The sequence below is a fragment of the Aeromicrobium jepli genome (genome assembly GCF_047246605.1).
Lineage (GTDB): Bacteria > Actinomycetota > Actinomycetes > Propionibacteriales > Nocardioidaceae > Aeromicrobium.
The window spans coordinates 113166-224542 of sequence record NZ_JBFOKO010000005.1 but is presented as its reverse complement, the minus strand read 5'-3'; the positions used below and the strand labels follow the sequence as shown (position 1 = coordinate 224542).

Here is a 111377-nt window from a genome sequence, read left to right as displayed (position 1 = left end):
GTCTGCATGTCCGTCAGCACCTGCGCGCCGAGCACCTTGTTCAGGGCCGAGGTCACGATGCCGAACCCGGCCGACAGCAGCTTGGCCGGGCCGCGCGCCGGCGCCAGCAGCAGCTTGATGAACCGCCCGTCCAGCAGCGACGACAGTCGCTCGGGGGCGTCCAGGAAGTCCAGGGCCGACCGGGAGGGCGGCGTATCCACGACGATGAGGTCCCACCGGCCCTGCGCGTGGAGCTGACCCAGCTTCTCCATCGCCATGTACTCCTGCGTGCCCGCGAACGAGCTGGACAGCGCGACGTAGAACGGGTTCGCCAAGATCTCGGCGGCCTTCTCGGGCGAGGCGTGGGCCTCGACGACCTCGTCGAAGGTCGTCTTCATGTCCAGCATCATCGCGTCGAGCGAGCCGCCGGCCGAGTCGTCGATGCCCACGACGGGACGCGGGGTGTTGTCGAGCTCGAGCAGGCCGAGGGACTGCGCCAGCCGCCGCGCCGGGTCGATCGTCAGGACGCACACGGTGCGGCCGCGCTCGGCGGCGCGCAGCGCGAGGGCGGCCGCCGTGGTGGTCTTGCCCACGCCGCCGGAGCCGCAGCACACGACGATCTCGGTGGCCGGGTCCGCCAGCAGGCCGTCGATGTCGATGCGGTCGGGCTGCGGGTGCGAGCTCAGCCGACGCTCGGTGCGGGGACGGCGGTCGCGCGCCGCCGTGGAGGGCCCGGGGGTCACCGGGCGTCCTCCGCGAGGGGAACCAGGTGCGTCGCGAGCTCCTGCAGGCAGCCCAGGTCCATCGTCTCGGTGAGCATCGGCAGCGAGACGTGCGGGCGGCCGCAGTCCTCGATGATCTTGCGCTGCTCGTCCTGCAGGCGCTGGCGCTCGATGTGCCCGAGACCGTCGGCGACGAGCGTGCCCGCGGCGTCGCGCGGCAGCCCCACCTTCTCCAGCACGGGCGCGACCGTCTTCGCGGTCAGCCGCTCGGCCTCGAGGGCCGCGACGGTGTCCTCCGACAGCAGCGACGGCCGGACCAGGTTGACCACCACGTGGCCCACCGGCAGTCCCTCGCGGGTCAGCTCCTCGATCCCGTCGAGCGTCTCCTGCACGGGCATCTCCTCCAGGACCGTGACGAGGTGGACCGTCGTCTGCGGGGCCCGCATCATCGTCATGACGGACTCGGACTGGGACTTGATGGGACCCACCTTGGCCAGTCCGGCGACGTCGTCGTTCACGCCGAGGAAGCGCGCGATGCGCCCGGTCGGCGGGGCGTCCACCACCACGGCGTCGTAGACGAACGGCGAGGAGGGCCCGGCCCGGCGGCGGCGCGCGGCCTCGTAGATCTTGCCGGTCAGCAGCACGTCGCGGACGCCCGGCGCGATCGTGGTGGCGAAGTCGATGACCCCGAACTTGTCGAGGGCACGGCCGGCGCGGCCGAGGCGGTAGAACATCTGCAGGTACTCCAGCAGCGCCGCCTCGGGGTCGATCGCGAGCGCGTGCACCTGGCCGCCCTCGTCGCTCGTGGCGATGCGGCGCTCCTCGTACGGCAGCGGCGGCACGTCGAAGAGCTGGGCGATGCCCTGGCGTCCCTCGACCTCGCACAGCAGCACCTTGAGCCCTCGCCCGGCGAGGGCGAGCGCGAGCGCGGCGGCCACCGTCGTCTTCCCGGTGCCGCCCTTGCCCGTCACGACGTGCAGGGGGGTCGAGTTCGCCACGGGTCGAGCCTAGCGACGGATCGGGCACCGTGTTCGCTGTCGAGACGGGGCGGGCGGACGGCTACAGTCGGCCCATGACCAAGTGGGAATACCTGACGGCTCCGGTCCTCGTGCACGCGACCAAGCAGATCCTCGACAACTTCGGCCGTGACGGCTGGGAGCTCGTCCAGATCGTCCCGGGGATGAACCCCGAGAACCTCGTCGCCTACTTCAAGCGCCCGGTGGCCTGACATGGGCGCCGTCGTCGACCGCCTCGCCTCGCTCGGCCTCACCGTCCCCGAGGTCGCCGCGCCCGTCGCGGCGTACGTCCCCGCGGTGCTGAGCGGCCAGTACGTCCACACGTCCGGCCAGCTGCCGTTCGTCGACGGCGTCCTGCCCGCCACCGGCAAGGTCGGCGCCGAGGTCTCCCCCGAGGACGCCCAGGAGTACGCCCGGCTGTGCGCGCTCAACGTGATCGCCGCGATCGGCTCGGTCGTCGACCTGGACTCGGTGGTGCGCGTCGTGAAGCTCGGCGTGTTCGTCGCGAGCGCCCCCGACTTCACGGGCCAGCCCGCGGTCGCCAACGGCGCGAGCGAGCTCATGGCCGCCGCGTTCGGCGCCGCCGGCTCGCATGCCCGCAGCGCCGTCGGCGTCGCCGTGCTGCCCCTCGACACGCCCGTCGAGGTCGACGCGGTCGTCGAGGTCCGCTGACGTGCTGGTCCCGGTTCCCCCGCGCTGGCAGGAGAAGCTGCAGGGCTTCGACCCCGAGCGGGTCGCCACCCCCAAGGACGCCGCCACGATCGCCGTCGTGCGCGACGGCGAGCAGGGCCTCGAGGCGTTCCTCATGCGCCGGCACTCGGCGATGGCGTTCGCCGCCGGCATGTACGTCTTCCCCGGCGGCGGCGTCCAGGACGACGACGGCGCCCCGATCGGCTGGGTCGGTCCCGAGCCGGCCGTGTGGGCCGAGCGGTTCTCGTGCGACGTCGACCGCGCCCGCCGCCTCGTCGTCGCCGCCGTGCGCGAGACGTTCGAGGAGACCGGCGTGCTGCTGGCCGGCCCGGACGCGGACTCCGTCGTCGGCGACACCACCGACCTCGCCCACGCCCGCGAGGACCTCGAGGCCAAGCGCCTGTCCTTCGCCGACTTCCTCGCGGCGCACTCGCTCGTGCTGCGCGCCGACCTGCTCGGTGCGTGGTCGCACTGGATCACGCCCGCACTCGAGCCGCGCCGCTACGACACCCGCTTCTTCGTCGCCGCCCTGCCGAAGGGCCAGCGGATCGGCACGGTCAGCACCGAGGCCGACAAGTCCCTGTGGGCGCCGCTGTCGCAGGTGCTCGCCCGCGTCGACGCCGGCAACGCCGCGATGATGCCGCCCACCGTCGTCACGTGCCGCGAGCTCGCGCCGCTGTCCGCCGCCGAGGTGCTCGACGCCGCCGGCCGCCGCGAGATCCGCGCCATCGAGCCGCGCTTCGTTCGCAAGGACGACGAGTGGTGGCTCGACATCGAGCGGGAGGACTCGCTGTGAGCACCGCCGTCACCGATCGCGCCTCGTTCATCCTCGCGGACAACCCGGGGATCATGACGCTCGACGGCACCAACACGTGGATCCTGCGCGAGCCGGGCGCCGCCCGCGCCGTCGTCGTGGATCCCGGTCCCGACATCGCCGAGCACGTCGACGCGGTCGTCGCCGAGGCCGGCGAGGTCGCCCTCGTGCTGTTCACGCACCACCACTGGGACCACACCGACGCGATCGACCGCATCGTCGCGGCGACCGGAGCGCCCACGCGGGCCATCTCGGCCGACTGGACGCGCGACGCGGAGCCGCTGCGCGACGGCGAGACCATCGAGGTCGAGGGACTGCGCATCGACGTCGTGGCCGCCCCCGGTCACACGCGTGACTCGGTCGCGTTCGTGCTGCCGCAGGACCGCGCGCTGCTGAGCGGCGACATGGTGCTGGGCCGTGGGACCACCGTGGTGGCCCACCCCGACGGCGCGCTCGGTCCGTACCTGGACTCGATCCGTGCGTTCCGCGCGCTCGTGACCGACGGGACCGTCGCGACGATCCTGCCCGGCCACGGCCCCGTCGTGACCGATCCGGGCGCCGTCCTGGACTTCTACCTGACCCACCGCGAGGAGCGCCTGGACCAGGTGCGCGCCGCCAAGGCCGCCGGAGCGCGCACGGCGCGCGAGGTGGTCGAGAAGGTCTACGCCGACGTCGACCCGGTCCTGTGGGACGCCGCCGAGCTCTCGGTGCGCGCCCAGCTGGAGTACCTCGAGGCCTGAGGCCCGGACGACGAAGACGCCGTGTCGAGTGATCGACACGGCGTCTTCGTCTGCGTGGGCTCAGCGCGAGCGGCGCTTGAGTCGCTCGAGGTCGAGGATGATGACCGAGCGCGGCTCGAGGCGCAGCCAGCCGCGCGACGCGAAGTCGGCGAGGGCCTTGTTGACCGTCTCGCGCGAGGCGCCGACCAGCTGGGCCAGCTCCTCCTGCGTGAGGTCGTGGTTGACGTGGATGCCGTCGTCGGCCTGGCGGCCGAAGCGCGAGGCGAGGTCGAGCAGCGCCTTGGAGACGCGGCCGGGGACGTCGGAGAAGACCAGGTCGCCGACGACCTCGTTGGTGCGGCGCAGGCGGCCCGCGAGCTGGTTGAGCAGCGCGTAGGCGACGTCGGGGTGCGACTGCAGGACCGGGTTGAGCGCGCTGTGACCGAGGCTGCGCAGCTCGACGTCGGTGACGGCGGTGGCCGTGGCCGAGCGCGGGCCCGGGTCGAAGAAGGAGAGCTCGCCGAACATCTGTCCCGGGCCGAGGATCGCGATGAGGTTCTCGCGGCCGTCGACGGAGCGGCGGCCCAGCTTGATCTTGCCCTCGATGACGACGTAGAGCTGGTCGCCCTCGTCACCCTCGCCGAACAGGATCTCGCCGCGACGCAGCGTCACCGCCGACATGGAGGACTCGAGCGCACCGGAGGCGTCGTCGTCGAGGCCGTTGAACAGTGGAGCTTGGCGCAGAACATCATCGGTCACAGCGCTAGTTTCCCACATGGAAGCCAAATCACACTCGACATGGCACCGGTTCGCGTGTGCGGATCCCGGCTACGGTGTAGTCGTGCCCGCCGTCCCCGCCCCCGAGACCAGCCGTCCCGGGACCTCGCTCGTCCGGCGCGCGCGCAAGATCAACCGCGTCCTGGCGCAGACGTATCCCGACGCGCGGTGCGAGCTCGACTTCGCCGATCCGTTCCAGCTGCTCGTGGCGACCGTGCTGTCGGCGCAGACCACGGACCGCCGGGTCAACGCGATCACGCCGGCGCTGTTCGCGGCCTACCCGGACGCCGCGGCGCTCGCCGCCGCCGAGCGCTCGGCGGTCGAGGAGATCATCCGGCCCACCGGCTTCTTCCGCGCCAAGACCGACAGCATCATGGGCCTGTCCGCCGCCCTCGTCGAGCGCTTCGACGGCGAGGTGCCCGGCCGCCTGAAGGACCTCGTGACCCTCCCCGGCGTCGGTCGCAAGACCGCCAACGTCGTGCTGGGCAACGCGTTCGGCGTCCCGGGCATCACGGTGGACACGCACTTCCTGCGGCTCGTGCGCCGGTGGGAGTGGGTGGACGAGGAGACCGCCAAGGACCCCGTCAAGACCGAGCACGCCGTCGGCGCGCTCTTCCCGCGCCGCGACTGGACGATGCTGTGCCACCACGTCATCTGGCACGGCCGGCGGCGCTGTCACGCGCGCAAGCCCGCGTGCGGCGCCTGCCCCGTCGCGAAGTGGTGCCCGTCCTACGGCATCGGACCGACCGACCCCGAGGTCGCCGAGGCGCTCGTCACGACGCAGGGGCCCGCATGACCCAGACCCACCACGAGGCGCTGCCGCAGTGGCTGCGCCCCCTCGCCGACATGCTGGACTCCGTCGAGGCCGAGCAGCTCGCGCCGCGCTTCCCGCACCCACCGGAGGACGCCCGTCCGGCCGCCGTGCTGATGCTCTTCTCCGACGGCGAGCGCGGCCGCGAGCTCCTGCTGACCGAGCGGGCCGCCACACTGCGCAGCCACGCCCGGCAGATCTCGTTCCCCGGCGGCCGCCAGGACGACACCGACGACGACGCCGTGCACACGGCGCTGCGCGAGGCGCAGGAGGAGGTCGGCCTCGACCCGCGCGAGGTGATCGTCTTCGGCACGCTGCCCACGCTGTGGCTGCCGCCGAGCAACCACGCCGTAACGCCGGTCCTGGGCTACTGGACGTCGCCGCGGCGGCTCGAGGCGCACAGCCCCGACGAGGTCGCCCGCGTGCTCCCCACGCCGCTGGACCTGCTGCTCGACCCCGACCGGCGCTTCAGCGTCGTGCATCCCTCGGGCTGGACCGGCCCGGCGTTCGACATCGGCACCGAGGTCCCGCTGTGGGGCTTCACCGCCGGCATCATCTCCCGTCTCTTCGAGCGACTCGGGTGGGCACGCCCGTGGGACGCGTCGCGGACCCGACCCCTGCCGGAGTAGACCGATGAACTGGCTCGACGCGATCCTGCTCGTGACGATCGTCGTGTACGCGTACACGGGGTGGGTCCACGGCTTCGTCTCCAACGTCTTCTCCGCCGGCGGCCTGCTGCTCGGCTTCGCGGCGGGCATCGCGCTCTCGCCGCGCGTCTTCGACGGCGAGTACCCCGGCGCGACGTCGGCCGTGCTGTCGATCGTGTTCGTGTTCATGTGCGCGGGCGTCGGCAACTTCCTCGGCACGCTCATCGGCCGCGCGGCGCGGATCCGGCGCGGGCCCGCCCGCCAGGTCGACGCCGTCCTGGGCGCCGCGTTCGGCACGGCCGTCGTGATGGCCTCGTCGTGGGCGCTGGGCTACGCCGTGAGCGCCTCGACGCTGCCGCACATCAGCACGGCGGTCCGCGGCTCGGCCGTCCTGGCGCGCGTCGACGCGATCATGCCGGCGCGTGCCGGGGACGCGCTGCGCTCGTTCACCGACACGCTCACGATCGACGTCTTCCCGCAGTACCTCGACCCGTTCCAGGGCGAGGTCATCCGCGACACCGCCCCGCCGGACGCCGGCACGCTGCGCAAGCCCGGTGTCCGGGCCGCCCGCGACAGCGTCGTGCGGATGCTCGGCGCGGCCGAGTGCCGGCGCACCATCGAGGGGTCGGGCTTCGTGATCGCCCGCGATCGCGTCATGACCAACGCGCACGTCATCGCCGGTGTCGAGGAGCCGACCGTGACGATCGGCGACCGCCGGCTGCGTGCCCGGCCCGTGTGGTTCGACAAGAACCTCGACCTCGCCGTCGTGGACGTGCCGGGGCTGGACGCCACCCCGCTGCGCTGGGACTCCACGGCCGAGCAGGACGACCCGGCCGTCGTGCTGGGCTTCCCCGAGAACGGGCCCTTCGACGCGCGGGCGGCGCGCATCCGCAGCCGCCTGGACCTGCGCGGGCCGGACATCTACGGCAACGGCCGGGTGACGCGCGACGTGTACTCGATCCGGTCGCTCGTGCGCTCGGGCAACTCGGGCGGACCCCTCATCTCCCCGCGCGGCCGCGTGATCGGCGTGATCTTCGCGGCCTCGATCTCCGACCCGCAGACGGGCTACGCCGTGACCGCCGCCGAGGCGCGCGTGGTCGCCCGGAAGGGCATCGCCGCCGACCGCACCGTGTCCACTGGGAGGTGCGCCTGATGCGCCAGATCCTCGCCACGCTCGCGTGGCTCGTCGCGACCCTCGCCCTGACGGCGGCGATCGGGACCGGCTGGGCCGCGACGCACGTCCAGGACGAGGACGGCTTCGTCGAGATGTCGTCCCGGCTGGGTGACGACCGGGAGGTGCAGCAGACCGCGGCCTCGCTCGCCGGCGAGGCCTTCGCCGACCAGCCGCGGGTCCCCGCCGTCCTGCACGACCAGGCGGCCTCGGCGATGCGCAGGGCGGTCCTCGCGCTCACCTCGTCGCCGGACTGGGACGAGGCGTGGCGCGAGACCACGCGGCGCACGCACGAGCGGCTGTTCTCCGATCCCCCGCCCGCGGACGTCCGTGTCGACATCGCGCCGGTCGTGGGCGTGGCGATCAACGAGGTCACGGCCGTGCTGCCCGTCGACCTGCCGGCCCCGCGCTCGCTGCCCGTCGTGGTGAGCGAGGACGATCCCGCCCCGTTCGTCCGGTACCTGTCCCGCGCCGAGTCGGCTGCGGTCGGCTCGCTCGCCGTGGCCGGCGTCGCCGGACTGCTGGCCGTCCTGCTGGCGCGGCGGCGGTGGCGGATGGTCGCCGAGCTGGGTCTGTCCGCGGTCATCGCGGCCGCCACGTGGTGGCTCATCGGCCGGCTGGTCGTGCCGCGCGTCGTCGAGCGGGAGGCCGAGGCGACGGCCTACGGCCGCGAGCTCCACGACGTGCTGACCGACCGGATCGTCTCGTCGCTGGACCCCACGCTGCTGTGGGTGGCGCTCGCCGGGGCGGTCGTGGCGGTCGGCGCCGGAGCGCTCGCGCTGGTCAGCGCGCGACGGGCTTGACCCGCGACCCCGGGGCGGGAGCGCCGGGCTTGAGCGCCGACGGGATCTGCTTGGCGGCGCCGATCGTCTTCTCGGGGGCCCGGATCTTCTTGAACCGGCCCCACGCGACGAGCAGCAGCACGACCGCGAGGAGCAGGTAGAACGCCGTCACGATCAGGAACGCCCACGCGGGGTGCAGACCCGTCATCGTGAGGAAGTACGCGATCGTGACGGAGGCCAGGATGAGCACCAGCAGGAGCAGGAAGGCGGCCGCCGCGACCAGCGCGGCACCGATGCCTCCCGCCTTGACGCTGATGCGCAGCTCGGACTTGGCCAGGGCGATCTCGTGCTGGACGATCGAGGACAGGTCGCGCGTCACATCCGCGACGAGTCGTCCGATCGTGGGTTCGTCCGCAGGCGTGCTCATGAGGTGAGCGTACCCACATCCGGGCGCGGCGACCTCCCGTGATCGTCGCCCCGCCCGGATGTGGAGCCTCTCAGTCGTCGTTCGCGGACGGCTTCTTCAGGCCCGCCGTGATGAGGTCCATCACCGACGAGTCGGCCAGCGTGGTGGCGTCGCCGACCTCGCGGTTCTCGGCCACGTCGCGCAGCAGGCGGCGCATGATCTTGCCCGAGCGGGTCTTGGGCAGCTCGGGCACGACCATGATCTGCCGCGGCTTCGCGATGGGGCCGATCTCCTTGGCGACGTGGTTGCGCAGCGTCGTGATGTGCTCGTCGGTGGACTCGCCCGCCGACTCGCGCAGGATCACGAACGCCACGACCGCCTGGCCCGTCGTCTCGTCCGTCGCGCCCACGACGGCCGCCTCGGCGACGGTCGGGTGCGAGACCAGCGCGGACTCGATCTCGGTGGTCGAGAGGCGGTGGCCCGAGACGTTCATGACGTCGTCGACGCGGCCCAGCAGCCAGATGGCGCCGTCGGCGTCCTTCTTGGCGCCGTCGCCGGCGAAGTACACGTTCGGGAAGCGCGACCAGTACGTGTCCTTGAAGCGCTGGTCGTCACCCCAGATCGTGCGCAGCATCGACGGCCACGGCTCGGTCAGCACGAGGTAGCCGCCCTCGCCGTTGCCGACCGGGTTGCCCGCGTCGTCGACGACCTCGGCGCTGATGCCCGGCAGCGGGCCCATGGCCGAGCCCGGCTTCGCGTGCGTGACGCCCGGCAGGGGGCTGAGCATGTGCGCGCCGGTCTCGGTCTGCCACCACGTGTCGACGACCGGCGTGCGGTCGCCGCCGATCTCGGAGCGGTACCAGACGTAGGCCTCGGGGTTGATGGACTCGCCGACGGAGCCGAGGATGCGCAGCGTCGACAGGTCGTACTCGGCGGGGATCTCGCGACCCCACTTCATGAAGGTCCGGATCGCGGTCGGCGCCGTGTAGAACAGCGTGACCTTCTTGTCCTGGATGATCTCCCACCAGCGGCCCTTGTGCGGCGTGTCCGGCGTGCCCTCGTAGAGCACCTGCGTGGCGCCCTCGGCGGTCGGCCCGTAGACGATGTACGAGTGGCCGGTGACCCAGCCGATGTCCGCCGTGCACCAGTAGACGTCGGTGTCGCGCTTGTGGTCGAAGACCGCGTGGAACGTGTACGCGCTCTGCGTCAGGTAGCCGCCCGAGGTGTGCAGGATGCCCTTGGGCTTGCCCGTCGTGCCGGACGTGTACATGACGTAGAGCGGGTGCTCGGCGTCGAACGCCTCGGGCGTGTGCTCGGGCGATGCGGAGCCGACGACGTCGTGCCACCACACGTCGCGGCCCTCGGTGATCGCCGTCTCCTGCTCGGTGCGGCGCACGACCAGCACGTGGTTCACGGGGCTGGCGTCGCCGAGCTTGTCGAGCGCCTCGTCGACCGCCGGCTTGAGGGCCGAGGGCGCGCCACGCCGGTAGCCGCCGTCGGCCGTGATGACGAGCTTGGCCTCGCAGTCCTCGACGCGGCTGGCGAGCGCGTCGGAGCTGAAGCCACCGAACACCACGGTGTGCGGGGCGCCCAGGCGCGCGCAGGCGAGCATCGCGATGACGGCCTCCGGGATCATCGGCAGGTAGATCGCGACGCGGTCGCCGGCCTCGATGCCGAGCTCGGTGATCGCGTTGGCGGCCTTGCTGACCTCGTCCTTGAGCTGCGCGTACGTGATGTCGCGGGTGTCGCCGGGCTCGCCGACGAAGTGGAACGCGACCTTGTCGCCGAGCCCGTTCTCGACGTGGCGGTCGACGCAGTTGTACGCGACGTTGAGCCTGCCGCCGACGAACCACTTCGCGAAGGGCGGGTTGCTCCAGTCGAGGACCTCGGTGAACGGCGTGTCCCACGCGAGGCGGTTCGCCTGCTCGGCCCAGAAGCCCAGGCGATCGTTGGCGGCGCGGTCGTAGGCCTCGGCCGTGACGTTGGCGTGGGCGGCGAGCTCCGCCGGCGGCTCGAAGACGCGGTCCTCGTGGGCGAGGTTGTCGATGCCGGTCTGGGTCACGGGTGGCCTCCTGGGCGGGTGGGGTGTGGCGCGGATCACCATTGTGTCTCGCTCCACGGTGCCCCAACAGCAGGGGTGTGCGCCAGCGCACACCGACGAGCGGCCCGCGCGCTGCGACGAGCGGCGGCTGGTGACCGTTTCCCCGGTTAAGCGGGTTTCCTGTCACTTCGCGTGGGTTGCGATCCTCGCGAAGTGAGGGAGAACCGCGCTCAGTCCTCCCGGACCGGGTCCCGCAGCCTCCAGGCCGCCTCCCGGACTCGAGGCCGGTGTGCTTGGCGGTCGCGGGCCACTGAGCGTGGATTCCTGTCACTTCGCGAGGATCGCAACCCACGTTGAGTGAGGGAGAACCTACTTAACCGGGGAAACCGTCACAGCCAGCGGCGCAGCTCCTCGGCGAGGCCGTCCTCGTCCACCGAGCCGGTGACGTCGTCCGCCACCGCCTTGAGCTCGTCCGGCCCGTGCCCCATCGCGACGCCGCGGCCGGCCCACTCGAGCATCTCGAGGTCGTTGTGGCCGTCGCCGACCGCCAGCACGTCGCGCGCCGTCAGGCCCATGCGGCGGCAGACCTCGTCGAGGCCCGAGGCCTTCGAGACGCCGTCCGGCGCGAGGTCGAGCCAGGCCGTGTAGCCGATGTAGTAGTTCGTGCCGTCGAGGCCGAGGTCCTCGACCATCGCGGAGAACTCGTCGCGGTCGTGGTCGGGGGCGCGCACGACCACACGCGTGACGGGCTGCGACACCATGCGCTCGACCTCGTCGAGGACGATCTCGCCCGTGATCTCGCCGTGCGGGAACGCCCGGTTGACCCGGTAGCCGACGCCGACCTCCTCGACCGCGACGAGGGCCTCGGGCACGCGCTCCAGGACGCGGCGAACGGCCTCACGGGCGTCGAACGTCTCGGTGTGGACGATCTCGAAGGGGTCGACCTCGAACACCACCGAGCCGTTGCTGGCGACGCCCAGGCCCTCACGGAAGCCCAGCTTGTCCAGCACGTCGTACACGCCCGGCACGGCGCGGCCCGTCGCGATGACGACGGGGATGCCCCGGTCGCGGACGGCGAGCACCGCCTCCTTGACGGCCGGGCTCAGCTCGTTGCGGTGGTCGACGATCGTGCCGTCGACGTCGAGGGCGACCAGTCGCGGACGCCAGGTCACTCAGCGACCTCCGGTCTGCAGGGGCGCGAGGACCTCGCCCAGGTACGGGTGCAGCGCCGCCGGCAGCCGCACGGAGCCGTCGGCCTGCTGGCCGTTCTCGAGCAGCGCCACGATCGTGCGCGTCATGGCGCACAGGGTGCCGTTGAGGGTGGCGACGTGCTGCGTGCCGTCCTCGCCCGCCGCGCGCGTGCGCGTGTCGAGGCGGCGCGCCTGGAACTCGGTGCAGTTCGAGGCCGAGGACAGCTCGCGGTACTTGCCCTGCGTGGGGATCCACGCCTCGCAGTCGAACTTGCGGACGGCGGACAGGCCCAGGTCGCCGGCCGCGACGTCGATGACGCGGAACGGCAGCTCGAGCTTCTCCAGCCAGGCCTTCTCCCAGCCCAGCAGGCGCTCGTGCTCGGCTGCGGCCTGGTCGGGCGTCGTGTAGACGAACATCTCGACCTTGTCGAACCAGTGGACGCGGAAGATGCCGCGGGTGTCCTTGCCGTACGAGCCGGCCTCGCGCCGGAAGCACGGGCTGAACGCGGCGTAGCGGCGCGGCAGCGACTCGGCCGGGAGGATCTCGCCACCGTGGTAGGCCGCGAGCGGCACCTCGGAGGTGCCCACGAGGTAGAGGTCGTCCTTCTCGAGGCGGTAGACGTCGTCGGCGGCCTGGCCCAGGAAGCCGGTGCCCTCCATCGCCTGGGGCTTGACCAGCGCCGGCGGGATCATGGGCGTGAAGCCCCACTCGGCGGCGGTCGACATCGCCAGCTGCACGAGCGCCAGCTCGAGCTGGGCGCCCACGCCGGTCAGGTAGTAGAAGCGCGAGCCGCTCACCTTGGCGCCGCGCTCGACGTCGATCGCGCCGAGCAGCTCGCCGAGCTCGAGGTGGTCGCGCGGCTCGAAGCCCTCGGCCGCGAAGTCACGCGGCGTCCCGATCTCCTCGAGGACCACGAAGTCGTCCTCGCCGCCGGGCGGGGCGTCGACCGTCGGGTTGGGCAGCGACTTGAGCAGCTCCTCGAACGCCCGCGCGCTCTCGGCCTGCGCGGCCTCGGCGGCCTTGACCTCGGCGCTGAGCTCCTTGGTGCGGTTGAGCAGCGCCTGCTTCTCGTCGCCCTGCGCCTTCGGAATCTGCTTGCCGAGCTGCTTCTGCTCGGCGCGCACGGCCTCGAAGCGCACGATCGCGGCGCGACGGGCCTCGTCGGCGGCGACCAGGTCGTCGATCAGCTGCGGAGACTCTCCGCGACGCTCCTGGGCGGCACGCAGCAGGTCGGGCTCATCACGCAACAGTCGGGGATCGATCACGCCGCCAGCCTAGCGAGGACGGTCCGGGCCTTCCGTGACGGCGCAGTCGAGACGGCGCGGATACGCTAGGCGGGCACCCGACCGAGAGGACCACTGTGACGATCGACCTGCGCCGTGCCGACGGCGACCGGCCGCTCCTCACCCCCGTGACGCTGACCATCCAGACGATCGTGCTGATCGCCCTGGCCGTCATGGTCGCGACGTCCTGGCAGCCCCTCATGGACCTCGACGGGGCCGTGGCCGAGCGGGCCTACGAGTTCAGCGAGCCGCGCGCGTGGCTCGTCGACGTCCTCGACGTCATCGCCGTCGTCTTCAGCAACTGGGCCGTGGGCGGGCTGCTGGTCGTCCTGGCCGGACTGCTGTGGTGGCGCTCCGAGCGGCTGCTGGCCCTGTGGGTCGTGGCGAGCGGCGTGCTCGTGCTGGCCGGCAACGCGCTGCTGAAGTGGATCGTGCAGCGCGACCGGCCCGTGTGGGAGTTCCCGCTGCACGAGATCGGCGGCTGGTCCTTCCCCAGCGGTCACTCGGCCGGCGCGGGCCTGCTGTTCACGGTCCTGCTGCTGCTGACGATCGTCCTCACGGGCCGCGGACTACGCCGCCGCCTGCTGATCGCGGTGTGGTCCGTGCTGGCGCTCGTGATCGCCGCCGACCGCGTGTTCCTCGGCGTGCACTACCTCAGCGACGTCACCGCGGGCCTCGTCTTCGGCAGCCTGCTCCCCCTGCTGCTGTGGCACTTCCTCGTGCGCGGCCGCGGTCGCCTGCCGTCCGAGCTGGCCGTCCTGACCGGCTCGGGCCGGCGCCGTGCCGCCGTCGTGCTCAACCCGGTCAAGGTCGGCGACATCGAGGAGTTCAAGGCCAAGGTCCGCCAGGTCGCCGGCGCCCACGGCTGGGACGAGCCGCGCTGGTACGAGACCACGATCGAGGACCCCGGCCACGGCCAGACGCGCGCCGCGCTCGAGGCCGACGTCGACCTGGTGATCGCCGCCGGCGGCGACGGCACCGTCCGGGCGGTGTGCGAGACGGCGGCCCGCTCGGGCGTCGCCGTCGGCGTGCTGCCGCACGGCACGGGCAACCTGCTCGCCCGCAACCTCGACATCCCGGTGAACACCCGCGACGCCCTCGACGTCGTCTTCGGCGGCCAGGACCGCGCGATCGACCTCGCGACGTTCAGCACCGACTCGTGCGAGCCGACCTCGTTCCTCGTCATGGCCGGCCTGGGCATGGACGCGATGATCATGACCGGCGTCAACGAGGACCTCAAGAAGCGCGTCGGCTACCTCGCCTACTTCGTCTCGGGCGTCAAGGCGATCACGTTCCCGCGCACCAAGGTCAAGATCACGGTCGACGACCAGGAGCCCCAGTGGTTCAAGGCGCGCACCGTGGTCGTGGGCAACGTCGGCTTCCTGCAGGCCGGCATCCCGCTGCTGCCCGACGCGCAGCTCGACGACGGCATGCTCGACGTCGTCGTGGTGGCGCCCAAGCGGTTCATCGGCTGGCTGTCGATCGTGGCGCGCATCATCACGCGCCGGAAGGGCAACGACAAGCGCCTGACCCGCCTGACCGGCCAGCGCGTCCACGTGCGGGCCGAGAAGCCCGTGCCGATGCAGCTCGACGGCGACCCGGCCGGCGAGGGTCAGGAGATCCTCGCCGAGGTCCACCCCGGCGTCGTGCTGGTGCGGGTGCCCGCGCTGCTCGCGCCCGTGATCTGAGCGGCGTCAGCGCCCGGGCACGATGGCCGTGATGATCGTGCCGTCCGCCCGGCGGCGGCCCGCGACCGGCGGCGGCGTGCCGGTGATGACCGGCCCCTGGCCGTCGAGCGCGACGACGACCGGGTCGCCCGGCGCGAGCGTGATGACCTTGCCGCGCACCGCGATCTCGGGGTCGACGATCTCGCCGCGGCCGTTGGGGCGCTGCTCCTCCACGACCAGCTCGAGCTCGTCACGGCGCACCGTGACGCGCACGCGCGTGCCCTGGATCGTGACGCGGTAGATCAGCTCGTCCCACTGCTCGGGCAGCCGCGGGTCGATCGTGAACTCGCCCTGGTGGTCGCGGAACCCGCCGAAGCCACCCACGAGGGCGCTCCACACGCCGCCCGTGGAGGCGACGTGGACGCCGTCGGTGGCGTTGTTGTGGCGGTCGGCCAGGTCGACGAACAGCGCCCCGAGGAAGTACCGGAACGCGAGCTCGCGGTAGCCGACCTCGGCGGCGATGATCGACTGCACGACGGCGGACAGCGTCGAGTCGCCCGTGGTGATCGGGTCGTAGTACTCGAAGTTGGCGCGCTTCTGCTCGGCCGTGAAGTGCTTGCCCTGCAGGTAGAGCGCCAGCACGACGTCGGCCTGCTTGATGACCTGGAAGCGGTAGATCACCAGCGGGTGGTAGTTCAGCAGCAGCGGGCGCTTGTCCTGCGGCGTGTGGTCGAGGTCCCACACCTCGCGCTCGAGGAAGTGCTGGTCCTGCGGATGCACGCCGAGCGCCTCGTCGTACGGGATCGCCATGTCACGCGCGGCGCGCTCCCAGTCGGCGACCTCGCGGTCGTCGAGGGCCAGGCGGGTGACCATCTGGTCGTAGGACGGCCCGTCGCGCTCGGCGAGCTCCTTCACCGCCAGCGCCGCCGCGCGCAGGTTGAACCGCGCCATGACGTTCGTGAACAGGTTGTCGTTCACGACGGTCGTGTACTCGTCGGGTCCCGTCACGCCGTGGATGTGGAACGTGCCCACCTCCTCGTCGCGCCAGAAGCCCAGGTCGAGCCACATCCGCGCCGTCTCGACGAGGACGTCGATGCCCTGGCGGATCATGAAGTCCTCGTCGTTCGTGGCGAGGTAGTACTGCGTGATCGCGTACGAGATGTCGGCGTCGATGTGGTACTGCGCGGTGCCCGCGGCGAAGAAGGCCGAGGCCTCCTCGCCGTTGATCGTGCGCCACGGGAACAGCGCGCCCGACTGCGACATCTCGCGAGCGCGACGGCGGGCCGCCTCGAGCAGGCTGTGCCGGAACCGCAGGGCGTTCCGGGCGTGACTGGGGTTCGTGTACGTCAGGAACGGCAGGACGTAGACCTCGGTGTCCCAGAAGTAGTGGCCGCTGTAGCCCGAGCCGGTCAGGCCCTTCGCGGGGATGCCCGCGCCCTCGGCCCGTGCACTGGCCTGGGCGACCTGGAACAGGTTCCACCGGATCGCCTGCTGGACCGCCGGATGGCCCGGGACCTGCACGTCCGAGCGGGTCCAGAACGCCTCGAGCCAGTCGCGCTGGTCGGCGTGCAGCTGCTCGGTGCCGCACTCGACGGCGCGGTCGAGCGTGCGCAGGCAGCGGTCGAGCAGCTCGCGCACAGGGACGCCGCGCGACGTGTGGTACGAGACCAGCTTGGTCAGCCGAATCGTCTTGCCCGGCTGGGCCGCGATCCGGTACGTCATCTTGGCGAGGTCGTCCTCGACCCGGACGCGCTGCGTGTACTGGTTCTCGGTCTCGAGCTCGTGGTGCGCCGCGACCGCGAGCGTCATGCCGCTGTCGATGCAGCGGTAGCCCAGCGCGACGCGGCCCTGGTCGACGTCGCCCCAGTTGTACTTGGGCTCGAGCACGCGACGGTCGAAGCCGTCGGACTTGCGCGGGTCGTGTCCCTCGCCCATCGCCTTGGAGCGGACGTGGTACTCGTCCTCGCCGTCCTGGCGGTTGAGGATCTGCGAGGAGATCGCGATCGGCGCCGGGTCGTCGAGCATCGTGACCTCGAACTCCAGGACCGCGAGGTGGCGCTCGGTGAACGAGACCATGCGGCGGGCGACGACGTGCACGCGCTTGTTGGACGGGGTGCGCCAGATGATCTCGCGCTCGAGGACGCCCTCGCGGAAGTCGATGGAGCGCTCGTACTGGAGCAGGTCGGCGACGCTCAGCAGCAGCGGCTCGTCGTCGACGTAGAGCCGGATGACCTTCGCGTCGGGCGCGTTGACGATCGTCTGGCCGACGCGCGCGAAGCCGAACGCCTCCTCGGCGTGGTGGATGGGCCACGTCTCGTGGAAGCCGTTGATGAAGGTGCCGTGGGTGTGCGAGTCGCGGCCCTCGGTGACGTTGCCGCGCATGCCCAGGTAGCCGTTGGCGACCGAGAACAGGGTCTCGCTGACGCCCAGCTCGGCCTGGTCGGGATACGCCTCGACCAGGCGCCACTCGTCGACGGGCCAGCGCGTGCGGTCGAGGAAGTCCTCCTCGAGCGGCGCCTCGTGCCAGCTCACAGCAGCTCCGCCAGGTCAGCGACGACGAGGTCGGCCCCGTTGTCGAGCAGCGACTGCCGCCCGGCGCCGCGGTCGACGCCGACCACGAGGCCGAAGTCGCCGGCCGCGCCGGCCTGCACTCCCGAGACGGCGTCCTCCAGGACGACGGAGCGTGTGGTGGGCACGCCGAGCCGCTCGGCGGCGGCGGTGTACGTGTCGGGCTCGGGCTTGCCGGCGATGCCGTCGGCGGCGGCGACCTCGCCGTCGATGACGACCTCGAACCGCTCGGTCACGCCGGCGGCCTCGAGGACCAGCCTGGCGTTGCGCGAGCTGGAGACGAGGGCCGTGCGGACGCCGCGCTCCTCGAGCGCGTCGAGCAGCCGCACCGAGCCGGGGTACGCCTCGACGCCGTCGGTGCGCAGCACCTCGGAGAAGTAGTCGTTCTTGCGGTTGCCCAGGGCGCAGACCGTCTGGCCGGACGGGTCGTCGGACGGGTCGCCGTACGGCAGCTCGATGCCCCGGGACTCCAGGAACGACCGGACGCCCTCGTAGCGGGGCTTGCCGTCGACGTACGCGAAGTAGTCGTCGTCGGTGTACGGGTCCACGTCGGGGTGGTCCTGCAGGAAGTCGGTGAACATCCGGCCCCAGGCCCGCTGGTGCACCTCGGCGGTCGGGGTGATCACCCCGTCGAGATCGAACAGCGCCGCGTCGTAGTCGCTCCAGTCCACGCCTTCAAGCGTAGGGGCTCGGCCCTGCGCGGGCGCAGAGCCCGGACGGTGGATGTGACGGACGTGACGAAATCGCGGCCCGAAGGCCGGGTCAGCGGATCGTGACCTGACGGCTCACGAGATCACGGCGCGCGGTGCGCTCGGCGGCCGAGAGCTCCTGCGTCGAGGCCATCGCCTCGTCGAGCCGGGTCGTGAACGCCGGGACGGCCGCGTCGAGGTCGTCGGCGGTGACGCCGTCGAGCTCCCACACCGGCACGAGCAGGCCGTGCGCGCGGAAGATCCCGATGAGCGTGGTGCCCTCGACGATCGCGTCCTCGCCGGCGGCGCGCAGCCGCGCGAACGCGTCGAGCAGCGGGCCCTCGTCGTGCAGCATGATCCAACGCAGGTACGCGTGGTCGCCCATGTCGGTGACGTAGGCCGAGTCGGTGGCGGTCAGGCGCGTGGTGGGCGCGACCGTGGCGTTGGCCTCCTCGAGCGCGGCGGCGGCCGCGGCGGAGTTGCGGTCCTCCTCGACGAGCCACCAGTCGAAGCCGTCGTGCAGCTCGAGCTCGAAGCCGCCCTCGGGATCCACGAGGTCCTGCAGCCGGTCGCCGACACCGGGCGGCGTCATGCGGATCGGCGTGCCGGGCTCGGTCTCGCGGGCGATCTCGACGACGTGCGCGAGGTCGCGGCTGATGTCGCCGTGGTTGTGCAGCACCTGCAGGCCGACCCAGATCTCGCCGTCCGGGCGCACCAGCCCCGCACCGGCGCCGGGCAGCAGGCTGCAGATCCGCACGGGGCGGCCGTCACGGAGCCGCACCAGCGCGGTCGCGGACGGGACGAACTCACGCAGCGCGACCCAGTCCCCCTCGGACGGCAGTCCCTCGAAGGTGCGCGCCACGAACGGCATGCGCTGCTTGGCCGGCTTGGTGCGTCGAGACTTCTTGCCCATGGGCGACACGCTATCCGTCGCGGACGGGGCAGCGTCGGTCAGGCCAGCGCGAGCTCGGCACGCACGCACGTGCCCTGCGACAGGTCGACCGACCAGTTGTCGGCGACCCGGCTGATGATCGACAGCCCACGGCCGCCGAGGGAGTCCTCGTCGAAGGGGCGCGGGGTCATGTCGGACTCGGCGCCGTGGCCGGAGTCGCGGACGCTGAGGTCGAGGTGCCCGTCGACGATGCTCCAGCTGATCTCCATCGTGCCGTCGACGTCGGGCGTGCCGTGCGCGACGGCGTTGGCGATCATCTCGCTCAGGACGATGAGGGCGTTGTCGATGACGGGCAACGGGATCCGGTTGAGGGTGAGGAACGCGGCCAGCTTGGTGCGGGCGATCCCGGGAGTCGAGGACTCGAAGGGGAGCCGGACCACGTCGTGCCGGTGAACCATCTACCCTCCTGTGTGCCGATCGGGACCGGATGATCCGCGCCGACCTCGGCACAGCGATCCTGCGTCACGCGGGGCGTGACTAGTACCAATTAACCATTCAACCGTCACGGTTTCAAGGTCCGCGTGGCCACGGTCACATCGACCGTACCGGACGAAACGCTGCACCGTTCGGCCAATAGTGCAAGAATGCACTTCGTGAAGGCGAGTGCAAAGAGCGATCGCCGCGAGCGCACGCTCGCGGCGATCGTGCGCTGCGCCCGCGAGCTGACCGAGGCCCACGGGCTCGACGGCTTCACGATGGAGGACCTCGCGGCCGCGGCCGGCGTCTCGCGGCGGACGCTGTTCAACTACGTCCCGGGCAAGGTCGACGCGGTCCTCGGCCCGGACTCCGAGCCGGACGACGAGATCGTCGCGACCTTCCTCGCCGGCGGCCCGACGGGCGACCTGCTGGTCGACGTCAAGGAGGTCGTCCGCGCCTCGCTCGACGCCGGGCAGGCCGATCCCGCCGACCTCGACGCCGCCCGCCGCCTGCTGCGCCGGGACCCGCGCCTCATGGCGGCCGTGCACGCGCGGTTCGTCGAGCGCACCCGGGTGCTCTCCGAGGGGATCGCCCGGCGCGAGGGCCGGGCCGTCGATCCGCTCGACCTGCGGGTGATCGGCGGCCTCATCCTGCTGTGGTGCGACACGGCGCTCGACGAGACGCTCGCCGACCCCGGCCACTCGCTCGCCCACCACCTCGAGCGCGTCTTCGAGGCCACGCGCGACCTGTTCGTCGCGCGCTCCTGACCCTGCCTGATCCATCCCCCGACCAGAGAGAACCCATGGCAACCCTGCTCTACCGCCTCGGCAAGACCGCCTACCGGCGCTGGCCGCTCTTCATCGCCGGCTGGCTCGTCGCCCTCGTCGGCCTGGGCGCCGTCGCCGGCTACCTGTCCAAGCCGATGTCCAACACGTTCTCCATCCCCGGCATCGAGTCCGTCGAGGCGGCCGAGCTGCAGCAGGAGCTGTTCCCCGACGCCGAGGCCGTCGACGCGCCGACCGCCACCATCGTCGTGGCCGCGCCCGAGGGCTCGACGCTCGCCGAGCCGGCGCAGGCGAAGGCCGTGGCCGGCCTGGTCGAGCGGCTCGAGGCGAACGAGCACGTGCGGGACGGCGTCGTCGGTCCCGTCGAGGCGGCGGCCGGCCTCGAGGCGCAGGTGACCGCCGGCGTCGACGACGCCGAGGCCAAGGCGAGGGCCGCCGGCCAGCCGTTCGACCGTGAGGCCGCGCTGGCACAGGCGAGGACGCAGGTCGCCGCCGCGACGCCGCTGTCCGAGGACGGCCGCGTCGGCACGATCGCCTTCACGTTCGACGAGCCCACCGTGCTCGAGGTGACCCCCGCGATGCAGGACGAGGTCACCGAGGCGATGGAGTCCGCGCGCGACGCCGGCCTGACCGTCGAGGTCTCGGGCACCGCGATGCAGTCGATGGAGCCCGCCGGCGCCTCGTCCGAGCTCATCGGCGTGGGCCTCGCGCTGGTCATCCTGGCGCTGACGTTCGGCTCGCTCGTCGCGGCCGGCATGCCGATCGTGACCGCCGGCATCGGCGTGGGCATCGGCATCATCGGCATCACCGCGATGACGGCCGTCACCGAGGTCCCCTCGAGCACGACGGCCCTGGCCAGCATGCTGGGCCTCGCGGTCGGCATCGACTACGCGCTGTTCATCCTCGCCCGATTCCGCAGCGAGCTCGACCACACCGACGACCGCGAGGAGGCCATCGGCGTCGCCGTGGGCACGGCCGGCTCGGCCGTCGTGTTCGCCGGCCTGACCGTCATCATCGCGCTCGTCGCCCTCGGCGTCGTCGGCATCTCGTTCCTGACGGCCATGGGCCTGGGCGCCGCCGCCACCGTGACGGTCGCCGTCCTCGTGGCGCTGACGCTGCTGCCGGCCATCCTCGGCCTGCTGAAGTCCAAGGCGTTCGGCGGCACGTTCCGCCGCTACACGCCGGCGCGCGACGAGAACGGCCACGTGCTGAACAACGGCGTGCGCTGGGCGCGGTTCCTGGGCAGGGCGCCGCTCGTCTGGACGCTGCTCGTCGTGGTGGGCCTGGGCGCCCTGGCGATCCCGGTCAAGGACATGCACCTGGCGCTGCCGACCGACAGCACCGCCGCGCAGGACACGACGCAGCGCAAGGCGTCCGACCTGGTGACCGAGGCATTCGGGCCCGGCCGGCTCTCGCCCATGCTGCTCGTGGTCGACGCCCGCGAGGTCGAGGACCCGCAGGCGCAGCAGGCCGCGTACCAGTCCGTCGCGGCGTGGGCCGCGGAGCAGGACGACGTCGCCAACGCGATGGTGGCCGCGGGCAACGAGAAGGGCGCGATGGTCCTCGTCCAGCCCTCGTCGGGCGCCGAGGACACCGCCACCGAGGAGCTGCTGGAGTCGCTGCGTGACGGCGAGTCGGCGATCGAGTCCGAGACGGGCACCAAGGTCGGCGTCACGGGGCTGACCGCGATCCAGGCGGACGTGTCGAAGATGCTCTCCGACGCGCTGCCGGTCTACCTGGCGATCGTCATCGGCCTGGCCTTCGTGCTCCTCGTGATGGTCTTCCGCTCGCTGCTGGTGCCGCTCACCGCGACGCTGGGCTTCCTGCTGTCGGTCATGGCCACGCTCGGCGCTACGGTCGCGATCTTCCAGGAGGGCACGTTCGGGCTGTTCCCGGGCCAGCCGATCGTCAGCTTCATCCCGATCTTCCTGATCGGCGTGGTGTTCGGCCTGGCGATGGACTACCAGGTCTTCCTGGTCACCCGCATCCGCGAGGCGCACGTCCACGGCGCGTCGTACCGCGAGGCGGTCGTCGACGGATTCCGCAACAGCGCGCGCGTCGTGACGGCCGCGGCCCTGATCATGACCTCGGTCTTCGCCGGGTTCATCTTCATGGACGAGCCGATCGTGCAGTCGATGGGCTTCGCGCTCGCGGCGGCGGTCATCTTCGACGCGTTCGTCGTGCGCCTCGTGCTGATCCCCGCGCTCATGTACCTGATGGGCGAGAAGGCCTGGTACCTGCCGAGGTGGCTCGACCGGATCATCCCGAACGTCGACATCGAAGGCGAGGGCCTGCACCGGCCGCACCTCGCGGAGCACTACAGCAAGGTCGGCGCCTGAGTCGATCCCGTGCGGGCCGTCCTCGAGCCGTCGAGGGCGGCCCGCCGCACGTCCGGGGTCAGCGCGTCCAGACGCCCGGGTCGCCCGGGTAGGACGGCGCGTTCGGCGGCGGTTCGGGACGCGACACCGCGGCCGGGAACGGCTGGGGCGCGACCGGCTGCGGCGCGGGCGGCAGGCCGGCGGGGACGTAGGGCGGCGGCGGGACCACGCGGTACAGCGGCACCGGCGGCGGCTCGGGCAGCGGCTCGCGCCGCCGGGCCAGACCCGTGCGGCGGGCCATCCACTCGACGAGACCCCAGAACACGAGGGTCATCGCGAGCGACGGCAGGACGCCGTCCACGAGGCCCGCGCCCTCGCCCGTGGAGTCCACGAAGCCCAGCACGTCGAGGACCATGAGCACGACGTTGTTGGCGACGTGCAGCCCGATGGCCGCCTCGAGGCCGCCCGTGCGGATCGTCAGCACGCACGCGACGACGCCGAACAGGAAGACCGAGAACAGGCCCCAGAAGTCGTAGAGGTGGCCGGCCGCGAACAGCAGGCTCGTGACCACGACCGGCACGACCGCCCACCGGGTCCACGAGCCGACGAGCTGCAGCAGCCCGCCGCGGAACACGTACTCCTCGGCGGCGGCCTGGAACGGCACGACCAGCAGGACCACGAGGATCGTGGCGACGCCCGTCCCGTCGAGCGGCGCGACCTCGAGCGACCCGCCCGTCGCCGCGTCGACCACGACGGACAGGCCCAGGCCGAGCGCGACCACCGCGAACGCCAGCAGCGAGCACCGGCCCAACCAGCCCCAGCGCAGGCGCCCCTCGACCGAGTGCAGGTAGCCCACGTGCCGGCGCCACACGACCGCGACCGGCCCGAGCACGCACGGGATGAGCAGCGCGATGGACAGCAGCTGGAACGCCAGCACCGAGGGACGGGCGAGCGCGATCTCGGTGCCCGCCGCGTCGAGGAAGGCGTCCGCGTCCGCGCCCGCGACGACCATCCCGAGCATCCACACGATGACGAACGCGACCGAGACGGTGCCGTACACGCCGACCCCGGCCAGGGCCGCGACGGGCAGCCGCCAGTGCTCGAAGCCGGGAGTCTCGCGCGCCAGCCGGTGGTACGGGGTCACCGCTGCATCCTCACACAACGCACGACGCCCCCGACCCCTGGACGGGGCGGGGGCGTCGGAACGCGAGGTCTTACTTCGCGGCAGCCTTGAGGCGCGAGCCGGCGCTGACCTTCACGCCGTAACCGGCGGGGATGTCAATCGTCTCGCCGGTGGCGGGGTTGCGGCCCGTGCGGGCGGCACGCTGGACGCGCTCGACGGAGAGGACGCCCGGGATCGAGATCTTCTCGCCCTTGGCGACCGAGTCGATGACGAGCTCGGCGAAGGCGGTGACGAACTCGTCGACGTCCTTCTTCGTGCTGCCGGTCTTGGCGGCCAGCGCGGCCACGAGATCGTTGCGGGAAAGTGCCACGATTCTGCTCCTGAGATGGATTGATGTGTACGCCCGTCAGTCTAGGGACGGCACCGAGGTCGGCCGACCCCGGGTACCCCCGGCGTGTCGCGGGATTTCAAGGCCAAACGGGCGTCGGACCGTCCACGAGCCCCTTGATCCGCTCGATGTAGTCGGCGCGGCCGACGACCCGCACTCCCAGCGAGGCCAGGTGGGGCGTCTGCCACTGCGTGTCGACGAGCCAGTCGGGCAGCGTGGACATGACGTCGACCAGTCCGACGAGCGCCGCCTTCGAGGCGTCCGTGCGGTGGTGGAACATCGATTCCCCTGCGAACAGGGACCCGATCCCGAGGCCGTACAGGCCGCCCACGAGCCGGCCCTCCTCGTCGCGCGTCTCGACGCTGTGGGCCCAGCCGAGGTGGTGCAGCCGCACGTAGGCCTCGCGCACGGGAGCGGTGATCCAGTGCCCCGGGCGGCGGCGGTCGGCGCAGGCGTCGATGACGGCCTCGAAGTCCGTGTCGACGGTGATCGTGAACGCGCGCATCGACTTGCGCAGCGAGCGCGAGACGCGCAGGTCGCCGGGCTCGAGGACGCCGCGCTCGACGGGCGACCACCACAGCAGCCGGCGGCCGTGAGGCATCGGGAACGCGCCGTGACGGTAGGCGTCGACGATCGTCGCGGGCTCGAGGTCGGCCCCACCCCCGACGCAGTCCTCGTCCGGCCACTCGGCCGGCTCGAACTCCCACGGGGAGGGAGGCAGCGGGGTCAAGCTCATGCCGGCACCGCACTCGAAGAAGCCAAGGTTGGCGGTACCGGCATTCGTGCATCACCTCTCGCTCGCTGGCGCTCGCTCATGCGTCCAGCATCGACGACAGGTGGTACTCCACCGCGTCGCCCCACTCGGCGACCTCGTCGGCGGTCGCGGTCAGCAGGGCGCGGTGCCACGTGACGGCGCGGTTGACGGCGTGCGTGAACGCCGACGCCCGCCAGAGCTCGTCGAAGTGGCCCGGGTCCACCTGCCACTCGTCGGTCCACGCCGTGACGATCCGGTCCCACGCCAGGTCGGTCCCGCTGACGACGCCGTACGGGACCGAGAGGATCTCGACCGCGTGGGACCACATGCCGTCGCCGAGGTCGAAGAACGCGATGCCGCCGTCCGTCTCGTGCAGGTTGCGGGGATGCAGGTCGCCGTGCTGCCAGGTCGCGGGGACCGGCGAGGCGTCGAGCAGCGCGCATGCCTCGAGCAGCTCGGACCGCCGCGACCTCAGCTCCTGCACGATGTGCGGGGCGACCCGGCCGGTCAGCTCGGGGGCCTCGTCGTACAGCTCCAGGAGCCGGTCGAAGCGGCCGGGCACGGTGTCGGGTGCCGCGTCGGGCAGGCCGATCGCGAGCAGGTCGTCGCGGTGGTCGGCGAGCCGTCGCTGCACCCGCGCGGCCTCGGCGATCCCGCGCCTCCAGTCGTCCTCGGTCGGAGTGCGCAGGTCGCCCACCGTGGGCCCGTGGTCGGGCGTGAGCATCCAGCCGCGCTCCGCGTCGACGGCCCACGGGCGGCACACGGCGTCGGGCACGAGGTCGGCGATGAGCTCCTGCAGGGCAGGCTCGAACGACATCGCGGGACACGTCGCCTTGAACCAGACGGTGCCGTGGTCGGTCGGGACGGTGATCTGCGTCGACCACGGCCGGATGCGCAGCTGGTCATGCTCGCCCGTGACCGTGACCCCACGTTCGGCGAGGCGCTCGCCGATCCAGTCGAGCGCCTCCGCACGCCACGCCGGGGAGGCCACCCGGACGGAGAAGGGCTCGTGCGCCATGGCCACACCGTAGGGGCTCAGCACCGTGCTGTCGCGGCCTGACGGCCCCGTCGCTCGCCGGGCGGGCTGGCCGGATCTTCCTATGCTTGCCGCATGGGAATGAAGGACCGCATCGCCAAGGAGGCCGGCTCGGCCGTCGTGCCCGCCGTCGCCTCCGGTTACGTCCGTACGGTCCTGGACAAGGCCATCGACGGGATCGGGCCGCTCAAGCCGGTCGTCGAGACCGCCGGGGCGAAGCTGGCCGCCCACGCGGGCGACGTCGAGAAGGCGGTCGCCGCGCTCGTGCGCAGCCACACGAGCCTCGCGGGCCTGCAGGGCTTCGTCACGAACCTCGGCGGCCTCGCGCTCGCGCCGGCCACCGTGCCGGCCAACGTCGTGGGCGTGACGATCGTGCAGTGCCACCTCGTGGCCAGCATCGCGCACCTGCGCGGCTACGACATCGAGGACCCGCGCGTGCGCAACGCCGTGCTCGCGGTGATGCTCGGCGAGGACACCGTCAAGGAGATGATCCGCAAGAAGCGGCTGCCGTCGTCGCCGATGGCCCTGGCGACCTCGCCCGTGCACGACCCGGTCCTCGACGACACGATCGCCAAGGAGGTCACCGGCGAGCTCGTGGGCCGCACGATCGGCCGCCGTGCGCTGATGCTGGCCGGCAAGAGGATCCCCCTGCTCGGCGGCGCAGTCGGCGCGGGAGCCGACGGCTTCGGCACGTGGCAGGTCGGGCGCTACGCCCAGAACGAGCTCAAGGACCGCCGCCTGCGCCAGCGACGTCGCTGAGTTGCACGTTAGGCCGGCGACACGCCGTGTTGGCGCGGCGGAACGTGCAACTCAGCGAGTCAGGCCAGGGCGCGGACGACGGCCGAGGGGCTCTCGCGGCCGAGGAGGCCGGCCATCCAGCGGCTCGTCGCCACGAGGGACGGCAGGTCGACGCCGTGCTCGATGCCCAGGCCCGTCAGCATCCACACGAGGTCCTCGGTCGCGAGGTTGCCCGTGGCGCTCTCGGCGTACGGGCAGCCGCCCAGGCCGCCCGCCGACGCGTCGAACGTCGTGATGCCGCAGCGCAGCGCCGCGAGCGCGTTCGCCAGCGCCTGGCCGTACGTGTCGTGGAAGTGCATCGCGAGGCGGTCCGTGCCCACGCCCGCGGCCTCGAACTCCGCCACGAGGCGCGCCACGTGCGCCGCCGTCCCGACGCCGATCGTGTCGCCGAGCGAGAGCTGCGTGGCCCCGAGCTCGAGCAGCCGCGTCCCCACGCGCACGACCTGCGCGGGGTCGACCGCACCCTCCCACGGGTCGCCGAAGCACATCGAGACGTAGGCGCGGACGTCCACGCCGGCCGCGAGGGCACGCTCGACGACGGGCGCGAACATCGCGAACTGGTCCTCGACCGTGCTGTTGAGGTTCTTGGCCGCGAAGGTCTCGGTGGCGCTGGCGAAGATCGCGACGTGGCGCACGCCGGACTCGAGCGCGCGGTCCAGGCCGCGCTCGTTCGGGACCAGGACCGGCAGCGGCGTGGGGCCGTCGAGCGGGAGCCGCGAGACGACCTCGGCGGCGTCGGCGAGCTGCGGCACCCACGTCGGGTGGACGAAGCTCGTCGCCTCCACGACGGGCAGGCCCGCCGCGACGAGGCGCTCGATGAACTCGACCTTCGCGTCGACGGGGACCAGTCCGGACTCGTTCTGCAGGCCGTCGCGCGGGCCGACCTCGTAGATCGTGACGCGCTCGGGCAGGGCGGGGTCGCGCTCGACCATCGGCAGTGCGCTCATCGGTCCTCCTCCGCCTCCGGTGCGACGACGTGGAACAGCAGCTCGCCCATCTTGACCTGCGCGCCCTCGCGCGCGGCGACCTGCGTCACGACGCCGGCGTGCGGCGCGACGAGCGCCAGCTCCATCTTCATCGCCTCGACCGCACCGAGTCGATCACCGGCGGCGACCTCCTGCCCCTCGGTCACCTCGACCGCGATGACGGTGCCCGGCATCGGCGCCGTGACCTCGGCGTCGCCGGCGTGCACGGCGCGCGGGCGGCGCGTGCCGTCCGGCCGCTCGAACACCCACGGCTGCCCCTCGACCGCGACCCAGGCGCGGACGCCGTCGGTCGTCGCGGGACCCGGCGGGAGGCCGCTGGTCCCGTCGACCTCGTGGCGCTCGCCGGCCTGGTCGACGACCGGGAGCACGACGGGAGCGGCGTCACCGGCGAGCCGCCAGCCGTCGCCCGCGTCGGGCCACAGCAGGCGCGCGGCGTGGGCGGCCGCGGCCTCCGGGACCTCCGGCGGGGTCAGCAGGCCCTCGGGGTGCGTGTCCAGGAAGCCCGTGTCGACGCGGCCGGCGCGGAACTCCTCGGAGTCGACGAGGCGGCGCAGGAAGCCGGTGTTGGTGGTGAGGCCGAACAGCGCCGTCTCGTCGAGCGCCTCGGTCATCGCGTCGATCGCCGCGTCGCGGTCGTCGCCCGTGGCCACGATCTTGGCGAGCATCGGGTCGAAGGACGAGGTCACCGCGGTGCCGTCCTCGACCACCGTCTCGACCCGGCCGCCGGGCCACCACGCCTCGCGCACGGTGCCGGCCTGCGGCAGGAAGCCAGCGTACGGGTCCTCGGCGTAGACGCGCACCTCGATCGCGTGCCCCGTGCACGTGATCTGGTCCTGCGTGCGCGGCAGCGGCTCGTCCGCCGCGACGGCGAGCTGCCAGTGCACGAGGTCGGTGCCGGTGACCTCCTCGGTGACCGGGTGCTCGACCTGCAGGCGCGTGTTCATCTCGAGGAAGTACGCCTCGGAGCCGCGGACGAGGTACTCGACCGTGCCGGCGCCGACGTAGCCGACCTCGCGGCACAGGGCGACGGCCGCGGACAGGATGCGCTCGCGGACCTGCGGGTCGAGGCCGGGCGCCGGCGCCTCCTCGACGACCTTCTGGTGGCGGCGCTGCGCCGAGCAGTCGCGCTCGAAGAGGTGGACCACGTTGCCGTGGCGGTCGCCGAAGACCTGCACCTCGACGTGGCGGCCGCCCTCGACGTAGCGCTCGATCAGCAGCGTGTCGTCCCCGAAGGCCGAGCGGGCCTCGCGCGCCGCGGTGGCCAGGGCATCGGCGAGTCCCTCGGGGCCGCGGACGACGTGCATCCCCTTGCCGCCACCGCCGGCGGCGGCCTTGACCAGGACCGGGTAGGCGTCGGCCGGGACCGCGTCGGGCTCGAACCGTGGCGTGACGGGCACCCCGGCGCGCTCGGCCACCTCGCGGGCGCGGTCCTTGCGGCCCATGAGCTCGATGACGTCGGCGTCGGGCCCGACGAAGACCAGGCCCGCGCGGGCCACGGCCCGGGCGAACTCGGCGTTCTCGGACAGGAAGCCGTAGCCGGGGTGAATCGCCGCGGCGCCGGACGCCTGCGCGGCGCCGACGATCGCCGCGCCGTCGAGGTAGGACGGGACCTCGACGGCCTCGTCGGCCAGCGCGAGGTGGGCGGTGTCGCCGGCGACGTGGATCGCGATGCCGCGGATGCCGAGCTCACGGCAGGCGCGCAGGACCCGGGCGGCGATCTCGCCGCGGTTGGCGACGAGGACGGATTCGGGGGTGGCCATGTCTCTCACATCCGGAAGACGCCGAAGCTCGGCGAGGGAACGGGGGCGTTCGCGGCGGCCGAGAGGCCGAGCGCCAGCACGCGGCGGGTGTCGACGGGGTCGATGATCCCGTCGTCCCACAGCCGCGCGGTCGAGTAGTAGGCCGAGCCCTGCGTCTCGTACTGCTCGCGGATCGGGGCCTTGAAGTCCTCCTCCGCCTCGGGCGAGTCGAAGTCGCCGCGGACGGTCGCCAGGACCGAGGCGGCCTGCTCGCCGCCCATGACCGAGATCTTGGCGTTGGGCCACATCCACAGGAAGCGCGGGTCGTAGGCGCGGCCGCACATGCCGTAGTTGCCGGCGCCGAACGAGCCGCCGATGACGACCGTGAACTTCGGCACGACGCTCGAGGCGACCGCCGTGACGAGCTTCGCGCCGTCCTTGGCGATCCCGCCGTTCTCGTACTGCCTCCCGACCATGAACCCGGTGATGTTCTGCAGGAACACGAGCGGGATGCCTCGCTGGTTGGCCAGCTCGATGAAGTGCGCGCCCTTGAGCGCGGACTCGCTGAACAGGATGCCGTTGTTCGCGATGATCGCGACGGGCCAGCCGTCGATGTGGGCGAACCCGCACACGAGCGTGTCGCCGTAGAGCGGCTTGAACTCGTGCAGGCGCGAGTCGTCGACGATGCGGCTGATGACCTCGCGGACGTCGTACGGGGTGCGCGAGTCGACGGGCACGACGTCGTAGAGCTCCTCGGGGTCCTCGCGGGGCGGCAGCGGCGCACGGCGGGTGATCGTGGGCTGCTGCGGGCGGGCGAACGTGTCGACGATCGACCGCACGATCTGCAGCGCGTGGTCGTCGTCCTCGGCGAGGTGGTCCACGACGCCCGAGACCTTGGCGTGGACCTCGCCGCCGCCGAGCTCCTCGGCCGTCACGACCTCGCCGGTGGCGGCCTTCACGAGCGGCGGGCCGCCGAGGAAGATCGTGCCCTGGTCGCGCACGATGACCGTCTCGTCGCTCATCGCGGGGACGTAGGCGCCACCGGCGGTGCACGAGCCGAGGACGGCGGCGACCTGCGGGATGCCCTGCGCCGACATCTGAGCCTGGTGGAAGAAGATCCGGCCGAAGTGGTCACGGTCGGGGAAGACCTCGTCCTGCATCGGCAGGAACGCGCCTCCGGAGTCCACGAGGTACAGGCACGGCAGGTGGTTGTCGGCCGCGATCGTCTGGGCGCGCAGGTGCTTCTTGACCGTCAGCGGGTAGTACGTGCCGCCCTTGACCGTGGCGTCGTTCGCGACGATGACGCACTCGCGGCCCGAGACCCGGCCGACGCCGGCGATCATGCCGGCGCTCGGGACGGCGAACGGGTCGTCGCCGTACATGTCGTAGGCGGCGAGCGCGCCGATCTCGAGGAACGGGGACCCGGGGTCGAGCAGGCGGTCGACGCGGTCGCGGGGCAGCAGCTTGCCGCGCGCGACGTGGCGGTCGCGCGCCTTGGCCGATCCGCCCTGCCGCGCGGTCGCCGTACGCTCACGCAGCTCGGCGACGAGCTCTCGCATGTTCACGCCTCGCAGGTTAACACTCATTAACCTGCGCTTGCTATGCTCGCGCCGTGAGCCGCCGCGAGCAGATCCTCGAGACCGCCGCGGGCCTGTTCGCCGAGCGCGGCTTCCACGGCGTCTCGGTCAACGACATCGGCGAGGCGTGCGGCATCTCGGGCCCGGCCCTCTACAAGCACTTCGCCGGCAAGGACGACCTGCTCGCGCAGTCCCTCACGTCGATCAGCGAGCGGCTGCTGTCCGAGGGGCGCCGGCGCCGGGCCGAGGCGCCCGACGACGACGCCGCACTCGACGCGCTGATCGCGTGGCACGTGGAGTTCGCCCTGACGCACCCGGCGCTCATCGTGATCCAGGACCGCGAGTGGTCCAACCTGCCCGAGGCCGCCCAGCGCGCCGTCCGGGAGCTGCAGCTGGCCTACATCGACGAGTGGGTCGCGGCGCTCCAGGCCCGGCGGCCGGACCTCGACCGCGCGAGTGCGCGCGCCGCCGCGCAGGCCGTGTTCGGCCTGATCAACTCGACCCCGCACTCGGCGCGCATCAGCGCCGACGCGATGGCCGCGCTGCTCACGGCGATGGCGCGAGCGGCGCTGGAGTCCGCCGGCGCGTGACCGTCGCGATGGCGACGCCCGCCATCATCACGATCCCGCCGACCCACTCCAGCGGCGCCGGGACCTCGCCCAGCGCCACCCACGACGCCAGCACGCCCACCGGCGGCACCAGCAGGATGTACGGCACGACGCTCGCCGCCGGGTGGCGCGCCATCAGGCCGTTGAAGATCGTGTAGCCCACGAGCGACGCCAGCACGACGGTGTAGAGCGTGCTGACCCAGGCCTGCCAGCCGAAGCCCGCGAGCGCCTCGCCGATCTCGGCCGGACCCTCCACCAGCAGCGACAGCGCCAGGCACGGGACCGGGACGACGAGGGCGGACCACACCACGAGCGAGAGGCCGGACGAGACCTTGGCGGCCCGTGCCACGACGTTCCCGATCCCCCAGGAGAGCGCGGCGGCGACGGTCACGAGCAGCGGCACGATCGGCGCGTCCAGCCCGAAGCCCCATGCGACGATCGCCAGCCCGGCCGTGCCGATGCCGGCACCGATCCACTGCCGGCGCGAGGCGTGCTCGCCCAGCGCGAAGCGGGCGATGACGATCGTGAAGATGACCTGCGCCTGCAGCACGAGGGCGGCGAGCCCGGCGGGCATCCCGATCGCCATCGCGAGGTAGAGGAACGCGAACTGGCCCAGGCTCATGAACACGCCGACGGCCGCGACGGCCTGCCACGACGCCCGCGGGCGCGGGACGAACAGCACGAGCGGGAAGGCGACGAGAGTGAACCGGATCGCGAGGAACAGGAAGGGGGGCACGTCCTGCAGGCCGGCGTGGATGGCGACGAAGTTGCAGCCCCACAGCACGGCGACGAGGACGGCCAGCAGGCTGTCGCGGCGGTTCACCGCCTCATCCTGTCAGCGAGGCCCCGCGGACGGAGCCGGACGCCCTGCCAACCTGCGTCGAGATCCCGCCGCGTCACAGCGGCAGCGAGATCACCGGCGGCACCGGCGCGCCCGTCCGCAGCAGGTCCAGCAGGTCGCGCTCGTGCGGCACGACCGGGTCCGGGAGGGCGTCGAGCCGGAACCACCCGACCTCGGCGGCCTTGTCGGCCTCCTGCAGCGCGGCCTCGCCCGACCACTGCGTGGCCTCGAAGAAGAAGTCGACGCGCTGCTCGACCGCCGGGCCGCCGCGCTCGAACCGGTGCAGGGTCGCGAGCGGCCGGAGGGCGGCGGGGTCGATCGTGACGCCGGCCTCCTCGAGCGCCTCGCGGACCGCCGCCTCGTGCGCGGACTCGCCGGGATCGACGTGGCCGGCGATCACGGCCCAGTAGCCGTCGCGGTACCCGGTGCCGGCGCGCTGCTGGAGCAGGACCTCGTCCCCCCGCCGCAGGATCACGTAGGCGGCGGCGATGAGGGACGTGCGCTCGCCGAGGTGGTCGTCCGGTGCGTAGCGATCGGTCACGCCGCCAGTGTGTCAGCCGGGGTCAGAGCCGGCACCGCTCGGCGTAGAAGTCCTCGAGTGACTGTCGGACGCTCTCGTCGAGGTCGAGCGTTAAGTACGCGTGGTCCACCTCGCCGGTGCTGACCCGCACGCCGAAGCGCGTGCCCACCTTGTCCTCGCCGACGACGTGCGGGTCGCAGCGGCCCGTGACGACCTCCAGCGGCACCCGCTGCGAGCGCCTCAGGTCGAGGGCGACGTCCGTGGGCGTCCGCGGGCCGAAGGCGAACCGCAGGGTCGGCGCGAAGCCGTTCAGCACGACCCGCTCGGCGTCCTGCCTCGGCGTGAGCGTGAGCAGAGCGGTCCAGCGGTCGCCGGCCACCCGCGGCTCCCCGACCGTGAGGTCCGTCGCCGCAGCGAACGCCTGGGCGCCGCAGTCCCCGTCCACCAGGTCGCGCAGCACCCCGTACGGGTCCTCGACCGGCACGCGGGACCGCCGCTCCTCGTCGCCCAGCCGATAGGTCAGGTCGGCGCGGATCGTGAGGTCGTCGCCGTCCGGGCAGCGCCCCTCCGGCGGGTCGACGTCGATCCCGGTGCCGAAGCCCGCACCGACCTCCTCCGTCCCGGTCCACGTGACCGGCTGGGCCCACCGGTTCGAGCCCAGCCGGAATCTCGTGATCGTGAGGTCCTTGCCGGTCCCGTTGTCGACCGCGAGCGCGATCTCGCGGGTCAGCCGCTTGCCGCGGTACTGCATGACGTGGGCGGTCAGCCCGTCCGGCGGATCCGTGCGCTCGGGCGCGCCGGAGCAGCCCGCCGCGACGAGCAGGAGCGCCAGGAGCGCGACCGGACCACGCATGGCCCGAGTGTAGGAGCCTCAGCTGTTGCGTAGGGTGCGTCGCGAGACCCACGCGGCGGCGAGGGCGACGAAGATCGCCGCACCGGCCGTGTACTGGACGCCCAGGTCGAACGCCGAGGCGGCCGAGGCGTGGATCCAGCCCTGGACCGGCGCCGAGAACCGCTCCGCGAACTCCATCGTGGAGCCGAGCGTCTCGAACGCGTTCTCCTGCTCGCCGAACCGCGCGACCGACGGGATCGTCAGGTGCGAGCGGAACGTCGCCGTGAGCACGCTGCCGAGCACCGCGGTGCCCAGCACGGCGCCGATCTCGTAGGCGGTCTCGGAGATCGCCGAGGCGGCGCCGGCCTTCTGCGGCGGCACGCTCGACAGGATGAGGTCGTTCGTGATGGTCTCCGCCAGGCCGATGCCGATGCCCAGGATCGTGAACGCGACGGCCACGGACACGACCGTCGGGTGGCCCGTGAACGCGGCGAGCGCGTAGCCGCTCGCGGACAGGCCGAAGCTCAGCGGCACGAGGGTGCGCGGCGGCACCCGCTCGACGATGCGGACCGCGACGAATCCGGCCACCATCGTGGCGATCGAGCCGGGCACCAGCACGAGGGCCGACTCCAGCGGCGACAGCCCCAGCACGAGCTGCAGGAGCTGGGCGCCGAAGTAGAGGAAGCCCGCGAGCGCCATGAGGCTCAGCGCGTTCGCCGCGAGGGCGCCGCTGAAGACGGGGTTGCGGAACAGCGTCAGGTCCAGCATCGGCGAGGCGCTGTGCCGCTGGCGGCGCACGAAGAGCCAGCCGGCGGCCAGGCCGAGGACGAGCGCGGTGACGGTCGTGTCGTCGAGGCCGTGCGAGGCGCCGTGCTTGATCGCGAAGACCAGCGGGACCATCGCGACGAGCGACAGCAGGATCGACAGCGGGTCGAACGGGCCCGGCGACGGGTCGCGCGACTCCGGGATCGTGGCCAGCGCCGACGGCACGAACAGCACGATCAGCGGCACATTGATGAGGAACACCGAGCCCCACCAGAAGTGCTCGAGCAGGTAGCCGCCCAGGACGGGCCCGAGGACGGCGCCTCCGGAGAACATCGCGGCCCACGCCGCGATGGCGGTCCGGCGGTCGCGGGCGTCGTCGAAGATGTTGCGGATCAGCGACAGCGTCGAGGGCATGAGCGAGGCACCGAAGAAGCCGAGCAGCGCCCGCCCGGCGATGAGCATCTCGGGCGTCGTGCTGAAGGCCGCGACGACCGAGGCCACGCCGAAGCCGATCGAGCCGCCCACGAGCATGCGCCGGCGGCCGATGCGGTCGCCGAGGCTGCCCATCGCGATGAGCAGGCCGGCCAGCATGAGCGCGTAGAGGTCGACGATCCACATCAGCTGCTGCCCCGTGGGGCGCAGCTCGCGACTGATCTCGGGCAGGGCGAACGACAGGACGGTGTTGTCGACCGAGACGAGCAGCACGGGCAGCATGAGGACCGCGAGCGCGGTCCACTCGCGCCGCCCGGCGCGGTGCGTGGAGGAGGTGTGGATGGCCATGATGCCTCAACTGTACCGACCAGACGGTACAGTTCTAAAATTCGCTGGCATGACGGTCATCACGTCCCGCCGCCGTCCCGGTGGATGGCGACAACCGGCCCCCGCGCCCCGTACTCACTAGGCTGTCCGCCATGGCCGAGGAACGCAGCACCCGCGACCGACTCCTCGACGCCTTCGAGCAGCTCATCGTCGGCGCGGGAAGCCGCGCCGCCACGCTTGACGCCGTCGCGGCGGAGGCCGGCGTCTCCAAGGGAGGTCTGCTGTACCACTTCCGCAGCAAGGAGGCCCTCGTCGACGCGATGGTGGAGCGCCTGCGCGAGCAGGCCGCCCGCGACGTCGAGGCCATGCGGAACGCACCCGAGGGACCCGTGGACTTCTACCTCGAGACCTCGGTGGACACCGGCAGCGACTTCGACCGCGCCCTCATCGCGGGGGCGCGGATCGCCCAGGACCAGGATCCCGGCGCCCGCGCAGCCATGGCGGACATCCGCGACGCCTGGTTCTCCGTGCTGGACGAGCACCTCGGCGACGCGGCGCTCGCGCGCACGGTCCTGCTGATCGGCGAGGGACTCTACTTCCACGACTCCGCCGGCATCGGCGACGCCGCCGCGCTCGGCCAGGTGCGCGAGGTCCTCGCCCGGCTCCCGTAGCAGCCCCCGGGCGAGCGGTCCATGGCCTGACACGGGCTGGTCCTCGGGTCGACAGCGACCCGTAGGTCCCTCATCGTGGGTCGGTCGGAACCATCCACGAAAGAGGACGCCACCCATGACCCTCCGCCACCTGCCGCGCTCGCGATCCGGGCTGTCGGCACTCGCCGCCGCCGCGCTCGCGCTGTCGGCGATCTCCCTCGTCTCCGCTCCCGAGGCCGACGCCGCCACCACCAAGATCCGCATCGTCCAGCACAACGTCGAGAAGCGGCCCGGTCCCGTGACGAAGGCCATGGAGAAGGCCGTCGCCATCAATGCGCAGGCCATCACGCTGCAGGAGGTGTGCGCGAGCGACGTCCACCTCATCCCCGAGTTCGCGCAGGCGCGCGGGGAGACGTGGACCGTCAACGCGCAGCAGAGCCGCACCGACGGGTGCGCCGCCGGCGACGACGTCATGACCGTCGCGGTCCGCACCGCCGGCGGGGCCACGGCCAGCCAGCCCGCCCTGTCGCCGGACGAGGCCGAGAACGACCAGGGCGTGCGCTACCACCAGCGACAGCAGGAGCTCGTCTGCCTCACGTGGGGCCAGGGCCCGGTCAAGACGGTGTGCTCCGTCCACATCGCGCTGGGCAAGGCCTTCGTCGCGGGAACGAACGAGCTCGCCCGTCCCGTCCAGATCAAGCAGGTCAAGGACCACGCGTACGACTTCACCGAGAAGGGCCACGCCGTGATCATCGGCGGCGACTTCAACGCCGTCCCGAAGGACACGGTCATGAACCGCATGTACGCCAAGGGCCTCGACAGCAGCGGGAACGAACCGAACGGCCGGTTCTTCGAGGCGACGCAGCTGACGAAGCCGCAGTCGGCGGAACGCCGCGGAGCCATCACCGCCACGACCGGCGACGGCGGCACGCGCAAGATCGACTACGTGTTCTTCTCCAAGAACAAGACGCCGTGGACACAGGACGGCGCGTCCATCGACACGTTCACGACCGGCTCCGACCACAAGATGGTCACGGCCGCGGCCACGATCGAGAGCTGAGGGCCGAGCGCGGCGGCCGCCTCGTCAGCGGTCGTCGCGCCAGACCGGCTCGACGAGCTCGTACTCGAGCCGGTCGAGGACGTCGACGTCCGTCATCGCGACCGTCCACGTCACCCGGTCGGCCTCGTACGCCACCTCGACGACGTCGGTGTCCCGGCGCAGGCGACTCTCCATCGTGCCCACCTCGGCGATCGGCGCCACGACGCGCGCCTGCTGCCACAGCACCCGCTCGCGCGTTCCCGCGACGTCGAGCGCGGCCGCGACCGCGTCGCCGTACGCGCGGACGAGGCCACCCGTGCCGAGCAGGATCCCGCCGAACCAGCGCGTGACGACGGCGACGACGTCGCTGACCTCGCGGCCGGCGAGGACCTCGAGCATCGGTCGGCCCGCCGTGCCCGACGGCTCGCCGTCGTCGTTGGTGCGGCGCAGCGCGCCGTCCGGGCCGATCACGAATGCCGTGCAGTGGTGCCGGGCGTCGTGATCCGTCGCCCGGATCGACGCGATGAAGGCGCGCGCGGACTCCTCGTCCTCGACCCGGCACACGCGCGCCAGGAAGCGTGACCTCGACACGACGATCTCGGCCTCGGCGGTGCCGCCGAGCGGGCGATCGATCGTGCGGTAGCCCACCTCAGCGCTTGCGCAGTTCCAGGAAGATCGAGGGACCGAAGTCGCTCTTGGCGAGCGGCTTCTGCAGGACGCGCTCGACGCCGACCAGGACCGGCGTGGGCACGAAGCGCTTGAGCGTCTGGCTGCGCAGGTTCGAGACCGAGAGCTTGCGCTGCAGCACGAGGCCGGCGGCGGCCAGCTGGTTCACGACCGTGTCGATGTTGTGGTTGACGAAGGCGATCGCGTCCGGCTCGTCGGCGGCGACGGTGCGGATGCTGACCGGCTCGGTCGGCAGCGCCTTGCCGGCCTTCTTGAACGCGCGGCGGTTCTTGAAGTGGCCGTAGTTGGCGACCTCGATGATCGCCGTGCCGCCGGGGGCGAGGACGCGCGCGATCTCGGCGAACTCCTCGGTCGGCTCGGGGATGTGGTGCATGACGCGCACCATCGTGATGAGGTCGAGCTCGCCGTCGGCGAACTGCAGCGCGTCGGCCTGCTGGCGCTGCTTGATGATGTCGGTGCCGGCGAGGAACGTCTCGGCGGCGTCGAGCTGGGTCTGGCTGGGCTCGGCCAGCGTCACCCGGTCGGCGTACTCGCGCAGCAGCAGCGCGAGGCGGCCGAAGCCGCCGCCGACGTCCGCGGCCTTGGCGAACCGGCGGCCCTTCAGCAGGCGGCGGATCGCGACCTGCTCGGCCGCGTTCTCGTAGTCGCGGTTGTTCCAGTACTGGGTGTAGTCGTATCCCCGGTCGTACTGGTCGGCGACCTTCTTGCTGGGCTTGTCCTCGCTCACCGGGCAACCCTAACAATCAGGTCCGACCCGGCCGAAACCTCCGCGCCGCGGTCAGCGCCCGAACGTGCGCGGGCCGAACTCGGGCTGGCTCTTCGTCATGCCGGCCTCCCGCGCGATCGCCGTGTTGGGCGACTTGAACATCGCCTTCTGCAGCTTGCGCTCGAGGGCGAACGCGCGGCGCGGGGTGGCGCGACGCGTCTCGTTCAGCAGGCGCTTGGAGGCCGCGACCGAGTCGGGCGAGCGCGCGATCAGCTGGTCGACGAGCTCGAGCGCCGGCTTGGCCGGGTCGTCCGCGACGCCGGAGGCGATGCCGTACTCGACGGCCTTCTCCCCCGAGAAGATCTCGCCCGTCATCGTGAGGCGCTTGGCCAGGTCGGCGCCGACGAGCTCGGCGAGCGCGACCGTGCCGCTCATGTCGGGGACCAGGCCCCACTTCGCCTCGAGGATCGACCACTGGCAGTCGGGCGTCGTGAACCGGAAGTCCGCCGCGAGCGCGAGCTGGATGCCGCCGCCGAAGACGTGGCCGCGGGTCACGGCGATGACCGGGACCGACAGCTCGCGCCAGGCCCACAGGGGCTGCTGGAAGCGGTTGGTGCCCTTGACCGGGTTCGGCAGGAAGTACTTCGTGACGCGCTTCTTGTCCGTCATGACCTGGGCGAAGTCCAGGCCCGCGCAGAAGGACGGGCCACGGCCCTCGAGGATCACGGCGCGGACGTTCGGGTCGGCCTCGATGCGGTCGGCCGCATCCATGAGGCCGTCGAGGACGTCGAACGTGATGCCGTTCAGCTTCTCGGGGCGGTTGAGCCAGACGTGGGCGATGGGCCCCTCGATCTCGGTGACGACGTGCGGTTCGGCCATGCGGGTCAGAGTAGTTCGTCGCCGAGCGCGACTCGCACCTGCTCGACCGCCTGGCGCAGCGAGTAGGACGTGACGACCTCGTGGGGCCACCCGCTGCCGCCCAGCAGGAGGCACGTCCGCTCGCCGATCACGCGCAGCCGCTCGAGCTCGGCGGCCTCGGGCGTGACGACCGAGGACCACAGGAAGACCGCGTCGGGATCGGTGCTCTCGACGAACGTCTCGAGCGAGTCCAGCGGCAGCCGCGAGCCCAGCTCGGTGGACGCGTGGCCGTGCGCGGCCAGGGCCGCGCCGAGCGCCACGATGGGCAGCTTGTGCTGGTCGTCCTCGGCACTGGCCAGGACGACGCGCGGCGGCCCACTGACGTGGAAGTCGTGCGCCGCCGACCGCAGGGTCGACAGCAGGCGGGCGCTGACGAGGTGCTCGGCGGCGACGCCGAGCCGGCCGTCCTCCCACTGGGCACCGACCTCGACGAGGGTGGGGCCGATGACGGTGTCCCAGCCCTCCTCGATGCCGAACTTGGCGATCGCGTTCTCGGCGGCCTCCTGCACGGCGGCGCCGTCGAACTCGCGCGCCCCCGCGAGGATGCTGGCCACGGCGTACTCCTGGGCGGAGACCCGCAGTCCCTCCGCGCCACCCCCGACCGCCGAGGCGACCTCGGTCGGCGACATGGCCTTGACGCGCTCGGCCGCCTCGCTCGCCGGCACGCCGCTCTCGATGAGGCGGGACATCGTGGCGACCCGGTCCGCGTCGACGATCGTGTAGCGCCGATGCCCTCCGGACGTACGGAAGGTGGGCCCCACGCCGTAGCGGCGCTCCCACGTGCGCAGGGTCGGCGCGGCGATCCCCAACATGGCGGAGAGAGCGCCAACAGTCCATCGACGGTGCATGAACAGATCCTAAACTTATTCGGGGTGCTTGCCCATTGAATAGGTTACGTAGTACGGTCTAGCTACTCACCGGGTTGAGCACCCCAGCCCGCGTCAGTCCTTACCCTTGGGGAAGGGGCAGGAAACATGGTTAACATCAAGCGACTCCCGTCGCCGATCATCGAATCGTACGAATGGCAGTGGGACGGTGCGTGCATGGGCGCCGACTCGTCTGTGTTCTTCTCGCCCGAAGCCGAACGCGGCATGAAGCGTCAGCGCCGCGAGGAGGCGGCGAAGGCCATCTGCGCCACGTGCCCGGTCATCGATCGCTGCCGCGAGCACGCGCTGGCGGTCCACGAGCCGTACGGCGTGTGGGGCGGCCTGACCGAGTCCGAGCGTGCCGAGATCCTCTCTCGGCGCCAGTCGGCCGTCGCCGTCGGCTGATGGCCGGCTCGAAGGCCGGCCACGCGAGCAGCACGTCGGCGAAGATCCTCTACAAGCCGGTCGGCCTGGTCTCCTCGATCATCGCCGGCATCATCGCCACGGCCGTGTTCAAGCAGGTGTGGAAGCGCGCCAGCCCGAACAGCGAGGGTGACGCGCCGACGCCGACGCAGTCGGAGTTCCCGCTCAAGGAGATCCTGCTCGCAGCGGTCATCCAGGGCGCGATCTTCTCCGGTGTCCGAGCCATCGTCGAGCGCCAGGGCGCCAAGGCGTTCGCCAAGGCCACCGGCGAGTGGCCCGGCGACTGAAGCGCGTACGACCCGAGAACGAACGGGCCGGCTCACCTCACGGTGGGCCGGCCCGTTCGTTGGTTCAGGCGTCGAGCATCACGCGTCGACGGTCGCGTCCAGGGCCGCGTGGCGGTGCCTCGTGGAGATCGTCGCGGTGATGGACGTGAACGCCAGCACGGCGACGAGGCACACGATCATCCACACGCGCCACCCGCCGGTGGCCTCGACCACCCGGGGCGCGAACAGCACCGCGCCCAGGATGCACAGGCGGCTGACGAGGTGCTGGAGGCCGAACGCCGTCCCCTGCGCATCGGGGTGGATCTCCTCGACGTGCTCGGAGAAGCTGGCCTGCCACGTGCCGAACGTTGCGGCGACGGAGCCGCCGAGGGCGGCGAACAGCGCCACCAGGACCCAGGTCGGCAGGTCGGCCCCCGCCGACATGACGGTGACCAGGACGCCGAGGAATCCGCAGGCCGCGACGCCGCCGAGCAGCAGGTACGGCTTGCGGGCCTGGGTCGTGTCCGACTTGCGCGCCCAGACGAGGCTGCCGAGCAGCGCGGCGGCCCAGAAGGCCATCGTGACGACCGACGCCGGGCGGACGGCCATGCCCATCTGGTCCACCAGCATCTTCTGCGCGTAGGTGTTCATCGTGGCGAGCAGGACGAACATGAGCGACATCGCCGCGACGTGCGCCGCGACGGTGCGGTGCTGCAGCAGCGCCCACGCGCCGGGTCGGCGCTCGTCGGCGATCCGGTGCACGACGTGCTCGTCGGAGTGGCGCGTGTGCTGCCGCACCTCGGGCGCAAGGTCCTGGAGGAACACCATGACGAGCACGGAGCCGACGAAGGCGAAGGCCGCCATGATGTACAGCTGCGAGTGCCAGGTGCCGAAGAAGTCCAGGGTCGCCGCGGCGATCGCGGCGGCCACGAAGTTGGCGCCGAGCGATCCCCACGACCAGAACGCGAAGGCCTGTGCCCGGCCCACGCGCGGGGTGAAGTCGCGGATGAGCGGCTGGGTGCCCGACATCGCGACGCCCTCGACGAAGGCCAGCAGGATGCGGGCGGCCGTGAACTGGCCGGGCGTGTGCGACCAGGCCATGAAGAGGCAGGACGCGGCGGACAGGAACATCCACGGGACGATGACCCGGACGCGGCCGACGCGGTCGACCAACCGGCCGCCGACGAAGCCGGCGAGCGCGCCGCACAGCAGCGAGGCGGCGGTGATCGCGCCGTAGACCTTGAGGGACATGCCGATGTCCTCGAGCAGCAGGGGCAGCACGGGCGCCAGCTGGCCCTCGTACGCCGAGATGAAGCACGCGACGACGACGACGGCCACCAGGACCCGTCGCCTCGACCCGGTCGGGTACTCCGTGAGCTCGCGGCGGTATCGCATCATCCTGGCGCCGACCGGATCGGCGACCCCGTGGCGCTCACCGAGGGGTACTCGGCGGCGTTCATCGGCGCCGCCGCCACCGCCGCACTCGGGGCGCTCGGCGCCGCGGTGCTCCTGCGCCGCCCTGTCACCCAGGAGGTCGACCCCGTGTCCGAGCACGCCGGCTGACCCGCCCGGATCCGCGGGCGTCGCCTCGCCGGAGAGCACGAAGGCCCGGACACATCCGTCGTGTCCGGGCCTTCGTCCGATTCTCTGCTGTGCGCGAGGGGGGATTTGAACCCCCACGCCCTTGCGGACACTGGCACCTGAAGCCAGCGCGTCTACCATTCCGCCACTCGCGCAAGGTCCGGAACACCGGACCGACGACACACTCTAACAGGCCGCGCGCGACGGTCCCAGCGGGAGGGTCCCCCGAGCTTCGTACACCCTCCGTGCGGCGGGTCGGGACCGCGTGCGACGCCGATGTCGCGTGGTGTCGATACGATCAATGGGACGAGTCGTCAGCGACACGAGCGACCCCTGAGGAGGTGACCCGTCCATGGCCGGAGTGCTGCAGCGCTTCGAGAAGCGCCTCGAGGGCGCCGTCACCGGCGCGTTCGCGCGGGCGTTCCGCAGCGCCGTCCAGCCGGTCGAGATCGCCGCGGCCCTCCAGCGCGAGGTCGACAACAGCGCCACGATCCTCAGCCGCGAGCGCACGCTCGTCCCCAACGACTTCACCGTCGAGCTCTCACCGGCCGACCACGACCGCCTCGCGCCGTACGGCGCCACGCTGTCCACCGAGCTGGCCACGCTGCTCAAGGAGCACCTCGCCGAGCAGCACTACACGGCGGCCGGTCCGATCCACATCGACTTCGCCCTCGACGAGAGCCTGCACACCGGTCGGTTCACGGTCGTCAGCCGCTCCAACGCGTCGGTCACCCCCGTGCGGGGCGAGCCCATCACCGACACCGCCGTCCGCCGGGCACGGGTCGTGCTCGACATCGGCGGGCTGCGCCACCCGGTCAACCCGCCGGGCATCACGATCGGCCGGGGCTCCGCGGTCGACCTCAAGATCGACGACCCGGGCATCAGCCGCAACCACGCCGAGATCTCGTTCCTGGGCAACGGCGTCGAGGTGCGCGACCTGGGCTCCACCAACGGCGTCATCGTCGACGGACGCCGCGTCGACGCCGCCTTCCTGCGCGACGGCTCCACGATCCGCCTGGGCAACACGACGATCGCGGTGCACCTCAGCGAGGAGGGCGCGTGAGCGAGTTGACGCTGACGTTGATCAAGCTCGGCTTCCTGGCCGTGCTGTGGCTGTTCGTGCTGTCCGCCGTCTCAGTCATCCGCACCGACATCTTCGGCACGAAGGTCTCCACGCCCAAGCCCGCCAAGGGCCAGAAGCAGCCCAAACCGCAGAAGGCCAAGCGCACCAAGCGCGCCCGCGGCGCCCCCCGCACCCTGCAGATCGTCGACGGACCCAACGCCGGCCAGAGCGTCCCGCTCGGCACCGAGCCGATCCTGCTCGGCCGCGGCACCGACGCCGCGATCCGGCTCGACGACGACTACGTCTCCACCCGCCACGCCCGGTTCGCCACCAACGGCGAGCAGTGGTTCGTCGAGGACCTGGGCTCCACCAACGGCACCTACATCGGCAGTCAGCGCATCACCTCGCCCGTGCCCGTCGCGATCGGCACCTCCGTGCGACTGGGCAAGACGATCGTGGAGTTGCGCAAGTAGATGGCGACGCTGACCTACCGCTACGTGGCGCTCACGGACGTGGGCCTGCGACGCTCCAACAACCAGGACTCGGGCTACGCCAGCCCGCGACTGCTGGTCATCGCCGACGGCATGGGCGGCGCCGCCGCCGGCGACCTCGCCTCCTCCGCCACCCTCGCCGAGATCCGCCAGCTCGACCGCGACCTCGACCCCGCCACCGACGGCGACGCGCTCGAGGCCATGTACAGCGCCGTCACGCGGGCCAACCGCCGCCTCGCCGAGCTGATCGCCGACGACCCGGCCGTCGAGGGCATGGGCACCACGCTCGAGGCGATGCTGTGGGACGGCGAGAAGCTCGCGGTCGCGCACATCGGCGACTCGCGCGCCTATCGCCTGCGCGAGGGCCGCCTCAGCCAGCTGAGCACCGACCACACGTTCGTGCAGAGCCTCGTCGACGAGGGACGCATCACGCCCGAGGAGGCGCGGGTCCACCCGCACCGCTCGCTGCTGCTCAAGGCCATCCTCGGCCGCGACGACTTCGAGCCCGACTTCACGTGGCTGCAGCCGGCGCCCGGCGACCGGTACCTGCTGTGCAGCGACGGCCTCAGCGACATGGTCCCCGACGAGACGATCGAGCGGACCCTCAAGCTCGAGACGATCGACCTCGCCGCGACCGAGCTCATCCGCCTCGCCCTCGAGGCCGGCGGCTACGACAACGTCTCGGTCGTCCTGGCCGAGTTCGTCCCTGCCGACGAGCCGATGGACGAGGACCTCTCGTGCGCCGACGGCCGGCCGCAGATCGTCGGCGCGGCCACCACCCAGCCCCGCGGCCGCACCGGCAACGCGTCCGCGGCGACCGCCCCGGGCACGATCGCGGCCACCGGCACCACCGACGAGCCCGACCCCGACCCCGAGGAACTGCGGTACGCGCCGCGCCCGGTCCCGCGCCGCCGCTGGCTGCGGTGGCTGCTGGCCACGGTCGTCGTCCTCGGCCTGCTCGGCGGTGCCGCCGCCTACGCCTACGACTGGTCGCAGCGCCAGTACTTCGTCGCGCCGTCGGGCGACCTCGTGGCGATCCACCGCGGCGTCGACGTCTCGATCGCCGGCATCACGCTGTCGCACGTCGACCAGGTCACCGGGGTGCGCATCGACAGCCTGCCCGCCTACCAGCGCGACCGGGTCAACGCGGGCATCACCGCGGCCGACCTCGACGAGGCCAAGCGCATCGTCACGAACCTGAGCATCCAGGTCACCGAGCCGACCCCCACGGCCACGCCCAGCCCCACGCCGCGTCGCACCCGCCCGACGCCCACGCCCACGGAGACGCCATGAGTGCCCGGTCCGCCGGCCTTACCTGGATCCCGCGCAAGCGCCGTACCGCCGAGCTGGGGCTGCTGCTCGTCGCGATCGCCATCGGGATCGGCTCGTACGCGGCTGTGGGCCTGGGGCTCGACGGCGAGGTGCCGGCGGGCATCTACACCGTGGGCGGGGTCTACGCCGTCGTCGCGCTCGGCGCGCACGTCGCGGTCCGCCGCTTCGCCGGGTACGCCGACCCCGTCCTGCTGCCGCTCGTGGTCGCGCTCAACGGCATCGGGCTGGTCACGATCTACCGGATCGACCTCGGCCTCGAGGCCATGGGCTCGCCCTACGGCCCGTTCGCCCAGGGCCAGCTGCGCTGGACGATCCTGGGCATCCTCATGTTCGTCGCCGTGCTGGCCTTCGTGCGCGACCACCGGCGACTGCAGCAGTACACGTACACGTTCGGCCTCGGCGCGATCGTGCTGCTCGTCCTGCCGATCCTGCCGATCATCGGCAACGCCAAGCGCGGCGCCCAGATCTGGATCCAGCTCGGGCCGTTCAGCTTCCAGCCCGCCGAGGCCGCGAAGATCGCCCTGGCGATCTTCTTCGCGGGCTACCTCGTCGCCAAGCGCGACGCGCTCGCCCTGGCCGGCCGCCGCATCCTGGGCGTCGACCTCCCGCGCGGCCGCGACCTCGGCCCGATCCTGATCGGCTGGCTCATCAGCATCGGCATCCTGGTGTTCCAGCGCGACTTGGGCTCCTCGCTGCTCTTCTTCGGCCTGTTCGTCGTCATGCTGTTCGTGGCCACCGAGCGGCCGGGCTGGCTCATCGTCGGCGGGCTGCTCTTCGCGGGCGGCTCGTACTTCGGCTACCTCGCGTTCTCGCACGTGCAGGACCGGTTCACCGCGTGGCTCGACCCGTGGGCCGACCCCGACCGGAACTACCAGATCATCACGGCGCTGTACGGCCTCGCGCACGGCGGGCTGCTCGGCCGTGGCTGGGGCCAGGGCAGCCCCGAGCTGACCCCGTTCGGCTTCTCGGACTTCATCCTGTCCTCGATCGGCGAGGAGCTCGGCCTGGCCGGCCTCATGGCCGTGATCATGGTCTACGCGCTGTTCGTCGAGCGCGGCCTGCGCATCGCGCTGACGTGCCGCGACGCCTTCGGCAAGCTGCTCGCCGTCGGCCTGTCCGTCTCGTTCGCGCTGCAGGTCTTCGTCGTCGCGGGCGGGGTCATGCGCCTCATCCCGCTGACGGGTCTCACGGCTCCGTTCCTGGCGGCCGGCGGCTCGTCGATCATCATGAACTGGATCATGGTGGCGCTGCTGCTGCGCATCAGCGACCAGACGCGTCGCCCCGCACCCGAGGCCACCCCGATCACCGGGGACGATGCCACCCAGGTGGTGAAGCTGTCGTGAACAAGCCCATCCGCGCCATGGCCGTCGCCTGCCTGGTGATGTTCCTGGCCCTGCTGCTCAACGCGAACGTCGTGCAGTTCGTGCGGGCCGACGACCTCAACGCCAAGGACGGCAACCGCCGCGTCATCGACGAGGAGTTCAGCCGCGAGCGCGGCGCGATCATCGTCGACGGCGAGCCGATCGCCCGCTCCGTCCCGGTCAAGGACAAGTGGCAGTTCCAGCGCCGCTACACCGACGCCAAGCTCTACGCGCCCGTCACGGGCTACTTCTCGTACGTCTACGGCCAGGAGGGCATCGAGAAGAGCTACAACAGCATCCTGTCCGGCAGCGACGACCGCCTCTTCGTCAACCGGGTCATCGACGTCATCTCCAACGACCAGCCGCAGGGCGGCAGCGTCGAGCTCACCCTCGACCCCGCCGCGCAGAAGGCCGCGTTCGACGGGTTGGCCGACCTCGGCGAGGAGACCCGCGGCGCCGTCGTGGCGCTGGACCCGCAGACGGGCGAGGTGCTGGCGATGGTCAGCCAGCCCACGTTCAACCCGAACAGCCTCGCCAGCCACGACCTGAAGAAGGCCACGGCCGCGATGCAGCGACTCACGGCCGACGAGAACGAGCCGCTCACCAACCGCACCACCCAGACCACGCTGCCGCCGGGCTCCACGTTCAAGGTCGTCACGGCCGCGGCGGGCATCTCCGAGCGCGGCCTCGACGCCGACTCCGACGTGCGCGGCGGCGCCACCTTGAGCTTCCCCGGCATCGAGTACAAGCTGCCCAACCAGGGCGGCAGCACGTGCGGTGGCAACCCGATCAGCCTCCAGCGCGCCCTCGAGGTCTCGTGCAACGTGTCGTTCGGCTGGCTCGCCGGCAAGGTCGGGCAGGACAAGCTCGCAGCGCAGGCCGAGCTGTTCGGCTTCGGCCAGCGCCCGATCGAGGACGTCGCCTCCTACCCCAGCCGGTTCACCGCCGACCCCGACACCGACCTCGAGGCCCCGCAGCTGGCGCAGTCCGGCATCGGCCAGTACGAGGTCGCCGCCACGCCGCTGCAGATGGCGATGGTCGCCGGCGCGGTCGCGAACGACGGCGTGCTGATGAAGCCGCACCTCGTGCGCACCGTCCGCGCCCCCAACCTGTCGATCCTCGAGCAGACGGAGCCCGAGGAGCTCGAGCGCTCCATGTCGACCGGCGACGCGCGCGAGCTGCGCTCGATGATGGTCTCAGTCGTCGACAACGGCACCGGCGCGCCGGCCGCCATCCCGGGCGTCGACGTGGGCGGCAAGACCGGCACGGCCGAGTCCGCCCCCGACCGCCCGCCCTACGCCTGGTTCATCGGCTTCGCACCCGCCAGCGACCCCAAGGTCGCCGTGGCCGTGCTCGTCGAATCCGCCCAGAACACGAACGACATCGCCGGCGGACGCCTCGGCGGGCCGATCGCCCGCTCCGTGATGGAGGCGGTCCTGCGATGAAGAAGCCCACCCACCCTTTGGGAGACTGGACATCATGACCGACAGTGACGCGAAGATGACTCCGCTCGGCGACCGGTACGAGGTCGGCGAGCTGGTCGGACGCGGTGGCATGGCCGACGTCCGCGCCGGGCGCGACCTGCGCCTCGGACGGCCCGTCGCCATCAAGATGCTGCGGTCGGATCTCGCGGCCGACGAGACCTTCCAGGAGCGGTTCCGCCGCGAGGCGCAGTCCGCGGCCTCGCTGAACCACCCGTCGATCGTGGCCGTGTACGACACCGGCGAGGCGCCCGACGAGAAGGGCGACGTCGTCCCCTACATCGTGATGGAGCTCGTCGAGGGCCGGACGCTGCGCGACGTGCTGCGCGACGGCCGCAAGATCCTGCCCGAGCGCGCCCTGTCCATCACCGCCGACATCCTGTCCGCGCTCGACTACAGCCACCGCGCCGGCATCATCCACCGCGACATCAAGCCCGCCAACGTCATGCTGACGCCCGAGGGCAAGGTCAAGGTGATGGACTTCGGCATCGCGCGCGCGATCGCCGACACCTCCAGCGCCATGACCCAGACCGCGGCCGTCATCGGCACGGCGCAGTACCTCTCGCCCGAGCAGGCCCGCGGCGAGACCGTCGACGCCCGCAGCGACATCTACTCCACCGGCTGTGTGCTCTACGAGCTGCTGACCGGGCGCCCGCCGTTCGTGGGCGACAGCCCCGTCTCGGTGGCCTACCAGCACGTCCGCGAGGAGGCCCGTCCCCCGTCGCAGCTCAACCCCGACGTGACGGTCGCGATCGACCACGTCGTGGCGAAGGCGCTCGCGAAGCGCGTGGACGACCGGTACTCCAGCGCCGGCGACATGCGCAAGGACATCGAGCGCGTCCTGGCCGGCGGCGTCGTCGACGCCCCCACGCAGGCCGTGACGGTCGTCCCGGGCGCCACGCAGGTCGCCCCCGCCGTGGCCGCTCCCGTCCTGCCGCCGCCCACCGGGGCCGACGAGGAGGAGAAGAAGAAGGGCAACGGCAAGTGGTGGGCGCTTGCGCTCGTGCTGCTGGCCATCGCCGCTGCCGTCGGCGTCGCGCTGCTGCTCACGAACGACGACGAGGTCAAGACGCCCCAGGTCGCCGTGCCGCGCGTGGCCGGCCTCGACGTCGAGACCGCCACCAACCGGCTCGAGTCGAAGAACCTCGTCGTCGGCGAGACGAGCGAGCGCACCAGCGCCGACATCCCCGAGGGCCAGGTCATGGCGACCGACCCCGACGCCGGCACCACGGTCGACGAGGGCACCACGGTCGACCTCGTCGTCAGCTCCGGACCCGAGCTCGTCGCGATCCCGGACCTGTCGAGCTACTCGTTCGAGGAGGCCAAGGACCTCCTCGAGGGCGACCGCTACGGCCTCCAGGTCAAGCGGCAGAACACCGACAGCGACCAGCCCAAGGGACGCGTCCTCAACAGCAACCCGCCTCCGGGCGAGGAGGTCGAGCGCGGCAGCACCGTCACGCTGATCGTCTCCCGCGGTCAGGTGGAGGTGCCGAACGTCGTCAACCAGGACGTCGACGCGGCCCGGTCCACGCTCGAGGACCTCGGCCTGAAGGTGACGATCCAGGAGGATCCCTCGGGCACTGCGGCCGACGGCACCGTGACGGCGCAGTCGCGCGAAGCCGGCTCCATGGTCCCGCCGGGCACCACCATCACGCTGACGGTGTCGCGCCCCGCGCCCACGGACGCGCCCACCACGGGCGGGCCGACGGACGACGACGTCCTGCCCTCGATCCCGCCCGCGCCCTGAGCGCGCCGGGCGGGTCAGTCCATCATGGTGGCGTGACGCAGTGACACGCTGCCGGCATGGGCGGGCGCCTCGATCTCGTCGACGTCCTCCTGCTCGAGTCCGAGGCCGTATCGCTCGGCGTAGTCCGCGTAGGTGGACACCTCCGGCGACGCCTCGAGTGCGGCGTGCAGCCGGCCCTGGTTGCCGATCGCCTCGATGACGTAGGGCGGCGAGTACGGCACGCCGTCGAGCACGACGGTGTTGCCGACGCACTTGATGCCCACCGTGGAGATCAGCCGCTGGCCCTGCAGCGTGATCGCCTCGGCGCCACCGGCCCACAGCGCGTTCACGAACGCCTGGATGTCCTGCTGGTGGACCACGAGCAGGTTCGGGTCCAGGCCCGGGACCTGCACCGAGCGCGGGGCGTCCTCGAGCGCGATCCGCATGCCCGGCCCGGTCATCGCGACGAGGCCGGCCGGCTCGCTGAGCCGCTCGACCCGGCGCTGCTGGCGGCGCAGCGCGGCGTCGTCCGCGGCGCCCGCCAGCGTGTCGACCTCGCGCTGGAGGTCGACCACGCGCTCGCGACGCGCCTCGGCCTCGCGGGCGCGATCGGTGACGACGGAGTTCAGGTCGCCGCCGGCGGGTCGCAGGTCGGACCCGTCCGACGTGACGCCGGCGGCCACGAACGCGAATCCGCAGATGCACGCCACGACGAGGCCGAGCAGGCTCCACCTGCTGACGGCGCGATTCTTCCCCTCGTCGCTCGGCGTTTCCGGCACGACGACTACGCTAGCGGAGTACGACACGTTGCGGCCGAGCCCGGCCGCCCGACCGGGAGACGATCCGTGTTCAACAGGTTCAAGCGCAAGTCCGTCGAGGACACCGGCCCCAAGCCGGTCAAGATCGGCAACCGCTGGGCGGCTCCCCTGATGGTCGCCTGCGCCGTCATCGGCCTCGCCTGGATCGTCGTGTTCTACACGATCAGCAACACCGACCACTCGATCCCGGTCTACAGCGACCTGGGCGGCTGGAACCTCGTCATCGGCATGGGCTTCATCCTCGCGGCCTTCGGCTTCGCGATGAAGTGGGAGTGAATCACACCGGTGTGATTACCCACATCTGTGCACACAGCTGTGGACAACCCGGCCCAGCCTGAGGATGGACGCGCTCAGGCGAACAGGTCGACGAGCGGCTGCAGGTCGGCCGTGCGCCACACGACCGCGGCGATGAACGCGACCCAGAGCACGACGAACGCTCCCACGTGCAGCAGGCCGCGGCGCTCGCGCGGGGCGTAGGCGAACACCAGGCCGAGCGCGAGGCCGGTGAGGAAGCCGCCGAGGTGGCCCTGCCAGCTGACGTTCTGGCCGAGGCTGACGAAGCCGTTGATCGCCAGCAGCACGAGCATCCCGGTGATGTTCTGCTTCGTGCGGATGAGGAAGATCAGCGCGAGGCCGAACAGCCCGAACACCGCTCCGGACGCGCCGATCGTCGGGACCCGGTAGTCGGTGAGGACGTAGACGAACACCGACGAGCCGATCGCCAGCGTGACGTACGTGGCGATGTACCGCCAACGCCCGAGGGTCTCCTCGACGAACGGCCCGAACAGGTACAGCGCGTACATGTTGAACGCCAGGTGCAGCAGCCCGCCGTGCAGGAACGCCGCGGTCAACAGGCGCCAGTACTCGCCGTAGGCGACGCCGTGGGGCGCGCCGTCGTAGACGGCGAACCCGAGCATGGCGCCGGTGTCGAAGACCTTGCTGTTCCCGACGCCGCCCGTGGCCATGACGACCAGGTGCGCCGCCACGTTGACGGCGATGATGACGAGCGTGACGACGCCGGCGTTCGCCGAGATCGCGCCGCCCGCCAGCGTGCGCGGCTGGCGGACGTTGGCGCGACCCTGCGCGACGCACTCGGGGCACTGGAAGCCGACGCTGGCCTCGCGCATGTCCTCAGGACAGATGTAGCGGCTGCACCGCTGGCACTGGATGTAGGCCGGCCGCTCGGGGTGCCGGTAGCAGACCTGCTGGCCGGCGGCCGGATGAGTCACTTCGCGATGGTGACGGACTCGATCACGACGGGCTCGGTCGGACGATCGAACCGGTCGGTCTCGGTCGCCACGATCGCGTCGACGACAGCGCGGCTGTCGGCGTCCTTGACCTCGCCGAAGATCGTGTGCTTGCGGTTCAGCCACGTCGTCGGGGCGACGGTGATGAAGAACTGCGAGCCGTTGGTGCCGGCGCCGTTGGGCTTGGTCCCCGCGTTGGCCATGGCCAGCAGGTAGGGACGGTCGAACTGGAGCTCGGGGTGGATCTCGTCGTCGAACTCGTAGCCCGGTCCGCCGCGGCCGTCACCGAGCGGGTCGCCGCCCTGGATCATGAAGTCGGAGATGACCCGGTGGAACGTCAGGCCGTCGTAGAACGGCTTGGTCGACACCTGGCCCGTGGCCGGATGCAGCCACTCCTTCGTGCCCTCGGCGAGGCCGACGAAATTCGCCACCGTCTTGGGAGCATGGTGGTCGAAGAGTTCGATGACGATGTCTCCGCGGTTGGTGTGGAGAGTCGCGGTGGTGGGCACTTCACGTCCTTTCAGGGGTTGTCCCCAATCCTCGCACGTCCCGCCTGAGGTCTCCCGTTAGCGTGGGGGCATGTCGAGACTCCTCCTGCTCCTGGCGGCCGCCGCGGCTGTCGCCGTCGTGCTGCGCAAGGCCACCGCGGACCGCGGCGGCTCCTACGACCCGCGCGACGCCCGGTGAGCGTCGACCTGCGGACCGAGGACGGCGTCACCACGCTGACCTTCTCGGCCGGCCCGGTGAACCTGTACTCGCTGGAGCTGCACGACGAGTTCGACGCCGCGCTCGAGCGCGTCGAGGCGGACCTGCCGCGCGTCCTGGTCGTCCGCGCCGAGGGCAAGATCGTCTCGGGCGGCGTCGACGTCGCGGCGTTCCACGCGCAGAAGTCGAAGGCCGACACGAAGGCCCTGTACGACCGCATGCTCGAGCTGCCGGAGCGCTTCGCGGCGCTGCCGGTGCCGACCGTGTTCGTCTCGCACGGCCTGACGCTCACGTGGGCGCTCGAGGTCGCGCTGGCGTGCGACGTGCTGCTGGCCTCGGAGAAGGCGAAGTTCGGCCTCGTCGAGCGCGTCATCGGCCTGACCCCGACGATGGGTGGCACGCAGCGCCTCGCCGCGCGCGCCGGCGTCGCCCGCGCGAAGGAGTTCGTCTTCACCGGGGCGACCTACGACGCGGCGACCCTCGAGCGGTGGAACGTCGTCAACCGGGTCTTCGCGCCCGAGGAGCTGGACGCCGGCGTCGAAGCGTTCGTCGCTGACCTCGCGTCCGGCCCGACGCTGGCGTTCGGCGCGGCCAAGGACATCCTGCGCGAGTTCGAGGCCGGCGGCGTCCCGCAGGCCGTCGCCCGCACGACCGAGATCGCCTCGGAGCTGTTCGACACCGAGGACCTCCAGCACGGCATGGAGTCGTTCCTCACGAACGGCCCGGGGAAGGCCTCGTTCGTCGGCCGCTGACGGTTTCCCCGGTTAAGTAGGTTCTCTCTCACTTCGCGTGGGTTGCGATCCACGCGAAGTGAGGGAGAACCTCGTTCAGTCAGGCGATGACTGTACGAACGGCCTGACCGTAGAGCCGGCGGGACTGGCGCATCGCCGCCTCGATCCGTCGACAGGTGGCGGCCGGATGCGCGAGGTCCGCCCACGTCCAGCGGCTCATGCCGAGCCCCAGCTCACGCAGCCTGTCCTCGCGCCGCTTCTCGTCGACGACGAGCTGCCCCAGGTTCGCCCCCGTGTAGGGGTTGAGTCGGCCGTACTTCGACAGGCCGTCGAACTCGCCCAGGTGCCAGAAGTCCTCCCACGCGAAGTCGACGCGTCCGATCGACGTGCCATCGGCGTCGAAGTACTCGACCTGCATCCGCGGCACGGGCAGTCCGCCCATGCGGAACATGTAGAGGGATCGTGCCTCGCCGACGCTCTCGCACTGGGGTGACGCCCACACGACCGCCAGGCGGACCTTCGAGACTCCGGGCCAGCGCGCCATCCGATCGAGCCGGTCGTGCAGCTCCTCCTCACTCACCCCGCCGCCGAGCACGAGGGACGTCTGCACGAGCCCCGCCTCGACCCCGGCGACGGCAGCCGTCTCGAGTGCCGCACGCGCCGGAGCGACGAGCAGGTGGCCATCGACCTCGACGATGTCCTCGTCCGGGAGCAGACCGCCGTGGTGGACGACGTTCGCCTCGGTCCGCGCCGTGCGGTGTCCGCGCCGCGTGACGTGGACGGTGGAGAGATCGACTCCGAACGAGGCCCCGGTGTGGACGACGGCAGCCGAGTGGTGACTCAGGACGATGCCCGATGGGAGCTTGTCCTGGACGGCGAAGGCGAGCAGCCGGTGACGCTCTTCCGGGCTGAGGTCGCGATGACCGCGCGGCGCGTACGTCCCGGCGCGCAGCCGGACGATGAGTCCTTGGTGGATCGCGTCCTTGATCTGGCGGTCGCTCACGCCCCGGTCGAGGAGGTCGGCACGCAGGATGTAGCCGCCACGGTGCTGCGCGAGGGTCTCGAAGAAGGTCTCCATCCGAGCAGGGTCGACCGATCCGGACGTGCTGACCAGTGCCCTCGCGCGTGCCTGTGGACAGCGGCTGACTGAGCGTGGTTCTCCCTCACTGAGCGTGGATCGCAACCCACGCGAAGTGCGCGAGAACCTACTTAACCGGGGAAACCGGCACCGGGTCGGCGTGGACGCGGCGGGTGGTGCGGCGCTCGGACCAGAACGAGACGAGCGGGATGCAGGCCAGCACGATGATGCTGAGCATGAAGCCCCACGACCACTTCTGGCGCAGGCCGAGGCGGCCGATGATGACGATCAGGACCATGAACAGGAAGCCGTGGAGCTGGTCGATGACCAGGAAGGTGTCCTGGTTGCGCTGCCACCACGAGCCCGGGTCGTCGCTCGTGGCGAGCTTGCCGATGAAGCCGGCCATGACGATCAGGAGGTTGACGCCGACGATCGTCGCCATCACTTGGTAGGCCCGCAGCAGTCGGTCGTTCACGGCGTCAAGGCTAGCCGTCGCGACCAAGCACGATCTCGCGGGCCATGCGCCACCACATGAACAGCGCGAACGCCGCGAACACCCACCATTGCAGGCCGTAGCCGAGGTTGCGGCCACCCGCGGTCCACGAGACGTCGGTCTCGGGGACATCGGCCGGGACGAGGTCGGCCGAGACCTCCGGGTCGGTCGCGATCGCGTAGCCGGACCACAGGTCGTCGTACCCGAGCTCGTTGAGCAGCGTGGGGATGCGCACGGCGCCGATCGTGCGCTCCTGCGGGTCCCAGCCGTCGCCCGACGCGTCGCCGGGTTGCAGGACGGCGTCGAAGTCGACCTGTCCCTCGGGGACGGGGTGCGAGGTCACCGGGGTCGGCTCGGGCGCCCAGCCGCGCACCACCAGCAGCGGCGTGCCCTGCGTGGTCACGGGCGCCACGAGCCAGGCGCCGTCCTCGCCGTCCTGCTCGCGGCCGGTCACCCAGAGCTGCTCCGCGGCGGGGCGGAACGTGCCCTCGACCTCGACGGTGCGCTGGTCCTGGTCGGAGGTGAAGACCTGGTCGGGGGACCACACGTCCTCGAGCGGGGCCGCGACGACCTCACCGCGGTGATCGCGCTCCTCGGCCTGCCGGTCGTCGTAGACGCCGAGCTGCCACGTGCCCATGAACAGGCAGAACGCGATCGCCGCGATGGCGAACAGGTGCAGGCCGATGACACGGGGACCGAACCACGCCCCGAGCCCGGGCCGGTCGTTCACGCCGTGAACGGCTTGATGCCGGGGTAGAGCGGGAAGCGCTCGGCCAGCACGGCCGTGCGCTTGCGCAGCCCCTCGATGTCGATGTCGCCCGGCTGCAGCGCGCCGGCGATGATGTCGGCGACCTCGCGGAACTCGTCGGCGCCGAAGCCGCGCGTGGCCAGCGCCGGCGTGCCGATGCGCAGGCCCGACGTCACCATCGGCGGGCGGGGGTCGTTCGGGACGGCGTTGCGGTTGACGGTGATGCCGACCTCGTGGAGGCGGTCCTCGGCCTGCTGGCCGTCGAGCTCGGAGTTGCGCAGGTCCACGAGCACGAGGTGCACGTCCGTGCCGCCGCTGAGGACCTGGACGCCGGCGTCGACCGCGTCCTGCTGCAGCAGGCGCTCGGCGAGGATCCTGGCGCCCTCGATCGTGCGCTGCTGGCGCTCGGCGAACTCGGGCTCCAGCGCCATCTTGAACGCGACGGCCTTCGCGGCGATCACGTGCTCGAGCGGGCCGCCCTGCTGGCCGGGGAACACCGCCGAGCGCATCTTCTTGGCGATCGCCTCGTCGTTCGTGAGGATCGCGCCGCCACGGGGACCGCCGAGGGTCTTGTGCGTCGTGGTGGTGACGATGTGCGCGTGCGGCAGCGGGCTCGGGTGCAGGCCCGCGGCCACGAGGCCCGCGAAGTGCGCCATGTCGACCCAGAGCGTGGCACCGACCTCGTCCGCGATCGCGCGGAACGCGGCGAAGTCGAGCTGGCGCGGGTACGCCGACCAGCCGGCGATGATGACGCGGGGGGAGTGCTCGATCGCGAGGGCGCGGACCTCGTCCATGTCGACCAGGCCGGTCTCGGGGACGACGTGGTAGGCGATCGGGTTGTAGAGGCGGCCCGAGAAGTTGAGCTTCATGCCGTGCGTGAGGTGGCCGCCGTTGGCCAGGTCGAGGCCCAGGATCGTGTCGCCCGCCGTGGCGATCGCGTGCAGCGCGGCGGCGTTGGCCGAGGCGCCCGAGTGCGGCTGGACGTTGGCGTAGTCGGCGTCGAAGAGCTGCTTGAGCCGGTCGATCGCGATCTGCTCGACCTGGTCGACGAACTCGCAGCCGCCGTAGTAGCGCTTGCCGGGGTAGCCCTCGGCGTACTTGTTGGTGAGCACGCTGCCCTGCGCCTCGAGGGCGGCGACGGGAGCGAAGTTCTCCGACGCGATCATCTCGAGCGTCGTCTGCTGGCGGACCAGCTCGGCGTCGAGGAGCGCCGCGATGTCCGGATCGAAGTCGGCGAGGTGCTGGTCGTGGCTCATGGTCCCCACGATATCGCCCTGCGACGACAGCCCCGGCGGGCGGCGTCCGCGGGCGTTAATCGAAACGAAACCGGAAACGGCTCCCCCGGACATTGGCAGCGCCGCACCACGGGAGTAGCGTGCGGAGAACGCGTGTCCAGATGGTGGACACCGACAGGAGGATCGAATGATTTCTATGCGGCGACGCGCCACCGTCCTGGTCGCGGCCACCCTCGCCGGGTCGGTCTTGGCGGCCTGCGGTTCGGGCCGTGACAGCGACGACAGCGACGCGAGCCTGATCGTGGGAACCACCGACAAGGTCGTCTCCATCGACCCCGCCGGCTCCTACGACAACGGCTCGATGGCGGTGCAGACGCAGGTCTACCAGTACCTGCTGAACTTCCCGGCCGGCAGCACCGAGCTCACGCCCGACGCGGCGGAGGAGTGCGACTTCGAGAAGCCCACGCTCTACGTGTGCACGCTCAAGGACGGCCTCAAGTTCGCGAACGGCAACGAGCTCACCGCCTCCGACGTGGCGTTCTCGTTCCAGCGCATCGTCGACATCAACGACCCCAACGGCCCGGCCTCGCTGCTCGGTGCCATGAAGAAGGTCGAGGCGCGCGACGACAAGACGGTCGCGTTCACGCTCGCCGCTCCGAACGACCAGACCTTCGCCCAGACCCTCGTGACGTCGGCCGGCCCGATCGTCGACGAGGAGACGTACCCCGGCGACAAGCTGCTCGACGACGAGGCCGCCGTGAAGGCGAACGGCTTCTCCGGCCCGTACACGATCGGCGAGTACCAGAAGAACGAGCTGGCCGAGTTCACGATCAACCCCGACTACAACGGCACGTACGGCGAGCCCAAGTCGGACGTGACGATGCGCTACTACGCGGACTCGAACAACCTCAAGCTCGACGTCGAGAAGGGTGACATCGACGTCGCGTACCGCTCGCTGACCCCCACGGACATCGAGAGCCTGAAGAAGTCCGACGACGTCACGGTCCACACGGGCCCCGGCGGCGAGCTGCGCTACATCGTGTTCAACCTCAAGACGATGCCGGGCGACGACGCGAAGCAGAAGCTGGCCGTGCGCCAGGCGGCCGCCTCGCTCGTCAACCGCGAGGAGATCTCCTCGGAGGTCTACAAGGGCACGTACACGCCGGCCTGGTCGGCCGTGCCCGAGGGCCAGAACGGCGCCACCGAGGCGTTCAAGGACGTCTACGGCGACGCCCCGGACCTCGACGCCGCCAAGAAGTACCTCGCCGACGCCGGCGTCAAGACGCCCGTCACGCTCAACCTGCAGTGGAGCCCCGACCACTACGGCGGCAGCTCCGACCAGGAGTACCAGGCGGTCAAGCGCCAGCTCGAGGAGGGCGGCCTGTTCAACGTCAAGCTGCAGTCGACCGAGTGGAACACGTACTCGGAGGAGCGCGTGAAGGACGCCTACCCGGCGTTCCAGCTCGGCTGGTTCCCGGACTTCCCGGACGCCGACAACTACCTGACGCCGTTCTTCGCACCGAACAACTTCCTCCAGTCGCACTACGAGGACGACGCGATGACGAAGCTGCTCGACCAGGAGCGCACGGACGCCGACAAGGCCTCGCGCGACAAGACGATCGGCGAGATCCAGACGATGGTGGCGCAGCAGGTCCCGATCCTGCCGCTGCTCACCGGCGCCCAGGTCGCCGTCGCCGGCAAGGACGTGAAGGGCGTGAGCGACACGCTCGACGCCTCGTTCAAGTTCCGGTTCTCGACGCTGTCGAAGTAGCCGACACCACCCGGACCGGGGTCCCGGCGCGCGCACCCCGCGCGCGCCGGGGCCCCGATTCCACGTAGAGGAGTTCCCGTGACCACCGACGTCCTCGTCGCCGCCGACGCCCCGGCTCCCGAGCCGCACCGGCGCCGCGGCGGTCTCAGCCCGCTCGCGCGCTACCTGCTCATGCGCCTCGCGCTGATCATCCCCATGCTGTGGGTGCTGGTCACGCTCGTCTTCTTCCTCATGCGCGTGATCGGCGACCCGATCACCGCCGCCCAGGGCGGTCGCCTGACGCCCGCGCAGATCGCGGAGCGCAAGGCCGAGGCCGGCCTCGACCGCCCGCTGGTCGTCCAGTACCTCGAGTACCTGGGCAACGTCGTCCGCGGCGACTTCGGCACGACGCTGACCGACAACCGCGACGTCACCGACATCCTCGTCGTCAACGGCGCCGCCACGCTCGAGCTGGCCTTCTGGTCGCTCATCGTCGCGTTCGCCGTCGGCATCCCGCTGGGCCGCGTCGCCGCGCGCTACCGCGACCGGACGCCCGACGTCGCGCTGCGGCTGTTCGCGATCGTCGCGTACGCCGCCCCCGTCTTCTTCGTCGGCCTGCTGCTCAAGCTGGCCGTCGCCCCCTTCGGCTGGCCGACCTCGGGCCGCGCCTCGACGTCGACCGAGCTGGCCCTGGCCAAGGTCGACCCGCAGACGCACATCATGATCGTCGACGCGATCCTGTGGGGCGATCCCGAGTACGTCTGGGACGTCCTGCAGCACGCCGTGCTGCCCGCCCTCGCGCTCGGCCTGCTCACCGGCGGCGTCTTCCTGCGCCTCGTGCGCGTGAACATGCTGCAGACGATGCGCGCCGACTACGTCACGGCCGCCCGCGCCCGCGGCGTCAGCGAGAAGAAGGTCGAGCGCAAGCACGCGTTCCGCAACGCGCTCGTGCCCGTCGTCACCGTCATGGGCATGCAGATCGCGATGCTGCTGGGCGGCGCCGTCCTGACCGAGACCACGTTCGAGTGGAAGGGCATCGGCTACGAGCTGTCGCAGTACCTGATCCGCCGCGACTTCCTCGCCGTGCAGGGCATCGTCACCGCGATCGCCTTCATCGTCTGCATCGCCAGCTTCCTGATCGACGCCATCGTGGCGCTCGTCGACCCCCGAGTGAGGTTCTGATGCGCATTCCCGGACGCGCCGTCGTCGCGCAGTCCCACGGCCTGCAGCGCTTCATGCTGCTGCTCGGCATCGGACTCATCGTCTTCTTCGTCGTGCTGGCGATCTTCGCGCCGTGGCTCGCGCCCTACGACTTCAACCAGGTCCGCGGCGACGACGGGGCGCTGTTCGGCACCCAGCAGCCGCCGAGTGCCGACCACTGGTTCGGCACCACCGTAGGCGGCGCCGACGTGCTGTCCCGCGTCATCTACGGCGCGCGCACCGCGGTCGAGGTCATCGTGCTCGCCGTGGTCATCTCGGCCGTGGTCGGCGTCCCGCTCGGCCTGGTCTCGGGCTACGTCGGCGGCTGGCTGGACCGCGTGCTCGTCCTCGTCATGGACGCGCTCTACTCGTTCCCGTCCCTGCTGCTGGCGATCGTCGTCTCGATCGTCGTGGCCGGCGGCTCGAGCGGCGCGCTGGGCGGCATCGCCTCGGCGGCGATCTCGATCACCGTCATCTTCATCCCGCAGTACTACCGCGTGATCCGCAACGCGACGCTGTCGGTCAAGAGCGAGCCGTACGTCGACTCGGCGAAGGTCGTGGGCGTCCGCACGCCGCGCATCCTGCGCCGCCACGTGCTGTCCAACGTCTCGCAGACGCTGCCCGTCATCGCGACGCTCAACGCCTCCGAGGCCATCCTCATGCTGGCCGCGCTGGGCTTCCTGGGCTTCGGCATCGAGCCGTCCGCGGCCGCCGAGTGGGGCTACGACCTCAACAAGGCCATGCCGGACGCGACGAACGGCATCTGGTGGACCGGCACGTTCCCGGGCCTGGCGATCGTCCTGGTCGTGCTCGGCGTGACGCTGCTGGGCGAGAGCCTCAACGACATCACCAACCCGCTGCTGCGCGCGCGGGCGGCCGACGGCGGCGCGAGCGAGCTCGAGGTCGAGCTGGCCGACGACGTCGCGCCGACCGAGGTCGAGGCGGACGTGGACGCCGCCCCCGTCGCGGCGAGTGACGGTCACCGGCAACGGACGGTGCTGTCGCTGTCGGACCTGAGGATCACGTTCGGCACGGACGCCGGGCAGGTCGTCGCGGTCGACGGCGTGGGCTTCGACGTCGCCCCGGGCGAGGTCGTCGCGATCGTGGGCGAGTCCGGCTCGGGCAAGTCCGTCACCTCGCGCGCCGTCATGGGCCTGCTGCCGAACACCGCGAAGGTCAGCGGCTCGGCGGTCCTGCACACCGAGGACACGAGCGAGCGCGAGCTCATCGGCATGGCGCCGACCCAGCTGCGGCCCATCCGCGGCGACGAGATCTCGATGATCTTCCAGGAGCCCGGCACCGCGCTCGACCCGGTCCGCACGGTCGGCTGGCAGCTCGTCGAGGCGATCCGCGCGCACCGCGACGTCAGCAGGTCCGAGGCCCGCGAGCGCGCCATCGAGCTGCTCGAAGCCGTCGGCCTGCCCGATCCGCAGCAGCGCGTCGACTACTACCCCCACCAGCTGTCCGGCGGGCAGAAGCAGCGCGTCGTCATCGCGATCGCGATCGCGTGCGATCCCGACGTGATCGTCGCGGACGAGCCGACGACGGCCCTCGACGTGACGGTCCAGGCCGCGATCCTCGAGCTGCTGCTCGACCTGCGCGACCGCCTCGGCACCGCGATCGTCCTCATCACGCACAACATGGGCGTCGTCGCCGACATCGCCGACCGCGTCGTGGTGATGTACCGCGGCAGCATCGTCGAGCAGGCGCCGGTCGACCAGCTGTTCGCGGCGCCCGCGCACCCGTACACGCGCGCGCTGCTCGGCGCCGTGCCCCGCTTGGGCCTGACGGCCGAGACCTCCCGCGGTCCCGCGCCGCTGCAGGACGCGCCCGTCGTGCTGGACCTCGAGGACATCGTCGTGGAGTTCCCCGGCGGCTGGGGCGAGCCGGTCTTCCGCGCCGTCGACCAGGTCAGCCTGCAGGTGCACCGCGGCGAGGTCCTCGGCCTCGTGGGCGAGTCCGGCTCGGGCAAGTCCACGCTCGGCCGCACCGCGGTCGGCCTGCAGCAGCCGACGTCGGGCATCGTCCGCGTCGGCGGCGAGGTCGTCTCGGGACTGAGCGACGCCGAGCTGCGGCCGTTCCGCAGCCGCTTCGGCTTCGTGTTCCAGGACCCGGCCGCATCGCTCAACCCGCGCATGTCGATCCTGGACTGCATCGCCGAGCCGCTGCGCGTCCACACCGACATGACCGACGCGCAGGTGACCGAGAAGGTGCGCTCGCTGCTCGACTCGGTCGAGCTGCCGCGCGACTTCGCCGAGCGGTTCCCGCACGAGCTGTCCGGCGGCCAGCGCCAGCGCATCAACCTCGCGCGGGCCCTGGCGCTCGACCCCGACCTGCTGATCGCGGACGAGCCGACCTCGGCGCTCGACGTCTCGGTGCAGGCGCGCGTGCTTGAGCTGTTCGTCGAGCTGCAGCAGCGCCTGCAGTTCGCGTGCCTGTTCATCACGCACGACCTGGCGGTCGTCGACACGCTGGCGAACCGCGTGGCGGTCATGCAGAAGGGCCGGCTCGTCGAGCTCGGCCCGCGCGAGCAGGTGCTGCGCAACCCCACGCAGGACTACACGCGCAGCCTCATCGCCGCGGTGCCCGTGCCGGACCCGGCCGAGCAGCGCCGCCGTCGCGCGGCGCGCGGCGACCTGCTGACCGGGGCGTGAGCGGGCTGGAGCGTCAGTCCCGGTCCCAGGCGGCGACCTGGGCTCGGCGCTCCAGCCCCAGCTTCGCCAGGACGGTGGAGACGTAGTTCTTGACCGTCTTCTCGGACAGGAAGAGGGCGTCGGCGATCTCGCGGTTGGACTTGCCCTCGCGCAGCTCATCGAAGACCTTGCGCTCCTGCGCGGTGAGGTCGGCGAGCGGGTCGGGCCGGCTCTGGCGGCGCAGGCGCTCCAGCACGGCGTGCGTGACGGCGGGGTCGAGCAGCGACTGGCCGGCGGCCACCCGCTGCACCGCGTCGACGAGGTCGTTGCCGCGGACCTGCTTGAGGACGAACCCGGACGCGCCGGCCATGATCGCCTCGAACAGCGCCTCGTCGTCCTCGTAGGACGTGAGGATCAGCACGGCGATCGACTTCGTGCGCAGGCGGATGCTGCGGCACAGGTCGATGCCCGATCCGTCGGGCAGGCGGGCGTCCAGCACGGCCACGTCGGGCCGCGTCTCGGCGATGCCGGTCGCGGCCTCGGCGACGGTGCCGGCCTGACCGACCACCTCGATCGCCTCGGAGTCCTCCAGCAGGTCGGCGACGCCGCGGCGCACCACCTCGTGGTCGTCCAGCAGGAAGACGCGGATCTTGTCGGTCACGGGAGCACCCTACTGACCGAGGCCGCCGTCGAGGACGGGTCGCGCAACGGGGCCCGCCACGTCAGGTGCGTGCCCACGCCGTCAGGACCCGGCCCGACGTCGAGGCGGCCACCGAGGTGCTCGGCCCGCGCCCGCAGGTTGGCCAGCCCGCTGGCCGGCACGCTGTCGCCCATGCCGACGCCGTCGTCGACGATCTCGGCCACGAGCGCGTCGTCGCCGACCGTCACGCTGAGTCGCACGTGCGAGGCCCGCGCGTGGCGCACGACGTTGGCGATGGCCTCGTTCATGACCGCGTGAAGGTCGCTGCGGACGCCGATGTCGAGCTGGGCGAGGTCGCCCGTCACCTCGATCTCGGGCTCGAAGCCCAGGGGAGCGGCGGAGGCCCGCAGCAGGCGGGTCAGCCGCGCGCCGTCGGTGGCGGCGTCCGAGCCGAGCGCGAAGATCGCGCCGCGCACGTCGGCGATCGCGCGGTCGACGTCGTCGACGGCCTGCGAGGCGCGCTCCGACCACGGCGCGTCGACGTGACGCGAGAGGCGGTCCATCGAGAGGCCGACGGCGAAGAGCCGGCCGATGACGAGGTCGTGCAGGTCGCGCGCGATCCGGTTGCGGTCCTCGACGACGGCCATCCGGGCGAGCTCGGCGCGCGTGTGCGCGAGCTCGTCGAACAGGCGGGCGTTCGCGATCGCGGTGCCGGCGACGGCCGCGAGACCCGTGACGATGCGCTCGTCGTCGACGGAGAAGCCGCCCTCCTTCTCGGCGAGGTACAGGTCGCCGAAGACGCGTCCGTTGACCCGCAGCGGCACACCGAGGAACGCGCCCATCGGCGGGTGGTTCGGCGGGAAGCCGATCGAGGACGGGTGCGCGGCGACGTCGTCCAGCCGCACCGGGGCGCCCTGGCGCAGCACGACCGCGAGCACGCCGAGTCCGCGCGGGCGCTGGCCGATCGCCTCCTCGGTCTCCTCGTCCACGCCGTCGGTGATGAACTCGACGAGGCCGTCGGCGGGATCGCTGCCGAGGATCCCGAGCGCGGCGTACCGCGCGCCGGTGAGCTCGCGGGCCTGCGCCGTGATGCGGCGCAGCAGGGTCTCGAGCTCGAGCTCGGAGGTCACCGCGACCGCGGCGTCGACCACCTGCTCCCAGCGTCCGTCTTCTCGGTCCACGCGCCCACCGTAGCGCCGGCCTCAGGACGGAGGTCCCGAGAACTCGTGACGTTCGACCCTGTCGCCAACGGCCTCGCTTGGCGACACTGGAGATGTCAGAAAGGAACAGTCCGATGAGCACCAACACCATCGTCGTCGGCATCGACGAGACTCCCGCCGGAGCGGCTGCCCTGTCGTGGGCGGCGCGCGAGGCGGAGCTGCGCGATGCCGAGCTCAAGATCGTGCACGTGTGGCAGATCGACGCGGCCGTCGCCATGGCCGGGGCCGAGGTCCCGTGGATGGCCTACGAGACCGATGCCCGCTCCAACGCCGCCCGCTGGGTCGCCGACACGATCGGCGCCGAGGATGCGCAGGGACGCCCCCGTCGCATCGACGTCGTGCAGGGCGCACCGGGCCCCACCCTGGTCGAGGCGTCGCGTGGCGCGTCGATGCTCGTGGTCGGCACGCGCGTGCACACCGGCATCAGCCGGGTCCTGTTCGGCTCCGTGAGCCACTACTGCCTCACGCACGCCCAGTGCGTCGTGGTCGCGGTCCCCACGCCGGCCACGACGGAGGAGATCACCACCGAGTCGGCGGACGACCTCGTGCGTCACTGACTCCCCGACCGTGGCCCGGGAGACCGCACCTTTCCCCGGGCCACTCCGCGGCGGGATCCGCATCCCCCCGACGCATCCCGCTGCGCACGAGCCCCGGCGACCTCAGGTCGCCGGGGCTACGTTCGTCCCATGATCGAGCGCGTCCGGGGGCTGGCCTCGTCGGCGATCTTCGCCCGCGTCGCAGGACCCGAGGGCGCCGGGCGCCGTGACCGCATCCACGGCACCCCCGGCCCCCGGCGGTTCTCGCCCGCCGACCCGATCTGGCGCGTGCATGCCGATCCGTCGATGTTCGTCGGCGGGATCCGCGCGCTGCTGCTCCAGTCGCTGCATCCGCTGGCGATGGCCGGCGTCGACCAGCACTCCGGCTTCCGCGGCGACCCGTGGGGACGCCTGCAGCGCACGAGCGGCTTCATCGCCGAGACCACGTTCGCCACGACGGCGCACGCCGATCGCGCGATCGTGGCGGTGCGCCGCATCCACGAGCGGGTCACCGGCGAGACCGAGGACGGCCTCGCGTACGCGGCGTCCGACCCGCACCTGCTGCGCTGGGTCCACGTCGCCGAGATCGACTCGTTCCTGCGGGCGCACGACCGCTACGGCGCCCGGCCGCTGACCCCGCCGGAGCGGGACGTCTACGTCGCCCAGACGGCGGTCACCGCGCGCCTGCTGGGCGCGCGCGACGTCCCGCAGTCCGTGGCCGAGCTGGACGAGGTCATCGCGGCGTACCGGCCCGAGCTGCGCACCACGCCCGCCGCCCGCGCGGCCGCGCGGTTCCTGCTCGTGCACCCGCCCGTGCCGCTCGCCGTCCGCGCGCCGTACGGGCTGCTGGCGGCCGCCGCCGTGGGCCTGCTGCCGCGGTGGGCGCGCCTGCCGCTGCGGCTGCCCTGGCTGCCGCTGACCGAGGCGACGGCCGTCCGTGCCGGTGGCGTGGCGGTCACCCGGGCGATCGGCTGGGCGATGACGCCGCCGTCGCGCTCGTGATGTCGATCGGCCCGAACCGCGACAGTATGGGACACGACCCCTCTCACCCCTAGGAGTGATCAGTCGTGAAGAAGCTCACCCTGCTGGCCGCCGTCGGCGTCGGATACGTCCTCGGCACGCGCGCCGGCCGCGGCCGCTACGAGCAGATCAAGCAGCAGGCCGAGAAGGTCTGGAGCAACGACGCCGTCCAGTCCACGGTCCACAAGGCCCAGGACACGGCGAAGTCCACCGGCTCGGACGTCGGCCACCGCGTCGCGGACACCGCCAAGGACGTCAGCGGCACCGTCGCTGGCAAGGCGAAGGACGTCGGCGGGTCGGTCACGGACAAGGTCAAGTCGGTCGGCCACTCCAAGGACGACTCCTCGAGCACCTCCGCCTCGGGCACCGGCACCACGACCGGCCTGTCCACCGACGCCGAGGCGCCCGCCTACAGCACGAGCTCGGAGGGCCTGCGCGCCGACGCGGCTGCGGCCGACGCCCGCGCGCCGTTCGACATCGACGAGGCCGGCTCCGACGACCTGTCCGGCGCGCCGAACCCCTTGAGTGACGAGAACAAGGACGCGCGCGCCTGATGCGCCTGCGGATCTTCACCGAGCCCCAGCAGGGTGCCTCGTACGACGACCTGCTCGCGGTGGCGCAGGAGGCCGAGACGCTCGGCTTCGACGCGTTCTTCCGTTCGGACCACTACCTGGCGATGGGCGGCGACGGGCTCCCCGGCCCGAGCGACGCCTGGATCACGCTCGCCGGCCTCGCGCGCGACACCTCCACGATCCGCCTCGGCACGCTCGTCACGAGCGCCACGTTCCGGCTCCCCGGACCGCTCGCGATCAGCGTCGCCGGGGTCGACCGGATGAGCGGCGGCCGCGTCGAGCTCGGGCTCGGCGCCGGCTGGTTCGACGCCGAGCACCGCGCCTACGGCATCCCCTTCGCCGACACGCCCGAGCGGTTCGACCGGCTCGAGGAGCAGCTCGAGATCATCACGGGGCTGTGGAGCGACACGAGCGGGTCGTACTCCTTCCGCGGGCAGCACTACAAGCTCGAGGACTCCCCGGCGCTGCCGAAGCCGGCTCAGGACCGGCTGCCGGTGATCATCGGCGGCAAGGGCAAGCGCCGCACCCCGGCCCTGGCCGCGCGCTTCGCCGACGAGTTCAACATCCCGTTCGAGTCCGTCGAGTTCACGCAGAGGCAGTTCGGCCGGGTGCGGGCCGCGTGCGAGGACGCCGGGCGCGACCCCGACTCGCTGGTCTACTCCAACGCGCTCGTGCTGTGCGCGGGACGGGACGAGGCCGAGATCGCCCGACGGGCCGCGGCGATCGGCCGCGAGGTCGACGAGCTGCGCGAGAACGGCCTGGCCGGCACGCCCGGCGAGATCGTCGAGAAGCTCGGCACGTACGCCGAGGCGGGCTCCTCGCGGGTGTACCTGCAGGTGCTCGACCTGGCCGACCTGGATCACCTGCGCCTGGTCGCCGAGGACGTGCTGCCGCACGTCTGAGCACGGTTAATCACAACCGTGTGATTTATCCACACCCTTGCGCACAGGTGGGGAAAACCGGACGAGTTTCGCACAGGGGTTCGGATCTCCCCACCTGCGCTCAGGAGGGACTCAGGTCGAGCGTCCCGCGCTCCATCTCGCGGGTGAGCGCCGTCAGGAACTCGACCACCGCGGGGCGTGCCTCGGCCGGCACGGCGGCCGCGATCCGCTTCATCCGCTCGTGCATGTCGGCCAGGTGCGTGGCCATCTCCCGCCGCGCCTGCTCGGTGGGCACGAGCAGCACCGACCGGCGGTCGCGCGGGTGCGGCACCCGCTCGAGATGGCCGCTCGCGACGAGCCGGTCCACCAGCACCGTCACCGCGGCCGTCGTGATGCCCAGGTGATCGGCCAGCCGGCGGGGCGTGACGCCCGGCAGCTCGGCGGACTCGCCGCGCTCGGCCTCCTCGACCACCCGGATGACATGGCGCAGCGAGCGCAGGTCGGTCGGGTTCACGCGCATCGCGCCGCTCAGGCGCGTGCGCATCTCCCGATCGGCCCGGACGAGCTCACGGACGGCGCGCAGCAGGTCGCGCTCGTCGGTCGTGTAGTCGGGGGCCACCGGGGTACGTGGGGAACGAGACGACGGCACCGATCCATCGTACGACGTATTTCGACAAGTTGATTACTAGACGACTTAGCAATATCGTTTCGAGGGTCACCAGGAGGACCCATGGAGCCAGTGCTCGACTCGTCGCGTGCCGCGACCGGTGCCGACGACGGCCCGGCGCCACCACGCCTGCCCGACCGGCTGCCCCCGGGCGATCCCCGAGACCTGGTGGTCCTGCTCGACGAGCACGGCCGCCCGAACGGATCCGCGCCGCGCGAGTCCGTGCACGACCACGACACCCGGCTGCACCTGGCGTTCTCGTGCTACCTGGTCGACGAGGCCGGGCGCGTGCTGCTGACCCGGCGCAGCCTGGGCAAGCGGTCGTGGCCCGGCGTCTGGACCAACTCGTTCTGCGGACACCCCCGCCCGGGGGAGGACCTGACCGACGCCGTGCGCCGGCACGGCCGCGGCGAGCTCGGCCTCGAGCCGAGGGACGTCACCGCCGTGCTGCCCGACTTCGCGTACCGCGCGGTCGACGCCTCCGGCATCGTCGAGAACGAGGTGTGCCCCGTGTTCACCGCCCGTGCCGGCGACGAGCTGCGTCCGCACCCGGACGAGGTCGCCGAGACGCGGTGGGTGGGGCTGGACGAGCTGCGCGAGACCGTGCGCGTCGCGCCGTGGGCCCTCAGCCCGTGGCTCGTCGAGCAGGTCGCCGCGCTCGACGAGGCGGATGCGTGGCACCTCCTGCACCCCGACGAGGAGATCGCCTCATGAGCCTCCAGTCCGAGATCGACGCACTGGTGCACTCGGGGGACGTCCCCGCCCTGGCGCGCGACCACGCCGCGCTGCTGACCGCCCTCGAGCTCGGCAGCTCGGGCGGCAAGCGCTTCCGGCCCTGGCTCGTCACCACGGTCCACGCCGCACTCCGCGGGACGCAGCCGGCCGAGGTCGTCGACGCCGTCGCGGCCGCGACCGAGCTGCTGCACACCGCGTTCGTCATCCACGACGACGTCATCGACCACGACGACACCCGGCGGGGCCGGCCCAGCGTGCCGGGGTGGTTCCGCGCCGACGCGGCCGACCTGGGCGTGGCCTCCGAGGAGCGCGACACGTACTCGCGCGCCGGGGCGATCCTCGCGGGCGACCTCGCGCTGAGCGCCGCGATCCGGGCCGTCGCCACGAGCGGCGCCGACCCGGCCACCACCCGTCGCCTGCTCGACCTGCTCGACGCGACGCTGCACGCCTCGGCCGCCGGCGAGCTGGCCGACGTGCGCCTCGCCCTGTCCGCCGAGCTGCCCGGCGCCGAGGAGGCGCTCGCCGTCTCGGAGCAGAAGACCGCCGCCTACTCCTTCGTCCTGCCGATGCAGGCCGGCGCCGTGCTGGCGGGCGTCGACGAGTCCGTCGTGGGGTCGCTCGGCGAGATGGGCCGCGCGCTCGGCATCGCCTTCCAGCTGTGCGACGACCTCCAGGGCGTCTTCGGCGACCCCGCCGTCACGGGCAAGGACCGCCTCGGCGACCTGCGCGAGGGCAAGCGGACGCCGCTCATGGTGCACGCCGCCTCCACCGCCGAGTGGTCGCGGATCGCGCCGCACCTGGGCGATCCCGAGCTCGGCGAGTCCACCGCGGCGACCGTGCGCGAGGCGCTCGAGGCCTGCGGGGCGCGCGGCTTCGTCGAGGACCTCGTCTCGCAGCACCTCGTCGCGGCCGCCGACGTCGCGACCCGCTTGGGCCTGGAGCGCTCGCTGCTCGATCCGCTCGTGGAGCAGGCGTGGGGCGTCGCCCCCGCGTGTCAGGCGGGCGCCGCGTGAACCCCGAGCCCTACGAGCTGTACGACACCGTCGCCGAGGGCGCGGCGGCGCTCGTCATCAAGCGCTACTCGACCTCGTTCTCACTGGCGTCACGGCTGCTCGCCGAGCCCGTGCGCACCCGAGTCTGCAACATCTACGCGCTGGTCCGGGTGGCCGACGAGATCGTGGACGCGCCCCGCCCGCACGGTGAGCGCGCCCAGCAGGAGCGACTGCTCGACTCGCTGCAGTCCGAGGTCCACGACGCGCTGCGCACCGGGCACAGCGCGAACCTCGTCGTGCACGCGTTCGCCCGGACCGCCCGCGCGTGCGGCATCGGCACCGAGCTGATCGACCCGTTCTTCGCCTCGATGCGCACCGACCTGGTCCGCACCGAGCACGACCGCGCGAGCTTCGAGACGTACGTCTACGGCTCCGCCGAGGTGGTCGGGCTCATGTGCCTGCGCGCGTTCCTGGTGGACCAGCCCGACCCGCAGGGCCGGTACGACGAGCTCGCCGACGGGGCGCGCCGCCTCGGGGCCGCGTTCCAGAAGGTCAACTTCCTGCGCGACCTCGGCGACGACAACGACGACCTCGGTCGCAGCTACCTCCCCGGCCTGCACCCGGACCGCTTCGACGTCACGGTGCGCGACGAGCTGCTCGACGACATCGAGGCCGATCTGGCCGCGGCGGCCGCCGTGATCCCGCGCCTGCCCGCCGGCAGCCGGCGCGCCGTCGCCGCGGCGCACGCGCTGTTCGCCGAGCTGGCCCGGCGCCTGCGAGCGACCTCGCCCGAGGAGATCCGCGCGCACCGCGTGCGGGTGCCCGCCCGGACGAAGGCGCGCGTCGTGGCGCGCGCGGTGGCGGTGGGGGTCTCGTGAGGCGCGCCGTCGTGATCGGCGGCGGGATCTCCGGACTCGCCACCGCGGCACTGCTGGCGAACGACGGCTGGTCCGTCGACCTGCTCGAGCAGCGCGACCAGCTCGGGGGCCGCGCGGGCAGCTGGAGCAGCGACGGCTTCCGGTTCGACACCGGCCCGTCCTGGTACCTCATGCCCGAGGTCTTCGACCACTTCTTCCGGCTGCTGGGAACCACCGCGCAGGAGCAGCTCGACCTCGTGCGGCTCGATCCGGGCTACCGGGTGTACTTCGAGGGCGAGGAGGCCCCGGTCGACGTGCTCGCCGGCCGCGACGAGAACGTCGCGCTGTTCGAGTCGATCGAGCCGGGCGCCGGACGGGTCCTGGAGGACTACTTGGACTCCGCGGCCGACACGACCACGATGGCGGTCGACCACTTCCTCTACACGAGCTTCGACCGGCCCGCGAACCTCGTGCACCCGCAGATCCTCCGGCGGCTGCCGAAGTTGGGGACGCTGCTCGGGCGCTCGCTCGACTCGTACGTGGCGGCGCGCTTCGACGACCACCGGCTGCGGCAGATCCTGGGCTACCCGGCGGTCTTCCTGGGCTCCTCGCCCGCGCGGACGCCGAGCATGTACCACCTGATGAGCTCGATGGACCTCGAGGACGGCGTGCTCTACCCGCAGGGCGGCTTCTCGACGCTCATCGACGCGATCGCCGGCCTCGCGCGCGACCGCGGAGTCCGGATCCGCACGGGGGCCACCGTGACCCAGGTCGACACGCACGAGGAGGGGCGCCGGGCGCGCGTCACGGGCGTGACCTTCCGGACCGAGGACGGCGTCGAGAGCCTCGACGCCGACGTCGTGGTGGGCGCCGCCGACCTGCACCACCTCGAGACGCGGCTGCTGCCGTCGCACCTGCAGACCTACCCCGAGTCGTACTGGCGGCGCCGCGACCCCGGTCCCGGTGCCGTGCTGGCCTACCTGGGCGTCCGAGGCCGGCTGCCCGAGCTGGCGCACCACACGATGTTCTTCACGCGGGACTGGGAGACGAACTTCCAGGACGTCCTCGGGCGGCCGGGCCGGGTCCCGGATCCGGCTTCGTCCTACGTCTGCCGGCCCTCGGCGACCGACCCCTCCGTGGCGCCCGAGGGCGACGAGAACGTGTTCATCCTCGTCCCCGTGCCGGCCGACGTCACCCTCGGCCACGGTGGCGTCGACGGCAACGGCGACCCGGCCGTCGAGGCCGCCGCCGATGCCGCGATCGCGCAGATCTCGCAGTGGGCGGGCATCCCCGACCTCGCCGAGCGCATCACCGTCCGGCGCACCGTGGGGCCGGGGGACTTCGCCGCGGACCTGAACGCCTGGTCCGGCGGCGCGCTGGGGCCGGCGCACACCCTGCGGCAGAGCGCGTTCCTGCGTGGGCGCAACGTCTCGCGTCACGTGCAGGGCCTGATGTACGCCGGATCCAGCACGATCCCGGGCATCGGCCTGCCCATGTGCCTCATCAGCGCCGAGCTCGTCCTGAAGCGACTCCGCGGCGACCGATCGGCCGGTCCGTCCCAGGAGCCCCACGAATCACACGGGGCGACTACGGTGTTCGCGTGAGCTGGCTCTACCTGCTGAGCATCTGGATCCCCGGACTGTGCATGGTCCTCGTCGACCACCGGTGGCGCCTCTTCATGTTCCGCCGTCCCCTGCACGGGTTGGTCGCCCTGCTCGTCGGGTTCGTGTTCTTCCTGGCGTGGGACATCGTGGCGATCGAGCTGGGCGTGTACGTCCGCGGCGAGTCCGACGCGATGACCGGCGTCGAGCTGGCCCCCGAGCTGCCGCTCGAGGAGATCTTCTTCATCCTGTTCCTGTGCTACGTCGCGGGCGTCTTCTTCGGGATGTTCAACCGGCTGATGAGCTGGGAGGGTGATGAGCGATGAGCTACCTCGGACTGGTGCTGACGTTCGTCGCCCTGACCCTGCCCGTGCTGGCGATCGCGGTCGCGACGCGCCGCCCCGACGGGCGCTGGTGGGCGTCCGTCGGCCTCACGATCGTCACGCTGATGGCGCTGACGGCGATCTTCGACAGCCTCATGATCGCCGCCGACCTCTTTCGCTTCGACGAGTCCGCGCTGACCGGCATCCACATCGGGCTGGCACCGCTGGAGGACTTCGCCTGGCCGATCGCGGCGGGCATCCTGATCCCCTCGACGATGCTGCTCCTCACGACGCCGCCGCGCTCGGCGCCCAGGCGCCGGGCGCGGGACGCGGCGTGAGCACCGCGGGCCAGGTCCTGGCCTCGTCGCGCCCGCTCTCCTGGATCAACACCGCGTTCCCGTTCGGCGCCGCCTACCTGCTCGCCGGCGGCGGCCTCGACGCCGCGTTCTGGCTGGGCTGCCTGTACTTCCTCGTCCCGTACAACCTGCTGATGTACGGCGTGAACGACGTCTTCGACTACGAGTCCGACCTACGCAACCCCCGCAAGGGCGGCGTCGAGGGGATCGTGCTCGACCGGCGCATCCACGCCGTCACGATCCGGTCGGCGATCGTGTCGAACCTGCCGTTCGTCGTCGCGCTCGCGGTGCTGGGCTCGACGGTCTCGAACCTCGTCCTGGCGATCAGCGTCTTCGCGGTCGCCGCGTACTCCGTGCCCGTCCTGCGGTTCAAGGAGCGACCGTTCCTGGACTCGATCACCTCCAGCACGCACTTCGTGAGCCCCGCCGTCTACGGCCTCGCCCTCGCCGACGCGCGCGGCGGCTCGGTCGACGTCGACGTGACGGTCGTCGCCGCCCTGGTGGGATTCTTCGCGTGGGGCGTCGGCTCGCACGCGTTCGGTGCTGTGCAGGACGTCATGGCGGATCGAGCGGCGGGGATCGGCTCCATCGGCACCGCGCTCGGTGCGCGGGCCACGACGTGGTTCGCGCTGGTCGCGTACGTCGCCGGTGGGCTGTGCCTGCTCGCGCTGCCGTGGCCCGGGACGCTCGCGGCGGTCCTCGCGATCCCCTACGTCGTCAACATCGCGCCGTACCTGTCGATCACCGACGAGACCTGCGAGCGCGCGAACGCGGCGTGGCGCCGGTTCCTGTGGCTGAACTTCGCCACCGGCTTCCTCGTGACGCAGCTGCTGATCTGGATCACCGTGCGCTGATCAGCGGCCGAGGCGGTGCTGCCAGCGCTCCCACGGCGGGCTCACGGCCCAGTTGAGGCGCAGCGTCGTGACGGCGCGCGCCATCCGGCGGCGCAGCTGCGCCATCCCGCGCACCGAACGCCCCGAGACGCCCACGCCGAGCCGGCGGTCGTAGCGGATGACGGCCGTGGGTCCCAGCGCGAAGGCGAGGTCCATGTCGTCGTGCACGTCGTCGAAGCGGTGCACGCGGTCGCGCACACGCTCCCAGCTGGTACGGCGCACGGCCATGCTCGAGCCCCACAGCGGCGTGTGCCCGAGCGCCAGGTGCGTCAGGACGTAGTACGCGCCGAGGTAGCCCAGCAGCGCGATCCGCCGCACCACCGGCGGCAGGTCGTGGAAGTGGCCCGGGCCCGTGACGGCGTCGACGCGGGGGTCGGCCATGGCGCGCCCGACCTGCTCGATCCAGTCCGGTCCGGGACGCGAGTCGGCGTCGAGGCGGGCGATGACGTCGCCGCCCGCCGCGTCGTAGCCGGCGGCGGCGGCCGGCGGGATGCCCAGGTGCGGCTCGCGGACCACACGGGCACCGTGGGCCCTGGCGACCTCGACGGACCGGTCGGTGCAGCCGTTGTCGACCACGACGACCTCGTCCGGCGCGACGGTCTGGCGGGCGAGCAGGCCAAGGCAGACGCGCAGCTCGTCGGCGTCGTCGTGGACGGGGATCACGACCGAGATCGACAGCGTCACGGGCGCGGCTCCGCGGCCGACGTGCGGCTGACGAGGAGGGCGGCCACCACCGCGCCGACGGCTCCGGCGGCCAGGTCACCCACGGTGTCGTCGTAGCCGACCTGGATGCGCTCGTCGACCCAGGTGTGGCCGATCCACTCGAGGAACTCCCACACGACGGCCAGCGTCACGGCCGCCCCGGCGGTGACGACGAACGTGCCGAGCCGCGGGCGCTCGAGGCGGACGTCGTCGTGGTGCGTCAGCGCGCCGGCGCGGACGAGGACCTGCCACGTCACGGCGCCGATCAGGCCCGTGGCCGCGCCGTGCACGACGAGATCGAGTCCCGGAACGGCCAGGTACCAGTCGAGCAGGGCCGCCCACCCGGCGATCAGCAGGGTCGCGCAGTACGTGACGTCCAGCCACGCGGAGGTGCCGAGCGCGCGCGGGATGAACAGCGCGCCCAGCACCAGGAAGAACAGCGCGAACCCCACCCAGCCGTCGAGGATCGTCGCGCCGAGGACGCTGACGAGGCCGGCCGCACGCAACGTGTCGGACGGCAGCAGCGGCATTCGGTCATCCTACTGAGCGACACCCGCGCGCCCGGGTGTGGACGGGCGGGCGCGCGGGTGCGGTCGGTGGTGCGTCAGCGGCGCGGGGTGCCGGGGTCGCCGTCGACCCGGTCCGTGTGACCGGCCGCCGGGGGCGCCGCGTCGACGTCCTTGATCCGCGTGCCCTGGTGCTCCTCGCCGTGGTGGTCCTCGATGACCGTCTCGCGGCGCTCGCCCGTACGGTTCTCGTCCGTGCGCCGATCGCCCGTACGGCCGTCGGCGTCCACGTCCGGGTCGATCTCGTCGGCCTTCGAGAGATGGTGCTCCGCGTGCTGCTGCTTCTCGGCGGCCTCGTGCTGCAGGTCCTTGGCCTGACGCTCCAGGCGCTCGGCCTCGAGGCGGGCCTTCTCGGCGTCGGCCGTGGCTGCCGCAGCGGTGGCCTCGGTCTGGCGCGCGTGGACGGTGGCCTGGCGGCCCTCGTCGCGCAGGCGCTGCGCCTCCTCGCGGTGCTTGGCCTCCTGCTCGAGGCGCCGCTTCTCCTTGGCCTTGCGGCCAGCGGTGAGTGCGTAGATGAGCCCGGCCAGCAGCAACAGCGCGACGACAGCGATGAGGACCCAGACCCAGGTGTCGACGTTGTCCATGATGTTCACCTCCGCGGGCACGGCTGCGTCGGTCAACGCGGGGCGCCGGTGCCCTCAGTCCTTGGTACCGCCATTCGGGCGAAGCCGCAGGTCGGAGAGCGTGGGAACCCTCCGCTCGGGCGCGGTCTTGACCTTGACCCTGCGTCAGGGCTGCACGCTCCTGTCATGACCATCGACCGAGCCATCGAGATCTCCGGGCTCGCCAAGTCCTACGGGGAGAACGCCGTCCTCAGGGGCGTGGACCTGACCGTCCGCACCGGCTCCGTCCACGCCCTCCTCGGCTCCAACGGCGCCGGCAAGACCACGCTCGTGAGGATCCTCGCGACCCTGCTCGCGGCGGACGGCGGCACCGCCGTCGTCCACGGACACGACGTCGCCACCGATCCGGCCGCCGTCCGGGCGGCCATCAGCCTGACCGGGCAGTTCGCCGCGGTCGACGAGATCCTCACGGGTCGCGAGAACCTCGTGCTCGTCGCGCAGCTGCGTCACCTGCCCGATCCCGGCGGCACCGCCCAGGAGCTGCTCGCCCGGTTCGACCTGGCCGACGCGGCCGATCGACGCGTGGCGACCTACTCCGGCGGGATGCGCCGTCGCCTGGACATCGCCATGAGCCTCGTCGGCGACGCCCCCGTGCTGTTCCTCGACGAGCCGACGACCGGGCTGGACCCCCGGTCGCGCCTCGCGGTCTGGGCGACCGTCCGCGGGCTCGCGGAGCGCGGGACCACCGTCCTGCTGACCACCCAGTACCTCGACGAGGCCGAGCAGCTCGCCGACCGGATCTCGATCCTGCACGACGGCCGCATCATCGCCGACGGCACCCTCGCCGACCTCAAGCGGCTGCTGCCCCCGGCGAAGGTCGAGTACGTCGAGAAGCAGCCCACCCTGGAGGAGATCTTCCTCAGCATCGTCACCCCCGAGGAGCACTCGTGAACGCCCTGACCCGGTCCGACACCGCCGTCCTGCTGAAGCGCAGCCTGCGCCACATCGCGCGCAGCCCCGACACGATCGTCACCAGCGCGATCACCCCCATCGTGATGCTGCTGCTGTTCGTCTACGTCTTCGGCAGTGCCATCGACACCGGGAGCGGTCCCGGCGAGGGCAACTACGTGAACTACCTGCTGCCGGGAATCCTGCTCATCACCGTGGCCTCCGGTGTCGCGTACACCTCCTACCGGCTGTTCCTGGACGTGTCCGGGGGGATCTTCGAGCGGTTCCTGTCCATGCCGATCGCTCGACCCGCGGTGCTGTGGGGCCACGTGCTGACCTCACTCGTCGCGAACGTGGTCTCGCTCGTCCTCGTCGTCCTGGTCGCCCTGCTGATGGGCTTCCGCTCGGGCGCGGGCGTCCTCGCGTGGCTCGGGGTGGCCGGCCTCCTCGTGCTGTTCACCCTGGTCCTGACCTGGGGAGCGGTCAGCGCCGGGCTCGCGGCCACGTCGGCGGACGGCGCGGGGGCGTTCGCGTACCCCCTGCTGTTCCTGCCGTTCCTGAGCTCGGCCTTCGTCCCCACCGACGGCATGCCCGGACCCGTCCGGTGGTTCGCGGAGCACCAGCCCGTCACGCCGATCGTCGACACGGTCCGTGGCCTCTACGCCGAGCAGCCCGTCGGGCAGCAGGGGTGGATCGCGCTGGCGTGGTGCCTCGGCCTGCTGGTCGTGACCTACGGGCTGGCCATGGCGACCTACCGCCGCCGGATCGGCTGAGACCTCACAATGAAGCCATGCTGACGATCAGCCAGCTCGCGTCCTACGCCGGCGTCACGGTCCGGACGGTCCGCCACTACCACGCGAAGGGCCTGCTGCCGGAGCCGCGCCGCGACCACTCCGGGTACCGGCGCTACGACGCGGACGCCGTCGTGCAGCTCATCCGGATCCGCACGCTGGCGGAGGCGGGGGTGCCGCTCGCACGGGTGCTGGAGCTGCTCTCGGCCGGCGACGAGGAGTTCACCGCCGCGGTGTCACGGATCGACGCTGACCTGCGCCGGCAGGTCCGCGAGCTCCAACGCAACCGTCGTCGCATCGCCGGCCTCGCCGCCGGCGACAGCCTCGCCCTCCCGCCCGAGGCGGTGGCCTACCTCGAGCGGCTGCGGGAGGTCGGCATCCCGGGGGTGGTCGTCGACGCCGAGCGCGACGCCTGGATCCTCGTGGCCGCGCAGCTGCCCGAGCAGATGCCCTACTACATGGAGCTCAAGCAACGGCAGATCGCGGACCCCGACGTCCGCGAGTTCTACCGCGACCTGGTCGAGATCATCGAGTGGACGCCGGACGACGCGCGCCTGCCCGGCGTCGTCGACCGGCTGGTCGCGCAGATGGAGGCCGATGCCCCGGAAAGCTGGCAGGACGACCCGATGCCCGACTCGCTGGCGGCCCTGCTCGACACCGTCTTCGTCGAGTCCGTCCCGGCCGCTCGCCGCATCCTGGCGCTGCTCGAGGAACGCGGATGGACGGGCTGGACGAAGCTCGGACCGACCGAATGACAACGATGTGATTCGCCCACAGGCATGTCCACAGCTGGGGGTAAACGACGAGACCCGCAGGCGTGGGCCTGCGGGTCGGGGAGGGCGGGAGTGGAGGTAGCGCGACAGTGCTCGAACCTTGCCCCGTCCCTACAGCTGGTCATGTCGTCACATCAGGGGATCCGTCGGCGTCGCCGGCCGGCGGGAGTAGCGCCTGGATCAATACGAGCGTTACCGAGTCCGGTTCCCCGGCTGACGGCGGCGAGGTGGGAGAGGCGGAGCGCAGGTACAGGGACGGTGAATCCTGCGGGTGATCGCGGTTGATCTGGGGGTGAGTCGTCAGCGTCTCGCGGAGCGGTTGCGTGAGGGAGGAGTGCGGCTGCGGGGCGAGAAGCCGTCATCCGAGCAGGTGCGCGAGATGTGCCTGCGCTACAAGCAGGGAGAGTCGTTGGCCAGGGTCGGCGAGCGGCTGGGTTTCAACGCGAGCACGGTCCGGGTGAACCTGCTTCGTGCAGGTGTAGTGCTTCGGGATCCGCACGGCCGCGAACGCTAGGCAGAACGGGCTCCTCGCTACTGCCGGTCAACCTTCGATCGCCAAGGTGTCGGTGGTCCCCGCGCCATCGACGACAGGCAAGAATCCGTATCTTCCGACGTCAATGTGTTTTGTGAAGCGGATGTCGCGCGCGTCGACGCCGAGCGGATCCAGCGGATCGGTGTTCTCCATGACGATGAGCTGGCCGTCAAAGTTGGCCTGGATGTCACGGTAAAAGGCCCGGACAACGCCCTCCGGCGGCTCGTCGTCCACCTCTGTGGACTGATCCGGAGGCCGGTAGGTGACGAGGGGCGAGTCGAGCACAACGAATCCAGGGTGTGGCATGTCCCGGTCAAAGCAATATTGGGCAAGGGCGAGCGTAAAGGCGGCGTGGAGAACCGCGCGTACTCCCTTGCCGTGCGCCGACCGCCGTTGGTCGCCCGCGACAATATCGAGTTCGTTTCGGTCGTAACGAACAGATGCTGCCGACGGGTAGTCCCACTCGGCGAGGCGCTTGGAAATCTCGGCGGAGAACTCTCGCACGGCAGTGAGGCTCAGCCCTGCAACCGCTGTTGCCACCTCCGCTTCAGTCTCGTCAGCGATCCGTCGGATCATGTCCTCGAAGGTATTGACTTGCTCGTAGAGGCCGAGGTGCTTCTCGATCTCGCTGCGCTTGGCAAGAAGTTCTCGGAGGTTCCCCTTCTCTGGGTTCATCCTCGCGTCGAGCTTCTCAATGCGCTTCTGTAACGACAGGGCCTCTCGACGCGTCGTCTTGATCGACGCGCGAAGCACCTCGGTTCGCGAATCGAGGCTCTCGATCGTCACGCGCAGGTCATCCAGTAGGCCCACGGTCTTCCGAGTCTCGGATTCGACGGCGGCACCGAAGCTGGTCGCATCTCCCTCACAATCCAAATTGAGATGCTGACTGGCCGGCTCCGCACCGCAGAAGACACAGGTTCCGCGCCGGAAGTACCCAAGCAGGTTCCCGGCCTCGGCGATCATTTCGAGGCGTGCCAGATCGCTTTCGTACTGCTTCTGTAAGAGAGTGAACCGCTGGCGGAGTGCCGCCGCGTCCGAGTATTCCGAGCGCTGAGCGTTGTCGGCAGACTGAAGTTCGTTGTGTGCCCGGAGGAGTTGGCCTCGCTGTTCCGCGAGGCTCCCGATCATTGTGCTGTGCTCGTCAATTGCGCTGTTCAGCTTGCCGAGCTGCGTCTTAAGTTCTGTCGGTTCAGCAACGTCTTGGAGTTGCGATTCAAGCTGGCTGAGCATCCTCTCGACGACCTCTTGCCGAGCGCCGCGCAGCCGCTTTTGCTCTTGTGGCGAGGGAACCGCAGTCAACGCGGAGTCGTCTTCGCCCGTGAGAAGGAGCTTGAGGGCTGAGACTTCCTTGGTCTTGTTGACGGGATTGCCGCTGAGGCCGGGGGCTTCTTCGGCCTGCATCTCTGTTTCGCCGATGAGGCACAGGCGGGTCAGGTCACGGAAGCTGAGCATGTGTGTCTCGTTCCGCGCGTTCTTCCGGACCTGCTTCTCGTCCAGGCCGACTTGGTCGAGGAGGAATCTGGAGATGTTCTTTGTGCTCGCTGCGCTGTGCTTCGCGGCGAGCGTCTCGTCCGCGGGGGTTGAGGGTTCGTCGCGGATGTCGGATCGGTAGAGGGAGATGCTGCCGCCGTCCACCGATCGTGCGAGCGTGATGCGTTCACCGGCGGGGAGTTCCAGCCCGAGCAGGACCCGACTGTACCCTTCCCGCTCCGGGATCTCCTTGAGTTCCTTGGCGCCGAGGACGAAGTCGATCGCATCGACGATGAATGACTTGCCTGTGTCCGAGGGACCGTGGATGACGGTGACGTGTGGGCTGAAGTCGACCGAGGCCGGGGCGGCGTTTGTGCCGGTGAATGTCAGGTGCGAGAGCGCGAGTCGTCCCATCAGATGTCGCTTCCGCTCTCGTGTTGCATGACTTCGAACTCTTCGGACCAGTGCGAGGAGATCTCCCTCATGCGTTCTCGCAGGCGTGCGTCATCAACGGCCCCGAGTTCTTCAACAACCCAGTGCGCACGGTCGTGGAGGGCGTGCGCGTAGTCGCTTTCAAGGAGCTTCAGGAAGCTCTCGGAGCTCTCGTTGGCCCAGAATTCGATGCCACTGTCCTCGGCTGACATCTCGGCAAGTCCGGCTCGGATCATGACGTGGAGGCCGTCTTCGATGTGCTGTCGTTTCACCCCCAGCTCGCCTACTCGTACCGGGATGGGAGGGTGGAGGCTCTCGGGGCCGTTGAGGTCCGCGCTGTGCAGTAGGCCGTGGTCGAGGAGCACAAGGCGGTTGATATCGAGATGATCAGGGAAGGCTTCGACGAGGATCATCAGGACACGCATCCCCACTTCGAGAGGGCTGTTGAGGGGATTACTCATCGGTGTCCACCCACGTCAGTTTGTCGGCGTTGGCGAGCTGGTGGCAGATACCTTGACGGTCCTTGAGGTTCGACATCGAGATAAGCGTGTGGGCGCCAAGGTCGAGTTGGCCAGACTGTGTAAGCACAGCTCGGAGTCGGTCAAGGCCACTGTGGTGGTTCGCTTCTGCAGTATCGATTACGCCGGTGTAGACGTCATTTTGGAGCAGTTCATACGTACCCTCGGGCACCGAGTCTCTCGCGTACAGGCGAAGCGCTTCGGCGGAGTAGAAGGCCTCTCGCTGCCTCTGGAGGTGCGGACCGTGCTTGGCGTGCGCAGCAACCGAGTCGACATCGGAGCAGGACGCGGGGTCCTGCTCGTGATAGACGTCTACGAGCTTCTTGATATAGATCGCTTCACCCGGCGAGGGATTCGCTGGGGCCTGTTCGACGGGAGGTCGAGCAGGGAGTGCCGTGCCAAACCTTGCGGCGAAGTATGGAGTCTTGCGGTGTATCTCAAGCATCTCGTTGAGTTCGAGCGACTGGAAGATCGAGAAGTCAGTAGATACGGCGAGTTCACGAATGGATTTCAGCGCTCGCTCGTCATACTGCTGCGTTGCAGCGCCTCGTGCGTCAAGCAATTCGAGGAACTTCTTCCGCAGTTCAGTGGGCTTACTCAGCAAGCGGTTGAGCGTTGGACCGCACCCCCGCGGTGCGACGAACACGTATCGATCCGGAAGACAATAGAAGGCATCCACCACACCGTGGAAGATCTTCAACATTTCGGGGAATGCGTCCGAGACAGTGAGTGATCCGTTGTAATGCTTGGCCTGGAAGCAGTCCCATGCGGCTTCAAGGCCGCGGTCGGTCTTGAAAGCGGCGACATCGACGCCTCGGTCTCCGGAGCCTCCGAGTTGCTTGATCTGTCGATACGAAACAGCGACTCCGGTTGCCCACTCGGTGATGAAGACTTCCCACTCGTCTGGCGAGTAGAAGTAGATGCGGTGAGCTGGAGGCACGGGTGATCCAGGAAGCGCCGGCGCCGGGGAGCCCGACACGACGGGGACATGAAAGTCGGTGAGTTCGGGGGCGCCGCCGCTCGCATGGGGCTTGGCCGCCAGGGACACGCGGCACCTCCTCGTTCGAGCGTCGTCACCGCCAATCCTATGAGACAACGTTGCTCTGCTCTGCCATCGTCGGCCCGTGGGTCGTGAAGAGCCTAGTGCGGTTCGCGCCCAGGAGTCGAAGGCTCGTTAGGAAGGCGCCAACGCGTGACGGACGGACGCGGCCCGTGGATATGGCCCCGCTCTCGGAGGTTGGGAGCGAGGCCGGTGCGGCGAGTTAGTCTGCTCAGTCGTCGGGGTCGTCGCTGCTGAGCGGGTAGTCAGCGAAGCTGAGCGTCAGCCTCGGTGTACGCCTGCTTGACGGCGATCGCATCACCATCGATGACGAGGACCAAGCCACCCTCGAACCCGCCGAGGCCATCCAGACGATCCTCGCCAACAACCCCAGGTCACACAACGAAAGAACCTTGCCCCGCGATCAAGCGGGGCAAGGTTCGAACGTTCAAATCTACGTGGAGCCTAGGGGACTCGAACCCCTAACCCCCTGCTTGCAAAGCAGGTGCGCTACCAATTGCGCCAAGGCCCCTGGTGGGCGATCAGACGAAGTCGCTGTGCGCGGCCCACGGATCGGTCTGGGTGGTGCGGCGGCGGCTGCGCGAGAACACGAGGGCTCCGGCCGCCACGGCGGCGAGGGCGAGGATCTTCTTCATGTCGATTCCTCCTTCGGTGGGCCTAGCTGGACTTGAACCAGCGACCTCTTCCTTATCAGGGAAGCGCTCTAACCAAGCTGAGCTATAGGCCCGGGCAGCAATAGAAGAGATTACCGTACGACCCCTCGAACCCACGAATCGGGTCCTCGAGTGGCGCAGACCGGGGTCGCGAGTGGCGCAAAAAGGCCCGCCACTCGGCGAGTGGCGGGCGATTGTGCGCCACTCGCCGAAGCGGGCGGCCGGGTCGGCTACTGGCGCTCGCCGAAGGTGACCTCGACGCCGCCGAGGATGCCGGCGGCCAGGTTGTAGAGGTGCGCCGCGATCGTGGCCAGGGCGGTCATGAAGATGACGTTGAGGCTCGAGACCAGCAGCGTCAGGCCCACCACGCGGCCGAAGCCGAGGTAGTCGGTGACGTCGAAGCCGGAGGCGTCGTCGGCCAGCACGTTGGAGACGCTGTCGTTTAGCGAGCCCCACACGCCGGTGATCTGCATGACGAGCCAGAACACCGTCACGGCCACGACGCTCACGAGCATGAGGGCGACCGAGACGACGAACGCCATCTTCGTGACGCTCCACGGCTCGATGTGGCTCAGCTTGAGTCGCGCCGAGCGGCCCGCCGGAGCGGACTCGGTCGCCGCCGGCTTCGCCGCGGCGGCGGGCTTGGCCTCGGCCTTCTTCGGCTCCGGCTTCCTCGGGGCCGCCTCGGGCTTCTTCTGCTCGGGCTTCGGCGTGGCCGGCGCCGGGGCAGCGGGCGCCGGAGCGGCGGCGGCCGGAGCAGCCGCGGCGGCACCGGCCGCACCCGCGGCGGCAGCACCCTGCTTGGCCACCGGGGCGGGCTTCTTGCCCGGCTTCTTGGTCTCGGGCTTCTTCTGCTCGGGCTTCGCGGGCGGGGCCTTCGGCGCCGGATCGGCGGCCGGCACGGCCTTGAGCGTCTGCGTCGGGCGGTCGTCGACCTCGGGGCGCTTCGCCGCCGGCGGGGCCGGCTGGTCGTCACGCACCGCCGGGATCACCGACGTGGCGTCCGGGCTGGCCTTCGTGGTCCGGGCGTACTCGTCCTTGCTGAGGGGTCGCCGCGCCGTGACGGTCGGCGTGGTGCCGTTCGCCTTGGCGTTGGCTGCCGGCGTGCCGGGCCTCTGTCCGGACTCGTTCGGCTTGTTGTCACTCACTGGCGTCCCCATCTGCGTTCGACGTCTCGGTCGTCTCGTCCGCGGTGTCCTCGGGGGTCAGGTCCGTGTTGCGCGCGATCGTCACGACACGGTCATTGCCCTTGAACTTCACGAAGCTCACTCCCATGGTGCCACGGCCCTTGACAGGAACCCCGGACACGAGGCTGCGCGTGATCTGGCCGGACTCCGTGACGGACAGGACATCATCAGTGTCACGCAGCACCAGGCCCCCCACCAGTTCCCCGCGCGACTCGGTGATCTGCATCGCCTTGATGCCCAGGCCACCGCGGCCCTGGAGGCGGTACTCGTCGATGCGCGTCTTCTTGGCGTAGCCGCCGTCGGTGACCGTGAAGACGTACAGCTTCTGGCTGTCGTCGTCGTCGCCCTCGCCCTCGTGGTCGGCACCGGCCTTGATGACCGTCATCGACAGCAGCGAGTCGTCGTCGCGGAACTTCATGCCCGTGACGCCCGACGTGGCGCGGCCCATCGGCCGCAGCTGGTCGTCGTCCGCGCGGAAGCGGATCGACTGCGCCTTGCGGCTGATCAGCAGGATGTCGTCCTCGGGGGAGACCAGCTCGGCGCCGACCAGCTCGTCGTCCTCGTCGCGGAAGTTGATCGCGATGACGCCAGCCTGGCGCGGGCTGTTGTAGTCCGCGAGGCGGGTCTTCTTGACCAGGCCCTTGCGCGTGGCGAGCACGAGGTACGGCGCCTGGTCGTAGTCGCGGATCGCCAGGACCTGCGCGATCTCCTCGTCCGGCTGGAACGCCAGGAGGCCGGCGACGTGGCCGCCGCGCGCGTCGCGCCCGCCCTCGGGCAGGTGGTACGCCTTGGCGCGGTAGACCCGGCCGGCAGTCGTGAAGAACAGGATCCAGTGGTGCGCCGTGGTGGAGAACACGTGCTCCACCACGTCCTCACCGCGCAGCGAGGCCCCCCGCACGCCCTTGCCGCCGCGGTTCTGCACGCGGTACAGCTCGGTCTTGGTGCGCTTGGCGTAGCCGCCCTTGGTGATCGTGACGACGAGGTCCTCGTCGGGGATGAGGTCCTCGTCGGACAGGTCGCCGTCGGCCGCGATGATGCGCGTACGGCGGTCGTCGCCGTACTTCGCGACGATCTCGGCGAGCTCCTGGCCGACGATCTCACGCTGCCGGGCCTCGCTGGCCAGGATCGCCTTGAACTCGGCGATCTGCGCCTCGATCTCGGCGAGCTCGTCGATGATCTTCTGGCGCTCGAGCGCCGCGAGGCGGCGCAGCTGCATGTCGAGGATCGCGGTGGCCTGCAGCTCGTCGATCTCGAGCAGCTCCATCAGGCCCGAGCGCGCCTCGTCGACCGTGGGGCTGCGGCGGATCAGGGCGATCACGTCGTCGAGCTGGTCGAGCGCCTTGGCCAGGCCGCGCAGGATGTGGGCGCGCTCCTCGGCCTTGCGCAGGCGGTACTGCGTGCGGCGCCGGATCACGTCGACCTGGTGGTGGATCCAGTGCGAGATGAACCCGTCGAGGGTCAGCGTGCGCGGGACGTCGTCGACGATCGCGAGCATGTTGGCGCTGAAGTTCGACTGCAGGTCGGTGTGCTTGTAGAGGTTGTTGAGCACGACGCGCGCGACGGCGTCGCGGCGGACCTCGATGACGATGCGGCGGCCGGCGCGGTCGCTGGACTCGTCGCGCAGGTCGCTGATGCCCTGCACGCGCCCACTCTGGGCGAGGTCGGCGATCTTGCGCATGAGCGCATCGGGGTTGACCTGGTACGGCAGCTCGGTGATGACCAGCTGCATGCGGCCCTTGGTGTCCTCCTCGATGTTCACGACGGCGCGCATCGTGACCGAGCCGCGACCTGTGCGGTACATGTCCTCGATGCCGCTCGTGCCGACGATGAGGGCGTCGGTGGGGAAGTCGGGGCCCTTGATGCGCTCCAGCAGCGCCTCGAGTAGCTCCTCGCGCGACGCGTCGGGGTGCTCGAGGGCCCACTGCACGCCCTCGGCGACCTCGCGCAGGTTGTGCGGCGGGATGTTGGTGGCCATGCCGACCGCGATGCCGGCCGAGCCGTTGACCAGCAGGTTCGGGATGCGGGCGGGCAGCACCGACGGCTCCTGCGAGCGGCCGTCGTAGTTCGGCTTGAAGTCGACGGTCTCCTCGTCGATGTCGCGCACCATCTCCATCGCGATCGGCGCGAGCTTGCACTCGGTGTACCGCATCGCGGCAGCCGGGTCGTCGCCCGGCGAGCCGAAGTTGCCCTGGCCGCTGATCATCGGCGCGCGCATGACCCACGGCTGCGCGAGACGCACGAGGGTGTCGTAGATCGCCGAGTCGCCGTGCGGGTGGTACTGGCCCATGACGTCGCCGACGATGCGGCTGCACTTGTTGAACCCGCGATCGGGGCGGTACCCGCCGTCGTACATCGCGTACAGGACGCGGCGGTGCACCGGCTTGAGGCCGTCGCGGACGTCGGGCAGCGCGCGCGCCACGATCACGCTCATCGCGTAGTCGATGTACGAGCGCTGCATCTCGTCCTGCAGCTCGACCGGCTCGATGCGGTCCCGTTCGATCGGGGTGTCAGTCACAGGTGTGTCCTTCGTTCTGTGGTCTCGGTGCGCCGGCTCGCTGCGCTCGCCTGGCTACGCGACCACCGGGGAGGGGATCAGATGTCGAGGAAGCGGACGTCCTTGGCGTTCCGCTGGATGAACGAGCGGCGCTGGTCGACGTCCTCGCCCATGAGGATCGTGAAGATCTCGTCGGCCATGAGCGCGTCCGCCAGGGTGACCTGGCGCAGCAGGCGGCCGTCGGGATCCATCGTGGTGTCCCACAGCTCGCTGGCGTTCATCTCGCCCAGGCCCTTGTAGCGCTGCACCGGGGCCTCCTTGGGCAGGCGGTAGCCGGCCTCGCTGCCCGCGGCGATCAGCGCGTCGCGCTCGGCGTCGGAGTACGCGAGCTCGTGCGTGTGGTTGGTCCACTTGATGCGGTACAGCGGCGGCTGCGCGAGGTAGACGTGGCCCGCGTCGATGAGCGGCTTCATGAAGCGGAACAGCAGCGTCAGCAGCAGCGTGGTGATGTGCTGGCCGTCGACGTCGGCGTCGGCCATCAGCACGATCTTGTGGTACCGCAGCTTCGCGATGTCGAAGTCCTCGTGGACGCCGGTGCCGAGCGCGCTGATGATCGCCTGGACCTCGGCGTTCTGCAGGATCTTGTCGATCCGGGCCTTCTCGACGTTGAGGATCTTGCCGCGCAGCGGCAGGATCGCCTGCGTCGCGGGATCGCGGCCGTTGCGGGCGGAGCCGCCGGCCGAGTTGCCCTCGACGATGAAGATCTCGCACTCCTCCGGGTTGCGGCTGGAGCAGTCGATGAGCTTGCCCGGCAGGCCGCCGCCGGAGCCGAAGCCCTTGCGGTTGCGGGCCAGGTCGCGCGCCTTGCGGGCGGCCACACGCGCCGCGGCCGCGTCGATCGACTTGCGGACGATGTTCTTGCCCTCGGCGGGGTTGCGCTCGAACCAGGCGCCCAGCTCGTCGTTGAGGACCTGCTGCACGAAGCTCTTGGCCTCGGTGTTGCCCAGCTTGGTCTTGGTCTGGCCCTCGAACTGCGGCTCGGAGAGCTTGACCGAGATGATGGCGGTGAGCCCCTCGCGGATGTCGTCACCCGTGAGGCGGTCCTCCTTCTTCTTGATGAGGTTGTTGGTCTCGGCGAAGCGGTTGACCGTGCTGGTCAGCGCGGCGCGGAAGCCCTCCTCGTGGGTGCCGCCCTCGTGGGTGTTGATCGTGTTGGCGAACGTGTGGACCGACTCGCTGAAGCTGTCGTTCCACTGCATCGCGAGCTCGAGGGACAGGCCGTTCGGCTCGTCCTCGCGCTCGAGGTAGATCACGTCGCGGTGGATCGGCGCCTTGCTGCCCACGTTGATGTGGTTGACGTAGTCGATCAGGCCGCCGTCGTAGCGGAACGTGACCTCGCGCTCGACGTCGTCGGCGACGCCGTTCGGGTCGTCCTCGCCCTCGTGGCGCTCGTCGCGCAGCGTGATCTCGAGGCCCTTGTTGAGGAAGGCCATCTCGCGGAAGCGCGTCTTGAGCGTGTCGTAGTCGTACGTCGTGGTCTCGAAGATGTCGCCCGACGCGTAGAACGTGGTGGTGGTGCCGGTCTCGTCGGTCTCCTCCTCGCGGGCGAGGGGCGCGTCCGGGACGCCGTAGGTGAACGACTGCGTCCAGCGGTAGCCGTCGCGCTTGACCTCGACGTGCATCTTCGTCGACAGCGCGTTCACGACCGAGACGCCGACGCCGTGCAGGCCGCCGGAGACCTTGTAGCCGCCACCTCCGAACTTGCCGCCGGCGTGCAGCGAGGTGAGCACCAGCGTGACCGCGGGGATCTTCTCCTCGGGGTGCTCGTCGACCGGGATGCCGCGGCCGTCGTCGACGACCTTCACGCCGCCGTCGGCCTGCAGCACCACCTGGATGTTGGTGGCGTAGCCGGCCAGCGCCTCGTCGACCGAGTTGTCGACGACCTCGTAGACGAGGTGGTGCAGGCCGCGCTCGCCGGTGGAGCCGATGTACATGCCGGGACGCTTGCGGACCGCCTCGAGGCCCTCCAGGACCTGGATGTTGCTCGCGTCGTACGTCGTGGGAGTCTCGGGCGCTTGGGTCACCCATCCAGTATACGGGCCCATTCTGTCCGTCCCACGGCATGACACCTCCTGTGGAGCGCGAGTCCTCTGTCCACAGATGCCGCTGAACGGCTCACAATGGCCTCTGGGAGTCCCGACGAGGGGGTCGACCAAGGCTCCCATCGTCCGCGACCGTCCTCGAGCGCCTGCTGGGCGGCTGTGGCGGCGCGGCTCGCCTCACACCGGGACGTTGAACCCGAGCAGCGCGGCGGACCGGCCGTCGTCGGCCAGCTCGAGCGTGGTCACCGCGACGTTGCGCACCTTGGGCATGACCCGGCGATACCGGTTCGGATCGATGCCGACGAGGGTGCACAGCACGAGCCGCAGCAGCGTCGAGTGCATGACCACCAGGGCCGGCGCCTCGGACTCCGCGGCGAGCGCGCGCAGCTCCGGGAGCGCCCGCTCGACGGCCGTGCCGCCGGCCTCGCCCCCGGGGAGCGGGGACTCGGCCGGTCGCTCGAGGAAGCGGGCCAGGGCGTCGGGGAACCGCTCGGCCATCTCGGCGCGGGTGAGGCCCTCGCCGTGCCCGAAGTCGACCTCGCGCAGCGCCGGGCGCACCTGGAGCCGCACCCCGAGGGCGTCGGCGGCGGGCGTGGCCGTGACGATCGCGCGGCCGAGGTCCGAGCTGTGGACCGTGAGGGGCCCGTGGGCCGCCGCCCACCGGCCGAGGGCCTGCGCCTGCGTGAGCCCGCGCTCGGTCAGGGCGACGTCCGAGGAGCCGGCGTACCGGTTCTCCGCGTGCCACACCGTCTCTCCGTGCCGGGCGAGGTGGATCACCGAGGTCATGCGAGCCATCCTCGGGCACGCCATGCCTCGACCAGCCGGCCGTGCACCTGCAGCAGCCGCTGCGACGAGGCCGGGCGCGGCTCGACGACGCCGGCGACCCCCGACATCCGCCGGACGAGGGCGGTCCAGTCCGACTCCGACCGGGCCCCCACCACCGACGACGCGGCGAGGATCGCGGCGCCCACGGCGGGCTCGGCCGAGCGGGGGATCGTGATCGGCCGCTCGAGCAGGTCGGCGCGCAGCTGGTTCCACAGGTCGCTGCGCGTGCCGCCGCCCGAGGTGCTGTACCGGCCGGCGGTGGAGCCGCCCGCCGCCGCGAGGACGTCGAGGCACGTCCGCTCGAGGCAGGCGACGCCGACGACGACCGACAGGTAGGCGTCGGCACCGTCGCCGAGCGCGGCCAGCTCGCTCTCCGTTCCGTCCACGAGCGCGAACCCGCGCGCGTCGGGGCGCACGAACGGGAAGCGCTCACCGGTGCCGGTCAGCGGGTAGGCCGGGGTCACCTCGGCACCGTCGTCCCAGCGCCGTGCCGCCTCCGCGGTCAGGGCCGGCAGGTCCGCGTCGGGCAGGAGCGCGCCGAGCGCTCCCGCGCCGACGCTCGAGGCCCCGCCGGGCAGCCAGCGTCCCGGCACGGGAGAGCGGTGCGAGTAGACGGCGCCGCCCTCGTCGTGCAGCGGGGTCGCCGTGACGCCCTTGAGGACGAGGGTCGTCCCGATGACGCTGTGCCAGTCGCCGTCGCCGATGGCGCCGGCGCCGAGCTGCGAGGCGCAGCCGTCGGTCATGCCGCCGACGACGGGCGTGCCCTCGGGCAGTCCCGTGCGCTCGGCCCACGCCGCGCCGACCGTGCCGAGGGGCGCGCCCGGCGCGACGACCTCGGGCAGGCTGGCCGGGTCCACGCCCAGTCCCGCGAGCACGTCCGTCGGCCACGCGAGGTCGAGCAGGTCGTACCCGCTCTTGAGCGCGCTGCTCCAGTCCGTGGCGACCGGGCCGCCGCACATGGCGGCGGCGACGACGTCCGGCTGGTGGGCGAAGCGGTGACCCGCCGCGAGGCCGGCACGCGATGCGTGGACGATCGTCGCCACGCCCCAGCTGGGCTGGATGCGATAGCCCAGTCGCTCCCACCGGGCCGGGTCGGCCGCCGCCACCTCGGCGGCCTCCGTGGCCGCGCGCGCGTCGTCGTACATGATCCCCGGACCCACGGGTGCGCCCGCCGCGTCGACCTCGACGACCGTGCCGGAGGTCCCGCACAGCGACACCGCGGCGATGGCCCGGCGGTCGGCGCCCAGGTGCGCGATCGCCTCCGCGGTCGCGTCGGCCGTCGCGGCCAGCCACTCGTGCGGGTCCTGCTCGTGGCGGACCCCGTCGCGACGGCTGGTGAGGGGACGCGACGCCTCCGCCAGCACCGTCCCGTCCAGGTCGACGGCGAGGACCTTCACGCTCTGCGTGCCCAGGTCGACGCCGATGCTGATCGGGCTGTCGGTCATGCGCTCCACCTCTGTCGTGCCTCCCGGACGTCGGCGCGGTAGCGCTCGTAGCCGGCTTCGTACTGGTCTCGCAGGTCCTGCCGCGGGGTGATCGCCCGGCGGTCGGCGGCCCAGGCGTCCGCGTCGACGGGGTCGCCCAGGGCGGCCCAGGCCACCGCGGCGGCGCCGCGCGCGCCGACGAACTCCTCGTGCGGCACGTGCAGCGTCCGGCCGGTGGCGTCCGCGATCAGCTGCGCGAACGCCTCGGTCCCGAGGCCGCCGCCGCACCCGGAGAGCTCGCCGTCGAGGCCGGCGGCCTCGAGGCAGTGCCGGGCCGCGTACGCGACCGACTCGCACATCGCCCGCACGAGGTCCGCGGGTCCGTTGGCCAGCGTCACGCCGAGCAGCTGGCCGGTGGCCCGCGGCTCGACGAACGGCGCCCGCTCGCCGGCTCCGGAGACGAAGGGCAGGGCGCGGACGCCCGAGGCGCCCGGGCCCGACTCCTCCAGGAGCCGCTGCAGGTCGGCCGTGCCGGCGCCCACGACCGAGAGGGCGTGCGCGATCGCGGCGGTGCCCGCCATGGACGGCATCGTCCGCAGCCACGTGCCCGGATCGGGGGTGCACAGCCACATCCCGGCGGGCTCGCCGTCCGGGTCGATCGTGGTGTCCTGCGTGAGGGCCTGGCAGCTCAGCGTGGTGCCGACGACGACCGTGCCCTGGCCGGGCTCGCGGGCACCGGCGCCGATGCCGCAGGCCATGACGTCGTACGGACCGGCCGTGACCGGCAGCCCCTCGGGGAGGCCGAGCAGTCGCGAGCCGCCCGCCGACAGGGCGAACACCCGGCCGGGCGCCGCCGGCTCGGGCAGCAGCCCGCGCCACGGCAGCACGCCGCACGCGTCGAGCGCCTCGTCGACGTACGTCCGGGTCCGGACGTCGAGAAACGGCAGGGACGCATCCGAGGCGTCGACCGAGATCACGCCCGTGAGGCGCTGCAGCACCGCGTCGATGCAGTAGCCGGCGACCGCCGAGCGCGCCAGCACCTCGGGCTCGTGCTCGCCGAGGTGGGCGAGCAGGGCGGCGTGCGAGCCCGGGAAGACGCCCGAGCCCGTCAGCGCGTGCACCCGGTCGAGCACGCCGTCCGTGCGCCAGCGCTCGACGCGGTCGGCCGCCCGGCCGTCCATCCACGAGATCGGGCGCCGCGTGGCGCGGCCCAGGTCATCGCGCAGCCACAGGCCGTCGCCCTGACCGGTGAGCGCGATCGCGTCGAGCGGCTGGTCCTGGCCGGCCGTGACCTCGCGGACGACCGAGACGACGGACGCCAGGACGGCGTCGAGCTCCTGCTCGACGACGCCGCCCGGACCCCGCAGCAGCTCGGATGGACGGCTGGCCGACCGGACGCTGCGCCCGTCGCGACCGATCAGCGCGGCCTTCGTGACCGACGTGCCGATGTCGACGCCGAGGATCATCCCTGCAGCACCTCGGGGTTGCAGACGTGCTGCAGCTCGCGTCCGCCCAGGTAGGCGGCGACCTCGCCGGCGATGATCGTCGCGGCGCGCTCGGCGGTCTGCCGGGTCGCGCCGGCCAGGTGCGGCGACAGCACGACGTTCGGCGCGCCCAGCAGCGGCCAGTCGGCCGGCGGCGGCTCGATGTCGTAGACGTCCAGGCCGAGGCCGCGCAGGTGTCCCGACTCGAGCAGCTCGGGCAGCGGCGCGTAGTCGAGCAGTCCGCCGCGGGCGGTGTTCACGAGCACGGCGCCGGGACGCATCGCGCGCAGTCGCTTCTCGTCGAGGATGTGGCGGGTCTCGTCCGTGAGGCGCGCGTGCAGGCTGACGATGCCGCTGCGCGCGATGAGGTCGTCGAGGCCGACCAGTTCAACGCCGGGAACCTCGGACGCGTAGGGGTCGTACGCGATGACGTGCGCGCCGAACGCCTGCAGGATCCGCGCGACGATGCGGCTGATGGCACCCAGGCCGATGAGGCCCACGGTCTCGCCCTCGAGCTCGCCGCCGGCCTCCTCCCACGAGTAGTAGTCGCCGCGCCACGTGCCGCGGGTGAGCTCCCCGTGCGCGGCCGGGATGCGGCGGCTGGCCGCGAGGATCAGGCCGATCGTGAACTCGGCGGCGGCCTGCGCGTTGCGCCCGGGGGCGTTCACGACGACGACGCCGGCACGCGTGGCGGCCTCGAGGTCGACGTTCACCGGCCCGCCGCGGCTCACGCCGATCAGCTTGAGGTCGGGGGCGGCCTCGATGATCGAGCGCGAGAACGGCGCGAGCTGGGTGACCGCGATCTCGACGCCCTGCAGCGCCTCGATCATCCCCTCGACCGTGCCGGAGGCCTCGTCGACGTTCTCGACGGGCCCGAACGGCTCGTGCGGCCACGGCGCGCACGTCGACCGGAACTCCAGCGGGACCGTGTCGCCCACCGCGGCACGGATGGCGTCGGAGAACAGTTCCGGGCGGACGAAGCGGTCGCCGGCCGAGAGGATCGTGGTCAATGGGCTCACCTTTTCCGAGCGCGGAGCAGCTCGCACCCCGCCGAGATAACAAGATCGCTGTTATCTATATCACCGGGACTGTGACGCTGTCACGCTCCGTCGGTGACGTGCAACGTGACGTGCTCGGCCATCGCCTCGCGCATCTGCACGGGGACGTCCGGTGTCACGACGAGGTCGCTGAACTCCGCGAGCTCGGCGAACCGGTGCAGGGAGCGCCGTCCCACCTTGGACCCGTCGATCATCAGCACGCTGCGCTCGCCGGCCTCGATCATCGCCCGCTTCATGAGCACCAGCTCCTGCTCCTGGTGGTAGGCGCGCGTCTCGTCGATCGTCGAGGTCGACTGGAACGAGACGTCGACCGCGTACGTCGCCAGTCCGGACGCGTCGGGCACGCCGATGAACGAGTCGTGCGTCCGCGAGTACGCGCCGCCGAGCATGATCACCGAGATGTCGTCCTCCTCCATGAGGACCTCCAGCACCTGGCGGTAGTTCGTGATGACCGTGAGTGCTCCCACGGTGGGCAGGAGGCGGGCCAGCGCGAGCGCCGTGGTCGAGTCGTCGAGCAGGACCGACATGCCCGGCTCCACGAACGCCAGCGCCGTGCGGGCCAGCGCGTCCTTGGCCTCGACCTGGCGCTGCATCCGGAACTCCGAGCTGGACTCGAACACGCCGGTCGGCAGGGCGGAGACGCCGCCGTGCACCCGCCGCAGCAGGCCGCGCCCGGCGAGGTCGTCGAGGTCGCGGTGGATCGTCATGACGCTGACGCCCGCGTCCTCGACGAGCTCGGCGACGCTCGCGAAGCCCTGCTCCACGACGCGATCGATGATGCGTCTTTGGCGTTGGGCTCGCGTGGGTCGCGGGGCGGCCTGGTTCGTCATGGGCGTCCTTCCGTCGGGCAACACGCGGGACAGCGGGGGTAACACGTCACTTGACAGACTTAACGTGTTAAATGTTACGGTCCCCGCATTCAGCGTGTGACAGCTGTCACAAGTGATGGTATCGGCACGGCTTCGGCCCCACGCCCGGTTCAGAAGAGAGAGACACATGAAGACAACGAGCTTCCGCGTGACGGCCCTGGCCGCCGCGGTCATGGCCTTGGGTTCGCTGACGGCCTGCGGGTCGGACGAGGGCTCGGGCGGCAGCGACGGCGAGGCCTCCGGCAAGATCGCGTTCCTCATGCCCGACCGCGCGTCCACGCGCTACGAGGAGCAGGACCGGCCGCTGTTCGAGAAGAAGGTCGAGGAGCTGTGCGAGGACTGCGAGGTCCTCTACCAGAACGCCGACGGCGACCCGAACAAGCAGCAGCAGCAGGCCAACTCGGCTATCGCCCAGGGCGTGAAGGCGCTCGTGCTCGACGCCGTCGACACGAAGGCCGCCGCGACGATCGTCGAGAACGCCCAGGCGCAGGACATCCCGGTCATCACCTACGACCGCCCGATCACCACCAAGCCGGCGGACTTCTACGTCTCCTTCGACAACGAGGGCATCGGCAAGATGATCGCCGAGTCGCTCGTCAAGAAGCTCGACGCGGACCAGGCCGAGGGCGGACTGCTCATGGTCTACGGCTCGCCCACCGACGACGCGGCCCAGCTCATCAAGAAGGGCATGAAGGCCGGCGTCGAGGGCAGCAAGTACGACATCCTCGCCGAGTACGACACACCGGAGTGGAACCCGCAGAAGGCCCAGGACTGGGTGTCGGGCCAGATCACGAAGTTCCGCGGTGAGATCGCCGGCGCGGTCGCCGCGAACGACGGCACCGGCGGCGGCACCGTGGCCGCCCTCAAGGCCGCGGGCATCGAGCCCGTCCCGCCGGTCACCGGCAACGACGCCGAGGTCGCCGCGATCCAGCGCATCATCGCCGGTGAGCAGTACAACACGATCTCCAAGCCCATCAGCATCGTCGCCAGCGCCGCCGCCGAGGCCGCCGTCGCGTTCCTGAAGGGCGAGGAGCCGAAGGGCGACACGGAGCTGTTCGACACCCCGTCGCAGCTGTTCACCCCCGAGGTCGTGACCTCGGAGAACGTCAAGAAGGTCATCTTCGACAGCGGCATCTACACCGCCGACCAGGTCTGCACCGGCGCGTACGCGGCCGGCTGCAAGAAGCTCGGCATCAGCTGATCACGGCCGGCCGGTCCTCGCCCCGCCGGGCGAGGGCCGGCCGTCGTCGATCCATCAGGGAGAGACATGAACGAAGCCACCGAGGCGACCCGCGCATCCGGCCGCCCCATCCTGCGCCTGAGCGCCATCAGCAAGAACTTCGGCGCGGTCGCCGCGCTCACCGACGTGGACCTCGAGGTCCGGGCCGGCGAGGTCGTCGCCGTCGTCGGCGACAACGGCGCCGGCAAGTCGACGCTCGTGAAGGTCCTGTCCGGCGTGCACGCGCCCAGCTCCGGCACGATCGAGTTCGACGGCCGCGAGGTCGCCATCACGAGCCCGCAGAGCGCCATCGACCTGGGCATCGCCACGGTGTTCCAGGACCTCGCGCTGTGCGACAACCTCGACGTGGTCGCGAACCTCTTCCTCAACAGCGAGATCGCGCCGCTGCGCCTCGACGAGGTCCAGATGGAGGTGCGGTCGTGGGAGCTGCTGCGCCAGCTGGCCGCGAAGATCCCGTCGGTGCGCATCCCGATCGCGTCGCTGTCCGGCGGCCAGCGCCAGACCGTCGCGATCGCGCGGTCGCTGCTGCTGGACCCGCAGCTCATCATCCTCGACGAGCCGACCGCCGCCCTCGGCGTCGCCCAGACCGCCGAGGTGCTCAACCTCGTCGAGCGCCTGCGTGAGAACGGCCTCGCCGTGATCATGATCAGCCACAACATGGAGGACGTCCGCGCCGTCGCCGACCGCGTCGCTGTCCTGCGCCTGGGCCGCAACAACGGCGTCTTCGACGCGCGCGACGTCACGACCGAGGAGCTGGTCGCGGCCATCACGGGTGCCACGGACAACGCCGTGTCGCGCCGCGCCGACCGTTCCGCCCCGACCGATCAGGAGACCCGATGACCACCCCGGACGGCCTGAACCCCGTTGCCGCCGACCTGCAGGACGAGCGCCTCCGCACGAGCGAGGGCTTCGGCGGCTTCGTGCGCTCCCTCGGCGAGCGCGTGCGCGGCGGTGACCTGGGCGTGCTGCCCGTCATCATCGGCCTGCTCGTCATCTGGACCGTGTTCCAGTCGCTGAACTCGTCGTTCCTCTCCAGCGCCAACCTGAGCAACCTGCTGATGGAGTCCGCCGCCGTCGGCGTCATCGCGCTCGGCATCGTGTGCGTCCTGCTCGTGGGCGAGATCGACCTGTCCGTCGGATCGGTCAGCGGGCTGTCCGCGGCGATCCTCGGCGTCGCGTTCGTCCAGCACGAGTGGCCCGTGTGGGTCGCCGTCCTCGGGTCCCTCGCGGCGGGCGCCGCGATCGGCTTCGTCTACTCGATCGTCTACACGCGGTTCGGCGTGCCGTCGTTCGTCATCACGCTGGCCGGCCTGCTCGGGTTCCTGGGCCTGCAGCTCAAGGTGCTCGGCCCGAGCGGCACGATCAACCTGCCGTTCGACTCGCCCATCGTGAAGCTCGGGCAGCTGTGGTTCGTGCCCGCGACGCTGTCGTACGTCCTGGTCGTGCTCGCGGCGATCGGGTTCTTCCTCGCCCGCTTCGGCCGGTCGCGCTCGCGCGCCGCCGCCGGGCTGTCGGCGGTGCCGGTCACCCACCTCGCCGTGCAGGCCCTCGTGATGGGCGCCGTGCTGCTCTTCGTGGTCTGGTACCTCAACCAGGCGCGCGGCATCGGCTGGATGTTCGTGCTGTTCGTCGCCCTCGTCCTGGCCCTGCACTACGCCCTGACCCGCACGCGGTGGGGACGCGCGGTGTTCGCCGTCGGCGGCAACGAGGAGGCGGCCCGCCGGGCCGGCGTCAACGTCAACCGCGTCTACACGAGCGTGTTCATGCTCTGCTCGATGCTGGCCGCCCTCGGTGGCGTCCTCGCGGCCGGTCGCCTCGCCGCGGCCGCGCAGAGCAGCGGCACCGGCGACGTCAACCTCAACGCGATCGCGGCCGCGGTGATCGGCGGCACGAGCCTGTTCGGCGGCCGCGGGTCCGCGTTCGCCGCGCTGCTGGGCATCTTCGTCATCACGTCGATCTCCAGTGGCCTCACCCTCGTGAACCTGGACTCCTCGTGGCGGTTTATGGTGACCGGCGGGGTGCTGCTGCTCGCGGTCATCCTCGACTCGGTCGCGCGTCGCTCGCGCGTGAGTCACGGCAGGGCCTAGCGGTCCTCGCCCCGATCACGGCCGCGTGCCCGTCCCCGGACGGCGCGCGGCCGTCGTCGTTGACCCGTCTGGAAGGCTGGAGGGGTGAGCTCGACGACCCGATCACCGTCCTCCGTCGTGGGCCCGGCCCTCGTGGTCGCGGCCGGATCCGTCGCGCTGTTCATGGCGCTGCTGCAGGTCGCCCTCTGGTCGGCCGACGGCCAGCGCGCCGACGAGCGCGCGATGACGACCGTGACCGCCGGACGCGAGGCCGAGCTGACGCTGCTGTCCATCCTGGGCCGCGTCCCGATGTGGTCGCTGGCGGTCCTCGCGGTCGTGGGACTCGTCCTCGCCGTCCGCCGTCACGACATGCGCGCCGCCGTCGGCGCGGGCCTGGTCATCGCCGGCGCCAACCTGACGACGCAGGTCACCAAGCACGCGCTGCTCGAGCGATCGGACTTCGGCCTCGGCGTGCACAACTCGCTGCCGAGCGGGCACGTCACGGTGGTGGTCTCGGCCGTCGCGGCGCTGCTGATCGTGGTGCCGCCCGGCGCGCGGGCCTTCGTCGCGGGCCTGGGCACCTTCGCCACGGGCCTGACGGGACTGTCCACGATCGTCGCCGGCTGGCACCGGCCGGGCGACGTCGCGGCGGCGCTCATCGTGACGATGGCGTGGTGCGCGGTCGGCGTCCTGGTGCACGGCGGACGCCGCGGATCCGCGCGAGCGGTGCTGCCGACCGCGCTCAGCGGCGCCGTCGCGGCGCTGCTCGGCGTGGTCCTCATCGGCGTGCGGCCGGTCGCCGGGATGGACGGCTTCGTCGACGCGAGCCTCGTGCTCGGCGCCGTGGCGGCCGCCTCCGCGCTGGCGATCTGGGCGATGGCCCGGATCTGCCCGCGCTCCTGAGCCTCCTCAGCCGTAGGTGTCCCGCGGGCCGCGGCCCTTCACCGAGCGCCGGCCCTTCGTCCAGCTCGGCGCCTGCGGACCGCGCACATCGATGCGCAGCACCTGCCCGTCGCCCAGCTCGGCGTTGAGCTTGGCCACGAGGCGCGGGGCGAGCAGCTTGAGCTCCTTGGCCCACGCGGTCGAGTCGGCCTGGATGTGGACGACCCCGTCGGCGAACTCGTGGACGCTGCAGTGCTGCGCGACCTCCGGTCCCACGATCTGCGCCCAGTCGGTGAACACGCGCGTCGCGGCGAGCCGGTCGTCCCAGCCCTGGCTGCGCACCATCTCGCCCAGCACGTCGCCGAGGGCGACGGCGTCCTCGCGGCCCGGACGCCGGGCGGGACCGCGACGCCGCAGCGGCCGGCGCGGGCGGTTCGTGGCCGGGGTGCCGCCGGTGCGGTAGGCGTCGGCGATCTCGCGCGCGAGGCGCAGGACGTCGTCGTCGTCCTCAGCCACGCGGCGTCACCACCGCCGAGGCGACGTCGAAGGACTGCCCGACGAGCTCGGCCGGGACGTCACCCTCGACCGCCGCAGTCACCAGGACCTGCTCGGCCGAGGCCACCCGGGCGGCCAGCTGCGAGCGACGGCGGCTGTCCAGCTCGGCGAACACGTCGTCGAGGATGAGGATCGGGTCGTCGCCGTCCTCGCGCAGCAGCGCGAACGCCGCCAAGCGCAGCGCCAGGGCCAGCGACCAGGACTCGCCGTGGCTCGCATAGCCCTTGGCCGGCAGGTCGCCGATCGACAGCACGACGTCGTCGCGATGCGGGCCCACGAGGCTGATGCCGCGCTCGAGCTCCTCGCGGCGGCGCCGCCCGATCTCGTCCAGCAGCGCCTTGCCGATGTCGTCGGCGTCGCGCAGCTCCTCGAGCCCGGGGACCGAGGGCTTGTACGTGAACGACACGACCTGGCGGTCGGCCGCGGCGCCCGCGGCGACGTCACGGTAGGCCTCCGTCGCGTGGGGAGCGAGCGCGTCGAGCAGCGCGAGCCGGGCGGCGACCAGCTGGCCACCCGTGCGCGCGAGGTTCTCGTCCCAGATGTCGAGGGTCGAGATCTCGACGTTGGCGCGGCGCCCCGCCGTCTTGAGCAGGGTGTTGCGCTGCTTGAGGACGCGGTCGTAGTCCGCCTTGACCCCGCCCAGGCGCGGCAGCCGCATGACGATCAGGTGGTCGAGGAAGTGCCGGCGATCGGAGGGATCGCCCTTGACCAGGGCGAGGTCCTCGGGGGAGAACAGCACGGTCCGGGCGATGCCGACCAGGTCGCGCACGCGGGGCAGCGGGTTGCCGTTCACCCGCGCGCGGTTGGACCGTCCCGGCGTGATCTCGAGCTCGAGCAGGGCCGAGCGGTCCTCTCGCTGCAGCTGGGCGCGCACGATGGCGCGGTCGGCGCCGGCCCGCACGAGGGGAGTGTCCGAGGACACCCGGTGCGAGTCGAGCGTCGCGAGGTAGTCGATCGCCTCGACGAGGTTCGTCTTGCCCTGGCCGTTCGCCCCGATGAACGCCACCGGACCGGGCCGCAGCTCGAGCTCGACCGAGCCGTACGACCGGAAGTCGGCCAGCTCCAGTCGGGTCACGTGCATGCGCCCAGCCTACGGCGAGCGCGGGACTCGCTGAGTTGCACGTTCCGCCTCGCCACCACGGCGTGTCGGCGGCCGAACGTGCAACTCAGCGGGTCACGGGTTGGGGACGTCGGGACTCTCCTGCGCGGCGCGCACGGCGTGGCCGCCGAACTGCTGGCGCATCGCGGCGACCGCCTGCATCGCGGCGGACTCGTCCTGGCGCGACACGAAGCGGGCGAACAGCGACGCGGCGATCGTCGGGGCCGGCACCGCGTTGGCGATCGCGGCCTCGACCGTCCAGCGACCCTCGCCGGAGTCCTCGGCGTAGCCGCGGATCTGCGACAGGTGCGGATCCTCCTGCAGCGCCTTGACCAGCAGGTCCAGCAGCCACGAGCGCACGACCGTGCCGACGCGCCACGAGTTGAGCACCTCGGTGACGTTCTCGACCATGTCGACGGCCTCGAGCAGCTCGTAGCCCTCGGCGTACGCCTGCATCATCGCGTACTCGATGCCGTTGTGGACCATCTTGCTGAAGTGGCCGGCGCCGACGCGGCCCGCGTGGACGAAGCCGTTCTCCTCGTCGGGGCGGAGGGCGTCGAACGCCGGCTGCACCTTGGCGACGTTCTCGGCGGTGCCGCCGGCCATGAGCGCGTAGCCGTTCTCGAGGCCCCACACGCCACCGCTGACGCCGCAGTCGACGAAGCCGATGCTCTTCTCGGCGAGCAGCGCCTCGTGGATCTCGTCGTCGGTCCAGCGCGAGTTGCCGCCGTCGACGACGACATCGCCCTCGGACAGCAGGCCCGAGAGCTCCTCGATCGTGCTGCGGGTGGGCTCGCCGTGGGGGACCATCACCCACACGACCTTCGGCGAGGGGAGCTGCTCGACGAGCTCGGCGAGCGACCCGACGTCGCTCACCTCGGGATCACGGTCGTAGCCGATGACCGTGAGGCCGGCGTTGCGCATGCGCGTGCGCATGTTGCCGCCCATCTTGCCCAGTCCAACGAGTCCGATGTGCATTGGCGCCTCCTGACGTCGTGGCGCGAGTCAGTTCTGAAGTCGAACCGGCATGATCAGGTAGCGGAACGCGCCGTCGGGATCCGCTCCCACCTCCGCGACTCCGGACATCGCGGCGGGCTTGGTGTGCTGCGTGAAGGACAGGTGCACGACCGGCTCGGTCATGACCGACAGTCCCTCGAGCATGTAGTTCGGGTTGAAGCCGATCGAGATGTCGTTGCCCTCGATCGTGGCCTCCACGCTCTCGGACGCCTGCGCCTCGTCGCCGCTGCCGGCCTCGAGGAGCACCTGGCCCTCCGAGAACGACAATCGCACGGGGGTGTTGCGCTCGGCAACCAGGGCGACGCGCTTCACGGCGTCGACCAGCGTCTGCGTGCCGACGTACGCGACCGTCTCGGCCTGCGCCGTGAACAGCTGGCGCACGCGCGGGAAGTCACCCTCGAGCAGGCGCGTCGTGGTGCGGCGGACGCCGCCGTTGACGGTGCCCTCGAAGCCGATGAGGCCATCGCCGTTCTCGCTGCTGGAGACGGCGATCGTGATGTCGCCGCCGGCGTTGAGGGCCTTGGCGGTGTCGGCTAGCACGCGCGCGGGGACCAGCGCACGGGCCGAGATGTCGGTCACCTCGGGGTACCAGTCCAGGTCGCGCAGGCTCGCGCGGAAGCGGTCGGTCGCCATGAGCGAGATCGTGGAGCCCTCGAGCTCGAGGCGGATGCCGGTCAGCAGCGGCAGCATCTCGTCGCGCGAGGCGGCGGCGCTGGCCTGGCCCACGGCGGTGGCGAAGTCGTCGGCCTTGACCGTGCCCGAGGAGCTGGGCATGTCGGGCAGCTGCGGGTACTCGTCGACCGGCATGGTCTGCAGGCTGAAGCGGGCGCTGCCGCACGTGACCTGCACCTTCGTGCCGTCGTGGACGACGTCGACCGGCTTGCCCGCGGGCAGCGCGCGCACGATCTCGGCCAGGAGGCGGCCCGACACGAGCGCCTTGCCCTCGTCACGGACCTCGGCGGGCAGCGTCGCGCGCGTCGAGGTGTCGTAGTCGAAGCCCGAGAGGTGGAGCTCGTCACCGGAGGTCTCGAGCAGCAGGCCGGTGAGCACCGGCACGCTGGGGCGGGTCGGCAGGCTGCGAGCAGTCCAGCCGACGGCGTCGGCGAGGGTGTCGCGATCGATGCGGAACTTCACGGTGCTTGAGCCTCTCATTCGTCAGTCGAATCCTGCCACGGTGAATGGTCTTCCACACCCAAGGGGCGTGGTGACTTCTTCTCGATTCGCGGTCTTGTTACTTGTCGTCGTCGTAGTAGGCGGTGTGGATCGTGTGGACAACCGGTGTTTGGGCTGGTCAGCGCGATCCGGGCCGGTGGATGAAGTTGTGGTCGGAGCACTGGGGGGACCCGTGCGGGCTGTGGATGTCCTCTCTGCGTTCACATCCGATTCACATCCGCGACGACAAGATTCACCGCGAACGGCCCGTCATGCACAGGCGTGTCCCCAGATGTGGGGGAACGAGCGCGTCAGGACTGGCGAGCCTGCTGGCGGATGCGCGCCGTCAGCTCGGTGACCTGGTTGTACACGGCGTGCTTCTCGGCCATGAGCTTGCGGATCTTGCGCTCGGCGTGCATCACGGTGGTGTGGTCGCGGCCGCCGAACTCGCTGCCGATCTGCGGCAGGGACATCTCGGTCAGCTCGCGGCACAGGTACATCGCGATCTGGCGGGCGAGCACGAGGTTGCGCGAGCGGTTCGGGCCGCACAGCTCCTCGATCGTGTACTCGGAGTAGGCCGCGGTCTGCGCCATGATCATCCCGGCCGTGATCTCGGGGTCGTCGCCCTCGGCGATCAGGTCCTTGAGCACGATCTGAGCGAGCTGCAGGTCGACCGTCGTGCCGTTGAGGTTGGCGAACGCCGTGGCGCGGATGAGGGCGCCCTCGAGCTCACGGATGTTCGTCTGCACCTTGCTCGCGATGAACTCGAGCACGTCGGCCGGCGCGGTGAGCTTCTCGGTGGCGGCCTTCTTGCGCAGGATCGCGATGCGCGTCTCGAGGTCCGGCGGCAGCATCTCGGTCTGCAGGCCCCAGCTGAACCGGTTGCGCAGTCGCTCCTCGAGCGTGCGCAGCTCGGCCGGGGGACGGTCCGACGTCATGACGATCTGCTTGTTCTCGTTGTGGAGCGCGTTGAAGGTGTGGAAGAACTCCTCCTGCGTCGCGTCCTTGTTCTCGATGAACTGGATGTCGTCGACCAGCAGGACGTCGATCTCGCGGTACTTGCGGCGCAGCGCGGGCGTGCGGTTCTCGCCGATCGCGTTGATGACGTCGTTGACGAACTCCTCGGAGCTGACGTACCGGACGCGCGACGACGGGTAGAGGTTGATGACGTAGTGCCCGATGGCGTGCAGCAGGTGGGTCTTGCCCAGGCCGGAGTCGCCGTGGATGACGAGCGGGTTGTAGGCCTTGCCCGGCGCCTCGGCCGCGGCGACGGCGGCCGCGTGCGCGAACCGGTTGGACGAGCCGATGACGAAGTTCTCGAACTGGTACCGCGAGTTGAGCCGGGCCTCGGCGACGTTCGCGCGGTGCGACGGTCCGCCCTGCGTGGTGGTGGGCCGGTTGACCCAGCTGGGCGTGAGCGAGTCGTCGTCCTCATCGAGCTCGTCGTCTCGGTCCATAAGTCGACTTGTAGACGTATCGACAAGTGGACCGGGTGTCGGTGCCGGCTCCTCGGCCACGGTGACGTGCGTCGTCATCGGCTCGGGCGGGTTGTCGTCGAGGACGTCGGGATCGATCGTGACGACGAGGCGGACGTCCTGGCCGAGCTGTGACGTCAGCGCCTGCTCCAGCGCGGGCCGTACGCGCGACTCGAGCTGAGCACGGGACAGGTCGTCCTGGACGGCGACGATCAGGATGCCGTTGTGCAGCGAGAGCGGCTTGGCGGCGTAGACGAAGACCTTGGCTCCCGGCGACAGCGAGGCGACCGATTCGCGCCAGACGGACTCCAGATCGACACCATCCACGTCGTGCACCGCACAGCCTTCCTCCCACCCACGGCGGGACGTCCCGAGTCAAGGGTGACGGGCCAACGCGCCGTCACCGGAGTTGTTCACACTGTTGTCCACACGCTGTGTATGAATCGTGGCGTTGGCGCGCCCTCATCGGGGCGGAGGCCTGTGGATATCCCGTGACGCTAGCAGTCGGGCCGGGCCACTCACAAGCGAGATCGCACATTCGAGCGTGCCGTACGGCGTGTCGCGTGGACCGGGTCCCAGCGGAGGAGTAAGGGTGGGCGGCTCGGGTCGGTTTGACCACGTCAGGCCGTGCCCCGTACCGTGGTGGGGTCGTCTCGCACGACGCCTGCCGCGTGCCCATGAACCACTCCGGTCGTGGGCGAGCGGTGGCCACTTCCCAACACCCGGGCCACGATCCGTACCGAAGGACCTCCTGTGAGCAAGCGCACCTACCAGCCGAACAACCGTCGCCGCGCCAAGAAGCACGGCTTCCGCCTCCGCATGCGCACGCGTGCGGGTCGCGCCATCCTGTCGGCGCGTCGCCGCAAGGGCCGCGCCAACCTCTCGGCCTGATTTCCCGTGCTGCCGCGCGTGCACCGCATGCGCGACGGTGAGGTGTTCCGCCAGGCGATGCGCCGCGGCGGGAAGGGCGTCCAGCCCGACCTCGTCGTCCACGTGGGTGGACCTGTCGAACCGACGGACGTCACGTCCGTCGGTTTCGTCGTGTCCAAGAAGGTCGGCCCGGCCCATGACCGCAATCGGGTGAAGCGCCGGCTGCGCCACCTGATGCGCGACCGGCTGGACGCGGTCCCCACGGGATCGCGCATCGTCGTCCGCGTCCTGCCGGGTGCGGCCGACCGGCGCGCGGCGGAGCTCGGCGGCCAGCTCGACCGGGCGATCGCGACCGCGGCGTCACGGGTGCGGCGATGATGCGCCGCCTCGTCGTCGCGCTGTTGCGCGCCTATCGGTTCACCATCAGCCCGATGTACGGGCAGGTGTGCCGCTACCACCCCAGCTGTTCGGCCTACGCCCTGGAGGCGGTCGAGACCCATGGCGCCTGGCGCGGCACGGGACTCGCGATCCGTCGCCTCGGCCGGTGCCACCCCTGGACGGCCGGCGGGTACGATCCCGTGCCGCCGGCAGTCCGTGATCGAGGAGAAGCATGTTCGACTTCCTAGGCAGCATCGGCGGCGCCATCATGACGCCGCTGTACTACTTCACGTCGGGCATCGTCCTGGCCTGGCACTGGCTCTTCGAGCAGATCGGCATGAACCCCGACGGTGGCTGGACCTGGGCGCTGTCGATCGTCGGCCTGACGATCACCATCCGTGCGATGCTGATCCCGCTGTTCGTGAAGCAGATCAACTCCAGCCGCAACATGCAGCTGATCCAGCCGCAACTGCAGGAGCTGCGCAAGAAGTACGGTCACGACCGCGAGCGCTTCGCGCAGGAGCAGATGAAGCTGTTCCAGGAGACCGGCACCAACCCCTTCTCCTCGTGCCTGCCGCTGCTGCTGCAGATGCCGATCTTCTTCGCGCTGTTCCGCGTGATCGACCAGGCGTCGCGCAAGGGCGCCGAGGGCGCCAAGGGCTTCCTCACCGGTGACCAGGCCGCGTCCCTGGCCAACGCCGAGTGGCTCGGCGGCAAGATCGCCGACACCTTCCTGTCCAGCGAGCACCTCGAGACCAAGATCATCGCCATGGTCATGGTCGTGGCCATGTGCGCCACGCAGTTCTTCACGCAGAAGCAGCTGATGGCCAAGAACATGCCGCCCGAGGCGCTGAACGGCCCCTTCGCCCAGCAGCAGAAGATCCTGCTCTACGTCCTGCCCGTCGTCTTCGCCGTCTCCGGCGTGGCGTTCCCCCTCGGCGTGCTCGTGTACTGGACCACCTCAAACCTGTGGACCATGGGCCAGCAGTTCTGGGTCATCCGCAACAACCCGGCGCCCGGCACGCCGGCCTTCAAGGCCAAGCAGGAGCGCGACCGCGCCAAGGGCAAGATCGTCGCCGAGGACCCCGTCGCCACCGCGAAGGCCGAGGCCGAGGAGCAGCGGATCCGCCGCCAGCAGCCCAAGAAGCAGACGCGCGACCAGCGCCGCAAGACCGGTGGTCCGCAGCCCAAGCCGAACAAGAACGCCAAGGGGGATTCCGATGAGTGACACCGATCTGGAGCGTGAGGGCGACATCGCCGCCGACTTCCTGGAGGAGCTCCTCGACATCGCCGACCTCGACGGTGACATCGACATCGACGTGGACGGCGACCGCGCCGCCGTGGAGATCATCGGTGGCGACCTCAGCCACCTCGTCGGCCGCGACGGTGAGGTCCTCGACGCCCTCCAGGAGCTGACGCGTCTCGCCGTGTACCGCGAGACCGGTGTCCGCAGCCGCCTCATGCTGGACGTCGCCGGCCACCGCGCCGCGCGCAAGGCTGCCCTCGTGAAGATCGCCGAGGAGGCGATCGAGGAGGTCAAGGCCGGCGCCGAGTCCCTCAGCCTCGACCCGATGTCCCCGTTCGAGCGCAAGGTGATCCACGACGCCGTCGCGGCTGCCGGCCTGCGCAGCGAGTCCGAGGGCGCCGGTCCCGACCGCCACGTCGTGGTCCTCCCCGCCGAGTGACTGTTTCACGTGAAACGGCGGCGTTCGGCGAGCGCCTGCCGATCGCTCAGCAGTACGCCGAGATCCTCGCGACCGCGGGGGTCGAGCGCGGACTGATCGGTCCCCGCGAGGTGGACCGGCTGTGGGAGCGGCACCTGCTGAACTGTGCGGCACCCGTGGTGCGGGTCCCCCATGGCGCGACGGTCGCCGATGTCGGCGCCGGCGCCGGACTCCCCGGCATGGTCTGGGCGATCGCCCGTCCCGACTTGCACGTGACGATGGTCGAGCCCTTGCTGCGGCGGACCACCTTCCTGGAGGAGGCGGCTCAGCAGCTCGGCCTCGACAACGTCACCGTGCTGCGTGCGCGGGCCGAGGACGTCGACCAGACCTTCGACGTGGTGACGGCGCGTGCCGTGGCCGCGCTCGACAAGCTTGCTCGCTGGTGCATGCCGCTCGTGCGGCCCGGCGGACACCTGCTCGCCCTCAAGGGACGCAGCGCGGCGGACGAGGTGAAGGCCGCGCGCGGCACCCTCGGTCGCCTCCATGCCGGCGATATCGTGGTCACGACGTACGGAGAGGACTGGGGCCTCGAGGTTCCCACCACCGTCGTCGAAGTCCAGCGCCGGTGACCCACCGTGGAACAGCCGATGTTCCACGTGAAACATGACAGGAGCCGTAGTGACGATTCCGACAGCCGCGGACTTTGCTGAAGAGCCTCTCGAGACGTCGATGTCGACGCCGCTAGCCGACCAGGCCGGATATCACGTCCAGCTGATGGAGCGCCTGGCCACCACGGGCCAGTACCGCCGGCCGCGATCCACCCGGGTGTTCGTCGTGGCGAACCAGAAGGGCGGCGTCGGCAAGACGACGACCTCGGTCAACCTGGCTGCGGCGATGGCCGCACGTGGGCTGAACGTCCTGCTGATCGACCTCGACCCGCAGGGCAACGCCTCCACCGCGGGCGGCATCCCCCACGCGTCCGGAACACCGGGCACGTACGAGGTGCTGCTGGACGAGCTGCCGATCGAGGACGCGGTGCAGACCAGCCCCGACGTTCCGGCCCTGCGCGTCGTGCCGGCGACGATCGACCTCGCCGGCGCCGAGATCGAGCTCGTCGGCCTCGAGCGACGTGAGCGCCGGCTGCGCGAGGCGATCGACCGGTACCTCGCGGGTCCCGGTCGCGACGTCGACTACGTGTTCATCGACTGCCCGCCGTCGCTCGGCCTGCTGACCATCAACGCGATGGCCGCGGCGCGCGAGGTGCTGATCCCGATCCAGTGCGAGTACTACGCCCTCGAGGGCCTGAGCCAGCTGCTCAACAACATCGGGCTGGTGCAGCAGCACCTCAACCGTGACCTCGACGTCTCGACGATCCTGCTGACGATGCACGACGCGCGCACCAACCTCTCCTCGAGCGTCGCCGCCGAGGTGCGAGGGCACTTCGGTGACCGCGTGCTGTCCACCGCGATCCCGCGCTCGGTGCGGATCAGCGAGGCGCCGGGCTACCAGCAGAGCATCATCACGTACGATCCCAGCTCGACCGGTGCGCTGTCGTACCTGGAGGCGGCGCGGGAGATCACCGATCGCGGCGCCGGACCTGCCGCAGAAGGAGCGTCCTCATGAGCAATCCCCGCCCCGGACTGGGACGCGGCCTGTCGGCCCTCATCCCGACGTCGCCCGCGCAGGCCAAGGAGTCCGGCCTGGCCGAGGTCGAGGGAGCGCGCCTGCGGGACATCCCGCTCAGCCAGATCACGCCGAACCCGCGCCAGCCGCGCACGGTGTTCGACGAGGAGGCGATGGCCGAGCTCGTGCACTCGATCAAGGAGATCGGGCTGCTGCAGCCGGTCGTGGTGCGCCAGACCGGGCCCGAGGCGTACGAGCTGATCATGGGGGAGCGCCGCTGGCGCGCCCACCAGAAGGCGGGCCTGGACACGATCTCCGCCGTCGTGCGCGAGACGACCGACGAGGACCTGCTGCGCGACGCCCTGCTGGAGAACCTGCACCGCTCCGAGCTCAACCCGCTCGAGGAGGCGGCCGCGTACCAGCAGCTGCTCGACGACTTCGGCTGCACGCAGGAGGAGCTGTCCTCACGGATCGGGCGCTCGCGTCCCCAGATCACCAACACGATCCGGCTGTTGAAGCTGCCTCCCGCGGTTCAGCGGCGCGTGGCGGCCGGCGTGCTGTCCGCCGGGCACGCCCGTGCGCTGCTCGCCGTGCCCAACCCCGAGCTCCAGGACCGCCTCGCCAGCCGCGTCGTGGCCGAGGGCATCTCGGTGCGCCAACTGGAGGAGATCGTCCGCTTCGGCGACGAGGAGGCGACCCCCGCGGCGCGCAAGCTGTCGACCCGTCCCACCTCGCCGCGCGTGGCCGAGCTGGCCCACCGCCTCTCGGAGCGCTTCGACACCCGCGTGAAGGTCGACTTCGGCAAGTCCAAGGGCAAGATCGTCGTCGAGTTCGCCACCATCGGCGACCTGGAGCGCATCGTCGACCTCATGGACCCGGCTCCGCGCGCCGACTGACCGGTACATAAAACAACAAGGCCACTTGTCGACAAATCGACAAGTGGCCTTGTTGAAGAAGCTGGGTCAGGCGACGAACTCCGAGAGCTCGGTGAGGATCGCCGACTTGGGGCGGACGCCCACGATCGAGCGGACGAGCTCGCCCTGGTAGTAGAGGTTCATCGTCGGCAGGCCGGTCACGCGGTACTGGGCCGGGGTGACAGGGTTGGCGTCCGCGTCCATCTTCACGATGGTGAGGGCGCCGTCCTTCTCCTTGGCGATCTCCTCGAGGATCGGGGCCAGCTGGCGGCACGGGCCGCACCACGAGGCCCAGAAGTCCACGAGCACGGGACCCTCGGCCTTGAGGACCTTCTCCTCGAAGTCGGCGTCGGTGACGGCGTTGATGTCAGCCATGGTTCTCCTCGGTGATGGGGTGGGTGGTCATTCGGTCAGGGCGGCGGCCGGCGCAGGGGCGCCCGCGGCCTCGAGGTCGGCCAGGAAGCGCTCGGCGTCCAGGGCCGCCTGGCAGCCGGTGCCGGCGGCCGTGATCGCCTGGCGGTACGTGTGGTCGACCAGGTCGCCGGCCGCGAACACGCCGCGCAGGTTCGTGGCGGTGGAGCCGGGCTGGGTCAGGACGTAGCCCTCGTCGTCGAGGTCGACCTGCCCGGTCAGCAGCTCCGAGCGCGGGTCGTGGCCGATCGCGATGAACAGGCCGCTGACGTCGAGGCGGCGGGTCTCACCGGTCTGGGTGTCGCGCAGCGTCACGGCCTCGAGCTGGCCGTCGCCGAGGATCTCGGCGACCTCGCTGTTCCACGCGAACTCGAGCTTGTCGTTGTTGTACGCGCGCTCGGCCATGATCTTGCTGGCGCGCAGCTCGTCGCGGCGGTGGATCAGCGTGACCTTGGAGCCGAAGCGGGTGAGGAACAGCGCCTCCTCGACGGCGGAGTCGCCACCGCCGACCACGGCGATCGGCTTGTCGCGGAAGAAGAAGCCGTCGCACGTGGCGCACCAGCTGACGCCGTGGCCCGAGAGCGTGTCCTCGCCGGCGATGCCGAGCTTGCGGTAGCCCGAGCCCATCGCGAGGATCACGGCGTGCGCGCGGAACGTCTGGCCGTCCGCGAGCGACACGGTCTTGATCTCGCCGGTCAGGTCCACGGAGGTGACGTCGTCGGCGACGAGCTCGGCGCCGAAGCGCTCGGCCTGCGCGCGCAGGTTGTCCATGAGGGCCGGGCCCATGATGCCGTCGGGGAAGCCGGGGAAGTTCTCCACGTCGGTCGTGTTCATGAGCGCACCGCCGGCGGTCACCGAGCCCTCGAAGACGAGGGGCTGCAGGTTGGCGCGCGCGGCGTAGATGGCCGCCGTGTACCCGGAGGGGCCGGAGCCGATGATGATGAGACTGCGGACGTCGGTCATGAAGAGATGCGCTTTCGATCGGGGTTCACGTGGTGCAACGGATTCTAGGTGGTGATTGTTCCCCGGCCCGGCGACATCAGCGGCCGCGGACCGTCACCTGACGGATCTCGCCACGGTACTGACCGTCACCGACGGAGGGCAGCGAGCGCAGCCACACGACGACGAACCGCGTGCGCGTCTGGCCGGGCAGGCCGACCGAGACGTCCTCGTCCGCGCCGTTGAGCGTGGCCAGCTCGCGCAGCTCGCCGAGCGCGCGCGGCGGGGTCGACAGCGTGGACGGCGCGGTGAAGATCGACAGGTCGGTCGGGGCGCCCCGCAGCCGCAGGCGCACCTGCTCGACGCTGCGCACCGTGCCGAGGTCGAGGATGACGCCGACGCCGTCCTTGAGCCCGCCGAGGTCCGCGCGTCCGTAGTACGTGGCCGTGGTCCAGCCGGACTCGGGATCGTCGTCGATCACGAGGTCCGTCGAGTCGGGGTTCTCGCGTCCGTCCTCGCCCTGCGGGTCGAAGTCGATGACCTCCTGGACGGGCAGCACCCGCACGGGCGTGGCGGGCGCCGACGGCGAGAAGGGAGCGCCCTCGCGGTCGATCTCGCGGTAGACGAGGATGCCGAGGATCGCGGCGAGCAGCAGGGCCGTCACGAGGCCGAGCAGGATGAGCGCACGGTCGCCGTGCGTCATCGAGGACATGCGCGAGCGCATCCGCTCGCGCCGCGTGGGCGGCTTCGGCTCGAAGGCCTTGGGCCGGCGGCGCGGCGGCTCGAGTCCCGGCGGCGGCCCCGACGGCTCGATGACGGGATCGAGGCGCAGCAGGTCCGGCGACGTGACGTCGTAGCCGAGCGGCTCGTCGAACAGGTCCTCCTCGTCGGCGCCGGCCTCGTACAGCTCGCGCGCGATCTCGGCGGCGGTGGTCAGCGGGTCGCGGTG

At 71.3% G+C, this 111377-nt stretch carries 114 protein-coding genes and 3 tRNA genes (2 of these 117 cut by a window edge); 55 read left to right on the top strand and 62 right to left on the bottom strand.

The annotated features are described in order from the left end of the window. Both bagB and bagA read right to left on the bottom strand, forming a co-directional pair. Positions 1–665, bottom strand: partial view of an ArsA family ATPase gene (bagB, locus tag AB3M81_RS11845; RefSeq protein ID WP_412904180.1) — the 5' portion only. The gene continues 478 nt to the left of window position 1, outside the view; only the first 665 of its 1143 coding nucleotides appear in the window; its start codon is at positions 663–665; its stop codon lies beyond the left edge, outside the window. A gap of 53 nt (positions 666–718) precedes the next feature. Then, positions 719–1699, bottom strand: a complete 981-nt coding sequence (bagA, locus tag AB3M81_RS11840) for an ATPase BagA (protein WP_412904115.1) — start codon at positions 1697–1699, stop codon at positions 719–721. 74 nt (positions 1700–1773) lie between these two features. Between bagA and sp36 the strand changes: the two genes are divergently transcribed. Genes sp36 through AB3M81_RS11820 form a run of 4 tightly spaced genes read left to right on the top strand, consistent with a single transcriptional unit; the run spans position 1774 to position 3961 of the window. Continuing rightward, complete coding sequence (gene sp36 / locus AB3M81_RS11835) at positions 1774–1929, top strand: Sp36 family protein (protein WP_153302903.1); 156 nt, start codon at positions 1774–1776, stop codon at positions 1927–1929. A 1-nt stretch (position 1930) separates the two neighbouring features. After that, positions 1931–2389, top strand: coding sequence for a RidA family protein (locus AB3M81_RS11830; RefSeq protein ID WP_412904114.1), 459 nt, complete (start codon positions 1931–1933; stop codon positions 2387–2389). Position 2390: 1 nt separating this feature from the next. Next, a complete protein-coding gene (locus tag AB3M81_RS11825; protein WP_412904113.1) occupies positions 2391–3203 on the top strand; it encodes an NUDIX hydrolase in 813 nt (270 codons plus the stop codon). Then, a complete protein-coding gene (locus AB3M81_RS11820; protein WP_412904112.1) occupies positions 3200–3961 on the top strand; it encodes an MBL fold metallo-hydrolase in 762 nt (253 codons plus the stop codon). The genes AB3M81_RS11825 and AB3M81_RS11820 overlap by 4 nt, the downstream gene beginning before the upstream one ends. Before the next feature lie 60 nt (positions 3962–4021). On the opposite strand, the gene AB3M81_RS11815 is transcribed toward AB3M81_RS11820, so the two are convergent. Beyond that, on the bottom strand, positions 4022–4699 hold the full coding sequence (locus AB3M81_RS11815) for a Crp/Fnr family transcriptional regulator (RefSeq protein ID WP_489671973.1): 678 nt from the start codon (positions 4697–4699) through the stop codon (positions 4022–4024). A gap of 82 nt (positions 4700–4781) precedes the next feature. Between AB3M81_RS11815 and nth the strand changes: the two genes are divergently transcribed. The 4 genes from nth to AB3M81_RS11795 are packed head-to-tail and all read left to right on the top strand — an operon-like array spanning position 4782 to position 8149. Then, entirely contained in the window at positions 4782–5513 is a 732-nt protein-coding gene (gene nth / locus AB3M81_RS11810; protein ID WP_412904110.1) for an endonuclease III, read from the top strand. Beyond that, positions 5510–6157 (top strand): NUDIX hydrolase, encoded by a 648-nt coding sequence (locus AB3M81_RS11805; RefSeq protein ID WP_412904109.1) that lies wholly within the window; start codon positions 5510–5512, stop codon positions 6155–6157. The genes nth and AB3M81_RS11805 overlap by 4 nt, the downstream gene beginning before the upstream one ends. Positions 6158–6161: 4 nt before the next feature. Next, positions 6162–7328, top strand: a complete 1167-nt coding sequence (locus AB3M81_RS11800) for a MarP family serine protease (RefSeq protein WP_412904108.1) — start codon at positions 6162–6164, stop codon at positions 7326–7328. Then, positions 7328–8149 (top strand): hypothetical protein, encoded by an 822-nt coding sequence (locus tag AB3M81_RS11795; protein ID WP_412904107.1) that lies wholly within the window; start codon positions 7328–7330, stop codon positions 8147–8149. Before AB3M81_RS11800 ends, AB3M81_RS11795 begins: the two co-directional genes overlap by 1 nt. Here AB3M81_RS11795 and AB3M81_RS11790 read toward each other — a convergent pair. The 4 genes from AB3M81_RS11790 to serS form a co-directional block, all read right to left on the bottom strand. Then, the gene (locus tag AB3M81_RS11790; RefSeq protein WP_412904106.1) at positions 8130–8555 is read right to left on the bottom strand and encodes a phage holin family protein; all 426 of its coding nucleotides are present in this window, start codon (positions 8553–8555) and stop codon (positions 8130–8132) included. The genes AB3M81_RS11795 and AB3M81_RS11790 overlap by 20 nt on opposite strands. Positions 8556–8625: 70 nt before the next feature. Continuing rightward, the gene (gene acs, locus AB3M81_RS11785; RefSeq protein WP_412904105.1) at positions 8626–10596 is read right to left on the bottom strand and encodes an acetate--CoA ligase; all 1971 of its coding nucleotides are present in this window, start codon (positions 10594–10596) and stop codon (positions 8626–8628) included. Between the two features lie 368 nt (positions 10597–10964). Then, positions 10965–11747, bottom strand: a complete 783-nt coding sequence (locus AB3M81_RS11780; protein ID WP_412904104.1) for an HAD family hydrolase — start codon at positions 11745–11747, stop codon at positions 10965–10967. Further along, complete coding sequence (gene serS, locus AB3M81_RS11775; protein ID WP_412904103.1) at positions 11748–13031, bottom strand: serine--tRNA ligase; 1284 nt, start codon at positions 13029–13031, stop codon at positions 11748–11750. Between the two features lie 95 nt (positions 13032–13126). Between serS and AB3M81_RS11770 the strand changes: the two genes are divergently transcribed. Next, positions 13127–14737 carry a bifunctional phosphatase PAP2/diacylglycerol kinase family protein gene (locus tag AB3M81_RS11770; protein ID WP_412904102.1) on the top strand — a complete coding sequence of 537 codons (1611 nt, stop codon included), beginning with the start codon at positions 13127–13129 and terminating at the stop codon, positions 14735–14737. Positions 14738–14743: 6 nt separating this feature from the next. Here the strand turns inward: AB3M81_RS11770 and AB3M81_RS11765 are convergent, their stop codons facing one another. The 4 genes from AB3M81_RS11765 to AB3M81_RS11750 all read right to left on the bottom strand — a co-directional run bounded on the left by AB3M81_RS11765 (position 14744) and on the right by AB3M81_RS11750 (position 19323). Continuing rightward, entirely contained in the window at positions 14744–17248 is a 2505-nt protein-coding gene (locus tag AB3M81_RS11765; protein ID WP_412904101.1) for a glycoside hydrolase family 65 protein, read from the bottom strand. After that, entirely contained in the window at positions 17245–17955 is a 711-nt protein-coding gene (locus tag AB3M81_RS11760) for an HAD family hydrolase (RefSeq protein WP_412904100.1), read from the bottom strand. Before AB3M81_RS11760 ends, AB3M81_RS11765 begins: the two co-directional genes overlap by 4 nt. Before the next feature lie 91 nt (positions 17956–18046). Further along, positions 18047–18886, bottom strand: coding sequence for a DUF5926 family protein (locus AB3M81_RS11755; RefSeq protein WP_412904099.1), 840 nt, complete (start codon positions 18884–18886; stop codon positions 18047–18049). A gap of 38 nt (positions 18887–18924) precedes the next feature. Then, positions 18925–19323 (bottom strand): ATP-binding protein, encoded by a 399-nt coding sequence (locus AB3M81_RS11750; RefSeq protein WP_412904098.1) that lies wholly within the window; start codon positions 19321–19323, stop codon positions 18925–18927. Positions 19324–19518: 195 nt separating this feature from the next. Here AB3M81_RS11750 and AB3M81_RS11745 point away from each other — a divergent pair, with 195 nt between their 5' ends. Both AB3M81_RS11745 and AB3M81_RS11740 read left to right on the top strand, forming a co-directional pair. Further along, positions 19519–20109: a TetR/AcrR family transcriptional regulator gene (locus AB3M81_RS11745; RefSeq protein ID WP_412904097.1), complete on the top strand. Its 591-nt coding sequence runs from the start codon at positions 19519–19521 to the stop codon at positions 20107–20109. Positions 20110–20144: 35 nt separating this feature from the next. After that, positions 20145–22466 carry an MMPL family transporter gene (locus AB3M81_RS11740; RefSeq protein ID WP_412904096.1) on the top strand — a complete coding sequence of 774 codons (2322 nt, stop codon included), beginning with the start codon at positions 20145–20147 and terminating at the stop codon, positions 22464–22466. Positions 22467–22524: 58 nt separating this feature from the next. On the opposite strand, the gene AB3M81_RS11735 is transcribed toward AB3M81_RS11740, so the two are convergent. From AB3M81_RS11735 to AB3M81_RS11720, 4 genes are all read right to left on the bottom strand, one after another. Continuing rightward, positions 22525–23589: a CPBP family intramembrane glutamic endopeptidase gene (locus tag AB3M81_RS11735; RefSeq protein ID WP_412904095.1), complete on the bottom strand. Its 1065-nt coding sequence runs from the start codon at positions 23587–23589 to the stop codon at positions 22525–22527. Between the two features lie 70 nt (positions 23590–23659). Beyond that, the gene (locus AB3M81_RS11730) at positions 23660–23938 is read right to left on the bottom strand and encodes an HU family DNA-binding protein (RefSeq protein ID WP_412904094.1); all 279 of its coding nucleotides are present in this window, start codon (positions 23936–23938) and stop codon (positions 23660–23662) included. A gap of 97 nt (positions 23939–24035) precedes the next feature. Next, positions 24036–24692 carry a leucyl/phenylalanyl-tRNA--protein transferase gene (gene aat, locus AB3M81_RS11725; protein WP_412904093.1) on the bottom strand — a complete coding sequence of 219 codons (657 nt, stop codon included), beginning with the start codon at positions 24690–24692 and terminating at the stop codon, positions 24036–24038. 76 nt (positions 24693–24768) lie between these two features. After that, positions 24769–25728, bottom strand: coding sequence for a phosphotransferase family protein (locus AB3M81_RS11720; RefSeq protein ID WP_412904092.1), 960 nt, complete (start codon positions 25726–25728; stop codon positions 24769–24771). Between the two features lie 93 nt (positions 25729–25821). Between AB3M81_RS11720 and AB3M81_RS11715 the strand changes: the two genes are divergently transcribed. Beyond that, positions 25822–26505 (top strand): EcsC family protein, encoded by a 684-nt coding sequence (locus AB3M81_RS11715; RefSeq protein ID WP_412904091.1) that lies wholly within the window; start codon positions 25822–25824, stop codon positions 26503–26505. A 59-nt stretch (positions 26506–26564) separates the two neighbouring features. On the opposite strand, the gene AB3M81_RS11710 is transcribed toward AB3M81_RS11715, so the two are convergent. Genes AB3M81_RS11710 through AB3M81_RS11700 form a run of 3 tightly spaced genes read right to left on the bottom strand, consistent with a single transcriptional unit; the run spans position 26565 to position 30828 of the window. Continuing rightward, complete coding sequence (locus AB3M81_RS11710; protein WP_412904090.1) at positions 26565–27491, bottom strand: hydroxymethylglutaryl-CoA lyase; 927 nt, start codon at positions 27489–27491, stop codon at positions 26565–26567. After that, positions 27488–29290: an acetyl/propionyl/methylcrotonyl-CoA carboxylase subunit alpha gene (locus tag AB3M81_RS11705; protein ID WP_412904089.1), complete on the bottom strand. Its 1803-nt coding sequence runs from the start codon at positions 29288–29290 to the stop codon at positions 27488–27490. Before AB3M81_RS11705 ends, AB3M81_RS11710 begins: the two co-directional genes overlap by 4 nt. Before the next feature lie 5 nt (positions 29291–29295). Next, positions 29296–30828, bottom strand: a complete 1533-nt coding sequence (locus tag AB3M81_RS11700; protein WP_412904179.1) for a carboxyl transferase domain-containing protein — start codon at positions 30826–30828, stop codon at positions 29296–29298. Positions 30829–30881: 53 nt separating this feature from the next. Between AB3M81_RS11700 and AB3M81_RS11695 the strand changes: the two genes are divergently transcribed. After that, complete coding sequence (locus AB3M81_RS11695; protein ID WP_412904088.1) at positions 30882–31436, top strand: TetR/AcrR family transcriptional regulator; 555 nt, start codon at positions 30882–30884, stop codon at positions 31434–31436. Here the strand turns inward: AB3M81_RS11695 and AB3M81_RS11690 are convergent. The 4 genes from AB3M81_RS11690 to AB3M81_RS11675 form a co-directional block, all read right to left on the bottom strand. Continuing rightward, complete coding sequence (locus tag AB3M81_RS11690) at positions 31393–32277, bottom strand: EamA family transporter (RefSeq protein ID WP_412904087.1); 885 nt, start codon at positions 32275–32277, stop codon at positions 31393–31395. The genes AB3M81_RS11695 and AB3M81_RS11690 overlap by 44 nt on opposite strands. A 73-nt stretch (positions 32278–32350) precedes the next feature. Next, on the bottom strand, positions 32351–32836 hold the full coding sequence (locus AB3M81_RS11685; protein WP_412904086.1) for an NUDIX hydrolase: 486 nt from the start codon (positions 32834–32836) through the stop codon (positions 32351–32353). A gap of 22 nt (positions 32837–32858) precedes the next feature. Next, positions 32859–33668 (bottom strand): hypothetical protein, encoded by an 810-nt coding sequence (locus AB3M81_RS11680; RefSeq protein ID WP_412904085.1) that lies wholly within the window; start codon positions 33666–33668, stop codon positions 32859–32861. A gap of 18 nt (positions 33669–33686) precedes the next feature. Continuing rightward, complete coding sequence (locus tag AB3M81_RS11675) at positions 33687–35192, bottom strand: MFS transporter (protein ID WP_412904084.1); 1506 nt, start codon at positions 35190–35192, stop codon at positions 33687–33689. A gap of 131 nt (positions 35193–35323) precedes the next feature. Between AB3M81_RS11675 and AB3M81_RS11670 the strand changes: the two genes are divergently transcribed. After that, positions 35324–35842, top strand: coding sequence for a TetR family transcriptional regulator (locus AB3M81_RS11670; RefSeq protein ID WP_412904083.1), 519 nt, complete (start codon positions 35324–35326; stop codon positions 35840–35842). A 115-nt stretch (positions 35843–35957) separates the two neighbouring features. Further along, positions 35958–36881 (top strand): endonuclease/exonuclease/phosphatase family protein, encoded by a 924-nt coding sequence (locus tag AB3M81_RS11665; protein ID WP_412904082.1) that lies wholly within the window; start codon positions 35958–35960, stop codon positions 36879–36881. Between the two features lie 24 nt (positions 36882–36905). Here the strand turns inward: AB3M81_RS11665 and AB3M81_RS11660 are convergent, their stop codons facing one another. From AB3M81_RS11660 to AB3M81_RS11645, 4 genes are read right to left on the bottom strand one after another with little or no spacing between them, the layout of a single operon-like run. Then, positions 36906–37508 (bottom strand): IMPACT family protein, encoded by a 603-nt coding sequence (locus tag AB3M81_RS11660; protein WP_412904081.1) that lies wholly within the window; start codon positions 37506–37508, stop codon positions 36906–36908. A gap of 1 nt (position 37509) precedes the next feature. Beyond that, positions 37510–38274, bottom strand: coding sequence for a class I SAM-dependent methyltransferase (locus tag AB3M81_RS11655; protein ID WP_412904080.1), 765 nt, complete (start codon positions 38272–38274; stop codon positions 37510–37512). A 51-nt stretch (positions 38275–38325) separates the two neighbouring features. After that, positions 38326–39132: a crotonase/enoyl-CoA hydratase family protein gene (locus AB3M81_RS11650; RefSeq protein WP_412904079.1), complete on the bottom strand. Its 807-nt coding sequence runs from the start codon at positions 39130–39132 to the stop codon at positions 38326–38328. 5 nt (positions 39133–39137) lie between these two features. Next, positions 39138–40019, bottom strand: a complete 882-nt coding sequence (locus tag AB3M81_RS11645) for a MerR family transcriptional regulator (protein ID WP_412904078.1) — start codon at positions 40017–40019, stop codon at positions 39138–39140. A gap of 126 nt (positions 40020–40145) precedes the next feature. Between AB3M81_RS11645 and AB3M81_RS11640 the strand changes: the two genes are divergently transcribed. Next, complete coding sequence (locus AB3M81_RS11640) at positions 40146–40442, top strand: WhiB family transcriptional regulator (RefSeq protein ID WP_412904077.1); 297 nt, start codon at positions 40146–40148, stop codon at positions 40440–40442. After that, positions 40442–40747: a DUF4235 domain-containing protein gene (locus tag AB3M81_RS11635; RefSeq protein WP_412904076.1), complete on the top strand. Its 306-nt coding sequence runs from the start codon at positions 40442–40444 to the stop codon at positions 40745–40747. The genes AB3M81_RS11640 and AB3M81_RS11635 overlap by 1 nt, the downstream gene beginning before the upstream one ends. A gap of 78 nt (positions 40748–40825) precedes the next feature. Here AB3M81_RS11635 and AB3M81_RS11630 read toward each other — a convergent pair whose 3' ends face one another. Continuing rightward, positions 40826–42124, bottom strand: coding sequence for an MFS transporter (locus AB3M81_RS11630; RefSeq protein ID WP_412904075.1), 1299 nt, complete (start codon positions 42122–42124; stop codon positions 40826–40828). 27 nt (positions 42125–42151) lie between these two features. On the opposite strand from AB3M81_RS11630, the gene AB3M81_RS11625 reads away from it, so the two are divergent. Beyond that, the gene (locus AB3M81_RS11625) at positions 42152–42289 is read left to right on the top strand and encodes a hypothetical protein (protein WP_412904074.1); all 138 of its coding nucleotides are present in this window, start codon (positions 42152–42154) and stop codon (positions 42287–42289) included. A gap of 90 nt (positions 42290–42379) precedes the next feature. On the opposite strand, the gene AB3M81_RS11620 is transcribed toward AB3M81_RS11625, so the two are convergent. Beyond that, positions 42380–42462: transfer RNA gene (locus tag AB3M81_RS11620), tRNA-Leu, on the bottom strand. A gap of 197 nt (positions 42463–42659) precedes the next feature. Between AB3M81_RS11620 and AB3M81_RS11615 the strand changes: the two genes are divergently transcribed. From AB3M81_RS11615 to pknB, 6 genes are read left to right on the top strand one after another with little or no spacing between them, the layout of a single operon-like run. Continuing rightward, positions 42660–43370 carry an FHA domain-containing protein gene (locus AB3M81_RS11615; protein WP_412904073.1) on the top strand — a complete coding sequence of 237 codons (711 nt, stop codon included), beginning with the start codon at positions 42660–42662 and terminating at the stop codon, positions 43368–43370. After that, complete coding sequence (locus AB3M81_RS11610; RefSeq protein ID WP_412904072.1) at positions 43367–43843, top strand: FHA domain-containing protein FhaB/FipA; 477 nt, start codon at positions 43367–43369, stop codon at positions 43841–43843. Before AB3M81_RS11615 ends, AB3M81_RS11610 begins: the two co-directional genes overlap by 4 nt. Further along, positions 43844–45154 (top strand): PP2C family protein-serine/threonine phosphatase, encoded by a 1311-nt coding sequence (locus AB3M81_RS11605; RefSeq protein WP_412904071.1) that lies wholly within the window; start codon positions 43844–43846, stop codon positions 45152–45154. Beyond that, on the top strand, positions 45151–46536 hold the full coding sequence (locus AB3M81_RS11600; protein ID WP_412904070.1) for an FtsW/RodA/SpoVE family cell cycle protein: 1386 nt from the start codon (positions 45151–45153) through the stop codon (positions 46534–46536). Before AB3M81_RS11605 ends, AB3M81_RS11600 begins: the two co-directional genes overlap by 4 nt. Further along, positions 46533–47999 (top strand): peptidoglycan D,D-transpeptidase FtsI family protein, encoded by a 1467-nt coding sequence (locus AB3M81_RS11595; protein ID WP_412904069.1) that lies wholly within the window; start codon positions 46533–46535, stop codon positions 47997–47999. Before AB3M81_RS11600 ends, AB3M81_RS11595 begins: the two co-directional genes overlap by 4 nt. A 34-nt stretch (positions 48000–48033) precedes the next feature. Next, positions 48034–49782 (top strand): Stk1 family PASTA domain-containing Ser/Thr kinase, encoded by a 1749-nt coding sequence (gene pknB / locus AB3M81_RS11590; protein WP_412904068.1) that lies wholly within the window; start codon positions 48034–48036, stop codon positions 49780–49782. 14 nt (positions 49783–49796) lie between these two features. On the opposite strand, the gene AB3M81_RS11585 is transcribed toward pknB, so the two are convergent. Then, positions 49797–50540: a DUF881 domain-containing protein gene (locus AB3M81_RS11585; RefSeq protein WP_412904067.1), complete on the bottom strand. Its 744-nt coding sequence runs from the start codon at positions 50538–50540 to the stop codon at positions 49797–49799. A gap of 66 nt (positions 50541–50606) precedes the next feature. Between AB3M81_RS11585 and AB3M81_RS11580 the strand changes: the two genes are divergently transcribed. Beyond that, on the top strand, positions 50607–50855 hold the full coding sequence (locus AB3M81_RS11580; RefSeq protein WP_412904066.1) for a cell division protein CrgA: 249 nt from the start codon (positions 50607–50609) through the stop codon (positions 50853–50855). 74 nt (positions 50856–50929) lie between these two features. Here AB3M81_RS11580 and AB3M81_RS11575 read toward each other — a convergent pair whose 3' ends face one another. Together AB3M81_RS11575 and AB3M81_RS11570 are read right to left on the bottom strand one after the other, a co-directional pair. Continuing rightward, entirely contained in the window at positions 50930–51808 is an 879-nt protein-coding gene (locus AB3M81_RS11575; RefSeq protein ID WP_412904065.1) for a rhomboid family intramembrane serine protease, read from the bottom strand. After that, positions 51805–52335 carry a peptidylprolyl isomerase gene (locus tag AB3M81_RS11570; protein ID WP_412904064.1) on the bottom strand — a complete coding sequence of 177 codons (531 nt, stop codon included), beginning with the start codon at positions 52333–52335 and terminating at the stop codon, positions 51805–51807. Before AB3M81_RS11570 ends, AB3M81_RS11575 begins: the two co-directional genes overlap by 4 nt. A 174-nt stretch (positions 52336–52509) precedes the next feature. Here AB3M81_RS11570 and AB3M81_RS11565 point away from each other — a divergent pair, with 174 nt between their 5' ends. Further along, complete coding sequence (locus tag AB3M81_RS11565) at positions 52510–53283, top strand: enoyl-CoA hydratase/isomerase family protein (protein ID WP_412904063.1); 774 nt, start codon at positions 52510–52512, stop codon at positions 53281–53283. Positions 53284–53362: 79 nt separating this feature from the next. Here the strand turns inward: AB3M81_RS11565 and AB3M81_RS11560 are convergent, their stop codons facing one another. The 4 genes from AB3M81_RS11560 to glyA all read right to left on the bottom strand — a co-directional run bounded on the left by AB3M81_RS11560 (position 53363) and on the right by glyA (position 56837). Beyond that, complete coding sequence (locus AB3M81_RS11560; RefSeq protein ID WP_412904062.1) at positions 53363–54340, bottom strand: type IV toxin-antitoxin system AbiEi family antitoxin domain-containing protein; 978 nt, start codon at positions 54338–54340, stop codon at positions 53363–53365. Between the two features lie 127 nt (positions 54341–54467). Beyond that, a complete protein-coding gene (locus tag AB3M81_RS11555) occupies positions 54468–54815 on the bottom strand; it encodes a DUF3817 domain-containing protein (RefSeq protein WP_412904061.1) in 348 nt (115 codons plus the stop codon). Positions 54816–54825: 10 nt separating this feature from the next. Next, positions 54826–55563 (bottom strand): SURF1 family protein, encoded by a 738-nt coding sequence (locus AB3M81_RS11550; RefSeq protein WP_412904060.1) that lies wholly within the window; start codon positions 55561–55563, stop codon positions 54826–54828. Beyond that, the gene (glyA, locus tag AB3M81_RS11545) at positions 55560–56837 is read right to left on the bottom strand and encodes a serine hydroxymethyltransferase (RefSeq protein WP_412904059.1); all 1278 of its coding nucleotides are present in this window, start codon (positions 56835–56837) and stop codon (positions 55560–55562) included. Before glyA ends, AB3M81_RS11550 begins: the two co-directional genes overlap by 4 nt. Before the next feature lie 175 nt (positions 56838–57012). On the opposite strand from glyA, the gene AB3M81_RS11540 reads away from it, so the two are divergent. From AB3M81_RS11540 to AB3M81_RS11530, 3 genes are all read left to right on the top strand, one after another. Continuing rightward, positions 57013–58587, top strand: a complete 1575-nt coding sequence (locus tag AB3M81_RS11540; RefSeq protein ID WP_412904058.1) for an ABC transporter substrate-binding protein — start codon at positions 57013–57015, stop codon at positions 58585–58587. Positions 58588–58665: 78 nt separating this feature from the next. Then, positions 58666–59748 (top strand): ABC transporter permease, encoded by a 1083-nt coding sequence (locus AB3M81_RS11535; RefSeq protein ID WP_412904057.1) that lies wholly within the window; start codon positions 58666–58668, stop codon positions 59746–59748. After that, positions 59748–62420, top strand: a complete 2673-nt coding sequence (locus AB3M81_RS11530; protein WP_412904056.1) for a dipeptide ABC transporter ATP-binding protein — start codon at positions 59748–59750, stop codon at positions 62418–62420. Before AB3M81_RS11535 ends, AB3M81_RS11530 begins: the two co-directional genes overlap by 1 nt. A 13-nt stretch (positions 62421–62433) precedes the next feature. On the opposite strand, the gene AB3M81_RS11525 is transcribed toward AB3M81_RS11530, so the two are convergent. Beyond that, entirely contained in the window at positions 62434–63060 is a 627-nt protein-coding gene (locus AB3M81_RS11525; RefSeq protein ID WP_412904055.1) for a response regulator, read from the bottom strand. Then, positions 63057–64220 (bottom strand): GAF domain-containing sensor histidine kinase, encoded by a 1164-nt coding sequence (locus AB3M81_RS11520; RefSeq protein ID WP_412904054.1) that lies wholly within the window; start codon positions 64218–64220, stop codon positions 63057–63059. Before AB3M81_RS11520 ends, AB3M81_RS11525 begins: the two co-directional genes overlap by 4 nt. A gap of 113 nt (positions 64221–64333) precedes the next feature. Between AB3M81_RS11520 and AB3M81_RS11515 the strand changes: the two genes are divergently transcribed. From AB3M81_RS11515 to AB3M81_RS11500, 4 genes are all read left to right on the top strand, one after another. Continuing rightward, a complete protein-coding gene (locus tag AB3M81_RS11515) occupies positions 64334–64816 on the top strand; it encodes a universal stress protein (protein WP_412904053.1) in 483 nt (160 codons plus the stop codon). 129 nt (positions 64817–64945) lie between these two features. Further along, positions 64946–65797 carry an oxygenase MpaB family protein gene (locus AB3M81_RS11510; RefSeq protein ID WP_412904052.1) on the top strand — a complete coding sequence of 284 codons (852 nt, stop codon included), beginning with the start codon at positions 64946–64948 and terminating at the stop codon, positions 65795–65797. A 65-nt stretch (positions 65798–65862) separates the two neighbouring features. After that, positions 65863–66369: a hypothetical protein gene (locus tag AB3M81_RS11505; RefSeq protein ID WP_412904051.1), complete on the top strand. Its 507-nt coding sequence runs from the start codon at positions 65863–65865 to the stop codon at positions 66367–66369. Beyond that, positions 66369–67289 (top strand): LLM class F420-dependent oxidoreductase, encoded by a 921-nt coding sequence (locus tag AB3M81_RS11500; RefSeq protein ID WP_412904050.1) that lies wholly within the window; start codon positions 66369–66371, stop codon positions 67287–67289. Before AB3M81_RS11505 ends, AB3M81_RS11500 begins: the two co-directional genes overlap by 1 nt. Positions 67290–67389: 100 nt before the next feature. Here the strand turns inward: AB3M81_RS11500 and AB3M81_RS11495 are convergent, their stop codons facing one another. Beyond that, positions 67390–67887, bottom strand: a complete 498-nt coding sequence (locus AB3M81_RS11495) for a MarR family winged helix-turn-helix transcriptional regulator (RefSeq protein WP_412904049.1) — start codon at positions 67885–67887, stop codon at positions 67390–67392. Between the two features lie 111 nt (positions 67888–67998). Here AB3M81_RS11495 and idi point away from each other — a divergent pair, with 111 nt between their 5' ends. Genes idi through AB3M81_RS11460 form a run of 7 tightly spaced genes read left to right on the top strand, consistent with a single transcriptional unit; the run spans position 67999 to position 73653 of the window. After that, positions 67999–68649: an isopentenyl-diphosphate Delta-isomerase gene (gene idi / locus AB3M81_RS11490; protein WP_412904048.1), complete on the top strand. Its 651-nt coding sequence runs from the start codon at positions 67999–68001 to the stop codon at positions 68647–68649. Then, entirely contained in the window at positions 68646–69683 is a 1038-nt protein-coding gene (locus AB3M81_RS11485) for a polyprenyl synthetase family protein (RefSeq protein WP_412904047.1), read from the top strand. The genes idi and AB3M81_RS11485 overlap by 4 nt, the downstream gene beginning before the upstream one ends. Next, positions 69680–70540, top strand: a complete 861-nt coding sequence (locus tag AB3M81_RS11480) for a phytoene/squalene synthase family protein (RefSeq protein WP_412904046.1) — start codon at positions 69680–69682, stop codon at positions 70538–70540. Before AB3M81_RS11485 ends, AB3M81_RS11480 begins: the two co-directional genes overlap by 4 nt. Next, the gene (crtI, locus tag AB3M81_RS11475) at positions 70537–72123 is read left to right on the top strand and encodes a phytoene desaturase family protein (protein ID WP_412904045.1); all 1587 of its coding nucleotides are present in this window, start codon (positions 70537–70539) and stop codon (positions 72121–72123) included. The genes AB3M81_RS11480 and crtI overlap by 4 nt, the downstream gene beginning before the upstream one ends. Next, positions 72120–72446 (top strand): lycopene cyclase domain-containing protein, encoded by a 327-nt coding sequence (locus AB3M81_RS11470; RefSeq protein ID WP_412904044.1) that lies wholly within the window; start codon positions 72120–72122, stop codon positions 72444–72446. The genes crtI and AB3M81_RS11470 overlap by 4 nt, the downstream gene beginning before the upstream one ends. Further along, positions 72443–72781, top strand: coding sequence for a lycopene cyclase domain-containing protein (locus AB3M81_RS11465; protein WP_412904043.1), 339 nt, complete (start codon positions 72443–72445; stop codon positions 72779–72781). Before AB3M81_RS11470 ends, AB3M81_RS11465 begins: the two co-directional genes overlap by 4 nt. Further along, positions 72778–73653, top strand: a complete 876-nt coding sequence (locus tag AB3M81_RS11460; protein ID WP_412904042.1) for a prenyltransferase — start codon at positions 72778–72780, stop codon at positions 73651–73653. Before AB3M81_RS11465 ends, AB3M81_RS11460 begins: the two co-directional genes overlap by 4 nt. Here the strand turns inward: AB3M81_RS11460 and AB3M81_RS11455 are convergent, their stop codons facing one another. The 3 genes from AB3M81_RS11455 to AB3M81_RS11445 all read right to left on the bottom strand — a co-directional run bounded on the left by AB3M81_RS11455 (position 73654) and on the right by AB3M81_RS11445 (position 75544). After that, positions 73654–74376 (bottom strand): glycosyltransferase family A protein, encoded by a 723-nt coding sequence (locus AB3M81_RS11455; RefSeq protein ID WP_412904041.1) that lies wholly within the window; start codon positions 74374–74376, stop codon positions 73654–73656. It abuts the gene before it with no gap. Beyond that, positions 74373–74924 (bottom strand): DUF2238 domain-containing protein, encoded by a 552-nt coding sequence (locus tag AB3M81_RS11450; protein ID WP_412904040.1) that lies wholly within the window; start codon positions 74922–74924, stop codon positions 74373–74375. Before AB3M81_RS11450 ends, AB3M81_RS11455 begins: the two co-directional genes overlap by 4 nt. Positions 74925–74998: 74 nt before the next feature. Continuing rightward, positions 74999–75544, bottom strand: coding sequence for a hypothetical protein (locus AB3M81_RS11445; protein WP_412904039.1), 546 nt, complete (start codon positions 75542–75544; stop codon positions 74999–75001). A gap of 165 nt (positions 75545–75709) precedes the next feature. Here AB3M81_RS11445 and AB3M81_RS11440 point away from each other — a divergent pair, with 165 nt between their 5' ends. The 3 genes from AB3M81_RS11440 to AB3M81_RS11430 are packed head-to-tail and all read left to right on the top strand — an operon-like array spanning position 75710 to position 78017. Continuing rightward, positions 75710–76474 (top strand): ABC transporter ATP-binding protein, encoded by a 765-nt coding sequence (locus tag AB3M81_RS11440; RefSeq protein ID WP_412904038.1) that lies wholly within the window; start codon positions 75710–75712, stop codon positions 76472–76474. Then, positions 76471–77244, top strand: a complete 774-nt coding sequence (locus AB3M81_RS11435) for an ABC transporter permease (protein ID WP_412904037.1) — start codon at positions 76471–76473, stop codon at positions 77242–77244. The genes AB3M81_RS11440 and AB3M81_RS11435 overlap by 4 nt, the downstream gene beginning before the upstream one ends. Positions 77245–77261: 17 nt before the next feature. Further along, positions 77262–78017, top strand: coding sequence for a MerR family transcriptional regulator (locus AB3M81_RS11430; RefSeq protein ID WP_412904036.1), 756 nt, complete (start codon positions 77262–77264; stop codon positions 78015–78017). Positions 78018–78576: 559 nt separating this feature from the next. Here the strand turns inward: AB3M81_RS11430 and AB3M81_RS11425 are convergent. The 13 genes from AB3M81_RS11425 to AB3M81_RS11365 all read right to left on the bottom strand — a co-directional run bounded on the left by AB3M81_RS11425 (position 78577) and on the right by AB3M81_RS11365 (position 94104). Continuing rightward, on the bottom strand, positions 78577–80451 hold the full coding sequence (locus AB3M81_RS11425; RefSeq protein WP_412904035.1) for an AAA family ATPase: 1875 nt from the start codon (positions 80449–80451) through the stop codon (positions 78577–78579). After that, positions 80451–80930: an ABC-three component system middle component 2 gene (locus AB3M81_RS11420; protein WP_412904034.1), complete on the bottom strand. Its 480-nt coding sequence runs from the start codon at positions 80928–80930 to the stop codon at positions 80451–80453. The genes AB3M81_RS11425 and AB3M81_RS11420 overlap by 1 nt, the downstream gene beginning before the upstream one ends. Next, a complete protein-coding gene (locus AB3M81_RS11415) occupies positions 80923–82035 on the bottom strand; it encodes an ABC-three component system protein (protein WP_412904033.1) in 1113 nt (370 codons plus the stop codon). The genes AB3M81_RS11420 and AB3M81_RS11415 overlap by 8 nt, the downstream gene beginning before the upstream one ends. A 450-nt stretch (positions 82036–82485) precedes the next feature. Beyond that, positions 82486–82558: transfer RNA gene (locus AB3M81_RS11410), tRNA-Ala, on the bottom strand. A gap of 141 nt (positions 82559–82699) precedes the next feature. Beyond that, positions 82700–82774: transfer RNA gene (locus tag AB3M81_RS11405), tRNA-Ile, on the bottom strand. Positions 82775–82930: 156 nt separating this feature from the next. Beyond that, on the bottom strand, positions 82931–83848 hold the full coding sequence (locus AB3M81_RS11400) for a DUF3566 domain-containing protein (protein ID WP_412904032.1): 918 nt from the start codon (positions 83846–83848) through the stop codon (positions 82931–82933). Beyond that, the gene (gyrA, locus tag AB3M81_RS11395; protein WP_412904178.1) at positions 83841–86345 is read right to left on the bottom strand and encodes a DNA gyrase subunit A; all 2505 of its coding nucleotides are present in this window, start codon (positions 86343–86345) and stop codon (positions 83841–83843) included. Before gyrA ends, AB3M81_RS11400 begins: the two co-directional genes overlap by 8 nt. A 134-nt stretch (positions 86346–86479) precedes the next feature. Continuing rightward, the gene (gene gyrB, locus AB3M81_RS11390) at positions 86480–88486 is read right to left on the bottom strand and encodes a DNA topoisomerase (ATP-hydrolyzing) subunit B (RefSeq protein ID WP_412904031.1); all 2007 of its coding nucleotides are present in this window, start codon (positions 88484–88486) and stop codon (positions 86480–86482) included. Between the two features lie 174 nt (positions 88487–88660). Next, positions 88661–89269 carry a histidine phosphatase family protein gene (locus AB3M81_RS11385; RefSeq protein ID WP_412904030.1) on the bottom strand — a complete coding sequence of 203 codons (609 nt, stop codon included), beginning with the start codon at positions 89267–89269 and terminating at the stop codon, positions 88661–88663. Beyond that, entirely contained in the window at positions 89266–90753 is a 1488-nt protein-coding gene (locus AB3M81_RS11380) for an FGGY-family carbohydrate kinase (protein WP_412904029.1), read from the bottom strand. Before AB3M81_RS11380 ends, AB3M81_RS11385 begins: the two co-directional genes overlap by 4 nt. Next, the gene (locus AB3M81_RS11375) at positions 90750–92198 is read right to left on the bottom strand and encodes an FGGY family carbohydrate kinase (RefSeq protein ID WP_412904028.1); all 1449 of its coding nucleotides are present in this window, start codon (positions 92196–92198) and stop codon (positions 90750–90752) included. The genes AB3M81_RS11380 and AB3M81_RS11375 overlap by 4 nt, the downstream gene beginning before the upstream one ends. After that, a complete protein-coding gene (locus AB3M81_RS11370; protein WP_412904027.1) occupies positions 92195–93235 on the bottom strand; it encodes a 2-hydroxyacid dehydrogenase in 1041 nt (346 codons plus the stop codon). Before AB3M81_RS11370 ends, AB3M81_RS11375 begins: the two co-directional genes overlap by 4 nt. Positions 93236–93315: 80 nt before the next feature. Continuing rightward, positions 93316–94104 carry a DeoR/GlpR family DNA-binding transcription regulator gene (locus AB3M81_RS11365; protein ID WP_412904026.1) on the bottom strand — a complete coding sequence of 263 codons (789 nt, stop codon included), beginning with the start codon at positions 94102–94104 and terminating at the stop codon, positions 93316–93318. Positions 94105–94270: 166 nt separating this feature from the next. Here AB3M81_RS11365 and AB3M81_RS11360 point away from each other — a divergent pair, with 166 nt between their 5' ends. From AB3M81_RS11360 to AB3M81_RS11345, 4 genes are all read left to right on the top strand, one after another. Beyond that, positions 94271–95344, top strand: a complete 1074-nt coding sequence (locus AB3M81_RS11360; protein WP_412904025.1) for an ABC transporter substrate-binding protein — start codon at positions 94271–94273, stop codon at positions 95342–95344. Between the two features lie 66 nt (positions 95345–95410). After that, complete coding sequence (locus tag AB3M81_RS11355) at positions 95411–96223, top strand: ATP-binding cassette domain-containing protein (protein ID WP_412904024.1); 813 nt, start codon at positions 95411–95413, stop codon at positions 96221–96223. Further along, a complete protein-coding gene (locus AB3M81_RS11350; protein WP_412904023.1) occupies positions 96220–97470 on the top strand; it encodes a sugar ABC transporter permease in 1251 nt (416 codons plus the stop codon). Before AB3M81_RS11355 ends, AB3M81_RS11350 begins: the two co-directional genes overlap by 4 nt. Before the next feature lie 84 nt (positions 97471–97554). Continuing rightward, complete coding sequence (locus AB3M81_RS11345; protein WP_412904022.1) at positions 97555–98352, top strand: phosphatase PAP2 family protein; 798 nt, start codon at positions 97555–97557, stop codon at positions 98350–98352. Between the two features lie 6 nt (positions 98353–98358). Here the strand turns inward: AB3M81_RS11345 and AB3M81_RS11340 are convergent, their stop codons facing one another. The 5 genes from AB3M81_RS11340 to dnaA form a co-directional block, all read right to left on the bottom strand. After that, positions 98359–98847 (bottom strand): DciA family protein, encoded by a 489-nt coding sequence (locus tag AB3M81_RS11340; protein WP_412904021.1) that lies wholly within the window; start codon positions 98845–98847, stop codon positions 98359–98361. After that, positions 98840–99967 (bottom strand): DNA replication/repair protein RecF, encoded by a 1128-nt coding sequence (recF, locus tag AB3M81_RS11335; RefSeq protein ID WP_412904020.1) that lies wholly within the window; start codon positions 99965–99967, stop codon positions 98840–98842. Before recF ends, AB3M81_RS11340 begins: the two co-directional genes overlap by 8 nt. Before the next feature lie 93 nt (positions 99968–100060). Next, positions 100061–100963 carry a phosphogluconate dehydrogenase (NAD(+)-dependent, decarboxylating) gene (gene gnd, locus AB3M81_RS11330; RefSeq protein WP_412904019.1) on the bottom strand — a complete coding sequence of 301 codons (903 nt, stop codon included), beginning with the start codon at positions 100961–100963 and terminating at the stop codon, positions 100061–100063. A gap of 27 nt (positions 100964–100990) precedes the next feature. Further along, positions 100991–102136 carry a DNA polymerase III subunit beta gene (dnaN, locus tag AB3M81_RS11325; RefSeq protein ID WP_412904018.1) on the bottom strand — a complete coding sequence of 382 codons (1146 nt, stop codon included), beginning with the start codon at positions 102134–102136 and terminating at the stop codon, positions 100991–100993. A 329-nt stretch (positions 102137–102465) separates the two neighbouring features. Continuing rightward, entirely contained in the window at positions 102466–103956 is a 1491-nt protein-coding gene (gene dnaA, locus AB3M81_RS11320; protein ID WP_412904017.1) for a chromosomal replication initiator protein DnaA, read from the bottom strand. A 426-nt stretch (positions 103957–104382) separates the two neighbouring features. Here dnaA and rpmH point away from each other — a divergent pair, with 426 nt between their 5' ends. The 8 genes from rpmH (at position 104383) to AB3M81_RS11280 (ending at position 109060) form a co-directional block, all read left to right on the top strand. After that, positions 104383–104520, top strand: coding sequence for a 50S ribosomal protein L34 (gene rpmH, locus AB3M81_RS11315; RefSeq protein ID WP_412904016.1), 138 nt, complete (start codon positions 104383–104385; stop codon positions 104518–104520). Between the two features lie 18 nt (positions 104521–104538). Further along, positions 104539–104877 carry a ribonuclease P protein component gene (rnpA, locus tag AB3M81_RS11310; protein ID WP_412904015.1) on the top strand — a complete coding sequence of 113 codons (339 nt, stop codon included), beginning with the start codon at positions 104539–104541 and terminating at the stop codon, positions 104875–104877. Next, a complete protein-coding gene (yidD, locus tag AB3M81_RS11305; RefSeq protein WP_412904014.1) occupies positions 104874–105125 on the top strand; it encodes a membrane protein insertion efficiency factor YidD in 252 nt (83 codons plus the stop codon). The genes rnpA and yidD overlap by 4 nt, the downstream gene beginning before the upstream one ends. Continuing rightward, positions 105110–106105 carry a membrane protein insertase YidC gene (gene yidC / locus AB3M81_RS11300; RefSeq protein WP_412904013.1) on the top strand — a complete coding sequence of 332 codons (996 nt, stop codon included), beginning with the start codon at positions 105110–105112 and terminating at the stop codon, positions 106103–106105. The genes yidD and yidC overlap by 16 nt, the downstream gene beginning before the upstream one ends. Beyond that, positions 106098–106562 carry a Jag family protein gene (locus AB3M81_RS11295; RefSeq protein WP_412904012.1) on the top strand — a complete coding sequence of 155 codons (465 nt, stop codon included), beginning with the start codon at positions 106098–106100 and terminating at the stop codon, positions 106560–106562. The genes yidC and AB3M81_RS11295 overlap by 8 nt, the downstream gene beginning before the upstream one ends. Then, positions 106559–107170, top strand: coding sequence for a 16S rRNA (guanine(527)-N(7))-methyltransferase RsmG (rsmG, locus tag AB3M81_RS11290; RefSeq protein WP_412904011.1), 612 nt, complete (start codon positions 106559–106561; stop codon positions 107168–107170). Before AB3M81_RS11295 ends, rsmG begins: the two co-directional genes overlap by 4 nt. A 145-nt stretch (positions 107171–107315) precedes the next feature. Then, a complete protein-coding gene (locus tag AB3M81_RS11285; RefSeq protein WP_412904177.1) occupies positions 107316–108164 on the top strand; it encodes a ParA family protein in 849 nt (282 codons plus the stop codon). Further along, positions 108161–109060, top strand: coding sequence for a ParB/RepB/Spo0J family partition protein (locus AB3M81_RS11280; protein WP_412904010.1), 900 nt, complete (start codon positions 108161–108163; stop codon positions 109058–109060). The genes AB3M81_RS11285 and AB3M81_RS11280 overlap by 4 nt, the downstream gene beginning before the upstream one ends. Positions 109061–109126: 66 nt before the next feature. Here AB3M81_RS11280 and trxA read toward each other — a convergent pair whose 3' ends face one another. From trxA to AB3M81_RS11265, 3 genes are all read right to left on the bottom strand, one after another. Next, positions 109127–109453 (bottom strand): thioredoxin, encoded by a 327-nt coding sequence (gene trxA / locus AB3M81_RS11275; protein WP_412904009.1) that lies wholly within the window; start codon positions 109451–109453, stop codon positions 109127–109129. A gap of 27 nt (positions 109454–109480) precedes the next feature. Next, positions 109481–110452: a thioredoxin-disulfide reductase gene (trxB, locus tag AB3M81_RS11270; RefSeq protein WP_412904008.1), complete on the bottom strand. Its 972-nt coding sequence runs from the start codon at positions 110450–110452 to the stop codon at positions 109481–109483. A gap of 76 nt (positions 110453–110528) precedes the next feature. Next, on the bottom strand, positions 110529–111377 hold the 3' portion of the coding sequence (locus AB3M81_RS11265) for a protein kinase family protein (protein ID WP_412904007.1). 720 nt of this gene lie beyond the right edge of the window; the window shows 849 of its 1569 coding nt (coding positions 721–1569); the start codon falls outside the window, past its right edge; it ends in the stop codon at positions 110529–110531.

Coding starts and splice junctions, on each gene's coding strand:
- gyrA (WP_412904178.1), bottom strand. CDS start 86,345: ATGCAGCGCTCGTACATCGACTACGCGATGAGCGTGATCGTGGCGCGC.
- AB3M81_RS11380 (WP_412904029.1), bottom strand. CDS start 90,753: ATGACCGACAGCCCGATCAGCATCGGCGTCGACCTGGGCACGCAGAGC.
- AB3M81_RS11385 (WP_412904030.1), bottom strand. CDS start 89,269: ATGACCTCGGTGATCCACCTCGCCCGGCACGGAGAGACGGTGTGGCAC.
- AB3M81_RS11440 (WP_412904038.1), top strand. CDS start 75,710: ATGACCATCGACCGAGCCATCGAGATCTCCGGGCTCGCCAAGTCCTAC.
- recF (WP_412904020.1), bottom strand. CDS start 99,967: ATGCACGTGACCCGACTGGAGCTGGCCGACTTCCGGTCGTACGGCTCG.
- AB3M81_RS11365 (WP_412904026.1), bottom strand. CDS start 94,104: ATGACGAACCAGGCCGCCCCGCGACCCACGCGAGCCCAACGCCAAAGA.
- aat (WP_412904093.1), bottom strand. CDS start 24,692: ATGAGCTTGACCCCGCTGCCTCCCTCCCCGTGGGAGTTCGAGCCGGCC.
- AB3M81_RS11700 (WP_412904179.1), bottom strand. CDS start 30,828: ATGCGAGAGCTCGTCGCCGAGCTGCGTGAGCGTACGGCGACCGCGCGG.
- AB3M81_RS11280 (WP_412904010.1), top strand. CDS start 108,161: ATGAGCAATCCCCGCCCCGGACTGGGACGCGGCCTGTCGGCCCTCATC.
- AB3M81_RS11670 (WP_412904083.1), top strand. CDS start 35,324: ATGGCCGAGGAACGCAGCACCCGCGACCGACTCCTCGACGCCTTCGAG.
- AB3M81_RS11420 (WP_412904034.1), bottom strand. CDS start 80,930: ATGAGTAATCCCCTCAACAGCCCTCTCGAAGTGGGGATGCGTGTCCTG.
- AB3M81_RS11805 (WP_412904109.1), top strand. CDS start 5,510: ATGACCCAGACCCACCACGAGGCGCTGCCGCAGTGGCTGCGCCCCCTC.
- AB3M81_RS11355 (WP_412904024.1), top strand. CDS start 95,411: ATGAACGAAGCCACCGAGGCGACCCGCGCATCCGGCCGCCCCATCCTG.
- AB3M81_RS11640 (WP_412904077.1), top strand. CDS start 40,146: ATGGTTAACATCAAGCGACTCCCGTCGCCGATCATCGAATCGTACGAA.
- AB3M81_RS11630 (WP_412904075.1), bottom strand. CDS start 42,124: ATGATGCGATACCGCCGCGAGCTCACGGAGTACCCGACCGGGTCGAGG.
- AB3M81_RS11560 (WP_412904062.1), bottom strand. CDS start 54,340: ATGGAGACCTTCTTCGAGACCCTCGCGCAGCACCGTGGCGGCTACATC.
- trxA (WP_412904009.1), bottom strand. CDS start 109,453: ATGGCTGACATCAACGCCGTCACCGACGCCGACTTCGAGGAGAAGGTC.
- yidD (WP_412904014.1), top strand. CDS start 104,874: ATGATGCGCCGCCTCGTCGTCGCGCTGTTGCGCGCCTATCGGTTCACC.
- AB3M81_RS11430 (WP_412904036.1), top strand. CDS start 77,262: ATGCTGACGATCAGCCAGCTCGCGTCCTACGCCGGCGTCACGGTCCGG.
- AB3M81_RS11790 (WP_412904106.1), bottom strand. CDS start 8,555: ATGAGCACGCCTGCGGACGAACCCACGATCGGACGACTCGTCGCGGAT.
- AB3M81_RS11295 (WP_412904012.1), top strand. CDS start 106,098: ATGAGTGACACCGATCTGGAGCGTGAGGGCGACATCGCCGCCGACTTC.
- AB3M81_RS11635 (WP_412904076.1), top strand. CDS start 40,442: ATGGCCGGCTCGAAGGCCGGCCACGCGAGCAGCACGTCGGCGAAGATC.
- yidC (WP_412904013.1), top strand. CDS start 105,110: ATGTTCGACTTCCTAGGCAGCATCGGCGGCGCCATCATGACGCCGCTG.
- AB3M81_RS11740 (WP_412904096.1), top strand. CDS start 20,145: ATGGCAACCCTGCTCTACCGCCTCGGCAAGACCGCCTACCGGCGCTGG.
- sp36 (WP_153302903.1), top strand. CDS start 1,774: ATGACCAAGTGGGAATACCTGACGGCTCCGGTCCTCGTGCACGCGACC.
- AB3M81_RS11485 (WP_412904047.1), top strand. CDS start 68,646: ATGAGCCTCCAGTCCGAGATCGACGCACTGGTGCACTCGGGGGACGTC.
- pknB (WP_412904068.1), top strand. CDS start 48,034: ATGACCGACAGTGACGCGAAGATGACTCCGCTCGGCGACCGGTACGAG.
- AB3M81_RS11465 (WP_412904043.1), top strand. CDS start 72,443: ATGAGCTACCTCGGACTGGTGCTGACGTTCGTCGCCCTGACCCTGCCC.
- AB3M81_RS11615 (WP_412904073.1), top strand. CDS start 42,660: ATGGCCGGAGTGCTGCAGCGCTTCGAGAAGCGCCTCGAGGGCGCCGTC.
- AB3M81_RS11800 (WP_412904108.1), top strand. CDS start 6,162: ATGAACTGGCTCGACGCGATCCTGCTCGTGACGATCGTCGTGTACGCG.
- AB3M81_RS11710 (WP_412904090.1), bottom strand. CDS start 27,491: ATGAGCGCACTGCCGATGGTCGAGCGCGACCCCGCCCTGCCCGAGCGC.
- AB3M81_RS11515 (WP_412904053.1), top strand. CDS start 64,334: ATGAGCACCAACACCATCGTCGTCGGCATCGACGAGACTCCCGCCGGA.
- AB3M81_RS11680 (WP_412904085.1), bottom strand. CDS start 33,668: ATGCGTGGTCCGGTCGCGCTCCTGGCGCTCCTGCTCGTCGCGGCGGGC.
- AB3M81_RS11540 (WP_412904058.1), top strand. CDS start 57,013: ATGCGGCGACGCGCCACCGTCCTGGTCGCGGCCACCCTCGCCGGGTCG.
- AB3M81_RS11755 (WP_412904099.1), bottom strand. CDS start 18,886: ATGGGCAAGAAGTCTCGACGCACCAAGCCGGCCAAGCAGCGCATGCCG.
- gnd (WP_412904019.1), bottom strand. CDS start 100,963: ATGCACATCGGACTCGTTGGACTGGGCAAGATGGGCGGCAACATGCGC.
- AB3M81_RS11830 (WP_412904114.1), top strand. CDS start 1,931: ATGGGCGCCGTCGTCGACCGCCTCGCCTCGCTCGGCCTCACCGTCCCC.
- AB3M81_RS11360 (WP_412904025.1), top strand. CDS start 94,271: ATGAAGACAACGAGCTTCCGCGTGACGGCCCTGGCCGCCGCGGTCATG.
- AB3M81_RS11675 (WP_412904084.1), bottom strand. CDS start 35,192: ATGGCCATCCACACCTCCTCCACGCACCGCGCCGGGCGGCGCGAGTGG.
- AB3M81_RS11445 (WP_412904039.1), bottom strand. CDS start 75,544: ATGGACAACGTCGACACCTGGGTCTGGGTCCTCATCGCTGTCGTCGCG.
- AB3M81_RS11350 (WP_412904023.1), top strand. CDS start 96,220: ATGACCACCCCGGACGGCCTGAACCCCGTTGCCGCCGACCTGCAGGAC.
- glyA (WP_412904059.1), bottom strand. CDS start 56,837: ATGAGCCACGACCAGCACCTCGCCGACTTCGATCCGGACATCGCGGCG.
- AB3M81_RS11425 (WP_412904035.1), bottom strand. CDS start 80,451: ATGGGACGACTCGCGCTCTCGCACCTGACATTCACCGGCACAAACGCC.
- AB3M81_RS11600 (WP_412904070.1), top strand. CDS start 45,151: ATGAGTGCCCGGTCCGCCGGCCTTACCTGGATCCCGCGCAAGCGCCGT.
- gyrB (WP_412904031.1), bottom strand. CDS start 88,486: ATGGGCCCGTATACTGGATGGGTGACCCAAGCGCCCGAGACTCCCACG.
- AB3M81_RS11665 (WP_412904082.1), top strand. CDS start 35,958: ATGACCCTCCGCCACCTGCCGCGCTCGCGATCCGGGCTGTCGGCACTC.
- AB3M81_RS11720 (WP_412904092.1), bottom strand. CDS start 25,728: ATGGCGCACGAGCCCTTCTCCGTCCGGGTGGCCTCCCCGGCGTGGCGT.
- AB3M81_RS11605 (WP_412904071.1), top strand. CDS start 43,844: ATGGCGACGCTGACCTACCGCTACGTGGCGCTCACGGACGTGGGCCTG.
- trxB (WP_412904008.1), bottom strand. CDS start 110,452: ATGACCGACGTCCGCAGTCTCATCATCATCGGCTCCGGCCCCTCCGGG.
- AB3M81_RS11705 (WP_412904089.1), bottom strand. CDS start 29,290: ATGGCCACCCCCGAATCCGTCCTCGTCGCCAACCGCGGCGAGATCGCC.
- AB3M81_RS11750 (WP_412904098.1), bottom strand. CDS start 19,323: ATGGTTCACCGGCACGACGTGGTCCGGCTCCCCTTCGAGTCCTCGACT.
- AB3M81_RS11715 (WP_412904091.1), top strand. CDS start 25,822: ATGGGAATGAAGGACCGCATCGCCAAGGAGGCCGGCTCGGCCGTCGTG.
- AB3M81_RS11530 (WP_412904056.1), top strand. CDS start 59,748: ATGCGCATTCCCGGACGCGCCGTCGTCGCGCAGTCCCACGGCCTGCAG.
- idi (WP_412904048.1), top strand. CDS start 67,999: ATGGAGCCAGTGCTCGACTCGTCGCGTGCCGCGACCGGTGCCGACGAC.
- AB3M81_RS11375 (WP_412904028.1), bottom strand. CDS start 92,198: ATGATCCTCGGCGTCGACATCGGCACGTCGGTCACGAAGGCCGCGCTG.
- AB3M81_RS11650 (WP_412904079.1), bottom strand. CDS start 39,132: ATGGCCGAACCGCACGTCGTCACCGAGATCGAGGGGCCCATCGCCCAC.
- AB3M81_RS11500 (WP_412904050.1), top strand. CDS start 66,369: ATGCGCCTGCGGATCTTCACCGAGCCCCAGCAGGGTGCCTCGTACGAC.
- AB3M81_RS11450 (WP_412904040.1), bottom strand. CDS start 74,924: ATGCCGCTGCTGCCGTCCGACACGTTGCGTGCGGCCGGCCTCGTCAGC.
- AB3M81_RS11510 (WP_412904052.1), top strand. CDS start 64,946: ATGATCGAGCGCGTCCGGGGGCTGGCCTCGTCGGCGATCTTCGCCCGC.
- AB3M81_RS11285 (WP_412904177.1), top strand. CDS start 107,316: ATGGAGCGCCTGGCCACCACGGGCCAGTACCGCCGGCCGCGATCCACC.
- AB3M81_RS11795 (WP_412904107.1), top strand. CDS start 7,328: ATGCGCCAGATCCTCGCCACGCTCGCGTGGCTCGTCGCGACCCTCGCC.
- AB3M81_RS11645 (WP_412904078.1), bottom strand. CDS start 40,019: ATGCACCGTCGATGGACTGTTGGCGCTCTCTCCGCCATGTTGGGGATC.